At 38.9% G+C, this 115343-nt stretch carries 106 protein-coding genes, 3 pseudogenes, 1 riboswitch and 1 other annotated feature (1 of these 111 cut by a window edge); of the genes and pseudogenes, 29 read left to right on the top strand and 80 right to left on the bottom strand.

All coding sequences use genetic code 11. The features are described 5' to 3' along the window. Positions 1-980, bottom strand: partial view of a dipeptidase PepV gene (pepV, locus tag DOK79_RS07420; RefSeq protein WP_206856848.1) — the 5' portion only. It extends 439 nt beyond the left edge of the window; only the first 980 of its 1419 coding nucleotides appear in the window; the start codon lies at positions 978-980; its stop codon lies beyond the left edge, outside the window. 143 nt (positions 981-1123) lie between these two features. Between pepV and DOK79_RS07415 the strand changes: the two genes are divergently transcribed. The 4 genes from DOK79_RS07415 (at position 1124) to DOK79_RS07400 (ending at position 4240) form a co-directional block, all read left to right on the top strand. Continuing rightward, positions 1124-1951 carry an NAD(P)H-hydrate dehydratase gene (locus DOK79_RS07415; protein ID WP_206856849.1) on the top strand — a complete coding sequence of 276 codons (828 nt, stop codon included), beginning with the start codon at positions 1124-1126 and terminating at the stop codon, positions 1949-1951. Positions 1952-1964: 13 nt separating this feature from the next. Next, entirely contained in the window at positions 1965-2423 is a 459-nt protein-coding gene (locus DOK79_RS07410; RefSeq protein WP_206856850.1) for an acyl-CoA thioesterase, read from the top strand. A 73-nt stretch (positions 2424-2496) separates the two neighbouring features. Continuing rightward, entirely contained in the window at positions 2497-2667 is a 171-nt protein-coding gene (locus DOK79_RS07405; protein WP_206856860.1) for a hypothetical protein, read from the top strand. A gap of 277 nt (positions 2668-2944) precedes the next feature. Then, positions 2945-4240: an ISL3 family transposase gene (locus DOK79_RS07400; RefSeq protein WP_206859623.1), complete on the top strand. Its 1296-nt coding sequence runs from the start codon at positions 2945-2947 to the stop codon at positions 4238-4240. Positions 4241-4360: 120 nt separating this feature from the next. Here the strand turns inward: DOK79_RS07400 and DOK79_RS07395 are convergent, their stop codons facing one another. The 17 genes from DOK79_RS07395 to DOK79_RS07315 form a co-directional block, all read right to left on the bottom strand. Continuing rightward, on the bottom strand, positions 4361-6181 hold the full coding sequence (locus DOK79_RS07395; RefSeq protein WP_206854244.1) for a DUF3329 domain-containing protein: 1821 nt from the start codon (positions 6179-6181) through the stop codon (positions 4361-4363). Positions 6182-6900: 719 nt separating this feature from the next. Continuing rightward, on the bottom strand, positions 6901-7314 hold the full coding sequence (locus tag DOK79_RS07390) for a hypothetical protein (protein WP_206854246.1): 414 nt from the start codon (positions 7312-7314) through the stop codon (positions 6901-6903). After that, a complete protein-coding gene (locus tag DOK79_RS07385; protein ID WP_206854248.1) occupies positions 7304-9169 on the bottom strand; it encodes a DEAD/DEAH box helicase in 1866 nt (621 codons plus the stop codon). The genes DOK79_RS07390 and DOK79_RS07385 overlap by 11 nt, the downstream gene beginning before the upstream one ends. A gap of 417 nt (positions 9170-9586) precedes the next feature. Further along, positions 9587-10138: a PBECR4 domain-containing protein gene (locus tag DOK79_RS07380; RefSeq protein ID WP_206854250.1), complete on the bottom strand. Its 552-nt coding sequence runs from the start codon at positions 10136-10138 to the stop codon at positions 9587-9589. A gap of 499 nt (positions 10139-10637) precedes the next feature. Then, positions 10638-11189, bottom strand: a complete 552-nt coding sequence (locus tag DOK79_RS07375) for a hypothetical protein (RefSeq protein WP_206854252.1) — start codon at positions 11187-11189, stop codon at positions 10638-10640. Beyond that, the gene (locus DOK79_RS07370; protein ID WP_206854255.1) at positions 11189-11449 is read right to left on the bottom strand and encodes a hypothetical protein; all 261 of its coding nucleotides are present in this window, start codon (positions 11447-11449) and stop codon (positions 11189-11191) included. Before DOK79_RS07370 ends, DOK79_RS07375 begins: the two co-directional genes overlap by 1 nt. A gap of 244 nt (positions 11450-11693) precedes the next feature. Next, positions 11694-12071, bottom strand: a complete 378-nt coding sequence (locus DOK79_RS07365) for a hypothetical protein (protein WP_206854257.1) — start codon at positions 12069-12071, stop codon at positions 11694-11696. A gap of 16 nt (positions 12072-12087) precedes the next feature. Then, a complete protein-coding gene (locus tag DOK79_RS07360; RefSeq protein ID WP_206854260.1) occupies positions 12088-12636 on the bottom strand; it encodes a hypothetical protein in 549 nt (182 codons plus the stop codon). Further along, positions 12626-13129: a hypothetical protein gene (locus tag DOK79_RS07355; RefSeq protein ID WP_206854262.1), complete on the bottom strand. Its 504-nt coding sequence runs from the start codon at positions 13127-13129 to the stop codon at positions 12626-12628. Before DOK79_RS07355 ends, DOK79_RS07360 begins: the two co-directional genes overlap by 11 nt. Positions 13130-13227: 98 nt before the next feature. Further along, positions 13228-13362, bottom strand: a complete 135-nt coding sequence (locus DOK79_RS07350; protein ID WP_206854264.1) for a DUF2292 domain-containing protein — start codon at positions 13360-13362, stop codon at positions 13228-13230. Between the two features lie 324 nt (positions 13363-13686). Continuing rightward, positions 13687-14166, bottom strand: coding sequence for a hypothetical protein (locus tag DOK79_RS07345; RefSeq protein ID WP_206854266.1), 480 nt, complete (start codon positions 14164-14166; stop codon positions 13687-13689). 272 nt (positions 14167-14438) lie between these two features. After that, positions 14439-15386 (bottom strand): AAA family ATPase, encoded by a 948-nt coding sequence (locus DOK79_RS07340; RefSeq protein WP_206854268.1) that lies wholly within the window; start codon positions 15384-15386, stop codon positions 14439-14441. A 56-nt stretch (positions 15387-15442) separates the two neighbouring features. Further along, on the bottom strand, positions 15443-15664 hold the full coding sequence (locus DOK79_RS07335) for a hypothetical protein (RefSeq protein ID WP_206854272.1): 222 nt from the start codon (positions 15662-15664) through the stop codon (positions 15443-15445). Next, complete coding sequence (locus DOK79_RS07330; RefSeq protein WP_206854276.1) at positions 15657-15806, bottom strand: hypothetical protein; 150 nt, start codon at positions 15804-15806, stop codon at positions 15657-15659. The genes DOK79_RS07335 and DOK79_RS07330 overlap by 8 nt, the downstream gene beginning before the upstream one ends. 237 nt (positions 15807-16043) lie before the next feature. Continuing rightward, on the bottom strand, positions 16044-16343 hold the full coding sequence (locus tag DOK79_RS07325; RefSeq protein ID WP_206854279.1) for a DNA-binding protein: 300 nt from the start codon (positions 16341-16343) through the stop codon (positions 16044-16046). A gap of 11 nt (positions 16344-16354) precedes the next feature. Continuing rightward, positions 16355-17059 (bottom strand): BRO family protein, encoded by a 705-nt coding sequence (locus DOK79_RS07320; protein WP_206854282.1) that lies wholly within the window; start codon positions 17057-17059, stop codon positions 16355-16357. Next, positions 17047-17274 (bottom strand): helix-turn-helix domain-containing protein, encoded by a 228-nt coding sequence (locus DOK79_RS07315; protein WP_206854284.1) that lies wholly within the window; start codon positions 17272-17274, stop codon positions 17047-17049. Before DOK79_RS07315 ends, DOK79_RS07320 begins: the two co-directional genes overlap by 13 nt. 154 nt (positions 17275-17428) lie before the next feature. Here DOK79_RS07315 and DOK79_RS07310 point away from each other — a divergent pair, with 154 nt between their 5' ends. Together DOK79_RS07310 and DOK79_RS07305 are read left to right on the top strand one after the other, a co-directional pair. Next, on the top strand, positions 17429-18049 hold the full coding sequence (locus tag DOK79_RS07310) for a helix-turn-helix domain-containing protein (RefSeq protein ID WP_206854286.1): 621 nt from the start codon (positions 17429-17431) through the stop codon (positions 18047-18049). Between the two features lie 50 nt (positions 18050-18099). Beyond that, entirely contained in the window at positions 18100-19326 is a 1227-nt protein-coding gene (locus DOK79_RS07305; protein WP_206854290.1) for a site-specific integrase, read from the top strand. A gap of 37 nt (positions 19327-19363) precedes the next feature. Here the strand turns inward: DOK79_RS07305 and rplT are convergent, their stop codons facing one another. From rplT to infC, 3 genes are all read right to left on the bottom strand, one after another. After that, entirely contained in the window at positions 19364-19723 is a 360-nt protein-coding gene (gene rplT, locus DOK79_RS07300; RefSeq protein ID WP_206854292.1) for a 50S ribosomal protein L20, read from the bottom strand. Positions 19724-19776: 53 nt separating this feature from the next. Then, a complete protein-coding gene (gene rpmI / locus DOK79_RS07295; protein WP_010736566.1) occupies positions 19777-19977 on the bottom strand; it encodes a 50S ribosomal protein L35 in 201 nt (66 codons plus the stop codon). A gap of 71 nt (positions 19978-20048) precedes the next feature. Beyond that, positions 20049-20573, bottom strand: coding sequence for a translation initiation factor IF-3 (infC, locus tag DOK79_RS07290; protein ID WP_010736567.1), 525 nt, complete (start codon positions 20571-20573; stop codon positions 20049-20051). Between the two features lie 43 nt (positions 20574-20616). After that, positions 20617-20747: a sequence feature (ribosomal protein L20 leader region), on the bottom strand. Positions 20748-21226: 479 nt separating this feature from the next. Here infC and DOK79_RS07285 point away from each other — a divergent pair. Both DOK79_RS07285 and DOK79_RS07280 read left to right on the top strand, forming a co-directional pair. Beyond that, entirely contained in the window at positions 21227-22597 is a 1371-nt protein-coding gene (locus tag DOK79_RS07285) for a lytic polysaccharide monooxygenase (protein WP_206854294.1), read from the top strand. A 659-nt stretch (positions 22598-23256) separates the two neighbouring features. Further along, positions 23257-24660: a lytic polysaccharide monooxygenase gene (locus DOK79_RS07280; protein ID WP_206854296.1), complete on the top strand. Its 1404-nt coding sequence runs from the start codon at positions 23257-23259 to the stop codon at positions 24658-24660. A gap of 126 nt (positions 24661-24786) precedes the next feature. Here the strand turns inward: DOK79_RS07280 and DOK79_RS07275 are convergent, their stop codons facing one another. Then, positions 24787-25437, bottom strand: coding sequence for a deoxynucleoside kinase (locus DOK79_RS07275; protein ID WP_206854297.1), 651 nt, complete (start codon positions 25435-25437; stop codon positions 24787-24789). Between the two features lie 300 nt (positions 25438-25737). Between DOK79_RS07275 and mvk the strand changes: the two genes are divergently transcribed. The 4 genes from mvk to fni are packed head-to-tail and all read left to right on the top strand — an operon-like array spanning position 25738 to position 29793. After that, positions 25738-26685: a mevalonate kinase gene (gene mvk / locus DOK79_RS07270; RefSeq protein ID WP_206854299.1), complete on the top strand. Its 948-nt coding sequence runs from the start codon at positions 25738-25740 to the stop codon at positions 26683-26685. After that, entirely contained in the window at positions 26678-27655 is a 978-nt protein-coding gene (mvaD, locus tag DOK79_RS07265; RefSeq protein ID WP_206854300.1) for a diphosphomevalonate decarboxylase, read from the top strand. The genes mvk and mvaD overlap by 8 nt, the downstream gene beginning before the upstream one ends. A gap of 12 nt (positions 27656-27667) precedes the next feature. Further along, a complete protein-coding gene (locus DOK79_RS07260) occupies positions 27668-28753 on the top strand; it encodes a phosphomevalonate kinase (protein ID WP_206854303.1) in 1086 nt (361 codons plus the stop codon). Further along, the gene (gene fni / locus DOK79_RS07255; protein ID WP_206854307.1) at positions 28750-29793 is read left to right on the top strand and encodes a type 2 isopentenyl-diphosphate Delta-isomerase; all 1044 of its coding nucleotides are present in this window, start codon (positions 28750-28752) and stop codon (positions 29791-29793) included. The genes DOK79_RS07260 and fni overlap by 4 nt, the downstream gene beginning before the upstream one ends. A gap of 41 nt (positions 29794-29834) precedes the next feature. Here fni and DOK79_RS07250 read toward each other — a convergent pair whose 3' ends face one another. From DOK79_RS07250 to tgt, 15 genes are all read right to left on the bottom strand, one after another. Beyond that, positions 29835-30638, bottom strand: a complete 804-nt coding sequence (locus tag DOK79_RS07250; protein WP_206854311.1) for a gluconate 5-dehydrogenase — start codon at positions 30636-30638, stop codon at positions 29835-29837. A 15-nt stretch (positions 30639-30653) separates the two neighbouring features. Beyond that, positions 30654-31496, bottom strand: a complete 843-nt coding sequence (kduI, locus tag DOK79_RS07245) for a 5-dehydro-4-deoxy-D-glucuronate isomerase (protein ID WP_206854313.1) — start codon at positions 31494-31496, stop codon at positions 30654-30656. 16 nt (positions 31497-31512) lie between these two features. Beyond that, the gene (locus tag DOK79_RS07240; RefSeq protein ID WP_206854316.1) at positions 31513-32520 is read right to left on the bottom strand and encodes a sugar kinase; all 1008 of its coding nucleotides are present in this window, start codon (positions 32518-32520) and stop codon (positions 31513-31515) included. 6 nt (positions 32521-32526) lie between these two features. Next, a complete protein-coding gene (locus DOK79_RS07235) occupies positions 32527-33171 on the bottom strand; it encodes a bifunctional 4-hydroxy-2-oxoglutarate aldolase/2-dehydro-3-deoxy-phosphogluconate aldolase (RefSeq protein ID WP_206854319.1) in 645 nt (214 codons plus the stop codon). Between the two features lie 93 nt (positions 33172-33264). Then, positions 33265-34026, bottom strand: coding sequence for an IclR family transcriptional regulator (locus tag DOK79_RS07230; protein ID WP_206854322.1), 762 nt, complete (start codon positions 34024-34026; stop codon positions 33265-33267). A 51-nt stretch (positions 34027-34077) separates the two neighbouring features. Next, the gene (locus tag DOK79_RS07225) at positions 34078-34989 is read right to left on the bottom strand and encodes an AraC family transcriptional regulator (RefSeq protein ID WP_206854325.1); all 912 of its coding nucleotides are present in this window, start codon (positions 34987-34989) and stop codon (positions 34078-34080) included. A gap of 57 nt (positions 34990-35046) precedes the next feature. Next, a complete protein-coding gene (locus DOK79_RS07220) occupies positions 35047-35886 on the bottom strand; it encodes a sugar phosphate isomerase/epimerase family protein (RefSeq protein WP_206854327.1) in 840 nt (279 codons plus the stop codon). Positions 35887-35899: 13 nt separating this feature from the next. Beyond that, positions 35900-37195 (bottom strand): TRAP transporter large permease, encoded by a 1296-nt coding sequence (locus tag DOK79_RS07215; RefSeq protein ID WP_206854330.1) that lies wholly within the window; start codon positions 37193-37195, stop codon positions 35900-35902. 10 nt (positions 37196-37205) lie between these two features. Beyond that, complete coding sequence (locus DOK79_RS07210; protein ID WP_206854335.1) at positions 37206-37685, bottom strand: TRAP transporter small permease; 480 nt, start codon at positions 37683-37685, stop codon at positions 37206-37208. Positions 37686-37688: 3 nt separating this feature from the next. Then, positions 37689-38696 (bottom strand): TRAP transporter substrate-binding protein, encoded by a 1008-nt coding sequence (dctP, locus tag DOK79_RS07205; protein ID WP_206854336.1) that lies wholly within the window; start codon positions 38694-38696, stop codon positions 37689-37691. A 16-nt stretch (positions 38697-38712) separates the two neighbouring features. Then, the gene (locus tag DOK79_RS07200) at positions 38713-39819 is read right to left on the bottom strand and encodes a glycoside hydrolase family 88/105 protein (protein WP_206854340.1); all 1107 of its coding nucleotides are present in this window, start codon (positions 39817-39819) and stop codon (positions 38713-38715) included. 197 nt (positions 39820-40016) lie between these two features. Next, positions 40017-40271, bottom strand: a complete 255-nt coding sequence (locus tag DOK79_RS07195) for a hypothetical protein (RefSeq protein WP_206854343.1) — start codon at positions 40269-40271, stop codon at positions 40017-40019. A 235-nt stretch (positions 40272-40506) separates the two neighbouring features. After that, positions 40507-43104 carry a bifunctional acetaldehyde-CoA/alcohol dehydrogenase gene (gene adhE / locus DOK79_RS07190; RefSeq protein WP_206854346.1) on the bottom strand — a complete coding sequence of 866 codons (2598 nt, stop codon included), beginning with the start codon at positions 43102-43104 and terminating at the stop codon, positions 40507-40509. Between the two features lie 313 nt (positions 43105-43417). Further along, complete coding sequence (yajC, locus tag DOK79_RS07185) at positions 43418-43795, bottom strand: preprotein translocase subunit YajC (protein WP_206854351.1); 378 nt, start codon at positions 43793-43795, stop codon at positions 43418-43420. Positions 43796-43888: 93 nt separating this feature from the next. Further along, complete coding sequence (gene tgt / locus DOK79_RS07180) at positions 43889-45034, bottom strand: tRNA guanosine(34) transglycosylase Tgt (protein WP_206854354.1); 1146 nt, start codon at positions 45032-45034, stop codon at positions 43889-43891. A gap of 207 nt (positions 45035-45241) precedes the next feature. Here tgt and DOK79_RS07175 point away from each other — a divergent pair, with 207 nt between their 5' ends. Beyond that, a complete protein-coding gene (locus DOK79_RS07175) occupies positions 45242-45934 on the top strand; it encodes a DUF975 family protein (protein ID WP_206854357.1) in 693 nt (230 codons plus the stop codon). 76 nt (positions 45935-46010) lie between these two features. Here DOK79_RS07175 and DOK79_RS07170 read toward each other — a convergent pair whose 3' ends face one another. Together DOK79_RS07170 and queA are read right to left on the bottom strand one after the other, a co-directional pair. Next, entirely contained in the window at positions 46011-48662 is a 2652-nt protein-coding gene (locus tag DOK79_RS07170; protein ID WP_206854360.1) for a calcium-translocating P-type ATPase, PMCA-type, read from the bottom strand. 571 nt (positions 48663-49233) lie between these two features. Then, complete coding sequence (gene queA / locus DOK79_RS07165) at positions 49234-50265, bottom strand: tRNA preQ1(34) S-adenosylmethionine ribosyltransferase-isomerase QueA (protein WP_206854363.1); 1032 nt, start codon at positions 50263-50265, stop codon at positions 49234-49236. Between the two features lie 261 nt (positions 50266-50526). On the opposite strand from queA, the gene DOK79_RS07160 reads away from it, so the two are divergent. Genes DOK79_RS07160 through DOK79_RS07145 form a run of 4 tightly spaced genes read left to right on the top strand, consistent with a single transcriptional unit; the run spans position 50527 to position 53923 of the window. After that, positions 50527-51696 carry a betaine/proline/choline family ABC transporter ATP-binding protein gene (locus DOK79_RS07160; RefSeq protein WP_206854366.1) on the top strand — a complete coding sequence of 390 codons (1170 nt, stop codon included), beginning with the start codon at positions 50527-50529 and terminating at the stop codon, positions 51694-51696. 3 nt (positions 51697-51699) lie between these two features. Further along, entirely contained in the window at positions 51700-52341 is a 642-nt protein-coding gene (locus tag DOK79_RS07155; protein WP_206854368.1) for an ABC transporter permease, read from the top strand. Continuing rightward, the gene (locus DOK79_RS07150) at positions 52338-53255 is read left to right on the top strand and encodes an osmoprotectant ABC transporter substrate-binding protein (protein WP_206854370.1); all 918 of its coding nucleotides are present in this window, start codon (positions 52338-52340) and stop codon (positions 53253-53255) included. Before DOK79_RS07155 ends, DOK79_RS07150 begins: the two co-directional genes overlap by 4 nt. Positions 53256-53260: 5 nt before the next feature. After that, the gene (locus DOK79_RS07145) at positions 53261-53923 is read left to right on the top strand and encodes an ABC transporter permease (RefSeq protein WP_277989370.1); all 663 of its coding nucleotides are present in this window, start codon (positions 53261-53263) and stop codon (positions 53921-53923) included. Positions 53924-54109: 186 nt separating this feature from the next. Here the strand turns inward: DOK79_RS07145 and DOK79_RS07140 are convergent, their stop codons facing one another. The 10 genes and pseudogenes from DOK79_RS07140 to DOK79_RS07095 all read right to left on the bottom strand — a co-directional run bounded on the left by DOK79_RS07140 (position 54110) and on the right by DOK79_RS07095 (position 67313). After that, complete coding sequence (locus DOK79_RS07140; protein ID WP_206854373.1) at positions 54110-54478, bottom strand: type II toxin-antitoxin system PemK/MazF family toxin; 369 nt, start codon at positions 54476-54478, stop codon at positions 54110-54112. Beyond that, a pseudogene (mazE, locus tag DOK79_RS07135) lies at positions 54478-54698 on the bottom strand (type II toxin-antitoxin system PemI/MazE family antitoxin). Before mazE ends, DOK79_RS07140 begins: the two are co-directional and overlap by 1 nt. Positions 54699-54868: 170 nt before the next feature. Next, positions 54869-56692 carry an APC family permease gene (locus DOK79_RS07130; protein ID WP_206854374.1) on the bottom strand — a complete coding sequence of 608 codons (1824 nt, stop codon included), beginning with the start codon at positions 56690-56692 and terminating at the stop codon, positions 54869-54871. 302 nt (positions 56693-56994) lie between these two features. Next, positions 56995-59700, bottom strand: a complete 2706-nt coding sequence (locus DOK79_RS07125; protein ID WP_206854375.1) for a YhgE/Pip domain-containing protein — start codon at positions 59698-59700, stop codon at positions 56995-56997. Between the two features lie 581 nt (positions 59701-60281). After that, on the bottom strand, positions 60282-60644 hold the full coding sequence (locus DOK79_RS07120) for a type II toxin-antitoxin system PemK/MazF family toxin (protein ID WP_206854376.1): 363 nt from the start codon (positions 60642-60644) through the stop codon (positions 60282-60284). Between the two features lie 10 nt (positions 60645-60654). Next, the gene (gene alr / locus DOK79_RS07115) at positions 60655-61773 is read right to left on the bottom strand and encodes an alanine racemase (protein ID WP_206854378.1); all 1119 of its coding nucleotides are present in this window, start codon (positions 61771-61773) and stop codon (positions 60655-60657) included. A gap of 15 nt (positions 61774-61788) precedes the next feature. Next, positions 61789-62139: a holo-ACP synthase gene (acpS, locus tag DOK79_RS07110; protein ID WP_206854380.1), complete on the bottom strand. Its 351-nt coding sequence runs from the start codon at positions 62137-62139 to the stop codon at positions 61789-61791. A gap of 714 nt (positions 62140-62853) precedes the next feature. Continuing rightward, on the bottom strand, positions 62854-64383 hold the full coding sequence (cshA, locus tag DOK79_RS07105) for a degradosome RNA helicase CshA (protein WP_206854382.1): 1530 nt from the start codon (positions 64381-64383) through the stop codon (positions 62854-62856). 312 nt (positions 64384-64695) lie between these two features. Further along, positions 64696-66048 carry a UDP-N-acetylmuramoyl-tripeptide--D-alanyl-D-alanine ligase gene (locus DOK79_RS07100; RefSeq protein ID WP_206854384.1) on the bottom strand — a complete coding sequence of 451 codons (1353 nt, stop codon included), beginning with the start codon at positions 66046-66048 and terminating at the stop codon, positions 64696-64698. Positions 66049-66245: 197 nt separating this feature from the next. Continuing rightward, positions 66246-67313, bottom strand: a complete 1068-nt coding sequence (locus DOK79_RS07095) for a D-alanine--D-alanine ligase (protein ID WP_206854386.1) — start codon at positions 67311-67313, stop codon at positions 66246-66248. Positions 67314-67491: 178 nt separating this feature from the next. On the opposite strand from DOK79_RS07095, the gene DOK79_RS07090 reads away from it, so the two are divergent. Beyond that, positions 67492-69237 carry an ABC1 kinase family protein gene (locus DOK79_RS07090; protein WP_206854389.1) on the top strand — a complete coding sequence of 582 codons (1746 nt, stop codon included), beginning with the start codon at positions 67492-67494 and terminating at the stop codon, positions 69235-69237. A gap of 154 nt (positions 69238-69391) precedes the next feature. On the opposite strand, the gene DOK79_RS07085 is transcribed toward DOK79_RS07090, so the two are convergent. From DOK79_RS07085 to DOK79_RS07050, 8 genes are all read right to left on the bottom strand, one after another. Then, positions 69392-69757: a DUF2512 family protein gene (locus tag DOK79_RS07085; protein WP_206854393.1), complete on the bottom strand. Its 366-nt coding sequence runs from the start codon at positions 69755-69757 to the stop codon at positions 69392-69394. A 166-nt stretch (positions 69758-69923) separates the two neighbouring features. Beyond that, positions 69924-70379, bottom strand: coding sequence for a YaiI/YqxD family protein (locus tag DOK79_RS07080; protein ID WP_206854395.1), 456 nt, complete (start codon positions 70377-70379; stop codon positions 69924-69926). Further along, positions 70360-71733 (bottom strand): hypothetical protein, encoded by a 1374-nt coding sequence (locus DOK79_RS07075; RefSeq protein ID WP_206854397.1) that lies wholly within the window; start codon positions 71731-71733, stop codon positions 70360-70362. The genes DOK79_RS07080 and DOK79_RS07075 overlap by 20 nt, the downstream gene beginning before the upstream one ends. A gap of 413 nt (positions 71734-72146) precedes the next feature. Then, positions 72147-72635 carry a GNAT family N-acetyltransferase gene (locus tag DOK79_RS07070; protein WP_206854768.1) on the bottom strand — a complete coding sequence of 163 codons (489 nt, stop codon included), beginning with the start codon at positions 72633-72635 and terminating at the stop codon, positions 72147-72149. A gap of 24 nt (positions 72636-72659) precedes the next feature. Then, a complete protein-coding gene (locus DOK79_RS07065; protein WP_206854398.1) occupies positions 72660-73262 on the bottom strand; it encodes a TVP38/TMEM64 family protein in 603 nt (200 codons plus the stop codon). A gap of 221 nt (positions 73263-73483) precedes the next feature. After that, positions 73484-74113: a uridine kinase gene (gene udk, locus DOK79_RS07060; protein WP_010734363.1), complete on the bottom strand. Its 630-nt coding sequence runs from the start codon at positions 74111-74113 to the stop codon at positions 73484-73486. Positions 74114-74196: 83 nt separating this feature from the next. Then, a complete protein-coding gene (locus tag DOK79_RS07055; protein ID WP_206854400.1) occupies positions 74197-74892 on the bottom strand; it encodes a YjjG family noncanonical pyrimidine nucleotidase in 696 nt (231 codons plus the stop codon). Positions 74893-74910: 18 nt separating this feature from the next. Beyond that, positions 74911-75627 (bottom strand): 16S rRNA pseudouridine(516) synthase, encoded by a 717-nt coding sequence (locus tag DOK79_RS07050; protein WP_206854402.1) that lies wholly within the window; start codon positions 75625-75627, stop codon positions 74911-74913. A 319-nt stretch (positions 75628-75946) separates the two neighbouring features. Here DOK79_RS07050 and DOK79_RS07045 point away from each other — a divergent pair, with 319 nt between their 5' ends. The 3 genes from DOK79_RS07045 (at position 75947) to DOK79_RS07035 (ending at position 78792) form a co-directional block, all read left to right on the top strand. Beyond that, positions 75947-76555 carry a 50S ribosomal protein L25/general stress protein Ctc gene (locus tag DOK79_RS07045; protein WP_206854403.1) on the top strand — a complete coding sequence of 203 codons (609 nt, stop codon included), beginning with the start codon at positions 75947-75949 and terminating at the stop codon, positions 76553-76555. A gap of 319 nt (positions 76556-76874) precedes the next feature. After that, a complete protein-coding gene (locus DOK79_RS07040) occupies positions 76875-77198 on the top strand; it encodes a DUF960 domain-containing protein (RefSeq protein ID WP_206854405.1) in 324 nt (107 codons plus the stop codon). A gap of 217 nt (positions 77199-77415) precedes the next feature. Further along, positions 77416-78792 carry an MATE family efflux transporter gene (locus DOK79_RS07035; protein WP_206854407.1) on the top strand — a complete coding sequence of 459 codons (1377 nt, stop codon included), beginning with the start codon at positions 77416-77418 and terminating at the stop codon, positions 78790-78792. 45 nt (positions 78793-78837) lie between these two features. On the opposite strand, the gene DOK79_RS07030 is transcribed toward DOK79_RS07035, so the two are convergent. Further along, entirely contained in the window at positions 78838-80136 is a 1299-nt protein-coding gene (locus tag DOK79_RS07030; protein ID WP_206854410.1) for a hemolysin family protein, read from the bottom strand. Positions 80137-80396: 260 nt separating this feature from the next. Between DOK79_RS07030 and pepG1 the strand changes: the two genes are divergently transcribed. The 3 genes and pseudogenes from pepG1 (at position 80397) to DOK79_RS07015 (ending at position 81085) form a co-directional block, all read left to right on the top strand. Continuing rightward, a complete protein-coding gene (gene pepG1, locus DOK79_RS07025; RefSeq protein WP_206854412.1) occupies positions 80397-80537 on the top strand; it encodes a type I toxin-antitoxin system toxin PepG1 in 141 nt (46 codons plus the stop codon). Between the two features lie 197 nt (positions 80538-80734). Next, positions 80735-80812 (top strand): annotated as a pseudogene (locus DOK79_RS07020) (putative holin-like toxin); the annotation flags it as partial. A 195-nt stretch (positions 80813-81007) separates the two neighbouring features. After that, positions 81008-81085, top strand: a complete 78-nt coding sequence (locus tag DOK79_RS07015; RefSeq protein ID WP_206854772.1) for a putative holin-like toxin — start codon at positions 81008-81010, stop codon at positions 81083-81085. A gap of 147 nt (positions 81086-81232) precedes the next feature. Here the strand turns inward: DOK79_RS07015 and DOK79_RS07010 are convergent, their stop codons facing one another. The 4 genes from DOK79_RS07010 to rpsO form a co-directional block, all read right to left on the bottom strand. Beyond that, complete coding sequence (locus DOK79_RS07010) at positions 81233-83227, bottom strand: KUP/HAK/KT family potassium transporter (protein WP_339093208.1); 1995 nt, start codon at positions 83225-83227, stop codon at positions 81233-81235. A 98-nt stretch (positions 83228-83325) separates the two neighbouring features. Continuing rightward, entirely contained in the window at positions 83326-83583 is a 258-nt protein-coding gene (locus DOK79_RS07005) for a GlsB/YeaQ/YmgE family stress response membrane protein (RefSeq protein ID WP_206854416.1), read from the bottom strand. Positions 83584-83755: 172 nt separating this feature from the next. Next, positions 83756-85867: a polyribonucleotide nucleotidyltransferase gene (pnp, locus tag DOK79_RS07000; RefSeq protein WP_206854420.1), complete on the bottom strand. Its 2112-nt coding sequence runs from the start codon at positions 85865-85867 to the stop codon at positions 83756-83758. Between the two features lie 178 nt (positions 85868-86045). Next, complete coding sequence (gene rpsO, locus DOK79_RS06995; protein WP_010734375.1) at positions 86046-86315, bottom strand: 30S ribosomal protein S15; 270 nt, start codon at positions 86313-86315, stop codon at positions 86046-86048. Between the two features lie 242 nt (positions 86316-86557). On the opposite strand from rpsO, the gene def reads away from it, so the two are divergent. Next, the gene (def, locus tag DOK79_RS06990) at positions 86558-87121 is read left to right on the top strand and encodes a peptide deformylase (protein WP_206854423.1); all 564 of its coding nucleotides are present in this window, start codon (positions 86558-86560) and stop codon (positions 87119-87121) included. Between the two features lie 347 nt (positions 87122-87468). Here the strand turns inward: def and DOK79_RS06985 are convergent, their stop codons facing one another. From DOK79_RS06985 to DOK79_RS06955, 7 genes are all read right to left on the bottom strand, one after another. Next, complete coding sequence (locus DOK79_RS06985) at positions 87469-89202, bottom strand: hypothetical protein (RefSeq protein ID WP_206854425.1); 1734 nt, start codon at positions 89200-89202, stop codon at positions 87469-87471. Positions 89203-89597: 395 nt separating this feature from the next. Continuing rightward, positions 89598-91439 (bottom strand): hypothetical protein, encoded by a 1842-nt coding sequence (locus tag DOK79_RS06980; protein ID WP_206854427.1) that lies wholly within the window; start codon positions 91437-91439, stop codon positions 89598-89600. An 80-nt stretch (positions 91440-91519) separates the two neighbouring features. Further along, positions 91520-94885: a hypothetical protein gene (locus DOK79_RS06975; protein WP_206854428.1), complete on the bottom strand. Its 3366-nt coding sequence runs from the start codon at positions 94883-94885 to the stop codon at positions 91520-91522. A 78-nt stretch (positions 94886-94963) separates the two neighbouring features. Then, entirely contained in the window at positions 94964-96403 is a 1440-nt protein-coding gene (locus tag DOK79_RS06970) for a hypothetical protein (RefSeq protein ID WP_206854429.1), read from the bottom strand. A gap of 151 nt (positions 96404-96554) precedes the next feature. After that, a complete protein-coding gene (locus DOK79_RS06965; protein WP_206854431.1) occupies positions 96555-97082 on the bottom strand; it encodes a transcription repressor NadR in 528 nt (175 codons plus the stop codon). A 4-nt stretch (positions 97083-97086) separates the two neighbouring features. Next, on the bottom strand, positions 97087-97923 hold the full coding sequence (locus DOK79_RS06960; RefSeq protein WP_206854433.1) for a chorismate mutase: 837 nt from the start codon (positions 97921-97923) through the stop codon (positions 97087-97089). Continuing rightward, positions 97920-98636, bottom strand: coding sequence for an NAD-dependent protein deacylase (locus DOK79_RS06955; RefSeq protein ID WP_206854435.1), 717 nt, complete (start codon positions 98634-98636; stop codon positions 97920-97922). The genes DOK79_RS06960 and DOK79_RS06955 overlap by 4 nt, the downstream gene beginning before the upstream one ends. Before the next feature lie 176 nt (positions 98637-98812). Here DOK79_RS06955 and DOK79_RS06950 point away from each other — a divergent pair, with 176 nt between their 5' ends. From DOK79_RS06950 to brnQ, 4 genes are all read left to right on the top strand, one after another. Next, positions 98813-99109 carry a hypothetical protein gene (locus DOK79_RS06950; protein WP_206854438.1) on the top strand — a complete coding sequence of 99 codons (297 nt, stop codon included), beginning with the start codon at positions 98813-98815 and terminating at the stop codon, positions 99107-99109. A gap of 271 nt (positions 99110-99380) precedes the next feature. Further along, a riboswitch (Lysine riboswitch) is annotated at positions 99381-99555 on the top strand. Between the two features lie 212 nt (positions 99556-99767). Further along, positions 99768-101363 (top strand): ABC transporter permease subunit, encoded by a 1596-nt coding sequence (locus tag DOK79_RS06945; protein WP_206854442.1) that lies wholly within the window; start codon positions 99768-99770, stop codon positions 101361-101363. A 12-nt stretch (positions 101364-101375) separates the two neighbouring features. Further along, on the top strand, positions 101376-102116 hold the full coding sequence (locus DOK79_RS06940; RefSeq protein ID WP_206854444.1) for an amino acid ABC transporter ATP-binding protein: 741 nt from the start codon (positions 101376-101378) through the stop codon (positions 102114-102116). A 371-nt stretch (positions 102117-102487) separates the two neighbouring features. Beyond that, entirely contained in the window at positions 102488-103852 is a 1365-nt protein-coding gene (brnQ, locus tag DOK79_RS06935) for a branched-chain amino acid transport system II carrier protein (protein WP_206854446.1), read from the top strand. Positions 103853-104110: 258 nt separating this feature from the next. Here brnQ and DOK79_RS06930 read toward each other — a convergent pair whose 3' ends face one another. From DOK79_RS06930 to treP, 11 genes and pseudogenes are all read right to left on the bottom strand, one after another. Continuing rightward, the gene (locus DOK79_RS06930; RefSeq protein WP_206854448.1) at positions 104111-105550 is read right to left on the bottom strand and encodes a glycoside hydrolase family 1 protein; all 1440 of its coding nucleotides are present in this window, start codon (positions 105548-105550) and stop codon (positions 104111-104113) included. A gap of 37 nt (positions 105551-105587) precedes the next feature. After that, complete coding sequence (locus DOK79_RS06925; protein ID WP_206854450.1) at positions 105588-106853, bottom strand: PTS sugar transporter subunit IIC; 1266 nt, start codon at positions 106851-106853, stop codon at positions 105588-105590. Positions 106854-106962: 109 nt separating this feature from the next. Next, positions 106963-107775 (bottom strand): MurR/RpiR family transcriptional regulator, encoded by an 813-nt coding sequence (locus DOK79_RS06920; RefSeq protein WP_242543225.1) that lies wholly within the window; start codon positions 107773-107775, stop codon positions 106963-106965. 162 nt (positions 107776-107937) lie between these two features. Continuing rightward, complete coding sequence (locus DOK79_RS06915) at positions 107938-108312, bottom strand: hypothetical protein (RefSeq protein ID WP_206854454.1); 375 nt, start codon at positions 108310-108312, stop codon at positions 107938-107940. 131 nt (positions 108313-108443) lie between these two features. After that, on the bottom strand, positions 108444-108914 hold the full coding sequence (locus DOK79_RS06910; RefSeq protein ID WP_206854457.1) for a low molecular weight protein-tyrosine-phosphatase: 471 nt from the start codon (positions 108912-108914) through the stop codon (positions 108444-108446). 46 nt (positions 108915-108960) lie between these two features. Then, positions 108961-109563: a TetR/AcrR family transcriptional regulator gene (locus DOK79_RS06905; protein WP_242543230.1), complete on the bottom strand. Its 603-nt coding sequence runs from the start codon at positions 109561-109563 to the stop codon at positions 108961-108963. A 48-nt stretch (positions 109564-109611) separates the two neighbouring features. Beyond that, positions 109612-110613 carry a Holliday junction branch migration DNA helicase RuvB gene (gene ruvB / locus DOK79_RS06900; RefSeq protein ID WP_104871807.1) on the bottom strand — a complete coding sequence of 334 codons (1002 nt, stop codon included), beginning with the start codon at positions 110611-110613 and terminating at the stop codon, positions 109612-109614. Positions 110614-110625: 12 nt separating this feature from the next. Continuing rightward, on the bottom strand, positions 110626-111228 hold the full coding sequence (gene ruvA, locus DOK79_RS06895) for a Holliday junction branch migration protein RuvA (RefSeq protein ID WP_206854462.1): 603 nt from the start codon (positions 111226-111228) through the stop codon (positions 110626-110628). Positions 111229-111428: 200 nt separating this feature from the next. Further along, positions 111429-112565 carry an RNA-guided endonuclease InsQ/TnpB family protein gene (locus tag DOK79_RS06890; protein ID WP_206854464.1) on the bottom strand — a complete coding sequence of 379 codons (1137 nt, stop codon included), beginning with the start codon at positions 112563-112565 and terminating at the stop codon, positions 111429-111431. Next, positions 112528-113018 (bottom strand): annotated as a pseudogene (locus tag DOK79_RS06885) (MerR family transcriptional regulator). Before DOK79_RS06885 ends, DOK79_RS06890 begins: the two are co-directional and overlap by 38 nt. 233 nt (positions 113019-113251) lie before the next feature. Next, a complete protein-coding gene (gene treP / locus DOK79_RS06880; protein ID WP_206854466.1) occupies positions 113252-115231 on the bottom strand; it encodes a PTS system trehalose-specific EIIBC component in 1980 nt (659 codons plus the stop codon). Between the last annotated feature and the right edge of the window lie 112 nt (positions 115232-115343).

Below are 115343 nucleotides of genomic sequence, written 5' to 3'. Positions count from 1 at the left end.
CCCATTTTTTCATCTTCATGAGCAACGCCTAGTTTCTCGCCATAGAAGTCTTCATGGACGTAGGCTGCTGCCACATGGATGAATTGTTTGGCTGCACCAATAAACTCGTAGTTATCAAGGAAGCTTGCTAAGAAAGAGCCTGCGTTGATCCCAGATTGTGGGCTTGCACCGTGTGCGCCTTTACCAACTACATTGATCGTGACAAATGTATGCTCTGCTTCGATCGTTCCGCTGATTGGATTTGCTTCAACAAATTCGTAAAATGCTTTTTCTAAAGCAATCGCTGAATCTGCACTTGGTACTTCAATTTTTGCAGTTGCTGTTCCTGGCACCATGTTTTCACGTAAACCAGACGTAAATGATTTCAATACATAGTCGCCGGCATTATCGCCTTTAAAACGCAAAGCAAAAGAAACATTTCCTTTTTCTCCGTTGATGATCGGGAATTCTGCATCTGGTGAGAAACCAAAATCAGGTTCTTCTTCATGTTCAAAGTAGTAAGCCATGTCTGCCCAACCACTCTCTTCATCGCTACCTACGACAAAACGAACTTTTTTCGATAATTCTAAGTCTAAGTCTTTGATGATTTTCATTGCATAGTATGCAGCCATACTTGGTCCTTTGTCATCGCTTGATCCGCGAGCAAAGATTTTCCCATCCTTGATTACTGGTTCGTAAGGGTCTGTATCCCAGCCATCGCCAGCTGGTACAACGTCCATATGTCCAAAAATACCTAACGTTTCGTCCCCTTCACCTAGATCGATGTGACCTGCGTAATTGTCCACGTTTTTTACAACGAAACCATCACGTTCGCCATATGCAAGCATGTGTTTCAATGCGTCACGAGGACCAGGTCCAAACGGTGCATCTTCCGTTGCTTGTGAATCATCACGTTCACTGCTCACGCGTAAAAGATTTTTTAAGTCTTCAAGCAAGTCTTCTTTACGTGCTTCGACTTCTTTTTGCCAATTGATTGTCATAAAGTTACTCCTCCACTCATTCAGTCTACGAGTTCATCATAACATAAATCAGGAGAATTGTTTAAAAAATCAGACAACGGCTAAACGAAACAGTTTTTTCCTTAAAAATTATGGGCTATAATGAAAAAAAGGAGGCTTTCCCCATGGAATTAAACGAAAAACTACTCCAGCAAGTGATTACTCCTCGCCCTATCGAATCGCATAAAGGTACGTATGGCAAAGTCGTGCTGATTGGCGGAAATGAACAGTTTGGTGGCGCGATCATCATGAGCGCATTAGCAGCTGTCCATAGTGGCGCTGGTTTAACGACTGTCGTGACTGATCCTAACAACCATGTGGCAGTCCATAGTCATTTACCCGAGGCAATGGTGGGAGATTGGACAAATAAAGAAACATGGCATTCGGCTTTTGAAGATGCTGACGTCTTACTCATTGGTCCAGGGTTAGGAACGAACCAACAAAGTCTTGCGCTTCTGCAATTTACCCTGACCAATCAAACGAAAAAACAATGGATCGTCATTGATGGCTCCGCATTGACGTTACTTGCTACACATTCCCTTGCCCTACCTTATCCAGAACAAACCGTACTCACCCCGCATCAAATGGAATGGCAACGGGTCAGCGGTTTGAACTTGGATGAGCAAACTCAGGAACATAATCAGCAAAAGCAGCAAGAATTAGGTGCATTCCTTGTTTTAAAAAGTCATCAAACGACGATCTATGGGCCAAAAGGGAACTATCCCAATCCAGCCGGCTCACCAGCAATGGCTACTGGGGGGATGGGTGATACTTTAGCTGGCATGATTGCTGGTTTTTTAGCTCAGTTTCCCAAAAACGAAAAAACGATCAGTGCCGCTGTCTATTTGCATAGTTTTATTGGTGACCAATTAGCAAAAGAGCAGTATGTCGTTTTACCGACTCAAATCAGTAAAGAAATCCCAAAATGGATGCATTATTTTAGCCAAAAATAGAAGGAGCAGACGCATGGAAAAATATACTGGCTACATCAGAGAGCCTTTTTACTACGAAACCGACCAAATGGGAATCATTCATCACAGCAATTATATCCGTTGGTTTGAAGAAGCACGTGTTGCGTTATTGGAACATTTAGACTTTAGTTATAAGAAAATCGAAGAACAAGGAATCATTATTCCTGTATTAGGTGTGAGTTGCGAATACAAAGAAATGATCCGCTATGGCGATAGTATTCGTATCCAACCGATCATCGAGAGCTACACGGGAACGCGCCTAAATTTCCGCTATGAGATCTATGGTACAGAAGATCAGCGATTACGAACAACTGGTACGAGCCAACATTGTTTCCTGCTCGCAGAAAACCAACGTTTAGCAAAACTAAGTCGTATCAATCCCGAATTAGATGCCTTATTTCACACTTATGCAAAACTCGATACAGATCACGCTTCTGCAACAATCAAAAAATAAGTTGAAAAATAAGTGTTTTTTCTTGCCTTTTAACCTCCGATTTGTATAATGGAAAGAAAAAAAGCAGGTGATTATGATGTATGTCGTGAAAGTACTACACGGTTATATTGATAAAACTGGCTGTCGCACACGTGAAAAAAACCCGGAAAACTTGCTTGTCTTCAAAGACAAAAAAGAATCAGAAACCTTTGCCAATCAAATCGGTGGTCGTGTCAAACAACTGCAGGAAGTTCGCCCAAATTGACTGTTGCTTTCGTGAAAGGATGAGATGTTCGCATCATGGATATGTATTGAAAAGAGTCGACAAACCAATCGGTTGGCGGCTCTATTTTTGTGTTCTTTTCCTTGGAGTACCTTGCTAAAAAAACCACATCTAAGAAAACAGGCTCTATAATAAAGTGGACTGATGAATCAATTCTGATTCGTCAGTCCACTTTTTCTTTTTGGGTATTAAAAAACATATCGTTCTCTAGTATGATTAAATCACCACAAAATAAACAACTGAGAGGACGATATGCTCTATGGAAAATTCTATCAAAAAAATGCTCCGATTAACAGATAAATATTTAACCATCCAAGATGTTTCTTACGAAACGTTCCATCAAACCAATACTTTAGTTATTGACGCAGTGTTAGCTCCTCCTACTTCTGCTTGTTTGACTTGTGGCTCTGCCGTGAGAGATTCGAAGGGGAAAACGGTCATTGTCAAAAATGGCAAGAAAATGACCTGCATTCGTTTCGATCAATTCAACCATTTACCGCTAATCATGCGGCTGAAGAAACAACGTTATCACTGTAGAAACTGCCATACCCATTGGACAGCCCAAAGCTATTTTGTTCGGCCAAATCATTCGATTGCCGAGCATGTAAAAATGAAAATCATTGCTTTACTCACCGAAAAGGTCTCCTTATCTTTTATCGCAAAGCATTGCCAGGTGTCTATTCCAACGGTGACGCGTATTTTGAAGTCGTTAAAAACCTATTTACCAAAACAAGCCAAGCGCCACCTGCCCAAAGTATTGATGGTCGATGAATTTCGTTCCCATGTATCCTCAGAAGATAAGATGAGTTTTATTTGTGCCGATGGGGAAACCGGGCAATTAGTTGATATCTTACCCACTCGAAAATTGTCTCGGTTGACCACTTATTTCCAGACATGTGTGAATCCATCTGACGTCGACTATTTAGTTACTGATATGAATGCGGCGTATTTTCAACTAACAAAAAAAGTATTTCCTCATGCCAAACTGGTCATTGATCGTTTTCATGTGATCAAACACATGAATCAAGCGTTCCAAGATTTTCGTGTCCGTGAAATGAAACGCCTGATTGCTTCGGGCAATCGGACAATGCCAAGGAAATTAAAAAGCCATTGGCGCTTACTCACCAAAAATCGGAAGAATATCAACCACACAGAATATAAAACTTGGCGTAGCTTTCGTGCCCCAAAGTATCCTTACCTGACAGAAGCCATGGTGCTTGACCGTTTATTAAGTGCTTCAACTGCCTTGAAAGTCGCCTATCAAGCGTTCCATGAACTAGCGGATGCCTTTCGTGACAAAGACCACGAGTCATTTTTCACTCTCTTGCATCAGTTACCAGAAACATTAGATAAAGAATTTCGGCTAAAACTACAAAATCTTCTGAGCTATGAAGAAGGGATTCGTCATTCTTTGATTTATCCTTACTCTAATGGGAAAATTGAAGCAAAAAACACCCACATCAAAACACTCAAACGAGTGTCTTATGGCTTTAAATCATTTGAGAACATGCGCATCCGAATCTTTTTGACGAATCAAGTCATTCACGTCAAATAACGAAGAAAATCCGGAGAAGAAGTGTTCACTTCTTCTTCCGGATTTCACTTGATTGCACTCATCAGTCCTTATTGACAAAGAGCCAGAAAACATAGATGTGGTCAAATCAAATGATTATTTTTATCTCGAAATGGTAACTCCCTGTTCAGTTGAAAGGATATTTACGGCATCCAAGATTTTTCCGTCTTTGGAAAGCACAACAATATTTATCCCTGTTTTATTTCTTGATACATCGGTACCATCGATTTTTATTCTAGAAAATTGTTGCTCTTCATATGGGGTAAAACTAGAACTCATTGAGACTTGCTTCTCAGCAAATTCTTGCCCCACCGCATTGTAATTTTCATTCTGTGAAAGAATAGGGTCTTGATCCGCTTGACGAATACCGCTAAAGTTCCAGCCCTGAGTAAACTGCTGCAAATCAAGCTCAGGTAAAAGTTTTGCTATATCCGCTGCTAAAGATTCATTCATCTGCTGTGACGTTCCAGCACCAGAAATCAGCACCGTATAATCTGAGTCTGCTAATTCTTTTAGATATTCCTTATAATCCCAAATGTTCATCAAGGTTGGATCGCCATTTTTATAAATCGTATTCCAATCATTTTTAGAAACCGAACGAATTGTTTCTAAGCCAAAATATTTAGCATTCGAACGATTCACTTGGGAATCTATGTTTGCCCCCACGTGTGACAACGCACTAGAATATGCAGGATAGGGCATCCCTTCATTTGCATTGAAATCAGCAATCAAAGGATTCAGATTCCCTTGCTTTTTTTGGTTCTCCACATAACGGTATTGCTCGTTGATATCTCGGTAAGATTGAACGATTCCATTCGCACCTATGACAAATGTAAACAAAAATTGAACGATCAAGACTGCACTGATCACACTATAAAAACTACCAGCTGTTGTCTTCGATAATTTATCTGGCCATTCAAGTAACATCGCAATGATAATGTACAATGCGCCTCCAAAGAATGAACGCCCCCAGTTAAGTCCAGTTGGTGAAAGAGATAATACATAGATAGTTGCTAGTCCAGCAAGAATATATACATATGAAAGTCGGAACCAGTTTTTATGTTGATTAAAAATAATACCTAGCGCAATTAAAATCGCCGTTAAAATAAATAATTGCAAACTATTTTCGTATAGAGTACGTGTAATCCCAAAAACACCAGTATATAATTTACGCGCAAATGACCATGTACTACGATCAAAATAAGTTGCTCGTATCGCATTTCCAGGCGCTGCAACCATCATCAATAGTCCAAAGATTGCTCCACCTAAACCTGTGAATAACCATGCTTTCATTGGTCGTTTTTCTTTATAAATAAAATAGAGATAACCTAAAACAACAAGAATCGCTCCACCAGATGTATTTTCATTACACCATCCGGCAAGAATCCCCAAAATTGTCATAAAGATAATTTGCAATGGTTGATTGAATGGTAATTCTTGACCTTTTGTATAATAGCGGTGATACAAGAAAAGGAAGCTAACGATGATGATGCCGCCCCATAGATAATTCGCCGCTCCAGTCTCCCATAAGATCGTTTGTCCAAAAGTTGGGATAAATAACCAAATCAACAAATTGATCATCAAATATTTAAACACATAAAAATTCTTATGATCTTTTGTTGATATTTTATAGATCAAAAGGGTTAGCAAAACATAAATCAACGGATTCATAAAATTGAATACGACTTTCGGCATCAATAAAAATAAACGTGCAATGATGTGAACCACTGATCGACCAGTCCAATTCATGTATTGTAGATATTCGTCATGGAGAATAGTTGAAAAACTTGTCGTTTTGTACATGTATTCAATATCATCTGCAATCAATGGTGTTAAAAAATTCAAGATGACCATGACTAGATAGACAGAAACAATCACTATCATCTTTTTATGCTTGCAGACACTATCGATTATTCGATTCATTTCATTCTTTCCTTCCAACAATTATTTAAGTGAACACTTACGAATATTATTATAACATTTAAAATCATTGGATGCTCTTAAATAAAACAACACTTTTTATTAATCTTCCGATATTTTTTAATCGACTGATATGACAAGGATGCTTTCCTCACTTCAAGAATCGTACGAAGTGATGTAACAAGACCGCTTAGGACACAAGTAACACACCAAAACAACAATGAACGTTTATGCCCACACCACGAAATGCTGACAAGAAGAAAGTGCATTGCTATTTGATAGTTATATGTCTCGCGAAAACAATCTGAGGAAAAATAAAAACCCCGCTCAATAAAGGCGGGGTAAACGTTGATGTAACAACGTTAGTTTGATTATTTGCTTAAAGCGTCTTTTGCTTGGTCAGCTATTAAATAACTTTAACAGAAGTTAATAGCACTTAAAGTATGCTAATAAACCAAGCTTTTAGAACGTAATCATTTAACAAAATTTAACTCAGTTTAAATTTATTCTGGGTCAAATCTGGGTCAAAATTCTTCATCTAGCGTGGGGCGAAATATTAAATCAAAATTACTAAGAGCACATATACCATATTTTTAAATCTTTAAAGCGATCATTCCATATAAAATGTGGATATCTTATAGATGAGATTAAATATTTTTATCTAGTTATTTCGGCGTTTACGGTTTTAACCTACTAAGTATAAAAGCATACGGATTCACTTATTAAGCGGTGCGCACAAGCTTATCTTGCAATTTTTCTGGCAAGCTCCCCATAATTCTATTCTTATAAGAGTAGCTACAATTTTCTAATAGTTGATTCAATTCAACTATTAAGTCTCTGTTGCGTTCTTCTCTCGACCATAAAATAGTTTCATTTCCATCAACTTTTTCTGTAATTAAATATACTTTCTCGTCAGTATCATAAAGGTAGGTTAGGACCACTGGGATTTCAACATTAATATGTTTCTCTAAATACAAAATATCCATTGAAATAGATTCAGCATTTTTGGTGATTTTTATAGTTTTATAATTTTTATCAAATATTTTATCAACAAGATCCGACGGTCTAACCCCTTTCGTCAATTCTAAATTAACAATTTCCTTAATTTTTTTCTGTATTGTAGTTCTATCTAACATTGTCTAATAATCTCCTTATCTCAGGTACTAGTTGATTTTGAGCGTATTCTTTTGAAGCCAATAAAGTTTCAGGCTCTCTATTCTTAACTGGACCAAACTTTCGAGACAACTTACTATTAATAAATCTTACGATTATTCCATTGTTCTTGTCGGAAACGGTCAATGCTCCACTAAAAAATCTATTGAACACAGGTACTAACTCATTACCTTGCTCAGGAATACCATACTCAAATAATAATGCCGCAGCTGTTTCATTAGCGTTTTTAAATAAAAATTCTCTTGTTCTGCGTCGAACATCTTCGGGGCGCTTGGTTATTAGTAGTTCATCTATTTCAAGTGAAGATTTCTCAGTGATCTCTTTTTCTAAACCGGATAGCATAGCCTCTATTTGGTTATCAGGAATCCCTAACCCTTCCAATTGCTTCCTTCTCGTTTCTTTTTCCTGTTTAGTTTTATTTCTAGCTTCTTCAAATAATTTGTTAAAATCTACTTCTTTTAGATAAGAATCTTCATCAGATAAGTAGTGGTCATCAACAGTAACATTAGCGTATAAAATTTCTCTTTGAACATATTCTCTATCAGATACAGTATACTCTTTTACTGGTATTTTTTTACTTTTTTCAACTTCAGAAGAGAAGTCTTCCCACATACTATTGAGTCCAATTTCTTCATGAAAAACAACTACTGCGTTATTGTCTATATCGAAGTTTACTATTTCAGAATCAGGGATGGACCGTAGCACTCTACCCACTACTTGCGCAAATGCGTTCTTGCTTCTGTATGGTCGGAATAATCCTAAAACGGTTAAATACTTGTGATCGTATCCTTCCATAAGCATATTAACTGAAACAACAACATTGCATTGATGACTTTCAATTCTTTGAAAAGCTTTCTCCAAAGAATCCGGCTTCATATCACTGTGCACAATCTCTGCACTCATCCCTTTTTCTTCATACCAATTTTTTAAATCTTCAGCATGTTTTATACTGCAAGCAATGGCTAAAATTTTATGAGGAACTTTAGTAGAAATTGTCTTGATTTCATTCAATTGATTGATTGTTTCACCAATAACCTCTTTTGAACAAGATTCCGACAGTGATATAGATCTTTCTACCCATTCTTTCTCTTTTAGAACTAAAACTTCTTCTTTTGTCAGAGGTATGTCGGATTCGGGAATTGTGAAGAATAATTGGCTACTGTTTATAGTTTTCTTTCTTAATCCTTTAACATATTTTAAAGCCATAACTTCAGATAATGGCGTATTGTGAATTTCTTTCCCCGGTAATTCCTGATGATCACCTCGATAAGGAGTACCTGTAACATGTAGAACTTTTGCGTCATTGAAATATGCTAATGCCTTCTTCCAAGAATCGGCTACGGAGTGATGCGCCTCATCAACAATAATTAAATCGAAAAAATCATTATCAACTCTATTAATTAGAGAGTTGCTATTGCTTTGATTCAGCTGTTGAACATTTGTAACAACTATGTCCAATTTATTCAAACTGGAGTCTAGCATGTCTGAAGTATATTCTTCAATTGCAGGAAGATTCTTTGGATTAAAAATAACGTCGTAAGTTAACCAAAAGTTTTTATCCAAAGGGTGTAAAGTTTTTATAACACTTGCTTTTGTAACAATTCCCGGTGTTATTACTAGCACTCGCTTTTTTGCAACTCCGAAAGGAGAAATCGCAATCAGTCCACTCTTCCCAGTTCCTGTTGGGAGAACTACTAAAGCTTCCTTGTTATTTTCGTCACTGAAAAATGACTTCGCAGCCATATACGCTTCTATCTGAGGTTTTCTCAATTTATTATTATTCTCAATATTAACAGGTATATCAAACAAACAATCCATGCTATCCCTCTTCTCAAAATTTGCTTTTATTATACCAAAAAAAATACTAACATAGTGGGCTTAACAAAAATTTCTTGCTTACATTTTGGCCGAATCGTTTGTGACTTTCTCAGTTTGCCAAGCATATTTCTAATTGATTAAATATTTTATATACATGTATTCTTTCAGTCATTGAGGAAGTAGCGGCTCTTTTTCGTCACACCCTATGTATCAACATCGGACATTTTTGACTAACACGGTCATATAAGCATTAAGGGAGGTTGCTAACTGCTTGTTACCAGTTGTGGGGCGTTCGCTGCTAAATTTATTATTTAGACTTGGCTAAGGGGGGAACATTTCGTTCTTCCTGAAGTTTCAACAGCACATCAACAAAAAATGGACTGGTAAAAGATTACCAATCCATCTACTCTATCTATACTAGACCTCATTCCAGATAATACTTTCTACCTTAGAACATTTAAGAAGTGTATATTTCGCTTTCTTATTTGAATGTAATGTAGCTGGTTTAAAAATCCCATCTCGATTATCTCTTTTTAACCCCAGTACAATTTCTTCTTTCGTTCCCTTTTTAGTAAATACGCAACTTAATCTCATGTTATTTGGCTTTACATTATCCATCGGTACACACACTTTGATTTTTTGATCAACAAACACCTCGTACACGAAAGGATAAAGTAGGATTCTATTTCTAATATCTTTTTGGCGAAATTCTGCATGCTTCATGATTGTTTTGGCTGTCATTCGTCCGTTGTCAATATCTTCTAATATCCTACTACCTGCTCTATTTTTTCCAACATAGTGAAGCCCTAAAAGATGCGGCAGACCTTCATCATAAAAAGCTACTTCAAACTCTTTCAACCCTTTATAGTTCGTCCTTACTTTACATGATCTACCATGAAAATTACAACGATAATCATTTAAAAGATTCGTTAATACAACATCATTATACCGATTCAAGACAATCCTCATTCTATTCTCCTAAAAAAAATACCCTCCTATTCTCTAGAAGGGCAAAAATATGTAAACGGTACGGACTAGATGCGTCTCCAGTCGGGACTTCCGAAAGGTTACTAGGCCTCCTTCAGGCAACTTGATGTACCTCTATCAAGTCTCCGAATGCTCGGACAATAAGCATGCTAAGGCTACACAGACAAATTTGATTGTCAGTTAGGAAGAGGGCGACTCTTCATCATTAATATAACATCATCAACAATAATTGTAAACAAAATCCCCTTAAATAATAATATTTATTTAAATATCTTTAGACCACACTAAAACACATCAAACGAAAAAAACATTCATTTAGCTTCGTTTAGATTAGTTTAATCACTGTATGAAACTTTCCGAAATTTTCTATTTCTCTACATTAAATAACAAAAAAACAAGGGGATTTGAGGTGCCCTCGTTCTTGACCAAACCATTTTTGGCTTCGGCTAGTCGACTACAACAATCTCAATACATTACATTACTAAAAACTGACTTTCTTCTTAATCTTGTCAGTGACAGACATTTTAAAACTATTATTAGAGTACCTTATACCATTAACCACAAAATCAATTGTATCATGTGTTAAATATGGTTCAAATAAAATAACTTTCCTAATAGCATCCTCTTTAAAATCTTGATAACTTCTTTCCTGCACTTCTAAAATCTCATTTAAGCGTGATATTAACTCTTCAACTTCTTCCATTAACGGCTCTTCAATGTCTTCTTGAAATACCGTATAGATTTCTTTAAACGCCTGACTTCTCAGCTTATTGCCTAACCTCTTACTCGTTTCATTTACCATCAAACTACGTTTAGTATCAAGATCCTGCTTTAACGACTGAATTTCACTTAGTTCTCTTTCAGCCGTTAATTTTCTCTTAATATTCTCTTGAGAATACATCCTATCCGTCTGAGTCGCATTTCTCAACTCTTCTCTAAAGTAAGATATACTTCCTTCTAAATCAACTCTATTGAGATCAATCTCTTTATATTTCCTTTTCTGTTCTTCTAGTAACTCATTATATAGCGGCATTATGAAGTGATTCTCCATTCATTAAGTTTATTAACGCTATTCTTTTTTTCATTTTCTGCAGCATTTCTTGCATTGATTTCTTCAATAAATTTTGAATTAAGTGTGGTTTCAAGCTTTTGTTTACCATCAATTTCCATCAAACCGCTTTTGATTAGCTCGTTATTCATGCTATCAAATAGCCCTCTAACTTCCTCTACACCTTCAAAATTATTATTATTTACAAAATCATTTAATGTTTTATACGCTTGCTCATAGTTCATTTCTTTTCCTTCTTTCTCATTTTATTTTTTGCAGTACTTTTTTTGTAGTACTACATTCATTTTTGCAGTACTGCAATCAATTATTTATATAAAAAGGGGTGCAACATGTTGCAACGCTCCATTAGAACGTTGCAACGTTACCTTTAAGCGCTCCTTTTGATAAGCTATTATACCAATGGCTATCGCTATTTTCGTCCCCTTGAGTTGTGTTTCGTTTCGTAAAAAAACTAACTTTTTCGGAACGTTACCTTTTGAATGGATTGGTATATATTTCACCATTCAGCACCTTCTCACGGTAGTAAAGTACCGCCTCGTAGCTCCATTGATTTTGCTCGATTAAACGTTCTTCAATTTTAACCATCTGCAGACGATAAAGCATATTGGCATATAATCCGTGTCTTTGGGCGTTGATATTTCCTATTGGTGGGCTAGCATTTTTGTTGCCTTTATTTCCTACGGCGTTCTTATTACCGTATGGCGCTCCTCGCTTCTTAGGTACCTTTATCTTTATTGTTCCTTTAGAACGGTCTAGCGTGTAATTCTGGCTACATAGTGCGATGAGTACCTCATGTTTGATTCTGCGATGCTTTTTGTGATGAATAAGTAACTTTTGATCACTCATATGTCGCCACTCCCCACTAATGAAAGTATTCGTTCGGATGAATCGGAACCTTCTCAAATCCTAACATCTGCAAAGACAAGATTCTTTCCTTATCTGCATGATTTGTGAACTTCCTCGCCTCAAGTGGCGTACCTAGAACAAACTGTTCGGAGTACTTACCCTTGTCTAAAAATGCTACTAAGTACAAACGTTTATTCAAACGAAGCACACAAGTCTCTCCAATCTCAGCTAGAATTTGTTGCATTTTCTTTTGTAAAGCATTCTGGGCTAGCCTGCGCATATTGGCAAAACGATCACTGGTTACTTGATACTTTTTAGCCATCACCTGATCTTGAATGGGCTTAAGCGAATGATAATACCCCGTTTTCTCATTGAAACTGCAAAGCTCCTCTGATCGGTAATACACATCGGTCAGCAGTTTTCTCTCCTCGTCATCAAGGCATTTTAAAGCATTGAAGAAGATTTTTGCATCGCTTAGTTCGGATTGATTTAAGTCATGTCGAGCAGTTTCATAGTATCGCCATTTTTTCAGATAGTATGAGGCTCTGATGCTATCATAATGCAAAGAAATCACACATCCTTTCTAAATTTTCTTCTACATCTCCTGTTAACTCGTTTTCCAGAACATCAGGCTCAATCCCTTCACGAAAACAGATTGCTGTCTCAATCTCATTGATTTCAGCTATTACACTCTGATTAAGCGCTAGAGGGACATCACTTTCTTTTTGATGAATGAATCGATCTTGTAACAAAGTTCGCTCCAGCGCATCAAGAGAGCCCCAAAACGAGGAAAAATGTTTCTTTCTAAATCGATAGCGGTCAATGCGCTGATCTACTCTTTCTATGTTTAACAGTAACTTCTCCACTTCACGATCAGGGCGAAAGCCTTTGGTGACCATCGCATACGTATCTTTCCTCAATCTGACATATTCCATGTGAGTAGCCATGTTCTGTAAATAGAACGCCTTTCTCAGCTGTTTCTTGTATGAATAGAGCTTTTGAATTCGCTGATCTAAGGAGAGATAATTTTTTATCAAAATTTCATCGAATGGATCCAAAGAACTACCTCCCTTGTTGGAATAAAATAAGAGGACACAAGCAAGGTTGCCTACTGGAAGGCGCTCCTTTGCTCATGTCCTCTAGTGATCTAGTCAGACTATTTCAGCTTTTTTGATATGGTGGTTTCTGTACGGATCACACGACCGTCTTGTACAATTAATTTTACCGTACCATGGGTAGGCAAGTCCACCTTTTCCGTTTTAGTCTGTCCATCAATATAAACTTTATCCATTGGATCACTCTCCTTTATTTTTACCATCATTTTTACTAGCAATTACTAGCATCTTTTAGTCACACAGTGGCGATGCATCGCTGGTTTTCGTTGCAACAAAGGCTAAAAGGTTGCAACGAAAATGTTAGAGATCGTTAGGGTACGCTCCTTTTTCTATGTGTCAGAAATGTCGGGATGCATCGTCTTCTTATGGATGCCGAAAAGACGGCTGCCCCTTTTCCCACTTCTGGGCGTATAATGGATTTACACCCTAATTACTGAGTAAGACCTGTCCAATTTTGTCTTGGTCTCACTCAGCCGATATTTTCTAGTGTTCGAGATTCCTCATAACATATTTTGACCAATACAGGTACCATCCTTATTTACAATAATTCGACCATTATATGTTGCAGTTATGAATACTAAATTTAATATATGTTTTTTAGTAGCTAAGAATTGAATCACTTCGCTCTCTAATGGCGAAAATTCTTCTTCAGGATCTCTGTAACGAAGTAGCGGCATCAGATCTATTTTGTCTCGAGTTAATGCATCAAAAACTTTTTTTCCATATGCTGTCTTTGTTTCTCTGTTAAGTTTTCTATTTTCTTCTCCATAATTCACACCGTGCCATACATAGCCATCATCTTCCGAATAGGATGCCACCAAGAAGTTCCAACTCCTTGCTTGTTGGAAAACATACCCCATCACCTTGCTAGTTTTTATCCACTCAATTGCGGCACTTTTATTTTCCACTAAAGGCATATTCGCAATTTCTAAAAAATTCCTATCACGCACATCTCTAAATGGTTTTTTCTTTCTAGCCATACCACACCCCCCTCCGTAATTCCGTTATTTTTAACATGCTACAATTTAATGTGTATTTTTAACCTCAACCCCCTTTCCCTTGTGTATATCTACTCTCTAACGAGAGATATACACAAGGGTAAAGAAAGGTTGTTATATCAACGTTTATCTTGTAACGTAACATACCTTTTTTTTAACACCCTGACGGACAAGTAACATGTTACTATGGTGTAGCATGTTACAAGAAAAGTTACATTAACATACCGTAACATGTTACAAGCAACGGTACAGTGTTACTTGTTATTTACAGGCTTAACTATCCCTAATTGAACTTCAAAATTATCAAGCTTTTTTATTCTTCGATATAGAGACTCTCTGGCAACCCCTAAGTGATCAGCTAATTCCAATACTGAGACATTCTTCCCCTCTAAGCTCAACTTGTAAAAAGCCTCTTCAAATTCCTGAACAGATTTTTCTTTTTTTAAATTGTTGGCTCGCTTTACATCTTTAAAATTATATCTTCCTAAGGCTTGCATTGTTGGATACTCATACTTTAATAGTTGCTGGTCAGTGTCAGTCTTTTGGTAGGTATTATTTTCGATGGATAGCCTGAAATCACTGACCGCTTTATCACCTGTTGGAATCAATTTAGCCACGCTATCGCATAAGGTCTCTATTGGTGGGTTACCTGCACTCGTAGTAAATGCAATGCACGCATTAGTTTGAATCATCAGGTTGTCTAATAATCGATTAATATGACGACTAGCCTCAAACTCGGAAAAACCTTGTACATAATCGATTGAATCAATAATGATCAATCTATATTTGTTCCCATTTGCGATATTCTGTATACTATCCATAAAATGAATGTAGTTATCCGCCAAAGCATTTCCTTTATAGTTAATGACATCAATTTGCTCTACATTACTAGGTTCAATGTTTAAAGATGAATAAATTTCATGCACTCTACTGAACATCATGTACGTTGATAAACCAAAATTTACAAATAGTACGCCACCTTGTGCGCATTCGTTTTCTAGCCAACACGTCCCTTCAGCTACTGCAATCGCCAACTGGATAGCTAAAGATGTTTTCCCAGACTTACTAGCCCCCGAAATAATTAGTTTTTGATGTCTTCTCAGCACATTTTTCACTAGTGGTGGCTCATACAATGGTAACTTTTCCCATACACTCATAAGACTGGGCTGTGGTATTTCGTACAATTCTACGTGCCCATCCATTTGTATCACCTCCTTTCAAAGAATAAAGACGGCTAAGGGTCTGCGGTATTTTCGTTTCATAATAGCAACGCCAAATGCTTCGCCACATCGTTAAGTTCTCCTGCGATGATCAGTTCGCAAAGGTCATCAATAAAATTTTGCCCCCCTTCGGACAACTCGCCTTCGAGACCTTCCTTGAGCCATTTTGCCGCACCTTCTCTTTTTTGTTGATCAGCATTCTTTAATACAGATAAAAATTGGCTAACTGCTTGCTCCAGTAATTCATCGGATTTAGTCATGGCAAAGCACCTCTTGCAAGTTGTTCTCTAAGACAATGCCTGTTGTGCCATCACAAAACTGGATCAAAAAAATTTGTGGTTGAACCTCCTGTATAATTGTTCCAATCATGCCGTTAAATTGTCCTTTAATTACGCTTATCATTTAAATTACGCCCTTTCTGTGATAGAATAGGACAAAAGAATAGGGGTGTCCCACCTTTTTAGGTAGGGTGTCCCACTATATGTTGCCTTTTGCTAAAATTCCGCCAAGAATATACACAGCAAAGGCTTTTTCTTTTGTCCTCGTTTCATTTTATTCCTCTTTCTGACATTTGACTGAGTGACGTTGCAACTAAATGCCGCCAATTCTGGCGATTTCTTCCTGCGCCCCACGCTAGGATTATTTTTTGTGTTTCTCAAGAAATGCATCTGCATCTCGTTGATCAATTTTTTCATAACCATCGATCATTACGACACGTAAGCCTAATTTTTCAATGAATACATACTTCACAGTGTTGTAACTGGTGTTCATGTATTTTGCAGCTTGCGCCATCCCCATAAATCTAGGGAGCTCTAGCTTCTTCTTGTACTCCTCGATTAATAGCTGGGCTTGTTGTTTCCCTTCCTCTGCCGCTGTCTCTTTTATTACGTCAAGCAATGAGGGAGATAGGTCTAATTCATCAATACTTAGCTTCGCCATGATTTCACCACCTAACGAGCCGTCTCAGGCATTTTGAGCGTAGTTTGATAAATGACCCCACCATTGGCTAGAATCTCTTTTATTTGCTCGTACTCCATTCCTAGCCCAATCAAAGTGGCGATTTGTTGCTCTCTTTTATTCACTGCCTCGTGCTCTTCAATAGTCAAAAAATCTAAGATATTGTTGCCTTTCTCAACTCCTCGAGCTTTGCGGATTTGAGTAGCATTAAATCCAATTGCTGACTTATAGCACAAATTCGTGAAATGCTTATAGAAATGTGGTGAAAACCCTGCGTCACGGATTGCATCTGTCATAGATAGACGGATTTGCTTTCCGATTACTCTCTTTTCCTTCCAAACAATTTGACCGTCCATAAAAGCAATCAGGACTTTCCTTGCCCATGCTCTGAATTCACGAGCCTTTGGTTTCTGAGATAAGAAGGAGACCTCCATTATTCCATCACGTGTAAATAATCTACGTTCTCGCTTAACTACTCTATCCCCCTCAACCTCCGACAGTTTGTCGGTAGTTGAAAATTCTTTGTCCTTTAGATACGGATTCCTCTCAACAATTTTCTCAATCCCTTTTCTGTCGGTATATCCAAGTGCTTCAGCAAACTGATCCATACTCATGAACGGATTTCTATCTTTATCCATCCACAAATCACAATGAATACCTTGGAACAATTCTTCTTTAGCTAAAACTAATCCCTGCATCGCTTACCCTCCTTATTTTTTGGTACGTACTCGATTAGTTCACTAAGTGGAATCTGCAAGTAATCACAAATTTTAACCAATGTATCCAACTGAATGTTCATGGCACGCTGATAGTAAATTTCGCCTAGAGTTGCACGACTCAATCCAGTTGCCCTGTGAACCTCTGAAATCTTTACCAACCGCTCGCCTAAGATTCGAGAAAAATTATTTTTCATTGTAAATACTCCTTCCTTATAATAAAAAGTACAACTGAAGATGTACATTGTACAACCGTATGTTACACACGTATTTTGTAAAAGTCAACAAAAAAATAAAAGTAATTGTATTTTGTACACCTGAATGGTACTATTGATGCGTGAGGTGAACATTATGATTGAATTTAGATTGAAAGAAATGCTTGCTAAAAATAATATGACCATGGCTGATATAAATAAGAAAACTGGTATTTCTAAGAATGCATTAAGCCAATTAGCAAGCGGAACTTCCAAAGGGATACAGTTTCATACCCTTGAAAAAATTATTGAAGCATTAAAAGTACCAGTAGAAGACTTGATTGTTTACATTCCAAATTCACAGCAAAATATCAAATTTTCATTCGATTTGAATAAAGCAACAGGAGGGGTTATAGTTCCTGTCTTTAGTGAAAGTATTGGTGGAAGTGATGAAGAGAGTGCATTCGAGTATGTCGATAACATTCGATTTGTTATCCATCCGTTAGAAGTATTGATTGAAGCAGACGGTTTTACAGCCTCATTTAACCTTACTTGCGATATACAGCTTATTATCACTGAATCGAAAGAATTAGATGCCGTTATCGTCACTACTAATTTCCCAAGATCTGCTACTGAACTTTTATCCGTGCGTTTTGATTCTTATGACTTTAGAGAGGCTTTTGTAGAATATATAACCGATCTAGCTTCAGTTGAATTTAGCGAATATGTGAACGATTTTTATCCATCTGAATTTGTTCTAAACGGTGACATAGGTTAACGATCCTACATACCAGCGCCCCACGCTAGGTACTGGGAGGAAAAAATATAATGGCAACAAAGCAAAATCCAATTAAAAAGTATACAAAAAAAGACGGTTCAACCGCCTACATGTTCAAGAAATATTTAGGAATTGATTCCGTTACTGGGAAACAAAGAGAAACCACAAGGCGGGGCTTCGCATCACTAAAAGAAGCCAAGCTAGCCTATGCTAGGTTAGACATCGATGTGGCTGAGAATGGAATTAAACAACGCTCGTCAAATCGAGCATACAAGGAAGTATTCGAGGATTGGTTTAATCTGGTGTATAAAACAAAAGTCAAAGAGAGCACCTATTGGAACACGAGGATCATCTTTGACAAGCATATTCTGCCTGCATTAGGATCTTACAACATCAAAGCGATCACTGTAACAGCTTGCCAAAAACAGGCAAATGCTTGGTGCAAAGATAATCCGAATCGCTACGATCGCTATATCAACTACGCAGGAATGATTTTTAAGTATGCTGAATCCATAGGAGAAATCCAATCTAACCCGATGCAAAAAATAATACTCCCTACTCCTGTAGAAAGTATAGAAGGCGATGAACCAGAAGTGATTAATTTTTGCGATCGTCAAGAACTGCTATCCCTTCTAAAGGAACTCAAGGAAAATTATCCTTTTAAACGATTTGTATTCTTCTCACTCCTTGCTTATACAGGTTTGCGAAAAGGTGAGGCATTGGCTCTAACATGGCGAGACATTGACTTCAAACATCAGACTCTAACAGTAAACAAAACGCTTGCTGTTGGCAAGAATGGAACTGCCTTGATCCAAAAACCAAAGACTAAAGCAGGAGTTAGAACAATTAGTATAGATTCCGACACTGCAGACCTATTAAAAGAATGGCGCTATCATCAAAAGAAACATATCGATTTACTAGCTATGATGCCGTCCATCGAACAGCTAGTATTTGCAAAAGACGAGGATAACGGCTTGATGAATCCAAGAACACCACAAACATGGCTCGATACCCTTTATCGCAAAAACAAATCATTGCATCAGATAACGCCTCATGGATTCCGTCATACTCATGCATCGCTATTATTTGAAGCAGGTGCAAGTATGAAGCAAGTGCAAGCTCGTCTGGGGCACAGTAATATAAAAACAACGATGAATGTTTACACTCATGTCACTAAAGAAGGCAAAGAAGAAACTGCAGATATTTTCGGTGAATTTATGAAGAATGGGAAAAGTCTGGGTCAATCTCTGGGTCAAAATAAAAACCCCGCTCAATAAAGGCGGGGTAAACGTTGGCGTAACAACGTTAGTTAGATTATTTGTTTAAAGCGTCTTTTGCTTGGTCAGCTAATGCAGTAAATGCTGCTGCATCGTGGACAGCCAAGTCAGCTAACATTTTGCGGTTGATGTCGATTTCAGCTAATTTCAAACCATGCATCAATTTTGAGTAGCTTAAGCCATTCATACGAGCCGCTGCGTTGATACGAGCGATCCACAATTTACGGAAGTCGCGTTTCTTTTGACGACGATCGCGATATGCGTAGTTGTATGAATTCATTACTTGTTCTTTTGCTGTTTTAAATAAAGTGTGTTTTGAACCGTAGTAACCTTTTGCTAATTTCAGCATTTTTTTGCGACGTTTACGAGTTACTGTTCCACCTTTTACACGTGCCATGTATAATTCCTCCTAATAAAAATAGATCTTTAAATTTCAGTGATTTTTCGTTCTTATTTCATTTTTGCTAGTTGTTGACGAATACGTTTGAAATCGCCACTAGAAACCATGCGCGCTTTACGTAATTGACGGCGTTGTTTTTTAGTTTTGCCGTGGAAACGGTGACTTGTAAACGCACGGAAGCGTTTCAATCCGCCTTTACCAGTACGTTTGAAACGTTTTGCTGATCCGCGGTGTGTTTTTTGTTTTGGCATGACTATATTTCCTCCTCAAAATCTTTCGTTATCCGACTATTGACTGTCCAACAATCAGTTAGTCATTCAAATTACTTACTGTCGTTTTTCGGTGCCAGCGTCAAGAACATGCTGCGTCCGTCCATTTTCGCTTTTTGTTCCACTGTTGCAATATCAGCAGTTTCTTCAGCTAAGCGATCTAAGACTTTTTGACCAATTTCTTTGTGGGTAATGGCACGGCCTTTGAAACGGATAGAAGCTTTCACTTTATCGCCTTTCTCTAAGAACTTACGTGCATTACGAAGTTTTGTATTGAAGTCATTCAAATCAATTGTTGGACTTAAACGAACTTCTTTTACATTGATCACTTTTTGTTTTTTACGCGCTTCGCGGTCTTTCTTTTGTTGCTCGAAACGGTATTTTCCGTAGTCCATGATTCGCGCTACTGGTGGTTTTGCACCTGGAGCAACTAACACAAGATCCAAGTTTGATTGTTCTGCAATTTGCAATGCTTCTGCTTTTGACTTAACTCCTAATTGCTCACCATCTGAACCGATCAATCGTAATTCACGTGCACGAATGCCGTCGTTAACCATCATATCCTTTGCTATGGTCATTCACCTCCAAATATTATGAGAGAAAGAAAAGCTTACCGAATAAACGGCAATAAAAAAACGAGTTCTTTTGATAGAACCCGCACGTACTCCATCTACATTACATCATAGATGAAAACTATCTAGCCCAGTGACTGTATCAACTAAGGCGAGAAGCGGGTGCTTCTGCTTTTATTTCTCAACTCAATTATCTTATCAAATTCAATTCTATTTGTCAAACCTTTTTTCTTACTTTATAGTACGTCTCCCAATCTTATTAAAGAAGCTCCACTATGGATTCGAATTCACTGATCATTTTATCAGTCATGTCACCTTTGTCTACTTAATAGCTTTCATTTTATATAACTGCCATACTATCAATTTTAAATAACTAAATAATGAGTATTTTAATTCAAAGAAAAAAGAAGTATCTATTTATACAACTATTTTTTCGCGTTTTCAAAAAAGGTACTAAAACCTTAAAAACCAACACAATAACAAACTATATCATTTATATCTGTGTGATTTTTATTACCTACACATCGGTATAAACTGGTTCGTATCTCCTTATTTTTTCTGATAATCTTATTTTAAGATAACAGAACAAAGAGTAACGGACGAATATTCCAATTCTTTCTTTCGTTATCTAAAAACTATTTTTACTTATGGAGGGAAAAATGAAAAAACAAATTTTGGGTACAGTTTTATGCTCGGGTATTTTATTCGGAGCAAGTTTAGCGATTGGGGAGCAAGATGCTTCTGCACATGGTTACGTACAATCGCCAATCAGTCGTGCGTATCAAGGACACTTGGATCGTAACGTTAATTTAGCTGCAGCAGTAGCAAAATATGGTCCTGTGATTTATGAACCACAATCATTAGAAACTGCTAAAGGTTTCCCAGCAGCTGGTCCTGCTGACGGACGCATCGCTTCTGCAAACGGTGCGGTTGGAGGAAGCTTTTTACTAGACAACCAAACAGAAACAATGTGGACAAAACAAAACTTAGATACAGGTGTGAATACCTTCAGATGGCGTTATACACAATCTCATCGTACAACTAAATGGCATTACTATATTACTAAAGTAGGTTGGAACCCAAATGCGCCATTAAAACGTAGCGATTTGGAATTATTAGCAACGATCGATCATGGTGGGGCGCAAGCTTCAACAAATCCTTCACACTCAGTGAATATCCCTAATGACCGTCTTGGTTATCATGTTGTTTTAGCTGTTTGGGATATCCATGATACAGGTGCTGCCTTCTACCAAGTAGTCGATGTCAACTTGAAAGGTGACTCAGCAATTCCTGTCGCACCAACTGCACCACAAAATGTTCGTGCAACGAACGTAACTTCTTCAACTGTACAATTAGCTTGGAACAGTCAAGCAAATACTGCGTCTTACAACGTTTACCGCGATGGCGCATTGATTGGAAATACAACATCTCCAGATTTCAGTGATGCTAACTTAACTGCTGATACTTCTTACAACTATGAGATCGAAGCAGTTGGACAAACTGGCTTAGTCTCTGCTAAAACAGCATTGACAGTGAAAACAGCAACAGAAAATACACAAGAAAAACCAACGACACCAACTCATTTACACTCTATGGGTCAAACAAGCTCAAGTGTTTCATTGATGTGGGGTGCTTCAACTCACTCGAAAGGAATCAAACAATACAATATCTACCGTAACAATCAATTGATCGGCTCAACAAGCGATACTGTATTCGACGTGACTGGATTAGCTGCAAACACTGCTTACTCATTCACAGTTCGCGCAGTCAGCAACACGGATGAATTATCTGATGCAAGTAACGTATTGTCAATCACGACTGATCGCGATGACAACGGTGGAGACGGTGGCGGTGAAGTGACTCCTGGACGTCAATGGACAGTAGGAAGCCTATTTTCACCTGTTTCATATACAGCTGGTGAAGAAGTGATCCATAATGGTGTGACTTATATCACTTGGCAATCTCACTTGAACTATGGAGATACTAACTGGGCTCCTGGAATTGCTCATTCATTATTCTATCCTAAATAAACAAAACCTTATAAACGTAATTAAAACGATAATATAGAAAACGTTCCATAGAAACAAAACTCCAATAAAGTTGAGGCATAAACCGAAGTTTTGACCTCAAAATCAGTCAGCACCTGCGAAGTCCGGCTCGGATTTTGCGAGTGCTGATTTTTTTTAACAGGCCTTCCACTACTCTCTCTGTATCCAATTCCTTCTATAATATGTAGAATAGCTTCTAGTTGCTGTTTTGGGCAATTGAAAAGTTAATATATAAAGATCTACGTCCATAAAAGATGACACACCAATCTCCAAACTTTATATGTTAAATAAATGAGAAAAATTAAAAAATAACAACAGATTACAAGGGTTCATTTTGTGAAAGAAAAAAAATTTCATCATCATATTTCCCTTTTGTTTTTGTATATGCAAAATAAAAAACAAATTTCAAATAAAATAATCAATAAAATAGCCTTTAAATCAATATTTATTCATATTAGGGATAATACTACCACAACTTGGAGTCAAGACCCAATTTTACCTAATGGTCGGTATAAACAGATTATCAAAAGTTGCTATTCTCTGATAATATTAAATACAGATAACAACGAAACACATCGATCAAGTAATAAACATCGACTTTACTAGTTATCTAAAATATCATTTTATCTATGGAGGGAAACATGAAAAAACAAATTTTAGCAACAGTTTTATGCTCTAGCGTTTTAGTAGGAGTAGGATTATCTATCGGAGGACAAGACGCTTCAGCTCACGGTTACGTGCAGTCACCAATCAGTCGTTCTTATCAAGGACACCGTGACCGCCTAGTTAACCACAATGCAGCATTAGCACAATACGGTCCAGTAATTTACGAACCACAATCATTAGAAGCATTGAAAGGCTTCCCAGCTGCTGGTCCTGCTGACGGACGCATCGCTTCTGCAAACGGCGCGGTTGGAAACAACTTCAACTTAGACCGCCAAACTGCGACAATGTGGACAAAACAAGACTTGAATACAGGTCCTAATACTTTCACTTGGCGCTATACACAATCTCATAGTACAACTAAATGGCATTACTATATTACAAAAGCAGATTGGAATCCAAATGATCAATTAGATCGTAGCGATTTTGAGTTGTTAACGACAATCAACCACGGTGGAGCTCAAGCTGCAACGAACCCATCACACTCAGTGAATATCCCTAGCGACCGTCTTGGTTACCATGTTGTTTTAGCAGTTTGGGATGTACACGATACAGCAATGGCATTCTACCAAGTAATCGACGTGAACTTGAAAGGTGACTCAGCAATTCCAGTAGCACCAACTGCACCACGTAACGTTCGCGCAACTGACGTGACTTCTTCAACTGCTCAATTGACTTGGGATGGACAAGCAAATGCTTCATCATTCAACGTTTATCGTGACGGTCAATTATTAGGCAATACAGCTTCACCAGATTTCAGCGATCAAAACTTAACTGCGGAAACTACATACACATATGAAATCGAAGCAGTAGGCCAAACAGGATTAGTTTCTGAAAGAACAGCTCTATCTGTAACAACTTTATCTGAAACTGCAGAAGAAAAACCAACTGCACCTAGAAACTTACATTCAATGGGCCAAACAAGCTCAAGCGTTTCATTGATGTGGGGAGCTTCAACTCACTCGAAAGGAATCAAACAATATGATATCTTCCGTAATGGCGAGTTGATTGGTTCAACTTCTGAAACTGTTTTTGAAGTAGAAGGTTTAACTCCTGAAACACAATACTCATTTGTTATTCGCGCAATCAGCAATGAAGGCGATGTTTCAGAAGCAAGTAACACATTAACAATCACAACTGATCGCGATGAAAATGGCGGCGACAATGGCGGCGACAATGGTGGTGACAATGGCAACGGTGGCGGCGAAGTCGTTACTGGACGTCAATGGACAGTAGGAAGCTTCTTCTCACCAGTTTCTTATACAGCAGGTGAAGAAGTTGTCCACAACGGTGTGACTTACATCACTTGGCAGTCTCACTTGAACTATGGTGATACAAACTGGGCACCAGGAATTGCTCACTCACTATTCTTCCCTAAATAATTCAACTCACTAACCCTTGATCGACTAAACGACGATTAAAATAAAAAAGACAATCACTCATTTGTGGTTGTCTTTTTTTGCATTCATTACTTAGATAATACAAAGTTCAATTGGAGCTAGAACGCTTTATACGATTAGTCCTCTACGCGTTTCGACTAGCTTTTTTTCAATCATTTGCAACACTTGTGCTTTCGCTGTAGCGTCTTCTACAAAATTCAAGCAGTCTCCATCGATTTGGATCTTGGGGCTTTCATTGTACGCGTCATACCATTGATCATAACGTCGATTCAATTCTTGATAATAGTCATATAGATTCGGGTCAAAAGAAAGTTGCTCATACGCGCGCCCTCTTTTTTCGATCCGTTCCAACATCGTCGAAAAAGATACGCGAATATGAACTAATAGATCCGGATGTTTTTTTGATGCAGCGTATGGAAGTTCTTCCATCATATTCGCCAGTAATTCATCATACACTTGGACTTCTGTTTTTGTTGCTCGTCCTAGATCCGCATTTAAATGAAATAATAATGAATCCTCGTAGATCGAACGGTCTAACACATTATTATCGTCTTGCATCGCTTGCTTGATACTTGCAAATCGCTTATTCAAAAAATAAATTTGCAATAAAAACGCATATTGTTCCGGGTTTGCATAAAACAAAGGCAATACCTCGTTGTCATCGATCGATTCATAAAATGCCTGACTCTTAAAATGGTCAGCAATCATTTTGGTTAAGCTTGATTTCCCTGCTCCTATCGTTCCTGCTAAAACAATCACACTAATTGTCCTCCAACTCTCTTACCCACTAAATACAGTGCTTTTTTATCACGTTTTTAAATATAACCCCAATATCTTGTGGTGTCAAATAGATTCGGTGAATTTTCTTACCTAAAAAAATCAAAATTTTATTAAGAAAATGACGTTTTTTATCGAGAAATCGTATTCTTTATTTTACTTCTGGACTGGTTTTAGTAAAATAAAGAAGGACTGTTTTTTGAACAAATCTTGCGCACTTGGTAATAGGTGCTTTATTTTTTGTTCAAAAGCTACTTTTACAGGAAAAGAAGGAGTTGTATTATGGCAATTTGTGGCCAAGGGGAATCAAGTGGGAAATTGATTTTAATGGGAGAGCATGCGGTCGTTTATGGCGAGCCTGCGATTGCCTTTCCGTTTTATGCAACAAAAGTAACCGCTACACTTGAAACACTCCCATCAAACAATAAAGATCAACTTATTTCTTCCTACTATACAGGAAATTTAATCGACGCACCTCATGCGTTGAACAATATCAAACAGTTGGTTGCTGGTCTAAAAGCACAGCACCATATAGCAGACACGTTGCACTTGGATATTAAGAGTACCGTTCCCGCAGAACGTGGGATGGGCTCCAGCGCAGCTGTTGCTACTGCGATCACACGAGCTTTTTATTCAGCCTATGAATTGCCGCTATCCCGAGAGCAATTATTGGGACATGTGCAAATTTCTGAAAAAATCGCTCATGGAAATCCCAGTGGCATCGATGCTGCCGCAACAAGTGGACTCGAACCGATCTATTTCACGAAAGGACATCCTTTTGATTATTTCTCGTTGAATATCGATGCTTTCTTGATCGTCGCTGACACAGGAATCAAAGGACAAACCCGTGCGGCGGTGAAAGATGTGGCACACCTTTTTGAAAAAGATGCGCAGAAAACTGGACAAAAAATCCAACAACTAGGATACTTGACGAAACAAGCTAAAAAAGCAATCATCGACAACTCACCAGAAAACCTGGCTGAGGCAATGAATGATGCTCAGCTCATCCTGAAAAGTTTAACGATCAGCAATGACTTTTTAGATACTCTGATCACTACCGCTCGCACTGCTGGCGCTTTAGGCGCAAAATTGACTGGTGGTGGACGAGGCGGATGTATGATTGCCTTAGCACAAACAAAAAAAGAAGCTCAAGAAATCAGCCATGCACTAATTGAAGCAGGTGCAGCTGAAACTTGGATTCAAGGATTAGGAGTACATACCTATGCTTAAAGGTAAAGCCCGGGCTTATACAAATATCGCCTTGATCAAATATTGGGGCAAAAAAAACGAAGAATTGATTCTTCCAATGAATAACAGTTTATCTCTCACTCTCGATGCTTTCTATACAGAAACCGAAGTGATTTTTTCAGATACATTCACGAACGATCTGTTCTATTTAGACGATGAGTTACAAACAGAAGCTGCGACGAAAAAAATCAGCCGCTTCCTTGATCTTGTACGCAAACAAGCGAATATAAACAAACACGCAAAAGTAATTAGTCACAATTTCGTTCCCACAGCCGCAGGGTTAGCTTCTTCTGCAAGCGGACTAGCTGCATTAGCTGGTGCTTGTAATGAAGCTTTAGGACTCGGTTTGGATCAACAAGCCTTATCTAGACTTGCTCGTCGCGGCTCCGGTTCTGCTTGTCGTAGTATTTTTGGCGGCTTTGTCGAATGGGAAAAAGGCCACGACGATCAAACCTCTTACGCGCAACAAATCCCTTCGAACGGTTTTGAAGAGGATCTAGCGATGGTCTTTGTCTTGATCAACGACCAGCAAAAAGATGTTTCCAGTCGTGACGGCATGCGTCGCACAGTTGAAACTTCGCATTTTTATCAAGGCTGGCTTGATTCAGTCGAAAATGACTTACTGGAATTGAAGCAAGCTATCACTGAAAAAGCGTTCCAAACACTTGGTGAGGTCATGGAACGAAACGGCTTGAAGATGCACGGCACAACGTTAGCCGCTACACCGCCATTTACGTATTGGTCACCTGACAGTTTAAAGGCGATGCAAGCAGTTCGTGAACTACGTGCGTCAGGAATTCCTTGCTATTTCACCATGGATGCGGGGCCAAATGTCAAAGTGTTAGTTGAAAAGAAAAATCAAACGGCGGTTCAAGAAAAATTCATTGAATTATTTAGCCGACAACAAGTGATCGTTGCTCATGCTGGGCAAGGAATCACGATTATTGAATAAAGGGAGATTTTTATGGTTGAAGTGTCTGCACCCGGAAAACTTTATATCGCTGGAGAATATGCAGTGGTCGAAACAGGACATCCTGCAATCATCGTGGCAGTTGATCAATTTGTCACAGTGACAGTAGAAGCTGCTCGGAAAGTCGGAAGTATCCAATCCGCACAATACAGCGAGATGCCTGTGCGTTGGACTCGACGAAAAGGCGAACTCGTTTTGGATATCCGTGAAAATCCATTCCATTATATTCTTGCGGCCATACGTTTAACTGAAAAATATGCGCAAGAAAAGAACATTCTTCTTTCATTCTATGATTTGAAGGTAACGAGCGAGTTAGATAGCTCAAATGGTAGAAAGTACGGCCTAGGTTCGAGTGGTGCAGTGGCAGTAGCGACTGTTCGAGCGTTGAACCAATTTTATGCACTGAATTTGTCTCAGCTTGAGATTTTTAAAATTGCAGCGTTAGCGAACCTTGCTGTCCAAGACAATGGTTCTTGTGGCGATATTGCGGCTAGCTGTTACGGTGGTTGGATTGCGTTTTCCACTTTTGACCACCAATGGCTTAAAGAACAAGAATCAAACAAAACGATCAGCGAATTATTAGCTCTGGATTGGCCTGGCTTATCCATCGAACCATTGTATACACCGGAAGATCTCCGTTTATTGATTGGTTGGACTGGAAGCCCTGCCTCTACTTCTGACTTAGTTGACCAAGTGCATCGCTCTCGTGAAGATAAAATGGCAGCTTATCAACAATTTCTTGAAGATAGCACGCGTTGCGTCAACACGATGATCCAAGGATTCAAAGAAAACGATGTCGCTTTGATCCAAGATATGATTCGTAAAAACAGAGAGTTATTACGTGATTTATCTGCTATCACTGGCGTCTTGATCGAAACACCCGCATTAAATAAGCTATGTTGTTTAGCTGAACAATTTGAAGGTGCGGCGAAATCTTCTGGTGCTGGTGGCGGGGATTGCGGTATCGTGATCGTCGATCAAAAGTCAGGCATCCTACCGTTGATGAGTGCGTGGGAAGAAGCTGAGATCACTCCTCTTCCACTGCATGTCTACCATCAACAGAAAGAGGACAAATTATGAATCGAAAAGATGAACATGTCTCATTAGCCAAAGCATTCCATAATAAACAGAAAAATGAATTTGACTTCGTTCGGCTCGTTCATCATCCTCTCCCACAGAGCAATGTTGCACAGGTATCGCTCACGACAGAAGTTGCAGGGTTTGTTCTTTCGAGCCCGTTTTACATCAATGCTATGACAGGTGGTAGCGAAAAAACAAAAAAAATCAATCATGACCTTGCACAAATTGCCAAAAGTGCTGGGTTGATGATTGCTACCGGTTCTGTTAGTGCCGCGTTAAAGGATCCTTCTGTCGCAGATTCTTATACTATCATGCGAGATGTCTATCCTGAAGGAAAAATCTTAGCGAATGTCGGTGCTGGCACTTCTGTTGCACGTGCCAAAGAAGCCGTACAACTCTTCAATGCAGATGCGTTACAAATCCATTTAAATGCGCCGCAAGAGTTAGTCATGCCTGAAGGGGATCGTGATTTTTCACAATGGAAGGAACTGATTTCAGAAATCCAACAAACTCTTGATGTACCAGTGATCGTCAAAGAAGTGGGCTTTGGGATGACTAGAGAAACCATCATTGAATTAGCGGAATTAGGTATCCGAACGATCGATGTCAGTGGGCGTAGCGGCACGAGTTTCACGCAAATCGAGAATGCTCGTCGTAAAAAACGTGAATTGGCTTATCTGACTGATTGGGGACAGTCTACTGTGTCCTCTCTCCTTGAAGCAAATGAAGCAAACACGAATGTCGAAATCATTGCTTCTGGTGGTATACGAAACGCTTATGATATCTTTAAAGCTTTGTGCCTTGGTGCGAATGCTGTGGGGATTTCCGGAACGATTTTAACGCATTATATGACATACGGTGTCGAGGAAACGATTGCTCTGATGGCACAGTGGCAAGAAGAGCTCCGGATGCTCTATACCATGGTTGGCGCCACAAAAACGAGTGATTTAACAAAGCAATCCTTGATTTTGTCTGGCCCCGTCAAAGAATGGTGTGAGGCAAGAGATATTCCATTGTCGAAATATGGGCGACGTAAATAAAAATGACGAGTGCATACAAAGCACTCGCCATTTTTTGTTTATTATGGTTGTTTTCCGATATAAGCTAAGATACCGCCATCGACGTATAACACATGCCCATTCACGAAGTCTGAAGCATTCGATGCTAAGAAGACAGATGGTCCAGCTAAATCGATTGGATCGCCCCAACGAGCGGCTGGTGTACGGCCAACGATGAATTGATCAAATGGATGACGCTCCCCATTTTCTTGTGTTTCTCTTAATGGCGCAGTTTGTGGTGTCGCGATATAACCTGGTCCGATCCCATTACATTGGATGTTGTATTGTCCATATTCTGAAGCAATATTTTTCGTCAACATTTTCAATCCACCTTTAGCAGCAGCATAGGCACTGACTGTTTCACGACCAAGCTCACTCATCATTGAACAAATATTGATGATTTTTCCGCCACCTTTTTCAATCATATCAGGGATCACTGCTTTAGACATGATGAATGGTGCATTCAAGTCCACGTCGATGACTTGACGGAAATCCGCCGCATCCATCTCGATCATCGGTGTCCGTTTGATGATTCCTGCATTATTCACCAAAATATCGATTGCCCCAACTTCTGATTTAATTTGTTGGACCATTGCTTGTACAGCTGACTCATCAGTGACATCACAAACATAACCTTTTGCTTCAATGCCGATTTCTTTATAGTTGGCAATTCCTTCATCTACTGATTCCTGAGTTAGATTGTTAAATACGATTGTTGCCCCAGCTTCTGCTAATGAGCGGGCGATCTCAAAACCGATTCCGTAGACGGCTCCGGTAACTAAAGCGACTTTATTATCTAAGCGAAACATTTCCATATTGAATGACATTTTCATCTCCCTTTCTTATTTCAATTGATCCATTGATACCATATCCATATCTGTGTACGTGATATTTTCGCCGCACATTGCCCAGATAAACGAATAATTACTTGTCCCAACACCTGAGTGGATCGACCAGCTCGGTGAAATCACTGCTTGTTCATTATCTACAACTAAATGTTTTGTTTCATCTGGTTTACCCATCATATGGAAAACCCGTGTGTCTTCGTTCGCATAATCAAAGTAAACATACGCTTCCATACGTCGTTCATGTGTATGACAAGGCATGGTGTTCCATGAACTACCTGGCTCTAAAATGGTGTAACCCATCTGTAACTGACAGCTCTCACACACGTTTGGATGGATGTATTGGTAGATTTTACGTTCATTCAACGTCACACCTTCTCCTGTTTCCATCGGTTTCACTTGGTCGATGCTGATTTTTACATTTGGATATTTATGATGCGCTGGCACTGAACTGATATAAAATTTTGCTGGGTTCTCTGGATCAACTGAAGAGAACACCACATGTTTTGTTTCTTTGCCAATGTAGTAACCATCTTGTTTCTTCATTTCTTCTTTTTCGCCATCGATCTCAATAAATCCTGGTCCACCGATATTGATCACACCAAGTTCGCGGCGTTCTAAGAAATAAGTAACACCTAATTCTTTATCTAATGTGATTTCCAACTCCTTAGTCGTTGGTGTCACTCCGCCAAAGATCATACGATCATTGTGCGTATAAGTAAGGCTGATCTTGCCTGGAACAAAGACTTTCTCTACTAAAAATTCATTTCTTAATTGCTCCGTTGAGTAATGACGAATATCCTCTGGACTATGTGTATAACGTGTTTCCATTTCTTGCATGTTGATAGACTCTCCTTTATCGAATGATTTTTCCAGAACCGCTGGCGATAAAACCAGCAACTTCGGATTGATTAAATTGATTGCAATCCCCATGAATGGTATGTTTCAATGCAGAGGCTGCTGTGGCGAAAGCAATGATTTCTTGCGGCTGCATCTCCTCTAAGATTCCATGAAGCAAACCACCAGCAAACGCATCGCCACCACCTACACGATCAACGATCGACGTGATTTGGTGAACCGGTGATTCAACATATTGACCATTCATCCATAAGGTACCTTGCAAGTCATTTGCACTCGCTGAATGCACCGTGCGTTTTGTTGAATAAAACGTTTGGATGTTAGGAAATTTTTCTTGCATTTTTTCGTAATAATAAATGAGCGGATCTTCTGTCAATCGAGGTGCTTGTTCAATCCCCAATAAATAGAGCGCATCCATTTCTCCAGCTGAACAAATGTCCACGAGCGGTAATAATTGCTCTAAAGCCTGACCCGCTTCTTGCTGTGTCCACAGCTTCCCTCGGTAATTGATATCAAAACTGATTTGACAACCTGCCTCTTTGGCTGCCTCCATGATTTCTTTGGTCAGCCATCGCCAATTTTCTGATAATGCCGGTGTGATTCCTGAAACATGGAAGATATCGACTTCTTTAAAACAGTCCGCTAGTGACCACTCCAAGTGATCCATGACCGCAAAACTGGAACCGGCACGATCATAGATGACCGACGCTGCTCGTTCACCGATTCCTGTTTCCATATAATATGTGCCGAGCCGAGGACCGCCTTTTAACAGTAGGCTAGTATCTACCCCATAGCTTCGTAAGTGTTTTTCGACTGCCAGTCCTAGTGAATGCTCTGGGACTTTTGACATGAACGAAACCCTATGTCCGTAATTTGCTAATGAGATCGCGACATTCGCTTCCCCACCACCGTAATGCGCGCAAAAACGATCACTGTCTTGCAACCGCTGCCCTTGTTCTGTTGACAAGCGCAGCATGATTTCTCCAAGTGTAACAACTCTTCCCATGAGCGGTTACCCCACAATTTCTTTCATTTTTGTTGCATATTGTTGAGCGACTTTTGTCACTTCTTCAAAATCCCCATGAGCTGCTGGAGCAAGTAAGTTTCCGCCAACACCTACAGTGACCACGCCTGCATCGAACCAATCCTTCATATTTTCTAAGCTGACTCCACCAGTTGGCATGATATTGACATGTGGCATCGGTGCTTTGAATGCAGAAATAATACTTGGTCCGAAAGCACTTCCAGGAAATAATTTGACGATATCTACACCACTTTTTAGTGCTGTTTTGATTTCATCGATCGTCATACAGCCCGGTAAGTATGGGACTTGGTATAAATTACAGAGTTCTGCAGTTTCCTGATCAAAACAAGGACTAACGATATACTCAGCACCTGCCAATATCGCTAAACGTGCGGTGATTGCATCTAACACTGTCCCTGCACCGATCACTACATCATTTTGATCTTTATAGGTTGTTACCAACTCTTTGATTACTTGATCTGCTTGAGGCACCGTAAAAGTTAATTCAATACCTGTTAATCCACCTTTGATAATAGCATGACACGCATTTAATGCTTCTTCAGCTGTTGCTCCACGTACGACTGCAATAACCCCCGCTTGCTTCAAGCGAGATAAGATATCCATTTTTTTCATTTCCCCACCCGTTTCTTATTTGGAAATCATATTTTACAATAAAGAAATTTACATCTTTATTATACGGCAGGAAAAAAAAAATGCAAACGCTTTTTAGCTATTTGCAAAAGTTTTTTCGATTTCTTCCTTTGTTTTTAAAATTGTTTGAATGATTTGAGCCTTACTTTCCTCACTCAATCGATACTTCGGCATACTGACACTGAATGCCCCAACTATTTGCTGGTCATGAACTAAAGAAGTACCGATACAGAAAATATCTTTTTCGACTTCTTCATCATCAAAAGCAATTTTTGTCTGTTCGACTTGTTGGATTTCTTTTTTTAATTTCAATGGATTGGTGATGGTATATTCTGTAAATGGAATCAACGGACATTGTTCAATATACTGTTGATATTGCTCGTCCGTAAAATGTGCTAGTACAGCTTTTCCCATTGCTGAGCTATACAACGGTCTGGTAATACCGATTTTCGAAGACATGCGGATCGTTTGATTTTTAGGGTCTAATTTATTGACGTAGAGAATCTCATTATTATCTAAAATACCTAAATGAATGGTTTCATCAATTGTTTGCTGTAATTTTTCCAAGAATGGTAAAGTCCGTTCTACGAGATCGATTTGATCGATATTTTTGTTTGCATATCGAACGAGTTTCGCACCTAAACGGTAATTCTTTTCTTGATTTTTATTTACATAGCCAATCAATGACAAGGTATCTAAGATTTTTAATGTCGTGGATGAGGTCATGTTGCTGCCTTTAGCAATTTCTTGCAACGAAGCATCTGGATGCTCTGCTAAATAATCTAAAATATGTGAAGCTTTGATTAGAACGGTTCCATAAGGTTTTTTATTTTCCATATTACACTCTCCTATTTCTATATAGGAAATTATATCGGAAAGAAGGCAAATTTAAAAGGGTTCTTTATTTTCTTCTTCATAATGTGCGTAATGGACAAACTCTCCTGCCAAATCTTTTTTCAAAAATTCTTTCGGCGTCAAGCCAAATTCGGCTTTGAACGCCCGCAGATAATGCGGATAGGAGGCGAAGCCACATTTACTGTAAATGGAACTTGAACTGCCATATTCTCTTAATAGCTGTTTTGAATAGAGTAGTTTCTTCTTCATCACGTATTGATGGAAGGTAAAGCCTGTATATTTTTTGAATTCTCTGGTCACATGATATTTACTGATAAAAAACTCTTTTTCCATCTCTTTGAGGGTCAGCGGTTCGCTGAGATTCTTCGCGACAAATTGGATCATTTTTTCTAAGCGTTCATTCGGTACAGTAAAATTTTCTTCAGAAATATGCTCTTCCAACTGCACCATCCGATTGAGAAAGATCAGATATTCGACTAATGCTTGTTCATAGCGAATATCTGCACCATAATCTTTACGATCCAACGTTTGATCAACAAAGGCGAGTTTTTCTTTTAATATTTGCGGTTCGATATGTAATATCCGGCTTCGTCTTTCACCGATTGGCCAAAAACAGGCAGATAGATTCGACCATTTAGTGGAACGCCTTTCCAAGAATGCAGGGGTGATAAACATGTAGACTCGCTCAAATACGTCTGTTGATTGTCGGACGATCCGATGAAGATCTCTTGAGTGGATCAATAAGACATTTCCTGCTTGGATCGTAAATTGGCGGCCGTCTAAATAAAAAATGGCTTCTCCCTCCAAAGTGGCGTGGATCTCATAGAAATCATGATGATGATAGACCGTTTTATTTTGGCTAACGATATCTTTCACGTGATAAATCTCATATTGATCAGAGATCATCGTGTTGACTTCTTTTCCATTGATGTGTTTTTTCTCCATGCCTATCTCCCCTTTCCAATTGCTCAACAATGAGCAAACGTGCATTCCTTCGCTTTCTTATCCAGTGACGTGATCCAGTACTGACACCGCGTGTTTTAGCGCACTATCTTTTGTTTCTTCTAACACGATATAAAGATATGGCCGATGCTTCTGCGCGATTTTTACGATTGCTTCATAATCAATCATTCCCGTACCTAGATCAACTGGGACAATCTCCCCTTCATCAGAAACGAGATAGTCTTTTAGATGCAATCCGCAAATTTTTTCTCCAAAACGTTCAAAGGCTTCTTCCACTAATCCGACTTGTTGGTGATGATTTTCTGCAGTGATTAAGTTGGTTGGATCTAAAATGATCCCTAAATAGTCCGAATCGATCGCTGCAATCAACTCTGCTACACGATCAAGCGAATACAGCGGATGATTCAAGCCTGGTTCGATCCCGACCATCATTCGATGTTTTTCTCCAGCTCGCACTAATTGGCGAATCGCTTCAACGATTTGTGAAAAGGCCTCATCCGAAAAATTCTTCTCTGTATAACCAGCTTCACTTACACTCCCCGTCTCAGTTGCGACCATTGTTGCTCCAAAACTAGCAGCATATTGGAGGTATCGTTCAAATTGTCGCAGTACGGTTTCTCGAACAGATAAGTCAGGATGGATCATGTTGATATAACAGCTCAAAATACCGACACTCACGTCTTCTTTTGCTAAGGCCTGTTTTATATAATGCCCCATACCGGGATTGATCGCGTGACTATCTGTCGCGAGATCAGGAAAAGATCTACTTAATGCTAATTGTAGCGTAGAAATTTCTTGTTCGCTCGCTTTTTTTGCTAGATCATCCACGCTTTGTACAGTGGTCAAATCATGACCTCTAGCAACTAGGTTTAATTTCATCCTTGTTCCCCCTTTATCCTAAAAGATCCGGCAACCACATCACGATTTGCGGGAAATACGTAATCAAAAATAAAACAGCTAAGATGACACCATAAAATGGTAACAATGGTTTCAACATTTTTTCTGCTTTCACACCACCGACACTTGCACCTACATAAAGACCTGTCCCAACTGGCGGAGTGATCGAGCCAACACACAGATTCATGATTGAAAATAGTCCATAATGTACCGGATCGACGCCAACACTTGTCGCAATCGGTAAGAAAATCGGTGTAAAGATCAAAATAGCCGGAGCGACATCCATAAACATCCCAACAAGTAATAAAATGATATTTATCAGTAATAAAATAATGAATCGATTATCAGTGACCCCAATGATCAAACTACTGATTGCTTGAGGTATCCCTGTAAATGCCATCGCAAAAGACATCATGGAAGACGTTGCTAATAAAAACATGATCGTTCCAGACATCGCGACAGATTGGACTAACATCTTAGGTATATCTTTTACTTTCACTGTCTTATAGTAGAACAAGGAAATCAATAAGGAGTACAATACGGCAATCGCTGATGCTTCAATCGCCGTAAAGATCCCAGTCAAAATACCACCGATGATGATCACGATCAACGCCAAGCTTGGGATCGCTTCTTTTAACACTTTGCCAACTTGCTTCCCTTGCCCTTTTTGGACTGTCGGATACTTATTTTTCTTCGCCACCACAAATGCAACCAACATGATCCCTAGCGACCACAGTGCCCCGACGAGGTAACCGCCCATGAATAAAGCGGAAATTGATGCTCCTCCGGCGACTAGAGAGTACATGATGAACGCAGTACTTGGCGGAATCACCATCCCTGTAGGTGCTGAAGCAATGTTAACGGCTGTCGCAAATTTGCGGTCATAGCCTTCTTCTACTTGTTGTGGGATCAACACCCCACCAATCGCTGTCGACGCAGCAATCGCTGAACTGGAGATCGAACCGAACAACGCATTTCCTAAAACATTCGTATGCGCTAAAGAGCCTGGGATTCGTCCAACGAACAACATGGCAAAATCAACTAATTTCTTGGCAATTCCACCATGGTTCATTATGATTCCCGAAAAAACGAAAAATGGAATGGCAATCAGTGAGAAACTATTGATACTACCGACCATTTTTTGTGCAGAACTAAACGCTGATACGTCAAAAGGTATCACTAATAACAATGTGACCATCGATGAAAAAGCAATACTGATTGCAATCGGCATGCCAACGATCAACAAAAAGACAAAAACAAAAAATAAAATTGCACCTGCTTCTAAAGCCATCAAATTCCCCCTATCCTTTTTCCTGAACGACAGATTTCCCATTCATTGCCTCAAACAAATTGATCAAACTATAAATGATGATCAACACACCTGAGACTGGGACCGATAAATAGACATAGCCCATCGGAATACCTAATGACGGCGAAATTTGTCCCATTGTCAACGTGACGGCATTCCAACCACCATAAACCATGATCGTTACGGCAAAAGCCAAAAATAGACACTGAACGACGATTTCCAATACATTGGCTTTTTTACCAGTTAGTTTCTCACTCAGCAAAGTGACCGCTAAGTGACCTTTTTGACCGACAACATAGGCAGAAGAAAGCATGGCAAACCAAACTAGTCCAAAACGCACTAACTCTTCCGTTACTGTATTGGGATTCCCTAAAATCGTTCGTGAAAAAACTTGCCACAAAACAATCACGATCATGCCGATCAGCAGGCACGCTCCTACTAGTTCCAATAGTCGACTCATTACTGCTTTCATCTGTTACACCCCTTCTTCTTGGATCATTTGATAAAGCGCCTGAAAGTCCGGATTATTTTTGAATTCATCATGCAGCGGTGCGACGGCTTCACGAAATGGCGCATTGTCTACTTCATTGAACTGAACGCCGTATTCTTCGGTTGCTAGCCTCTTTTCTTCCTCAATCGCTTGAGCAAAGGCTTCGATTTCAAAAACCGTGGATTCTTTTGCTGCTTCATCGATTGCTTGTTGTTGTTCCGCAGTCAAACGTTCTTTGATCGCATCGTTCATAATGATGATGTCTGGTACGCGGGTATGCTCATCATAAGAATAATACTTTGCTACACCGCCATGTCCTGCTGTATATAGAACAAACTCATTGTTCTCTGAGCCATTGATCAAGTTTGACTGTAGCGAAGTGTACACTTCATCACTTCCCATCGGCACAGGCGAGCCACCTAATAATTCCACCATTCGAATGGCTGTTTCACTTTGCATCACTCGAATTTTTTTTCCTCTTAAATCATCGGGTGTATGGATCGGTCCATCAACCATATAAAAACTACGTTGTCCGGAATCATAATAGGTGAGACCAGAAAAACCTAGATCGGATGTTGATTCATAGATAGGCTGCATGATTTCTTCATTTTCCATGACATTGAAGAAATGTTGCTCATCATTGAACAAGTAAGGAACTGAAAAAATCGAATAGACTTTAGAAAAGCTTTCTAATGCTGAAGCACTGACTTTCGTAAAATCAATCGCACCGGATTGTGTCAGTTCGATCAACTCACGTTCGCCTCCCAACTGACCATCAGGGAAATATTTTACTGTGACAGAACCGTCTGTTTTCTCCTCGACTAACTCTCCGAATTTATTCATCGCATCGATTACTGGCTGACTATTACTGGCATAGGCAAAACGTAACGTGATCTGCTCTTCCGCTTCTGCCACAGTACCGACACTTGACTGACTACCACAACCACTCAAACCGATAATTCCTAGCAAAGCAAAAGCAAGTGTTTTTTTCATGTCTTTCTCCTTTCAGTTAACAATACGATACAAGCAATTCTGTCAGACACAAAACAAGTAAGGACTGCCCATAAGGCATCGCAGTCTTTCCAATCGTACGATAAAACTCCAAATCATCACCCATACCTGTACCTACGGAAACATTTTGCACTTCACCAGTTTCATCTACTTGTTCAAGTAACCCTTGGATCGCACGGTACGCAGTCTCCAGATATTTTTTTGACAAATAGCGCTCATGTACCGCTTTTAAAATACCGTAAGCAAACCCTGCTGTCGCAGATGATTCTACGTAAGAAGTTGGATCATCGATCAAGGTATGCCACAAGCCGCTTTCTGATTGATATTCTGCCAAGGTTTGCACTTGTGCTTCTAGTGTTTCGATCAACAATTTACGGAAAGCATCTCCTTCTTTCAGTTCAAGAATCGCGATGATTTCAGGAATCGCAATGGTCAACCAACAATTTCCACGCCCCCAAAATGCTTCCGCATAATTGTGGTTTCCTTCAAATGTCCATCCGTGGTACCACAGCCCTGTACGTTTATCCATCAAGTATTTGATATGGATCATAAATTGATATCTAGCTTCCTCTAAGTATTCTGGACGATCCAGAAGCTTACCGATTTTTGCTAATGGCAAAACAGTCATCATCAATGTATCGTCCCATAATTGATTCTTATTTTCCGGACCATATGTAGCGTGTTGTAACCCGTCTTCTTCCGTCCTTGGCATATCATGCATGACCCATTCCGCCCACTGTTGCAAATAAGGCAAGTAACGTGTATCTTGCGTCTCTTCATATAAATACGCCATCGTAAGGATCGGTGCCATCGTATTGACGTTCTTTGGCGGTGCGCCCTCTTGCATCCGTGCCTCAAACCACTCATTCACTACTTCCACTGCACGAGGATTTTTAGTCAGCTGATAATTTTTATAGATGCCATACAACCCTACACCTTGAGGCCAATTCCACACTGTCCAACTTTTGTCGTCCACCTTCAGCCCATCAAAATCCAATAAAAATTCACCTGAATCATCTTTGATCGTCGTCAAATTCTCGACTAAGCGATCAATCGTTTTCTCCACTACTTCTTTTTCCACAAATATTTTTTCTTTAATGATCATTTGTTTCGCTCCTTTTTAAATCGCTTTCATTCTATGTTGTTAATATATCAGTAAACGCTTTCTCAATAAATAGCATCGTTTGAACAAAAACTATCTAAAATTGACATAACAACATTATTAATGAATTTGACCAAAAAAAGCGCGAACAAAACAAAAACCATGACGCTTGCCTCTCATCATGGCTTTAGAATCACCCTTTATAAAAAAGTATACACCATAAAAAATGGCAGACAAGCAAGTAACGGAAACCAAAAGTAGTTCTTACGAAAACCCAACTCGCTATTTTCCTGATTCGCCCACATCCGATCGCCTGACACTGCTGTTCCGGAAAGCGCAATACCGATTAAGAGCAAACCAATCCCAATGTTACGTAAGGTCTCTCGTTCTAAAAGAAAGGATAGTCCAAGAGAAACGATACATGCACACAACAAACTAAACAAATATTTTTTCAAGCGCTCATCTCCTTTATATAGAAAAATAGTAGCACAGCGCATTCATGAACGACTTATTATTCCAATAATCTAATACTCTTTTTTTAAAATTCAGGAAAAAAATGTAATGAACTGCCTAGCTTTCCCAGAAGTTCTTCCCTTTTTTCCACCTCTGACTAAAAGTAAAAAAACAACGGACCAAGTGAGACGATTCTCTCATGCTTGATCCGTTGTTGGGACAACTTTTAGTTATGAATTATGCATTATATGCATCGATAATGATTTGTTTCAATTCGCTGATCAATGGCTCTTTTGGATTCGCTGTTGTACATTGATCTTCGTAAGCTAATTCAGCCATACGATCAACTGTTGTATCTAATGTTTCTTGAGTCACACCTTGTGCTTTCAAGCTCATGTCGATACCGACAGCTTTTCCTAAGTCGCTAACAGCTGTTGCCAATGCGTCCACAAGCTCTGCTGTTGTTTTCCCTTTCAAGCCTAAGAACTTCGCGATATCTGCGTAGTCTGTATCCGCACGGAAGTAGTCATATTTAGGGAACATTGCATGTTTTTGCGGGTCTTTCGCATTGTAGCGGATGATATGCGGTAATAGGATCGCATTCGTACGTCCATGAGGAATACCGTATTCTCCACCGATTTTATGCGCAACTGAGTGACAAATTCCTAAGAAGGCATTTGCAAAGGCCATACCAGCCATTGTTGACGCATTATGCATTTTCTCACGTGATTCCATATCAGGTGTTTTCACTGATTTTTCCAAGTAGTCAAAGACTAATTTGATTGCTTGTAAACTCAAACCACGAGTGTAGTCAGAAGCCATGACAGAAACATAAGATTCGATGGCATGTGTCAATACGTCCATACCTGTATCTGCTGTAACAGAAGCTGGTACTGACATAACAAATTGTGGGTCAACGATTGCCACATCTGGTGTCAATGCGTAGTCAGCTAATGGATATTTCACATGTGTTTCGCTATCTGTGATTACTGCGAATGGTGTTACTTCTGAACCAGTTCCTGATGTTGTTGGGATACATACAAACTGTGTTTTTTCAGGTTTGTCGATTTTGTACGTACGTTTACGGATATCTAGGAATTTTTGTTTTGCGCCAAAGAATGAAGTATCTGGGTGCTCATAGAACATCCACATGCCTTTCGCCGCATCCATTGCAGATCCACCACCAAGAGCGATCACTGTATCTGGTTTGAAGTCCGCCATCATTTTTGTTCCAGCATAAACTGTGTTTGTTGAAGGGTTTGGCTCAACATCTGAGAAGATCTCGATCTTCACATCATTTTTACGACGTGCTAATACTTCTCTTACTGTGTCGCAGTAGCCAAATTGGACCATACCTGGGTCACAAACGATCATGACACGTTCCACATTTTCCATTTTTTCCAAGTAAAGCAAAGAGTTCTTTTCAAAGAAGATTTTTGGTGGTAATTTGAACCATTGCATGTTATTTCTCCGTTTCGCTACAGTTTTGACGTTGATTAAGTTGACTGCTGATACGTTTCTTGAAACAGAATTCTTTCCGTATGACCCACAACCTAGTGTCAATGATGGAATCATTTCGTTATAGATGTTTCCGATTCCGCCTTCTGCTGATGGTGTGTTGACTAAGATACGGCAAGCTTTCATGCGTAGACCGAATTGCACATGTAAATCTTCGTTTTCTGAATGGATGACAGCTGTATGTCCTAATCCACCAAGATTCAACATTCCTTCACATAATTCAAAGGCATGTTCTGTACTGTTTGATTTGACCATTGCTAAAACTGGTGAAAGTTTCTCACGTGAAAGTGGATAATCAGGACCTACGCCTTCTAATTCTGCCACTAATAATTTTGTTCCTTCAGGCACTTTGATACCTGCTAATTTTGCGATATCCATTGCTGAATGTCCAACGATTGCTGGGTTTACAGCATATTTTCCTTCATTCATCACAGCATCTTCTAGTTTTGAAAGTTCTGCTGGTTTAACGAAGTAAACTTGATGCGCTTGGAATTCCGCTTTTACGGCTGCATAGATTTCTTTGTCTACGATGACCGCTTGCTCAGAAGCACAGATCATTCCGTTATCGAATGTTTTAGATACGATCAAGTCATTGACTGCACGTTTTACTTTTGCTGTTTTTTCGATATAAGCAGGAACGTTACCCGGTCCTACACCTAAAGCTGGTTTACCAGTTGAATAAGCTGATTTTACCATGCCTGATCCACCAGTTGCTAATACGATCGCAATTCCTGGGTGGTTCATCAACATAGAAGTCGCGTCGATTGATGGATACTCGATCCATTGGATACAGTTTTCTGGTGCACCTGCCGCGATTGCTGCATCACGAACGACTCTTGCTGCCTCAGCAGAACATTTTTGAGCGCTTGGATGGAAAGCAAAAACGATCGGGTTTCTTGTCTTCAAAGCGATCATTGATTTGAAGATCGTTGTTGAAGTAGGGTTCGTTGTTGGTGTTACCCCACAAACAACACCGACTGGTTCAGCGATTTCAATCAATCCTTTTTGTGTATCTTCATTGATCACTCCGACAGTTTTATCATATTTGATGCTGTTCCAGATATATTCTGAAGCATACATATTTTTGATTGCTTTATCTTCATAGATTCCACGGCCAGTTTCTTCAACCGCCATTTTTGCTAAAGGCATATGCTGATCTAATGCAGCCATTGCCATTTCATGCACAATGTGATCCACTTTTTCTTGATCAAAATTTTCCATTTCTTTCAACGCAACATTTGCTTTTGCCGCCAAATCGTCGATCATCGCTTGTACATCAACAGTTTTCGTCTCTTCTTTTTCAATTATTTTAGCCATTATGCTCCTCCTACTGAGTCATGGTAATTTGTTAATTATTTCACATACACATCATACAATACTTTCTTTTCGATGTAAATACTTTTTTGTGATTTTTTTCACAGTTATGTTTTCTTTAAAAAATCAACCATTCAACTCGGCAGAACATCAACTATTCTTTCATTATGAAATAAGTGAATTTTTTCATAAATTCAAAAAAAAGACTGATTGCCAGCTTATCTCCACACGAGATAAACATGACGATCAGTCTTTTTTGCTAAAGAATTGCCTAGCTCCTTGAACGTTTAGCCCACGGGTCTAAAACAACTGGTTCCTACAATTCTTTTTCTTCTTTTTTCTCTTCAGGTGTTTCTGGAACTTCAACAGTTTCAGTTACTTCTGGTTCTGTCGGTTCTTCTACTGGTGCGATTGGTGTACTTGTCATCGCGCCTGTCCCTGGTTTTACCGTTTTGATTGCTGCTCGATCGTATTCTAAAAAGATGCCTTCGCAGTCTAACACAACGGTACGGTTTGTTTCGTCGATTTCTGAGACCACGCCATGAAGTCCGCCAATCGTGACTACTTCATCGCCAGCTTTCATACTATCAAGCAAATTTTGACGTTCTTGTTGTTGTTTCTTTTGTGTACGTGACATAAAGAACCACATCCCTAATAGGGCAACGAACATCACTAACATTGGTAATGAACCCATTTTTTTCACCTCACTAACTAAATATCTACACTAACCACTTTATCAGAAAACCGCACTAGAAACTAGTTTTTTAGCTAAATTTCACGAATCCTACTAGAAGCTTTTCGCGTTTTCTTTATTGAAGCCATACTCTTCAAAAAAGGCAGCACGGAACTCTAACAAATTATCATCCATGATCGCTTGACGTACTTGTTTCATCAAATTCAACAAGAAGTATAGATTATGGTAAGACGTTAGACGAATACCAAATGTTTCGTCACATTTGATCAAGTGGCGGATATAAGCTCTTGTGTAATTCTTACAAGTATAGCAATCACATTTTTCATCGATTGGGCGGAAGTCACGGGCATATTGCGCATTTTTCACGACTAAACGTCCTTGTGAAGTCATACATGTCCCATTTCGAGCGATTCGCGTCGGTAGCACACAGTCGAACATGTCCACTCCGCGGATCACGCCATCAATCAATGAATCCGCAGCACCTACGCCCATCAAGTAGCGTGGTTTGTGATCGGGGATCAATGGTGTTGTAAATTCTAGCACACGATTCATCTCAGCTTTTGGTTCGCCAACAGATAAGCCCCCAATTGAATAGCCAGGGAAATCCATACTGATCAAGTCTTTTGCACTTTGTTTACGAAGATCTTCAAATCCAGCACCTTGGATGATACCGAATAACCCTTGACGATCTGGATTCGCATGGGCTTTTAATCCACGTTCTGCCCAGCGAGAAGTCCGCTCAACTGACTTTTTCACATAATCGTAGCTCTCGTCAAATGGTGGACATTCATCAAAACTCATCATGATATCGGAGCCTAATTTGTTTTGGATATTGATTGCTTTTTCAGGAGATAAGAACATTTTTGATCCGTTTAAGTGGTTTTTAAAGTGAACGCCTTCTTCAACAATATTACGCATATCACTTAATGAGAAGACTTGGAAACCACCAGAGTCCGTCAAAATCGGCTGATCCCAATTCATGAATTTATGCAGACCACCAGCTTCTTCCACCAGATCTTCTCCAGGGCGAAGCCATAAATGATAGGTGTTACTCAAAATGACGCCAGCACCCATTTCTTTTAGTTCTTCAGGAGCCATAGTTTTAACGGTAGCTAATGTACCGACTGGCATAAACATCGGCGTCGGAAATGTCCCATGAGGTGTAATCAATTCACCCAGGCGGGCACCCGTATGTTTTTCTTTTTTTATTAAACGATAACGAATGGCAGGTTCTGTCATTCAATTCCCTACTTTCTTTTATATAATCACGTTTGCAACTCCCACCATCATAATCTTTTCAACTACTTTTTGCAAGAGCTTCTCCTTCTCCACAGATTTTTTTAATCTACTTTTTTTGTAAACCTTTCAATAACGATAGATGTTTCCTACAGCAAAATCTGTTCTTCTTTGATATACTAAGACTATCAAAAAAAAGGAGTGGAAAATATGGTATCTTCTGGTGAATTAAAACAACAGGCAAAAGATAGCTTAAAGGGACGTTGGGGACAAGCAATTTTATTAAATTTAATTCCATCTTTAATTGCAATTGCACTTGTTATGATTCTTGTTCTTCCAATCGCACTACTTGTTGCAAGTATGCCTGATACAGCTACAATGATGGAGGAAGCGACAAATACAAGTAGTGGTGGCTCAGGAACCGGTCTATTTTCTAGTATCATCACTGCACTATTCATGAGCGGGATCTCTTGGACCTACCTAGACATTTTACGTGGACAACGAACGAAAATCGAACCATTCAAAGATGCGTTTCGTGGTTTCTCAGGAATGTTCTTTGGTGGCGTGATCTTGTTAGCTTTACTAACAACGATCTTTACTTCTTTATGGGCATTGTTACTTGTTATTCCTGGAATCATTAAAAGTTACTCTTACTCACAAAGCTACTTTATCTACTATGATATCGTGACGGAAACTGGCGAAAAACCAAAAGTATTAGATACGATAACTGCTAGTCGAAAATTGATGGATGGCTATAAAGGCAAACTTTTCTGGTTAGACTTGTCATTTATCGGTTGGCATATCTTAGCACTTGCAACATTAGGTATCGGCTATCTATGGTTGAATCCTTATATCAGCGCGACAAAAGCGGCTTTTTATAATCAATTGCCAAAAAATATCTAAGTATACTCCACTAAAAAAGAGGTCGGAAAAAATTCCGCCTCTTTTTTTGTTGGAAAATAAACGCAAAGAACGAATATTATGCGTCCGCTTCTTCTAGCTCATCTGCTTCTGGTAATTGGTGGAATTTGATCAATTCATTGACCGCGATCGGTACGATTGACAAGATCCCTACTAAGAACCAGTGATTCAAACTAATATGAACTAAACCAAATAATTCTTGCGTGAATGGTAATAAAGCAACTGCTGACGTGATTAGAACTGAGAGAATCGCCATTTCCACTAACGATTTATTCGTTGCTAAGTTCACTTTGAAGATCGATTGACTACTACGAACATTAAAGACATGGATGATCGAAGAGTAAGCCAACACTAGAAATGCTACAGTTTGTCCGACTTCTTGACTGGCATCGACCCAAGGGCTGATCGTATCCACGAAGCTTCCTAAGTAGTAACCGAATAAAGTGACTACCGTGAATATTCCTGCATTGATGGCGATTTTCTTCATTAGACCACGCGCGAAGATTCCTTCATTTTTAGGAATTGGTGCTTCATTCATGATGCCTTCTTCTGCTGGTTCTCTACCAAGAGCAAACCCTGGCAAGCCATCCGCTACCACATTAACGAACAATAATTGAACAGCGGTAAATGGAGCGCCCCAACCAACTAACATGGCAATCAATACGATAAAAATCTCAGAAATATTACAGCTCAACAAGAAGTTGATTGCTTTACGGATATTCTGATAAACGGAACGTCCTTGACTAACTGCATCAACGATCGTCGCAAAGTTATCATCAGTCAAAATCATGTCAGAGGCACTTTGCGCCACATCAGTACCGGTGATTCCCATGGCACACCCAACGTCACTTGCTTTCAAAGCTGGCGCATCGTTTACCCCATCACCTGTCATTGCGACCACAGCACCTGTACGTTGCCATGATTTGACGATCCGGATCTTATCTTCCGGAGTTACTCTGGCATAAACAGAAAGATCTTTGACACGTTCGTCTAATTCTTCATCTGATAATGCTCGAAGTTCAGCACCTGAAAGTGCTTCGTTACTATTGCTCAAAATCCCTAATTCTTTCGCAATCGCACTCGCTGTTACCACATGATCCCCAGTGATCATGACTGTTTTGATCCCAGCTTTCTTCGCACGTTTGATTGCCCCTTTACTTTCTGGACGTGGCGGATCGATCATACCGATCAAGCCAATCAAACTCAACTCTTTTTCTAAGGCTTCAGAAGTGATTTCTTGTGGTTTTTCGTCATATGTTCGATAACCTACTGCGATCACACGTAACGCACGTTTCCCAAAACGGTCATTGACCACTTCAGCTTGCTCAACGTCCCCTGATGTAAATCTTGATGCCAAGACATCAAAAGCGCCTTTTGTAATAGAGATATATTTATCGCCCATTTCATGGACCGTCGTCATCATTTTGCGATCAGAGTCGAATGGGAGTTCATCGATCCTTGGATATTTTTCTTCTAGTTCTTCTTTTGTATGATAGTTTTCCTCGACTGCACGTACGATTGCGGCTTCCGTTGGATTCCCTTTGACGATCAATTCGTCGTCTTCTTTTTCAACGGTCACATCTGTACATAGAGCAGCCATTTTTAAAATTTCCATCGCGCTATTTGTCATCGAATCTTCGACGTCTGTCACTTCATCTTCTTTACTCCAAACACGACGGACACGCATCCGATTTTGTGTTAAAGTACCGGTTTTATCCGAACAGATGACATTCGCAGTACCTAGTGTTTCAACAGCTGGTAATTGACGAATAATGGCATGTTTTTTCGCCATTTTCTGCACACCATAGGCAAGTGTCAACGTAACGATGACAGTTAATGTTTCTGGTACAGCAGCAACGGCTAATGAAATCGAAGTCATGAACATTTCAAGTAATGGTTCACCTTGAAGTTCACCAATCAAAAAGACTAAGGCAGCCGCTGCTAACGCAATCACACTGATTCGTTTTCCTAGTTGGTTCAAGCGAACTTGCAGTGGTGTTTTCTGCATTGTATGGTCATTTAATAATCCGGCGATTTTACCCATTTCAGTCTGCATACCGATTGCTGTAACGATCGCTTTACCACGACCTGCGGCAACGGTACAGCCTTTAAAGACCATGTTTAATTGGTCACCGAGAGAGTCATCTTCTTGACTTATGTAACCTGCGTCTTTTTCGACAGCCTCACTTTCACCGGTTAGAGCTGATTCTTCTACGCGTAATTGTGATGTTTCTACTAAACGAGCATCTGCTGCAATCGCTGATCCTGATTCTAAAATCAGCACATCTCCAACGACTAAATTTTCAGCATCTACTTTTTCTACTTTCCCATCTCTAAGGACTGTAGCGGTTTGTTTATTCATATCTTGGAGAGATTCTAATGCTTTTTCTGCGTTCCCTTCTTGAACGATAGCTAGAACTGAATTGATAATAACGATCGCAATGATCAAGAGTCCTTCGAATAGGTCTCCATGTTCTGTTGCAAATGCGGTGTAAAATGAAATGACTGCGGCAACTAATAAAACAATTGTGGTAAAATCTGAAAGACTTCGTATAAATTTTTTGAAGAGTGATTCTTTGGGGGCTTCTTCGAATTGATTTTTTCCTTGTTGCCGACTTCGTTCCTTTGCTTCACTCATCGACAACCCTTGATCTATATCTACTTTTGTTTCTTCTGCTATTTCTTCTATTGTTTTTTTGTAACTATCCATCCTATACTCCCTTTCTTTTAAAAATGAACGTTATGTTAACGTACGATTTTAGTATAACATCATTTTTTTAATTAATTCAACTATATCGCATATATATATGTAGAGAAAAATTTTTAAATAAAGGACCCTTATCTCTTGCAAGCGCTACCAAAACATGGTATGATTTAACCATAAGGAAGGAGGAAAAACAAATAGATAGAAGAATTTCTCGATAGAGTAGTATAAGCAAACAAAGTTGTTAGAAGTACAAGTTTCACCTTAAAGAGCATGTGAAGTAACCATTATAAATAGTGAATGCGTATGACTGTTTGAAACGAGAATCGTTCAAAAAAAGAAGTAGTGGGATACGTAACAATTAAATAACATGAACATCTGAAAATTGAATAGGAACAAGAGATGATTCAACTGTTGAAGATGTAAAGAAAACAAGATTTTTTGTTTATCAAGAAGAAATTCAACACCGTACTTTGCATGTTCCATGGAAAGTTACACTAATTCTATTTATTTGTTTCCTTCCGAAGCACAAAAGCCCCGACTAATCGAGAGTCGGGGTCTTTTTTATTTCTTTGAGTTACTTCACAAACATCGCATCGCCAAAACTGAAGAAACGATAACGTTCATCAATGGCATGCTGATAGGCAGAAAGCGTTAGCTCTCTCCCGGCAAACGCACTCACTAACATGACTAAAGTTGATTTTGGTAAGTGGAAGTTCGTAGAAAAGGCTTCAACTACCTTGAACTCATAACCTGGCGTGATAAAGATATCAGTCCAGCCACTATCTGCTTTGATCTCACCAGCAAATTTAGTGCCAATCGTTTCTAGTGTACGGATCGAAGTCGTTCCTACTGCCACGATTTTCCCGCCATTTTGACGCACTTGATTCAAGCGCTCAGCTGCCTCTTCGGTCAAACGATAAAACTCACTGTGCATTTGATGTTCTTCAATCTTGTCGACGCTCACTGGACGGAAAGTACCAAGGCCGACATGGAGTGTCAAATAGACAAGTTCTACCCCTTTTGCTTTGATTTCGTCTAGTAATTCTGTCGTAAAGTGCAACCCTGCAGTTGGTGCAGCTGCTGAGCCATTTTCTTCCGCATAAACTGTCTGGTAGCGATCTGGATCTTCTAAACGTTCTTTGATATAAGGCGGCAATGGCATTTCACCAAGTGCTTCTAGATTTTCTAAGAAAATCCCCTCATAAGCAAATTCAATGATCCGTCCACCATGATCGAGTTCTTCCTTAACGACTGCTTTTAAGCGACCATCGCCAAAAGTGATCTCAGTCCCTACTTTGGCACGCTTAGCAGGTTTGATCAACGTCTCCCACGTATCGCCTTCCGTATTGGTCAAAAGCAACACTTCTAAATGCGCGCCAGTTTCTACTTTTTCTCCATATAAACGAGCCGGTAATACGCGAGTATTGTTCATCACTAGCGCATCGCCAGGATTTAGTTCGTCAATGATCTCATGGAAATGTTTATCCGCCAGCTCACCTGTTTGGCGATCCACTACAAGTAAACGGGAATGGTCACGGTCTTTCAATGGTGTTTGGGCAATCAATTCTTCGGGTAATTCAAAATCGAAATCTTCTGTTGTTAACATATCGTCACTCACTTTCTCTATTTCGCTCTTTCATTTTACCATTTTATGCTGACAATGCCAAAAAGCAAAAATAGTCTTAATCCATTCTTTTATAATTAATTACGTTATCTTTTCAGATATATTTTATCAACAGAATCAAAAATTCCTTACTAATTTAGTTATTTGCCTAATAAATAAATCATCAAATTTGTGTTCCTTAGTTATTTTAGGCATACTAATATAAGAACATTCTTTATGTAAAAAGAAAAGAAGAGGTGCAGTATGATTGAATTTCAGAATGTATCAAAAATTTATAAAGGTGGAAAAATCGCAGTTGAGGACGTCAACCTTTCTTTTGAAAAAGGTGAATTCATCTGTTTCATCGGTACGAGTGGTAGCGGAAAAACAACGACGATGCGTATGCTTAACCGCATGACCGATCCGACTGAAGGTCAAATTTTGATTGATGGCAAGTCGATCCAAGAAATCAACCCCGTTGAACTCCGCCGACAAATCGGCTATGTGATCCAAAGCATCGGCTTGATGCCCCACATGACGATTCGAGAAAATATCACGCTTGTCCAAAAGCTATTGAAGGTCAGCCAAGAAGAACGCAACAAAACAGCCGAAAAAATGATTGATCTTGTTGAGCTTCCACGTGAGATGCTTGATCGGTACCCTCATGAGTTATCTGGTGGTCAACAGCAACGTATCGGTGTCGTCCGTGCGTTAGCAGCGAATCAAGACATTATCTTGATGGATGAACCTTTTGGCGCGTTAGACCCTATTACAAGAGATTCTTTACAAGACTTAGTCAAAGACTTGCAGGAACGTTTAGGGAAAACAATCGTCTTCGTCACACATGATATGGACGAAGCAATCAAACTAGCCAGTCGCATCGCCATCATGAGTGAAGGTCGAGTGATTCAATTTGATACGCCACAAAATATTTTACGTCATCCTGCCAATGAATTTGTCGAGGAATTGATTGGTGAAGATCGTTTGCTTCAAGCGAAACCAGATACGACAAAAGTGGGCGAAGTCATGTTGAACCAAGCCATTACGATCACTCCCGAAAAATCATTGCAAGAAGCGATCAAGCTCATGCGTGAAAAACGTGTCGACACCCTTTTAGTAACTGATAATTCAAATACTTTAAAAGGATTTATCGATGTTGAAACGATTGATAAAAAACGTGGGAAAGTTTCGAGTGTTGGCGATATTTTGAATAAAGATGTTTTCTATGTAAAACAATCTGCTTACTTGCGTGATACGCTCCAACGAATCTTAAAACGTGGTCTGAAATATGTACCAGTAGTCGATGAACAAAATAAAGTCGTCGGTATTTTAACTCGAGCATCGCTTGTAGACATCGTCTATGACGTGATCTGGGGTGAAGAACCATCTATCACAGATGCAATTGGTACGCCGCCCGAAACAAAGGAGGTCTGACCAATGGCCGAATTTTTCCAACAACATGGCGCGGAGATCGTCTCAAAAAGTCTTGAACATCTCTATATTTCAGCAATTGCTTTGATCATTGGGATTGCCGTTGCTGTTCCCTTAGGTGTTCTTTTGACGCGTTTTCCTAAAATCGCAACAATCGTCATTGGTTTGACCAGTGCGTTGCAAACAGTCCCCTCTCTTGCACTATTGGCACTTATGATTCCTTTATTTGGCGTCGGGAAAGTCCCTGCAATCATTGCCCTATTCATTTATTCTCTTTTACCCATTTTAAGAAATACGTATATCGGGATGAAGAACGTGGATTGGAATTACCGCGATGTCGCAAAAGGCATGGGCATGACGAATGTTCAATCGATTTTTTCTGTTGAGTTGCCGATCGCTATGCCGACGATCATGGCAGGCATCCGTTTAGCTGCTGTCTATGTCATCGCCTGGGCAACACTTGCCTCTTATATCGGTGCAGGTGGTTTAGGTGACTTGATTTTTAGTGGCTTGAATAATTATCAGCCCGATTTGATTTTTGCTGGAACGATCCCTGTAACGATTTTGGCATTGCTTGCGGATTTCCTACTAGGTTTCTTAGAAAATCGGTTAACTCCGATCGCATTGAGAGAGGAGAATGACGAATGAAACGCATCAGAAATAGTCTCATACTCGTAATGACCGTCCTGCTACTGGCAAGTTGTTCCTTCCCAGGATTAGCCAGTAATACGGATGAAGATACGATTTCTATCACTGGCGGGATCACTTCTGAAGCTCAGATCCTCGGAAGTATCGTTGCTGGGATGATCGAACACTATACGGAAAAAAATACGACGATCATCAATAACTTAGCAACGACAACGATCAATCACCAAGCGATGATCAATGGCGATGCTTCGATTTCTGCCGCGCGCTATACAGGGACAGATTTGACGACTACCCTTAATCTGCCACCTGAAAAAGATCCCGCAAAAGCGTTCGATATCGTGAAACGTGAATTTGAAGAACGATACAACCAAACATGGTTCCCTTCTTATGGTTTTGAGAATACGTATGTTTTTCTTGTCCGTAAAGATACGGCGGAAAAATACAATCTAAAAAAAGTCAGTGACTTGAAGAATGTCGCCGACGAACTTGTTGCCGGTGTCGATACTTCATGGATCAATCGTAAAGGAGATGGCTATGACGGCTTCCAAGAAACGTATGGCTTTTCATTTGACTCCATCTTACCAATGCAGATTGGTTTGGTCTATGATGCTGTAGAAGCTGGGCGAATGGATATCGTTTTAGGGTATTCAACAGACGGTCGTATCGCTAGTTATGATCTCGTCATGCTAGAAGATGATTTGAGCTTCTTTCCACCTTATGATGCTGCACCAGTTGTAGACAATCAACTTTTGAAAGACACACCAGGTTTAGAAGAAGCACTCTCAAGGTTAGGCAACACGATCAGCACAGAAAAAATGCAACAATTGAACTATGAAGCAGATAATAATTTGGTTGAGCCTTCTGTTGTCGCAGAGCGCTTTTTAAAAGAAAACCATTATTTTGGAGGGGAGTGATGACGATGGAAAACATGAATTGGTTCCAACAATTTATCTATTATTTTCAAGAGAATGGCACGTACGTCTTTTCGCAATTTCTCCGTCACTTTCTCATTTCGATCTACGGTGTACTTTTTGCGGCAATCGTCGGCATTCCCATCGGTATTCTTATTTCGAGAAAACGGAAATTAGCTAACTGGGTGATTCGCTTTGCCAATATCATCCAAACGATTCCTTCGTTAGCCATGATCTCGATCTTGATGATCGGGTTAGGATTAGGAGTGAATGTCGTGATCGTTACAGTTTTCTTGTATTCGCTACTACCGATCATCAAGAACACGTATACAGGGATGATCCAAGTCGACAAAAATATCCTTGATGTCGGCAAAGGGATGGGGATGACTGCCAGTCAACGTCTCTTTATGGTCGAACTACCACTTTCTGTTTCTGTTATTATGGCAGGTATTCGAAATGCTTTAGTAGTTGCTATCGGGATCACAGCCATCGGTGCATTTGTCGGTGCAGGCGGTTTAGGCGATATCATCATTCGTGGAACGAATGCCACAGATGGTACTTCCATCATCTTAGCTGGCGCCTTGCCAACAGCCTTTATGGCCATTATCACCGACTGGGTCTTAGGGATCATCGAACGCCGTTTAGACCCCGCGGCAAAGCATTCAAGATGATAAACATAGAGAATGCATAATTGAACCCAATAGATTTCTATCTTTAAACAATTGAAAACACCGCCAGTTCAAGAAATAAACGCTTGATTTGGTGGTGTTTTTTTACTGAAATTCAGATTGATAATCATTGACTAAATCTTCTGGTATGTAAAGTTCTATATAAACTATAAATAAATGAGTTGCTACTTACTCTGACAATAATGATAAAAAATCAAACACCATATCAATGATTTGTGCCACTTCACCTAACTCAGCGAGAGTGGCTTTCTCTACAAAGCGTACATTTCTCTGCTTTTCCATAAAATCAAATGTTTTGATTTGAAAAGGATTGATATATCCTTGTAGTTTATGACTCTTATCTAAAGCAATATAGTTTTTATATTTCGTATTAGCAAATGGACAAACCGCACACATCCCTGTTACTGCATTATAATGGTTCGCACTGACAACAATTGCAGGTTTTCTTTTTTTACTCTCTCTATCCATACTAGGATTGAAATTAATAATCACGAAATCTCCTTGTTTAGGCGTATAGCCATTAATATTATATACCATTAAATAATTTCCTTTCCTACAAGTGAATCCTCAGGAAATCCAGCACTTGCATCAATTGTTTCATCATTTTCAAATGCTTCATCAAAAATATTTTTTTCTTTTTTATAAACGTGATTGTATCGTCTTCCCCCTTAACAGCAATGTACTCAACATTCTCTTCTATACCAAATTTAGTAGGCACAGTCAAAACAATCGCATTCCCTTGTTTCCTAGTCTTCATAATTTTCGCCTCCTATCTATTATCATCATACTATAAACAAAAAATAAATATAACGTGAATACATTTGCGGTTAAATTGAACCCCCACTCCAATATCACATAACCATAAAAGACCTTAGAACACCAAAATACTGTTCTAAGGTCAAAGAATTGTCTCTATATCACATGTGCTTATTTTTTCAGATGATAACTATACGTACTTACAACGATATTCTCACGCCAAGAAAGACGTAAACGTAATCTTAGACTCGTCTGATTATGCAAGATGTTCTGCCATCTGCGATTTGGTACAAATTGTGGAATCAACACTGTCGTCGTGTAATTTTGTTTCGCCGCATTTTTGCTGACTAGATCAACATAGCGCAAAATCGGGTTTTGGATCGAACGATAAGACGAATGGACGATTGAAAGACGAACGTCTGGAAAATGCTTTTTGAATTCTGCTTGGATTTCTTTTTCCTTTTCGATATCCTCATCTAACGATACGTGCATGGCAACGACATAATCACCGATTGAACGTGCATAATTCAATGCCCCCGTATTTACACGTGTAACATTTCCTACAAGCACCAAGACTGTATTCCCTTCATATTCATGCAAATTCACTTCATCTTCTAAACGGAGCTGTTCCGCTACTTTTTGGTAATGATCATGGATTTTATAGAACACGAACATGACGATCGGCATGATGATGAAGAATGGCCAAATATCTCCTAAGCGGTAAACAAATAAAATTGCGATGATAGCATAAGAGATGAATGCTCCAGTAATATTCGCAATGGATTTCGTCAACCACTTTTTGCCCTCTTTCTTCCATTTGATGACCATTCCTGTTTGCGATAACGCAAAAGGAATAAAGACACCGATCGAATACAATGGAATCAATCGTTCCGTAGAACCATTAAAAATAAACAAGAGCACGATAGAACCTAACGCAAGGGTGATGATCCCGTTCGAATAGCCTAAACGGTCTCCACGATCTTGGTACATATGAGGCATAAATTTATCTTTTGCTAGATTATACGCTAAAACTGGAAAAGCAGAGAAACCTGTATTTGCCGCAACCGCCAAAATCAAGGCTGTCGCAAATTGCAAGATATAATACAAGATTCCATGCCCAAACACAGCTTGACCGATTTGAGAAAGAACAGTCACTTCTTTTTCAGGAACGATCCCATACCAATAGTTGATAAACGTGATCCCTACAAAAAAGAAGCCTAAGATCAATGCCATCATCGTCAAAGTCATTGCTGCATTTTTCGCACGTGGCTTCTTGAAGAACGGCACTGCATTACTGATTGCTTCTACGCCAGTCAATGAAGAAGAACCAGAAGAAAATGCTCGTAAAATCAAGGCTACCGATACTCCAGGAACAACTGCGCCTGGAAGAGCTGTCGCTTGTAACGGTACAGCACCAGTCACGATATTGAATAAACCAACAACGATCAATAAGGAGATGACGAGAATAAATGTATAGACTGGAAACAGCAAGAATGAAGCTGATTCTCTCAGTCCACGTAAGTTCAACATCATCAACAAGAGGACGATAGTCACCGAAATCGCTACTTGATGCCCATATAGAGCAGGAATAGCCGAAGTAATCGCCTCTGCACCGGCTGACACGGAAACCGCAACAGTCAGCATATAATCGATCAATAAGGACCCGCCTGAAATCAACCCCGCATTTTTACCGAGGTTCTCACTACTAACAACGTAAGCCCCACCACCGTGTGGATAAGCGTGAATGATCTGCCGATAAGAAAGTGTTAATGAAATCAATAGAATAATGACAAACGCAGCAATCGGCAATGAATACCAGATCGCAGCAGCAGATAACGCAACGAGTACCACAACGATTTGTTCTGTTCCGTATGCAATTGATGACAACGCATCAGAAGATAATAATGCTAACGCGGCAAACCTTGTTAATTTATGGTCATCGTTTTCGGCCGATTTCAATGGCTTACCTACTAACAACCTTTTTAAGTAATCCAATTTCTATGCTCCTTTACACACCTTTTCCCCTTTGAATTACAGGTGTCTTTTTTTATAGTAAACAAGATGTTATAGTACGCCCTTGACCTTTAAATGTCAACAAAATTCGGAAAAAATATCGATAGAAAATAACCAATTTTTTTTAATTCATTTTTCAATCGTTTCCCATCAATCAATCACTTGTTGGCTCTTGTATAGAGGAAAGACGAGCTTAGGAAAATAACGTTATCCTAAACCCGTCTTTGCTTTAAATCAAGCCATAAAAATCTTTATGCGTAACTAATTTAGTGTTGCAGTTTTTTCTAATGGAAAATCCGACTTTCATGCGCAGCTTCTTTGAATTTCTTCATTTTTTCACTGACAAATGGATAGGATGCTGTTCCAACGATCCCTACCACGATAAAGATGCCCACTAAAATCAAAATCGCATGTGTCGCATTTGGCCAATAGATCCCACCAGCCGATTCACGCAATAGATTGACTGCATGAGTAAATGGTAAGAATGGATTGATCATTTGGAAGAATTTTCCTGACACTTGGATTGGATAGTTCCCGCCACCACCAGAGATCGATAGGACAAGTATGATGATCGCTATCCCTTTTCCGACATTATCAAACAGTGCTGCTAACACGTATACGATCATCATAAATGACAAAGCGATCAACACCGCAAACAGTACGCTATAGACTGGGTTGACGACGTACACACCAAGTAAGAACATATTCCCTAAAGTAACGATCAAGCTTTGGGCAATTGCCATAGTCAAGAAAGTCAACATGCGCGCGCCGAACTGTTCACGTTTTGTATAGTTTTTGCGTGCTTTTTTATCTAAATAATAATCCGTCGTAGCAACACTTGAGAGCAAGACCGCGCCTACCCACAAACATAAAGCAGTATAGAACGGTGTACTTGCAGATCCGTTATTTGGGATTGGATACAATGAATTTGTCTGCAATTCTACAGGCATCGTAAAGAAATCACTCTCTTTTGTCGCATCTAATTTCAAGAGCTTGATGACTTCCCCAAGATCGACTTCTTCTTCCCCTTTACGGATCGCATCAGCTGCTTTTTGAATGCCAGCTTTGATGTTCGGCCAATCATTCGTGATCAAGTCTGCGGCTGCATTCACTGCTGTTTCAACTTCCGGCATTTTATCGTTGACTGTGGTCATCGTACTATTGATCTCATTTTTGATTGTTGGCCAATCATTCTGGATAAAATCAGCAGCTAAACCAAGTTTTTCTTGTAATACAGGTAAGTCATTATTGTATAGGTCGGCTCCTTTATTGATGCCATTCACGATCGTTTCCATATTGTCATTTAACATGGTATTCGCATCATGGATCTCTTGACCGATCGCAGGCATTTCTTGTTGATATTTCTCTAATATCGCTACCGCATTAGTCACTGTCTCTTTCGTCGAGCTTAATAGCGAATCAAAGTCGATTTGGTCCGCTTTACTCAATGCCCCTTGCGCGGTACTGATCGTATCGATCACTTGTGTCAAGATCGATTGAACGGTTGTGCTGACTTCGTCAACATTGATACTATTGATCAAGCCGTTGACAGAATTAGCAGCATCTCTAACTTCTTGTAAAAGTTTCGTAACTTGAGAAACATCCCCAGCCTGAACAGCTTCATTTAATCGTGTTAAACGATTTTGCAAATCAGTTAATGCTGGTTTTACACTCTTCAACGTATCAATAATCGGTTGTAGTTTTGTATTTCCAGCGTTCGCTTGTAGATCTTCCAAAAATGAAATCAACTTATCCGTTGCTTGTTGTTGTGCTGTAATACCATTGATAAAATTAGTTAACAAGTTATTGATATTTGCTTTTTCTTCATCTGTTAGTTGTCCATCTTCTACAGCTGTTTCGATCGTTTGCGCTAATGAACTAGTCGTCGTTGCTACTTGCCCAATCGCGTCTAACGTTGTCTTCACGCTTGTCGTGATTCCTGGGACTGCTTCTTTGAGTTGTTCTGCACCCGATTTCGTATCAGCCGCTAGATTCTGCGCTTGCGATTCTAAATTTTTCACATCAGGTAAGATGTCTTGGACTTGTTGGATGATCGTCAATCCTTGTTTTGCTTCCTCGATTCCTTGATTCATCGTTTCTTCGATCGATGCAAAATCATTATCGATTTCAGCGATTTGTCGTCCCGCATTTTGGATCTCTGGGATTTTTTCTTGCAAATCAAGGATCAATTTCGCTTGTTCTTTTAATTCCGGCATTTTATCGTTCAACTCAACGACTTTTTGTCCCATTTCATCCACCTGTGGTAAATATGCGACAAATTCATCTGCCTTCTCTAGCTTATTTTTAATATCAGGTAACTGTTTTTGTAGATCAAGTACTTGTTGCGTATAACCATCGATCGTATCCAAGTTTTCATCTGTCGATAAAATCATTGATTTTACTTTATTGATACTTACGAGGTTAGAGTCAATGTCATAGCCAATCTCATTGAATACTTTTAGTAGCGTTTCACTCGCTGTCTTAATAAATTCACTTGAGATTTGTGACTGGATCGTCGTTGCCCCTTTATCAGTGATTTTTGGCGCAATCGCATTGATTTTTTGATTGACTGTATATTCGATTTTTGGTTTTTGGATATCCCCACTCGTGAAGCTTAGTAAGTCCTCCGAAAAATTCTCTGGCAAATAGATACCAGCATAATATTCTCCTGAGCGCACGCCGTCTTCCAATTCTTTCTTCGAGTCAACGAATTGCCAGCCAAGGTCTTTATTTTCGTGAAGCGACTTCAGCACTTCTTTTCCGATAGCTACTTCTTCCCCTTGAAATTCAGCAGGTTTATCTGCACTATATACCGCAATCGGCAGTTCTCCAGTATTTCCATATGGATCCCATAATGCTTTGATATTGAACCAAGCATACAAGGAAGGAATAATCATGATTGCGATGATCAAAAGCGTCGCAACAGGATTTTTAAAAATTCGTTTCCAATCAAGTACATATAAGTTTATTGTATTTTTTATTGATTTCATATTCATCACCTTTTTTTGTTCCAGCTGCATCACTTTATCATGAAAACCATACGATTTTCAATCCTATTTTCAGATTGGTAACTAATTTTTTGACAGTTAAATCAAACTGTCCGAATATTGTTATCTCTCGCTTAATAAATACTTAAACTCCCCTTATTGATTATCAAGTTTCGTCGTCCTTGCATAAAATTTTTTGCCTATACGTGAGCAAACTTAATTGTTATAAAAAGCTTACCATAGTTTCCAATTTTTTTGTCTAAATTGGTTACCTATAAACATAGATTCTTCCCTTCTATAGATAACTTCAGTTATTTAAAAGGCGAAATCATTTTGTGAAACTGATAATTTGGCAAAAAGAATCACGCACGCAAAAAGAGGCACAACAGCCAGCATAAATCGCTAAGATGATCTTTGCCGTTGAAGTTCCTCTTGTTTGTTTTTCTAAGGATTATGACATTCGCTGTCTTACGCCCTCTAAAGCAGGATAAATGGTGTTCCAAAAGTAATACCTCAGTCATAACCTCATGATTGACTAAACACACGGTGCTATTTTATATGTATGAACGTGCTGTTTTTGTCTTTTATTTTGAAACTGGGACAAGTGCTTCGATTCCAATACTGATTTTCAATGCACGATCCACGTCTAACATGATCGATCGTTCTAAATGACAGACCTTTTCTTTTAATCTGGATTTATCGATCGTTCTGATTTGTTCAAGTAAAATGACTGAGTCTCTTTCAATTCCGGTTCCGGTCGCTTTGATTCCTATATGTGTGGGCAATTTAGGTTTCGCCATTTTCGCAGTGATTGCTGCCACGATGACCGTTGGACTGAAATGATTCCCTAAGTTGTTCTGAATCACTAAGACTGGTCTTGTCCCACCTTGTTCTGATCCTACCACCGGAGAAAGATCAGCAAAATAAATATCTCCTCTTTTTACCATACGCCTCTCCTCACTCTTGATATTCTCTAGGTATACGGGGACCTAGCACACACGCGACTTCGTAATGGATCGTACCCAATTGATCTGCTACATCTTGCATCGTAATTTCAGCCTGTTGATTTTTTCCGATCAACGTGACTTTCGTTCCTACTGGCAGTTGATAAGGTAGACGGACCATCAATTGATCCATACATACTCGTCCAATAATTTCACAATAGACGCCTTCCACTAATAATGAGAAGCCTTGCATTTTTCGTAACCAACCATCTGCATAGCCGATCGGAACAGTCCCGATCCATTCTGAATCTGAAGTTGTATAGGTTTTTCCATACCCTACGCCTTCTCCAGCTGGCAGTTCTTTCACTTGGATCAATTCAGAAACAAGTTCAAGTGCTGGTTGTAATGGATAGACTTCCTCTAATGCATGACCGGATGGATTCAATCCATACATTGCTACCCCATATCGTATCATATTGCCCGTCGCTTGTTCATGCCATAATGCAGTGGCACTATTACTGCTATGGACATATCGTGGCAAAGTGGGTAGACTTTCGATTATTTCAACAAATTTTTGATTTTGTTTTTCCCAATAAGTTGTATCTGCTTGATCTGCTGTAGAAAAATGAGTATAGATCCCTTCCCATTCTAAAACTGGGCTATCTTGGACCATTTCGACTGCTTCATTGACTTCTGCAACGTTGAGAAAGCCAATTCTCCCCATTCCAGTATCGACTTTCAAATGCAATTTCAACAAATATTCTAGATGTCTTTCTGTCATATAAGTATTTGCAGCTTGCAACCATTCTTTGGTTCCAACAGTAATGGATAGATCGTGGATGACTGCAAGTGTCAACGCATCGATCGGAATCATATTCAATACAAGAATAGGTTGTGTGAACCCTGCCTCTCTCAGCTCGATCCCCTCATCTAAAGTAGCTACGCAAAAACCAGTAGCTCCACCTTTTTCCGCAGCTTCTGCTGTTTCGACTGCGCCATGACCGTAACCATCTGCTTTTACGACAGCAAACAATTCTTTCCCATTTAAGCGTGCAACTTCATTTGCTACATTTTCTGTAATTGCCTGTTTATGTATAATTGCTTTTGTCGGACGATGCCAAGCAATGACCATTGTTCTTCCTTCTTTCTAGTCTTCTAAAATAATCTGTGCAAAAGCTAACTCATCTGTATGTGTAATGCTGACCCAGACTGCTCCTTCATGTGGAGATTTCGTGACAATTGGTTGTCCTGATTCATTTTTTAAAATTTCGATCTCTTGAAAGGTAACTTTACCGATCCCTGTTCCCCAAGCCTTTGAAAAAGCTTCTTTACATGCATAACGACCGCCTAAAAATTCAACCTGACGATGAAACGGCAGCAAACGAAACACTTCGATTTCACTTGGTGTCAGTACGCGATCAATAAAGTTTTGCTTTTCTTTGATGATCGTAGCAATCCTCGACAGTTCAACTGCGTCAATTCCAATCCCTTTTATCATACACGATTCTCTTTTCAAAAAATTTTAGAACACTCTAATTCTACCAAATTTTAGACAATTTACCACCAATAAGTCTAGAAATAACAAAAATGAAAGTTGTTTCTTATACGAAACCAACTTCTGCAATTCCTTTCATAAAAACTCATTGAGAATCGACACAAAAAAATCGCTGTCTTAAAAAAATAAGCGCCAGTACCTTCAGCCATTTTTTTACGAACATTTTTCAAAAAAAAGAAAAGGACGATTAGAAAAATAGCTGATATACAAATATTTTCTGCCTTCAGCCATTTCTATAATCGATTTATTGGCATTTATTCTAATTTACCATGAATCACGTATAAAAAAAGAAATTATTTTTACTTAATAAACAAAAAAAACAACAATTCGATACGATTCTCTTAAAAAATCAATTGTTTTATTTTTTTAAATAACATTTTCGCTAAAGTTATTAAAAAACTATCTATAAATCGAAAAATGGAACAAAATCCCATATAAAACTATCTTGTATCCCTTGCTGTACATAGACTTTTTCTCTTTATCTTATATTTCTTTATGCACTAAAAAAGTGAGCTATTCGTTTTTTGTCATTCTCTCATCCCGCACAAACGATATGTAAAAAAAGCCCATAAGAACCAAAAATTAGGCAAGCTATTTTGGGATCTTACGGGCTAGTTCAGGTTGTATCCTTTACGGAACAACTACTTTATAAGCGGATTAGTCGTTGTTCGTGCGGATCACGAAACCACGTTTTTTATCATTTGAGCGTTTACCACCGTTATCTTTTTGCTTGTTGTGGTTTTTGCTGTAGCTACCGCTGCCTTTTGAATTTTTGTTGCCTCGGTAGTTGCCATTGTCACGGCGATTGCGGTTGTTTCCGCCACCTCCACCACGTTTACCATTTTTGTTGTAGCCTTTTTTCTGCATTGGTAATGGACGTTCTGGTGTGATTTTTACTGGTGTCGCATCTGATGGATCTTTGGCTGTTGTCTTTAATAATAAAGCGACTAAATCTTGTGCAGAGTATTCTTCCAATAATTTATCCGCAGTTTGCAGATATTTATCTAAGCCATTCTCTTCAAGTTTTTCTTCGATTTGTTCAACGGCAGCGCCTAGTTGTCCTTTGAATGCTTCTTTTTCAGTTGGTGGACGTAATGTCGTCATGCGTTTTTTCGTTAAGTTTTCGATGACGTGTAAGTAACCCATTTCGTTTGGTGTAACGAAAGTTACTGACATACCGCCTTTACCTGCACGGCCAGTACGACCGATACGGTGAACATAGCTTTCTGGGTCTTGAGGGATATCGTAGTTGTATACGTGAGTCACTCCTGAGATATCTAAACCACGTGCGGCTACGTCTGTAGCAACTAAAATATCTAAATGACCACTCTTGAATGAACGTAACACGCTCATACGTTTTTGTTGGGAAAGGTCGCCATGGATACCTTCTGCACGATAACCGCGAGCTTCTAGCCCACGTGCTAATTCATCCACACGACGTTTTGTACGACCAAAGACAATTGTTAACTCTGGTGTTTGTACATCTAATAAGCGAGTCATGATATCAAATTTTTCGTATTCTTTTGCACGAACGTAGTACTGATCGATCAAGTCAGCAGTCATTTCTTTGGTTTTGATTTTCACGTGTGTTGGATCTTTCATGAATTTCACACCGATATTTTTGATTGCTGGTGGCATTGTTGCTGAGAACAATAGTGTTTGACGTTGTTCTGGCACTTTAGAGATGATACTTTCGATATCTTCTAAGAAGCCCATATTAAGCATTTCATCTGCTTCATCTAAAACTAATGTTTCAACAGTTCCAAGTTTCAATGTGTGACGGTTGATATGGTCTAACATACGACCTGGTGTACCAACAACGATATGTGGGCGGTCTTTCAATCCACGGATTTGGCGACCAATATCAGCACCACCATAAACTGCTTGGACACGGACACGTTTGTCACGTCCTAGACGATAAAGTTCTTCTTGTGTTTGGATCGCTAATTCACGTGTTGGTGCAATAACTAATCCTTGTAATTCTTGACGACTTGCATCGATTTTTTCTAACATCGGTAAGCCAAATGCAGCAGTTTTACCTGTTCCTGTTTGTGCTTGTCCAATCACATCTTTACCTTCTAAGGCAAGTGGAATCGTTTCTGATTGGATCGGTGTCGCTTCTTCAAATCCTGCACGCTCTACTGATTTTAATAATTCTGGTGATAATTCTAGTTCTTTAAATTTCAAATGAATCCTCCTATATGGTTGTTAACTGAGGATGTAGCGATAAATTGCTACCCCGTCTCTTGTTCGGTCAAAGTGTCTGTTTCTTTTGACAGTGGCCACGCACGTTTCCCATCCATTCTTAGCCCCTGTGGCACCACCGAAAAATCACTTTGCGAAGTTTAGGCATTAGAAAAGCCAAACGGGTCGCGTTCAGCTTTATCATTGTTATGACATCTGGCTTCACATTCATCTTCAATCCAGTCCAATTTCTCTTCATCTTTCGGCAATAGGTTATTCTAGCATAATTTATTGTTTTCTGCAAGTTTACAGTTTTTATTTCATTTCTTGTAGTCGTTCAACGACTTCAATCAAGCCCATACTATTGCTGCCTTTCAATACGATGGTGTCGTCCGGTTGGATTTCTGCAACGATTTCTGCAATCAATTGTTCTTTGTTTTCTTCTGTGTGGTAAACCGGCAAGTCAGGATATTTTTGCGCCAACACATCTTTTAGTGCTTGCATCTCTTTTCCATACAAAAAGATCATTGAGAACACATCTGAAGAAATATGTTCACTCATTGATGCATGCATGCGTGATGATTCTGCGCCTAGCTCCAACATATCTGCTAAGACAGCAAGTTTTCTTCCTGTGGCTGGAATGTTTGCAACAGTGTCTAGGACTAACCCCATTGCCGTTGGGTTCGCATTGTAGACATCACTTAAAATAGCAGCGCCATTTCCAGCTGTTAACCATTCTGTTCGGTTTTGTGTCACTGAGACAGTTGCCAGTCCTCGACGGATTGCTGGCAGAGACAACTCAAAAAACTGTCCGATTGCATAGGCAATCAGTGCATTCGTCACATTATAGCTACCAGGTAATGGAATTGTGAATGATTCGCCTTCAACGATAAACGTTGTCTGTTGCTTTTCTTCTGTGATTTCTTGTGCAGAGATGTCGCCTTCTTCAATCCCAAATGTTTTGATTTTCTGTGTCAACGGTGCTAGAAGCGGCTCTAACAATGGTTCATTATTCGGTACGAGCAATAAACCGTCTGGCAATAAACCATCCGCGATTTCCATTTTCGCTTGAGCAATCCCTTCACGTGAGCCTAGATTTTCAATATGGGCTTCACCAATCATCGTGATTGCTGCGACTTTAGGTTGTGCCAACAAGGAAAGTTCAGTAATTTCATTGGCATGATCCATTCCCATTTCTAAGACGATCTTTTCAGTATCTTGTGGCATGTGCAAGATTGTATACGGCATACCAATATTATTGTTGTAATTCCCTTGTGTCTTATAGGTTTTATAACCTTGTGCCAAAACAGAAGCAGTTAGATCCTTTGTGGTTGTCTTACCATTACTGCCGGTCACAGCCACAACGTCTGCGCCAACTTTTTTCAAGTAATATTGCGCCAGATCTTGCATCGCTTTTAAAGGATCAGAGACTGATATGATTGCAATGCCTTCAGGTGCCTTCTCGACTTCCCAACTCCAAAACGTTGCGACTGCTCCATTTGCAATTGCTTGTTCAATAAACTCATGGCCATCTCTTGCACCGGCTAAAGGAACAAATAGATTCCCTTCTGTGATTTTTCGACTATCAAATTCTACTCCTGTGATCAATTGACTTGAGTCATGATGACTTCCAACTGCTTGGGCAGCTTCTTGTATTGTAATGTTCATCGATTCTCTATCCTTTCGATTTAGATAAGCAGACGTATATGCATCGAAACAAAAAAAGTTGTGAAGATCGCCCATACCGATAGCGTCGAACAGTAAAAATCTTTCGCTTTCAATCAGTACCCGATGATCATTCACAACCTTTGTTTTGATAGACACACTACTTCATTTCGTTCATGCTTGTGTTGATTACGTTTAAACTATTCAAAGAAACTTTGTCTTTGATTGTAACGGTTCAAGCCTAATTGAATCAATTCTTCAATCAAGTCCCCGTATTGCAAGCCCATATTTTCCCATAATAATGGGTACATGCTGAACGCTGTAAATCCAGGCATTGAATTCAATTCATTAAGGAATAACTCATTTTTATTCGTCAAGAAGAAATCGCATCGGCTCAAGCCACTTCCACCTAACATCGTGTAAGCTAATTTTGCGTACTCTTGTGCTTTTTGGTGAACTTCTTCTGGTACCTCAGCTGGAATCTGCATCTCGATTCGATTATTGATGTATTTTGCCTCGTAATCGTAAAAAGCCACGTCTTTCACTACTTCACCAGGTAACGTCGTGCGGACATCTTCATTTCCTAACACAGCGACTTCGATCTCGCGCGCTTCGATTCCTTGTTCAACGATAGCACGTGAATCGTATTGGTAAGCTGTTGCTAAAGCATTCTGCAATTCTTCTCGAGTTTCAGCTTTAGTGATTCCAACACTTGATCCCATATTAGCTGGTTTGACGAACATTGGGTAAAGCAATGAGCCCTCACATTGGTCAAACACTTTTTTAGGATTTTCTTTCCATTGGTTCTTCAAGACTGGAACATACGGTACTTGCGGCACACCGGCTGCTTGTAAAATATATTTTGTCATGATCTTATCCATAGCACAAGCACTCGTCAACACCCCCGCACCGACATAAGGCATATTCAAAGTTTCTAAGAAACCTTGGATCGTTCCGTCTTCGCCATTTGGTCCATGAAGAACTGGGAAAACGATGGCGCCTTCTTCTTTGATTTCTCCTGGATTGATGACAGTTCCGGTAAATCCTTCTGTCATTTTCCCACTAGGATCCCATGTCAAGTGCAACTCCTCTTCACTTGCGGGTTTTTCAGTTAATAAGGGGCCTTTGACCCACTGTCCGTCTTTACTAATAAATACGAGCTGTACTTGATAATAAGCATAATAAATAGCATTTAAAACGGAGAACGCTGAAAGAATCGAAACTTCGTGTTCCGCACTGCGTCCACCATATAATAAAGTAATCTTCAAAAGATTTTCCTCCTGTATTCGATATCATTCATTTTTACTTCATATTTTAGCACAAAAACAAAAGATGCAAACAGCTTATTTGAAAAAAGGTGAGGTACTTGTCATTTTATCCGAGAAACAGCGGAATAGTTGTCGCTTTTTTCCCTAACAGTTATGATAAGGAAAAGGAGGCATGATGATGACTAAAACTACTTCTCGAAGCCGCTTAACAGAGATCATTCAAGTATTCATCAAAGAAAATGTCCTGCCTAATCTGATCCAGCAAAAAAATCCTAAACAAGTCAAAAAAGCATTCGAAGAGCTTGGATCAACTTTTATCAAAATCGGGCAAATGCTTTCTGTACGTGATGATTTACTCTCTGCTGAGTTTACTAAGACATTTAAAACATTGCAAGACAACGTGCCAAGCGACCCTTTTGTCACGACAAAAAAAACAATCGAACAGGAATTAGACACACCCTTAGATACGATTTTTGATGATTTTAATAAAACACCTTTTGCTTCTGCTTCAATGGGGCAAGCGCATCGTGCCATCCTAAAAAATGGCGATGCCGTCGTCGTAAAAGTCCAACATCCGAATATTGCGGAAGAAATCATGATGGACTTGCAGTTATTTGAACGGGCGATCCCTTTGATCAAATATATTCCTGAGACAAGCGTGATCGATTTGAAAGGTGTCTTGCAAGAAGTCAAACGTTCGTTGACCAACGAATTAGATTTCTACAAAGAAAGTCAAAATGGCGCACGTTTCTATCAACTAAACAATCATTGGTATGAAGTTCGATCTCCTAAGATCTATGAATCTCTCTGCACAAAAAAAGTCATTGTGATGGAAGAGATGGCTGGAAAGAATTTCAACCAATTGATGAACCTAGAAGAAACGGACACACCCCTCATCGCGCCACTTTCTAATACACAACTGAAACAGCAAGTCGCCAAACGATTGATCGAGCATTTTATGAAGCAAATCTTTGATGATGGCTTTTTTCATGCCGACCCACATCCCGGCAATTTGTTATTCCATCCTCTACCTTCAGAGGCGCTTTCAGACAATGTCGCAACAACGACGAAAGAACACCAAAAACAGTTAGGTACTCTTTCGCTCAAAACCAGTTCCACTGTCACTGAACCGTTGCAACCATATACGATCAGTTATATTGATTTCGGTATGATGGGTAGTCTTTCCGGCTCACTACGACAAAAACTAATGGAAGTCGTTCTTGCCATTTATACGCGAGATATTTACCGAATCGAAAAAGCCGTCGTCAACTTATGCCAACAAGAAGGACCATTTGATGAAAGTGAGTTTCATCAACAACTCGCTAACTTTTTGACACAATATCTGGACCTACCGATCGAAGAAATCGACTTACAAGAAGTCTTTTCACAAATCGTAGCCATCTGTCATCAAAACAACTTACAAATCGATCGTGATATCACGTTATTACTCAAAGCTTTCAGTACCTTAGAAGGCGTGATCCGTGTCCTTGATCCAGAAGTTTCTTTGATGGAAGTGGCTACACCTTTTGCACAACGGTATTTCTTAGCACATTTATCCGTTGAAGATACATTGAAACAAGCCGGCTTGGACTTCTTAGAAGGCGTCAAGACTGTCCCAAAAATCCCGCAACAAGTGCACCATCTCCTTGAAACTTGGCGTTCTGGACAAGGGAAAATCAACTTGGAGTTAAAGAAACAAGATCAACTGATGAGCCGGATCGAAAGTATGGTGAACCGCTTAGTCTTCGGTGTGATACTCGCTGCATTAATCGTCGGTTCTTCGCTTCTCGTCCAAGCTGCACCAGACGACCAAATCAATTTTATTACACTGCTAGGTATATTCACCTATACGATCGCAGCTGTAGTCATCCTCTTTTTAGCGATCGATACGCTGATCAAGTATTATAAAAAAAGGCGAAAATAAGCGACGACATCTGAAAATAATTCCATATTTTCGGATGTTGTCGCTCACTTTTTGCTGTTTAGAGTAAAGGGATAACGAGACCATTCCTGTTTTAGTCGATATCCCTTATTCCAATATTTATTTTCAAACTTTTAATATCTTCTCATTCACGTTTTTATTTCATCTTTCGTTCATCAGGTACGATTCTTTGCGATAACAACCACTTATGGAAGAACCATTCAGCGATTCCGATCAATAACGCAGGCACTAACACTTTCATCCAAATATCCGCCATATCGTTCATGAAATAAAGATATAACCATAGAATGACTGCAGCTGAACCAGCATCTGCAATTGTAGCTGCGATATTTCCTACTTTTCTCAAAATCAGCAGATCACCTAATACATAGATCATTACAACAATGATCACTCCGACAATCGTTGAATCCATAAAGCTAACGCCATAAAGTCCTGTTAGTACGATCCATAGAATCGCCCAGATCATGATTGCTTTTACCACCAACGCCTTTACATGTTTCATTTTCTGCACTCCTTTCTTTTTGGTTAAAAACATATGATTATATAATTAAATAATCTTCATAATTATATCCCTTGTTATAGAATCAATCAAAGATATCGCACTTCACCTAGTAATAAAAAAAAGTGAACACTGCTTCTATTTAATTAGAAACAATGTTCACTGACAATTACTCTATTCCTATTTCTTCAAGCGCTCGGATCAACGCTTCTTTGAACCGTTGATGGTCTTCGTTAGTAAAAGGTTTCGGTCCTTTTGTGCGGATACCAGCTTTTCTCAACTTACTGCTTTGATACCGTTGCTCTAGTAGCCCGTCAATGTTCGTTGTATCAAACTCTTTCCCTGATTGATGAAACACTCGAACACCTTTAGGTAAGACCAGTGAAGCTAAGCCATAATCTTGAGTAACCAAAAAATCGCCTTTTTTGATCAGTCCGACAATTTTATAATCGGCACTGTCTGCTCCTTTATCGACGTAGACAAACTGCACATGATCCGGATACTCTTTATTTGTATAGTGATCCACACTTGTGACGATCATTACTTCTAGTTGAAATGAAGCGGCGATTTCAATCACATCATTTTTCACTGGAGAGCCATCACCATCAATGAATATTTTTCGCATGTTCTTTCCTCCACAAAAGATAAACAGCTATTACTCCTACGAGCAATACACCGACATTGATCCATTTTACGTAGACTAACAATTGGATCATCGTTTTTGGTACGCTAAGTCTGCCAGTCAGCTGGAGCAATACACTCACAGGTTTATCCAGCCATTGGGCCATCACTAGCATCAATGACATCAACAAGAATTGATGGGTCACACTTCCTTTATTTTGTGTCGTAAACTTCGTGATCACACGATTATCCATCGGTATTGACGTATCGATCTCATAATACGTACGATTCAACCAACTGCCTACTACCGCGTGCCAGAAGCTTAGTAAGAATAAACCGACCACAAAGCCGATTTGCGGAAGCAACAGAATCAGCAATGAACTGAACAAACCCGCCAGTTGAACGAGTACAGGATCGATCGTTGGAATCCCGATGAGCTGTTTTCCAATGATTTTGGCTAATACCATCCCTGCAATATAAGGCAAATACATATACACACCTAGATAATCAAAGCCATGTACACGACCGATATAAAGTGTGCCAAATAAAAAGAGAAAATTACCTAACATACCATTCAAAAAAGTAAAGCTATTCAACCAAGTAGGTAGTTTCCACCGCTTCCTTGCTCTCCCTAGATAGAACGCCGCAAAGAGAAACAGCAGCATAAACCCATAGATTGCCACATCAAATAATGCAGGATCGATCAACAAACGAGCATTTCTCAAAAGAAACAACAATACAAAAAAGCCAATAAATAAAAGAAGTTCCTTTGTAACTACCACATTTGACTTTAGCTCTTTAAAATCTAATTCATAGCGTGGATAATGACTGACCGTATGATACGCCATAATATAAAACAATGTATAAAGCGCTAATGTCATCACGACTTGTGTCGAACCAGGTAGCTCGATCGATCGAAACAAAACAAGCAATAAAAGGATCGCAAAAGGGAATTTGTTTGCTGACATGTTCGTGAATCCCTGTTGTTTTTCATGGTAATTCACCGTCATATTTGTTGGTACCAACCATGCCGCACTAAGCCCTAAAAGCACACTCGATAAATAATACAGTGGAAAGTAGAGGACACCAAAAATCCCGATCAACGAACCTGCCCCACCTGTCAACAATGAAATCATCAACAAGGTATAACTATCTAGACCAAAGCGGATGCTACTCACTAAAAACAATCCTGTCATCCGAAATGTATAAAATAAAGTAAACGGTAAAATCGACAACCATTGATTCCCGTCACTCAAGCTTAAAAATAAAAGATACGGTACTAAGATGACCGTATTACTCAAAATAAAAGGCGTCGTTTGTGTAAAATTCCGCACAAATCGCTTGATTTTATCAATCATATAAAAACTCCTTACGCATCAAACATGGGGTATTTTCCATGTCAACACATCATCTCTATAGACACTCTCTTAGGTCTATGGGTACAAATTTGATTATACCATAGGAGCAAGGCAGCCAGAACCCCACATCTCCCCATTCTCTCTCCAAATCAAAAAAGCAGGAACTCCTCAAAATTTGACTAGCAAACTTGGGGAATCCCTGCTTTTTCTTTGAGGTTGAGCATTTCTGCCCAGACCTCACTGGTGCCTGAAGAATCAGACAGACAAGCCCTTCTCCACAAAAGTCTTGTCCAGCACGCCTACATCCGGTAGGTGATCCGCAGATCATGTGCCGCCAAAATCAATTAGACCTCTATCATTCAGAGATCTTCTCGACCCGTCGCATAACGTATACTTTAACACACTCAATCAGTTTATGCGAGCCTTTTTTTCATTTTATAATCGACCATTTGAAATCCTTCACCGATGTCTGAGATCAATTCTTCTTCAATGACAAACCCTTGATGTTGATAGACCGCAATTGCTTGTCGATTGTCTTGATTGACACGTAAAAAAATCTCTTGTGCCTCTGTTTCTCTAGCTAGTTGTTCGTACCAACGAAAGACTTCAGATGTCAAGCCTTTTCCACGTACGTCTTGTAGAATGTAGAGCTTACTCAAATAGATTGAAGAAGCTATCTTTTCATACGCAGTGTAGCCAACGGTTCGTCCAGCTAATTTCAATAAGAAGTAGCTGACCCCTGCAGCACATTCCTTTTCGATCTGTTCTTTCGATTGATAAGTCTCCAACATATAAGCGACTTGTCTTTGACCGATGATCGGCGTGAACGCTTCGGGCCATACTTCATGGATGACTGCGACGAGTTCATCTAGTTCTTTCTCAGTCACTGCGACTTTCTCCAACATGTTATCCCCCCAATCAATGAACTAAAAATGCCCTTGTGCCTGTTGGAACAAAAACAACATGATCATACTGTAAGCAGCGACAGACCAAGGTTTTAAAAGAATAATGATTTGCATGTATTCTTTAAATGAGAGCTTCGTCAACCCTGCGACAAGACAAATCAAATCATCTGGCGCGAAAGGTAAAAGTAAGGTGACGACCAATACTTTTTTGATGTTTTGCGTTTTATCAGCGACTAACTGCTCAAATTTCTGGAATTTTTTTGGCGATAAGATGAAACGGACAAAACTCGTCCCATAATAACGCACGAACAAAAAACCAATTGCTTCACCGATGATCAAGCCAATACAACTATACAGCAACCCAAAAGCATTGCCAAACATCAACATCCCAGCCACGGAAGAAATCCCTCCCGGTAGAATCGGGATAACGACTTGAATGATCTGGATGACGATAAATAAGATGACCGCATGTCTCCCAAACTGTTGCATGAATTGTTGTAACGAATCTGCCGATTGGAAGATTCCGTGGCGATACCCATAAATAATCAATATGAAAAATATACTTAAACCAAGGAGTGGTGCGAATTGGATGGCTCTATGTATCCATGTTTTTTTCTCAGTCATATGTTTCTCCTACACTTTTCATTTTTTCCTTATTTCATAAAAAGAACAGTTAGCGGGCAGAGGCAACTGTGCCTAGCTGCGAGAAATAAGCTATAAAATCCGAAAATATCCCTCATATCCTCAGATTCTACAGCTTATTCCCTCAGTAGTTACTTATGAAACCCTGTTGATTCGGTTTTAGTAGACCGTCACTCATGCTACAGCCCTCTCAACTGCTCGTTTTACTGATGATTCAAAAAACTAGCAACTTTCGTCGTGATCAAATCGATGGCCACGTGATTTTCGCCACCTTCTGGCACGATGATATCAGCATAGCGTTTTGTTGGTTCAATAAACTGATGATACATCGGCTTAACGACTGTTAAATATTGTTCGATCACAGAATCTAACGTACGTCCACGCTCTTCCATGTCGCGTTTGATCCGGCGAATGATCCGAATGTCATCGTCTGTATCTACATAGATCTTGATATCCATCAAATCACGTAAACGTTCGTCTTCTAAAATCAAGATACCTTCCAAAATAATGACTTCTTTTGGTTCTTGAATGATCGTTGCTTGACTTCTTGTATGCGCAACATAATCATAGACTGGTTTTTCAATGGCTTCATAGTTCAGTAGTTTTTCAACGTGCTGGATCAGCAGTTCATTATCAAAGGCAAAAGGATGATCGTAGTTTGTATTCAACCGTTCTTCAAAGCTTAAATGACTTTGATCTTTATAATAAGAATCTTGTTCAAGCATCATGATGGAGTGGTCTGGAAAGTGACTAAAAATCCCTCGGCTGACGCTTGTCTTTCCGCTTCCCGATCCGCCCGTCACACCAATGATAATTGGCTTGCTTTTTGTCATTGACTAAAACCTCTTTCATATCCGTTTTTTCATTCTAATCTATTATAGCGAAAAAAAAGGAAAATGCACTATTTTTCTGAAAATTAATGAAGTGGGATTTCCAATAGTGGATAAAGTTCTTCTAAAGAATCGATACGATGTGTCGGCTGGATCTCCAGCATTTCAGGTAATCGATTTTTATTGAACCAAATCGTATCGATTCCTGCTTCATTTCCACCTTTGATATCCGAAGTCAGTGAATCACCGATAATGACCGTTCGCTCTTTGTCTAGTTCAGGAATATTTGTAAATACGTGATCGAAGAAGGCCTTCATTGGTTTTTGTGCGCCAATCGCTTCTGAAACAAAAATTTCTTTGAAGTAATGGATCATTCGCGCATCGGTCAATCGTCGATGCTGCGTTTGAGAAACTCCATTCGTCACAATATAAAGCTCCGCTTCATTTGACACTGCTTCCAGCAACTCATGGCTACCAGGAATCCAGTGATGGCCGAGATTCAAATAATGACGATAACGCTGATCCATTGCTTGGCTATCGACCGTTTTGCCAAACTGTTGGAACAATAGTCCAAAGCGATTTCCAGTCACTTCATCTCTTGTCATCTGCCCCTTTTCAAATTCACGCCATAAATGGTGATTCAATGCTTTATAACTCGTTCTGATCTCCGGTGTCAGTTCAATGCCTTGTTCAGCAAACAGTTGATGCAACGCTTCTGCTTCCGTTTGTTGAAAATCTAATAACGTATCATCTACGTCAAATAATAATGTATGATATTTCATCTGATTCTCCTATTTCTTCTATTTAAAATATTTTTTTAATTTTTTTAGTTCGTCTAACGTCAATGAGCGATACGATCCTTCAGCCAAATGTGGATCTAGTTGTAAGGGGCCCATGCTGATTCGTTGCAATGCAGTGACTTTTTTTCCACAAGCTAAAAACATCTTTTTCACTTGATGGAATTTCCCCTCTTGGATCGTCAGTCGTACAATACTTTTTTTATGTTGCGCGTCAAGGATCTCTAAATGTGCAGGTAAGCATTGATAACCACCATCAAAAACAATTCCTTTTTTAAAAGCAATTTGGTCAGCTTCTGTCACTTGTTCATTGACAACTGCTACATATGTTTTCTGTACTTTTTTATCAGGCAACAACATTTCATAACCTAATTGGCCATTGGAAGTGATCAACGATAAACCTGTTGTATCGCGATCTAATCGCCCAACTGGGTACAAAGGTTGTGTGCGATCGGCTGAAGACAACAAATCGATAACGGTCGTTTTGTGAATGTCTGTCACTGCTGTTACAGCTCGTTTAGGTTTATTCAGCATAAAATATACTTCATTTGTGTGCAACCTTACACCATCTACTTCGATGCGATGAAGTAAGCTATCAACGTTTCGATTCTGTTTCTGCTCTATTTCGCCATCGATACGAACGAGTTTCATTGCAAAGAGTCGTTTCATCTCTTTGCGTGATGTTTCTAATTCTTTTTCTATTAATTTATCTAACCGCATAGTTGTTTCCTTTCCTAGCTACTAAGCATTATAACCCGAATCGGACAGCATGCAAAATAGGAACGTTGAGTAGTTCCCTTGACTTACTCAAAGATTCGCGTTACGGTTAAAGAGTAAAGTGAATTGGATTTCTCATACACAGCGTAATGACCTGGTGGAGAAAAGTTGAATCCTGACTTTTTAAAGGCAGATGCGCGCATCTGTCTTTTTGCGTTTTTTCGCGCTACCTGATAATGTGCAAGAGACCATGTGACATTCACTTAAATAAAATCTGTCTGACACCAAAGCAGACAGTCACATTTTAAGGAGGAATTTGGTTATGTCAGTATCATTAGAAGTAAGTAAAAGAGAAGTACGTCCCCGTTCATTGAGAAACAAATTGCGTCACGAAGGAAAAGTACCTGCAATCGTTTATGGTTACAACGTGGAAAGCACACCAATCTCATTTGATAGTGCTACGTTTAGTAAAGTATTGCGTGAGAATGCCGCAAATACTGTGATCACAATGGATGTTGATGGAAAGAAAGTCAACACACTTGTTCACAAGATCCAATCAAACACATTTACCAACCAAATAGAACACGTGGAGTTCCTATCTGTGAACATGAAAGAAGAAACAGAAGTTGAAACAGAAGTTGTCCTTGTCGGCGAATCTGCTGGTGTGAAATCTGGTGGTGTATTGGCTCAAAACCTATATACTGTGATTGTTTCTGCTACGCCAGATCAATTACCAGAAAACATTGAAGTAGATATCACTGATTTAGCATTAGGTGACTCGATCACTGTAGCGGATCTACCGAAAGATGATGCCTACACGATCATTACTGACGGAGAAGAACAAATCGCCGCAGTTGTTGCACCAACGGAAGAAGAAGAAACAACTGGCGAAGCAGTAGAACCAGAAGTCATCGGTTCAACAGAAGAATAAACGCCTTTTAATAAACGAAGCTGTGGCAAACGTCATAGCTTCGTTTTTTATTTCACTTCAAAAAGCGTCTCACAGGAATGGTATATTCCTATTTATCATCCCTTATTTGTATATTTTATATAGTGAAAAACCCTTATATAACAAGCTTTTTCAATCCCCTCTTAAAAATTTCTTATACTTTTAAAAAAAGTATGCAAATATTGTTGCATTTTATGAAAATGTTTATTAGAATGAACCAACGTTACAAGAAGTATGACTCGTTTATCCTAATAAAAAATCTTCTCGTAATTTCGTTTTTTAGACAAAGGAGGCTAAGCCGATGTTTGAAAGTTTTGATAGTAGCCGTAATCGATACGCATCGTTAGGTGTGGTATCAAGTTTGCCAGATGAACTGATCGATAGTATCTGGTTTATTATTGATTTAGACCTTAAGGGTGTTATTCCGTTAGATAATATTTTAGCTTTTGATTTAATGAACAATCATGGAAAAGTAACCTTGCATTTTTCTCAAGCGGGCAGTACCGTAGAGATGGGGATTGATCTACCGTTCCCTTATTCTCCTCAATACCCTGCGCAAGTATTTGCTTATGATGATGGGACAAGAGAAACGATTCTTCTCCCAAGTGAAATTAAACAATACTAAAACAAGCCCTTTGTTTTGTACGATAGCCAAGTAGTTGACTCTTTGATTTTAATCTCGGACTCACTTCTTGGCTTGTTTTATGATGACCTATTCTGAAAATTTTCAGAAAACACAAAGCATTTTAGCTATTCGTTTATCATTATATTTTAATTGGTATTCCCAGGATAAACACTATATACTACTAACTAAATTTTAAAAGAAATAAGGAGTTTACAAGATGCGCGATTTAACAAAAGGAAGCCCAGCCAAACTAATTTTGCTATTTACTGTCCCTTTATTGATAGGCAATGTGTTCCAGCAATTCTACAACATGGTTGACATGATCATTGTTGGACAAACCTTAGGGAAAAACTCACTTGCGGCTGTAGGAGCTACTGGTGGATTAACTTTCTTGATCATTGGTTTTGCCCAAGGATTAACAGCTGGTTTAGCTATTATTACCGCACAAAGATATGGTGCGAAGGACTTTCGTGGTTTGAAAAAGAGTTTTGCTGCAAGTGTCATGATTAGTGTAGTCGTTACTGTGATTTTAACTGTCCTTAGCTTAGTATTTATTCGTCCGATGCTCCAGTTGATGCAAACACCCGCTGATATCATTGATGAAGCACAAACATTCATCGTGATCATCCTATGGGGAATCTTCGCTGCCGTCAGCTTCAACTTGTTATCAAATGTTATTCGCGCACTTGGTGACAGCCGAACACCTTTACTCTTTTTGATTGTTGCAGTGATCATCAACGTTGTTTTGGATTTGGTCTTTATCATCAACTTCGGTATGGGTGTAGAAGGTGCTGCGATCGCAACAGTGATTGCACAAGTCGCTTCTAGTTTATTATGTGTCGTCTACATCAAGAAAAAAATCCCGATGCTTCAATTACGTAAAAAAGATTTTTCGTTTGATATGCAAGAGATCCGTACACATTTGAATGTGGCATTACCAATGGCTTTTCAATCATCGATCATCGCAATCGGTGCAATCGTATTACAATCTGCACTGAATAGCTTAGGTACAGATGTCGTTGCTGCCCAAGCTGCTGCTGGTCGTATCGATCAATTTGCGGTTCAACCAATGATGTCCTTCGGTATTGCGATGGCGACTTTTGCTGCGCAAAACTATGGCGCAAAACAATATGGTCGTATCTTAAAAGGTGTCCGTCAAACATTAGTCATGAGCATTGGCTTTAGTTTCTTAGCTGGTGCAATCGTCATTTTCCTTGGTCGTCCATTAGTGAGCTTGTTTGTTAGCCCAACTGAAACCGTCGTGTTTGATTTGGCACAAACCTATTTTAATATCAATGGCTCGCTTTACTGGATCTTAGCAATCTTGTTTATCTTGCGTTACACGTTGCAAGGTCTTGGACAAAGCAAAGTTCCAACGATTGCTGGTATGATGGAATTGATCATGCGTTCGTTCGCTGCAATCATTCTTACTGGACTTTGGGGCTACCCAGGAGCTGCTCTTGCTTCACCACTTGCTTGGGCTGGTTCTGTTGCCGTCTTGCTTTACTCTTATGTACGTGCGGTTAAACATTTGAAACAATTAGATGCTGAACAACAACAATTTCCAATTGAAAATGCTGAAATCAGCTATTAAATTCAAAAAAAGTGTTCCTCCTATAATCAGGAAGAACACTTTTTTCTATGGATTCGTTGGTAAAATCACCAAACTGAAATAGTCGATATGTGCATGATTATACTCCAAAACAGTGAATTGGAATTGTCCGATCGTAATCACTGTACCCGGCTCGATTTCTTTTTGATAGCTAGACATAAAACCCGCAAGAGTAATAAAATTTGTCTCTTCAAATTCCGGAACATCCTCGTTGAAGTAACGCTCAAAATCATCGAGAGTCAATTTTCCTGAAACAATATAACTACCATCTTCTTGTTTTGCAATCAACGCTTGATCAACGTCTGTTTCGTCTCGAATTTCACCGACGATTTCTTCTAAAATATCTTCGATCGTGACAAGTCCACTTGTTCCGCCATATTCATCCTTTAAGATTGCTATATGCTTTCCTCTTCTTCGCATAATCGTCAATAACTTTTTGATTGGAATGGTTTCAGCTGTCACGATTGGCTCTTCAATCAATGACTCGACTGTGATCTGGTCATCTTCTAACGATTGTTTGATCAAAGCGGGCAAAGTGACGTATCCTAACACATTATCTTTAGAGCCTAAGATGACAGGGTATCGCGTGTGTCCTCGTTCAATCGATTCTTTGATTGCTTGTTCCACTGTATCCGAAACCTCAAAAACCTGCATAGAGGTACGATCCACTTGGATGTCTTTTGCCAACGTATCATCAAACTCAAAGACATTTTCTAAGTACTGGTATTCATCTTTTGTCAATTCACCTTGCTCGTAAGAATTGAGCGCAACTAACGTTAGTTCTTCTTGGGAAAGTGTTTCTTCTCCTTCCGAGACTAACTTCACTCCTAGCAGTTTACCTAAGCCTGCTGCCGAATGATTCAATACCCAGATGAAAGGAAACATCGCAAGATAAAAATAATGTAAAGGTCTCACCACAAACAAAACAACTTGTTCGGTATTGACGATACTATAACTTTTCGGCAAAAGTTCACCAACGACAACGTCGACATACGTGACAAGAATAAAACCTAATGCAACAGAGATCGTTGCACTGATTCCCCTACCAATCGGAAGTTGACCGATCCAAGGTTCTAACAACGCTGCCACAGAACCTTCACCAACCCACCCAATGATCAAACCAGTCAAAGTAATGCCTAACTGACTTGCAGATAAATAGTCATCTAAATGATGGGTCACATGTAACGCTAGTTTGGCGTTCTTCACACCGTCTTTTTCTAATTGCTCCAAGCGGGAACGTCTGATTTTTACTAAAGCAAATTCACTCGCAACAAAAAAAGCAGTGATTGCTATCATCAAAAATAATATTACAAAATTTAGTACCATTGATTTCGCCTCACTTTTCCATTTCAATTGTACAACTTTTCGTAAAAAGAGTATAACTAGGAGGCTTTTGATTTCTGCTTCTTCCACTAGATCACTCTAAATAATGGGAGGATTTATTCACTTGTGTCATTAGCATTCAATAGCTATTCAATAACAAGAAAATTTATAAATTAAGGTTTAAAATGTGCGCATGTGCTATGCTATTACGTGACAGTACAGTTTAATGACGGTGGCTATCCTTCGAAAGCGAGGTGGTGCGTATGCACATACTTTCTAAATCTTACGAAAGGAGACGCCTTTTGTCGGCACTCGATACAGTCCAATTTATGCTCAGCTTTGGTATGTTTACCATTGCCCTGATCACGTTGGTGGTAGCATTGCTTAACGACAAAAAGAAATAGCCGTCACTTTAGCAGGGGACTAGCTATTTCTTTTTAGAGATATTTAGATTTATACCACTGTTCTTTAAACAGCGCTGTCAAAGGGGAGTTGTTAGCGCAACTCCTCTTTTCACGTTTAGTATAGCATACTATCGACATGCTTACTAGATGAAGTTCTAGGGAAGATCCTCTGTCAGTTGGGCATTCAGTCTAAATTGATGCTCAGCTTTGGTATGTTTACCATTGCCCTGATCACGTTGGTGGTAGCATTGCTTAACGACGACAAAAAGAAATAACCGTCCTCGGCCTAGGACGGTTATTTCTAAAAATCACCTGAATTATGCCGCTGTTAATTAAACGGTACTGTCAAAGGGGAGTTGTTAGCGCAACTCCTCTTTTCAGATTCAGTATAGCATACTATCAACATGCTTACTAGATGAAGTTCTAGAGAATCTCCTCTGACTGTTCAGTTGGGCACCCAGTCTAAGTTGATGCTCAGCTTTGATATTTTTACCATCGCCCTGATCACGTTGATTGTAGCATTGCTTAGGGACGACAAAAAGAAATAGCCGTCACTTTAACAGGGACTGGCTACTTCTTTTTAGAGATATTTAGATTTATACCACGGTTCTTTTTAAACAGCGCTGTCAAAGGGGAGTTGTTATCGCAACTCCTCTTTTCATTTCCGGTATAGCATATTCCAATTCTTTATCTATTTATTTTTTTCGTTCTTTCAACCATGTTTTTCTAGTACCACCAATCAGCAATGGTACTGTTTCGTGTTTGACTTCACTGTATTCTAAACCAAACCAAGTTTCTGGTGTCGTAGCGATTTTCTTGATCGCAAGTTTGGCTTGCATGATTTGGCGTTCCCATTTTCCAAGAGTCGTTACATTTGAAACCACTTCGTCGATCAAGATGAATTGGAAATCGCCAACTTCTCTTCCTGGAGTCAATGAATACGTCTGTGGTTGTTTTGGTAAACGTCCTTGTTTCATTAAATCGTGGATGATTTGGCGAACGTAGACATTGATTTCTTGTTGGACACGGAAGCCTAAGAACAGATTCACTTGAACAACAAAGTCAGTCCCCATCATATCCACTTGATACTCTTTCGTATAGGGTTCATCAGTTACTTCTACATGTACAAACCAATAAGCCTTCGCCCGCTTTGGCCGTTTGTCTAAAATGGAATACACAAACTGACGACCGACCTTCCCATCTGCCATATCCGGCACTAAGAAGACCACGTTTGTTTGATACATTGGTAACGTCTTATCGTCTTTCAATTCTCTAAGCTGTGGAATGTATTCTTTTAATTCCACTTCTTCTGCGACCGATTCACGAATGATATTGCCTTGTTCCCAAATAAACATCACTGCCAGAATAACTAAAGCAATCAAAACAGCCACAAAACCACCGTGGAAAAATTTCACGACGCTGGAAATAAAGAAGACAACTTCGATCACACCAAAGAAAAAGGTGATCGTATGCGCCAACCATTTTGAATACCCACTTTGAAGCAGGTAGAAATAAAGCAATGCAGTCGTCATCAACATCGTCACGGTAATGGACAGTCCATAAGCAGCTTCCATATGATGCGAGGTTCTAAAAGTGACGACAACGAGTGAACAAGCAATCCATAAAATCAAATTCACTGCGGGAATATACATTTGTCCAATACTGCTTCCAGGATACATGATTTTCAATCGAGGTAATAATTTTAGTTTGATTGCTTCAGATACCAACGTAAATGAACCTGTAATCAATGCTTGCGAAGCAATGACTGCGGCAATCGTTGCAAAGCCGACGCCTATTACTGTAAAACTTGCTGGCATCATTTGGAAAAATGGATTTAAATTCTCAATTGCTTGTGTTTCAGGATTTTGATATACATTGATCAGCCATGCTGCTTGTCCAAAATAATTCAATACTAAGCAGACTTTGATATACGGCCAACTCAAATGGATATTTCGTTTTCCGACATGTCCTAAGTCAGAATAAAGCGCTTCTGCCCCAGTAGTTGCCAAAAAGATATTCCCTAAGATGAATAAACCTAGCTTGTTGTCAGGGCTAAATAGCAACTGGATCGCATAATAAGGATTCAAGGCACGGATCACTGTCCAGTCTTGGCTGAAATTGAATAAGCCCATCGCGCCTAAAAATGTGAACCATAAAAACATAATAGGTCCAAATGCCTTACCCACCACTTCTGTACCAAAACGTTGGACCATGAACAAAACAAAAATAATCGCTAAAGTAATGATGACAATAATGTTCTGGTCATTCCCGAATCGATCAAAAAACACTGGGATCCCTCGCAAACCTTCGATCGCAGTCGTAACCGTTACAGCTGGTGTCAATACCCCGTCTGCTAACAGTGCTGCACCACCGATCATCGCCGGTATGATCAGATATTTCCCACCTTTTCTGACCAAGGTATATAAAGAGAAGATACCACCTTCTCCATGATTATCTGCATTTAACGCGATTACGACATATTTGATTGTCGTTAATAATGTCAATGTCCAAAAAATCAATGAGACTGCTCCGATGACAAAATCCGGATTGATCCCTCGCAAGCCGCCATTATCCTCGACGATTGCTTTCATTACATAAAGTGGGCTTGTACCGATATCTCCATAAACAACCCCCATGGCGACTAATAATCCGGCCATCGAGATTTTTTTGGTGTTGTGCTTTGTTGTCACTTTTCCCCCTCATTTCTTCCATCGTGTGTATCCTAAATTCCACCTCATTATCCAAGGAATCAACCTTGGTGTCAATAAATTCGATAAAAATAACCCAGTCAACGATGCCGCCTTAAATAATCAGCCATGAAAGAGTAGAGACCTAAACACACGAGTGCTCCAATCAATGAAGGAATAAGATAAAAACCACTGATAGCTGGTCCTAGTTCGCCAAGGACAAATTCTCCTAACCAACTCCCTAAGAAACCAATGATGACATTCCCAGAAACACCACCTGGCACATCTTCATTAAGAACAGCGCCAGCGATGAATCCCAATACGCCACCGACAATCAATGAAAATAAAAAATGGATCATTTTCATTCCTCCTTTTCCACTTTAAATAACTCAGTGTTTTCAAGAAAATATAAATAGACCCTTGTTACTCCTGTATCAATTATAAAAAATAAGCGCACTACTTTTGAAAATACAAAATACTATTTTCGTAGCAGTACACTTATTAAAAAACTTTTATCTTAACCTGTTGGGATTACTTCTTTTCTTCTTCGTTCAACATTGCTTTTCTTGAAAGGTTGACACGGCCTTGTTTGTCGATCTCTGTCACTTTTACAAGTACTTCATCGCCTAGCTTCACTACGTCTTCTACGTTGTTCACGCGTTCGTTAGCTAATTGAGAGATATGGACTAAACCGTCTTTGCCTTTGATCAAGTTGACAAACGCACCGAATTTTTCGATACGAACAACTTTACCCAAGTAAACTTCGCCAACTTTGACTTCTTTCGTCAAGTCTTCGATGATCTTGATTGCTTTTTGGATCATTTCTTTGTCAGAAGAAGCAATACTTACTTTACCGTCTTGATCGATATCGATCTTCACGCCAGTTTCATCAATGATTCCATTGATCGTGTCGCCACCTTTACCAATGACATCTTTGATTTTTGCAGGATCGATTTGGATCATTTCGATTTTCGGTGCATATTGGCTAAGCTCTTCACGTGGTGCAGCAATCGTTGAAGTCAATTCTTCTAAGATTTCCATACGCGCTTGTTTTGCTTGCGCTAATGCTTCTGTCAAGATTTGTTCCGTGATTCCTTGGATCTTGATATCCATTTGTAATGCTGTGATTCCATCTTTCGTTCCGGCAACTTTGAAGTCCATGTCGCCTAAATGGTCTTCTAGTCCTTGGATATCTGTTAAGATCGTATAGTTTTCACCATCAGAAACCAATCCCATAGCAATCCCAGCAACAGGTGCTTTGATCGGTACACCTGCATCCATCAAGGCTAATGTACCTGCACAGATACTTGCTTGAGAAGATGAACCATTTGATTCAAGTACTTCTGCCACTAGACGGATCGTGTAAGGAAACTCCTCATCTGAAGGGATCACTTGTGCTAAGGCACGCTCGCCTAATGCACCATGACCGATTTCACGACGTCCTGGAGATCCAGCGCGACCAGTTGAACCAACAGAAAATTGAGGGAAGTTATAGTGGTGGATGAATCGTTTGCTGACTTCCACACCTAGTCCATCAATGATTTGATGTTCTCCTAAAGGCGCTAATGTACAAGCTGAAAGTGCTTGTGTTTGTCCGCGAGTAAATAATCCTGAACCGTGAACACGTGGCAATAAGCCAACTTCTGAAGCTAACGGACGGATTTCGTCTAATTTACGACCATCAGGACGGATTTTATCGATCGTGATCAATTCACGAACAACATCTTTTTCAAGATCTTCTGTAATTTGTTTGACTTCTTTTGTTAATTGCGCTTCGTCTTCATGACCAGCAAATTTCTCTGCATAAGCTTCACGAATATCATGTTTCACTTGATCGATATTGTCTTCACGAGCTAATTTTTCTTCCGTCATGACTGCTTCTTTCATTGTGCTGTAAGAAGCATCAAAAATTTCTTTTTTCAACTCTGCATCAACTTGTAATAAAGAAACTTCCATTTTTTCTTTACCGATTGCTTGGACGATTTCTTCTTGGAATGCGACTAGTTCTTTGATTGCTTCGAATCCGAATAGTAATGCGCCTAACATATCTTCTTCAGATACTTCTTTCGCGCCACTTTCTACCATGTTGATTGCTTGCTTTGTACCAGCTACGCTCAACTCGATATCAGTTGCTTCTGCCTGTTCAACTGTTGGATTCAAGACATATTCACCATTGACACGACCCACTTCAACACCTGCGATCGGTCCATCAAATGGGATATCTGAAATGGATAAAGCAAGTGAAGAGCCTAACATCGCTGCCATTGCTGGTGAACAATCTGTTTCTACACTCATCACGATATTTGTGACTTGTACTTCATTACGGAAACCTTCCGCAAACATTGGACGAATCGGACGGTCGATCAAACGAGCTGTCAATGTCGCTTCCGTACTTGGACGACCTTCACGTTTGATAAATCCACCTGGGATCTTACCGGCTGCATACATTTTTTCTTCGTAGTTGATTGTTAATGGGAAGAAATCTGTATCTTTCGCTTCTTTTGAGGCAACTGCCGCACTTAATACAACGGTATCACCATAACGTACTAATACTGCTCCATTTGCTTGTTTGGCCAATTGACCAACTTCGATCTCTAAGGGACGTCCGCCCCATGTCGTTTTGAAAACTTGTTTTTCTGACATAAATACTCCTTTTCCTTCTCGTGAAAGCCAGACGCTACTAAACAAATGAAAACCGCGAAAGTGAGCTTTTGCACCTTTCATTTGGTTAGTAGGAGTCCATCGAGCTGATTCACAGAAATGTTTGATAGTTTAAAGTAAAAAAAGTGAGATTCACGTGAACCCCACTTTCTGTTAAAAATTAACGGCGTAAGCCTAGACGTTGGATCAATTCACGGTAACGTTGAACGTCAGTTTTACGTAAGTAAGCTAACAAGTTACGACGATGACCAACTTTTTTCATCAAACCACGGTATGAATGATGATCTTTCTTGTGAACACGTGCATGTTCGTTCAAGTGGTTGATTTCTTCAGTTAATACAGCGATTTGTACTTCTGGAGAACCAGTATCTCCTTCATGACGTGCGTAATCTTTGATGATTTCGTTTTTGCGTTCTTTTGAAATTGCCATTTCTTTCACCTCGTTTAATTATTCCCCTGTGACTGAGTAAAACGTTGGTGATTCGCTTAACCAAGTAACAGGACATATGCTTTAAACATACAGCTATACTTTACCTGAAACTTCCTAATAAATCAAGTGCAGAATCCTTAAGAAAATCTATCTAAGCGAACAATCAGACTACTACTTTTTTTAATTTATGGTAAACTATTAACCGAAAAGAGAGTGTTTAACAAGAAAGGGGTACATATTCCATGATCACAATGGATGATATCATTCGAGAAGGCAATCCAACATTACGTGAAGTCGCACAAGAAGTCGCTCTTCCACTTAGCGAGGAAGATCTCTTATTAGGAGAAGAAATGTTGGAGTTTCTTAAAAATAGTCAAGATCCAATCAAAGCAGAAGAATTGAATTTACGTGGCGGGGTTGGCCTAGCTGCGCCTCAGCTTGATATTTCAAAACGGATCATTGCCGTCCACGTACCAAATCCAGATCCAGAAATCACTGAACCAACTTTGAGTACAGTCATGTATAATCCAAAAATTTTGAGTCATTCTGTCCAGAATGCTTGCTTAGGCGAAGGGGAAGGCTGCTTGTCAGTCGATCGTGAAGTACCTGGTTATGTGGTACGCCACGCAAAAATCACGCTTTCGTATTATGACAAGAATGGGGAAAAACAAAAAATTCGTTTAAAGAATTATGAATCAATCGTGGTTCAACATGAAATCGACCATATCAATGGTGTGATGTTCTACGACCATATCAACGCTCAAAATCCATTCTCTTTAAAAGAAGGCGTATTGGTGATCGAGTAGTAAAGGATACTATCAAAAATAAACAGAGATTGGCAGTTCTACCTGCTTTTCTCTGTTTATTTTTCTGTCATCACCTATTTTGGCAACTCGTTTCTACTTATTTTTTGATTGATACATTGGAATATTCAAACTAACGGTAACTGTTTGTTTACCGACTGGTCCAATGATAGTTCTACCTTTCCCTTGTCGATCGTCGTCTCTCTATTTCTTTGCTCATTGTCTTCTCTTGGTTTATTTCTTCTGTTGGGACCATTCCTGATTTTTACTTCGCATGTCTTGTTGCATTTTTTGTAAGCTTTCTCTTTTTATCCCCTCTTTGACTCAAATCAAAACGAGTGGAGATGTTACTATCTAGAAATATTCATCGGCTGCTGTCTAGAGATGCGATGACTTGTCGGCTCTGGTTTCTTTTTATTTGTCTGAAAACGTTGGAACAATGTTGAAAATTTTACTTTTTTAGCACTTTCTTGCTCTGGAATCCCCAATTTCACGTATGAATATTCGGCTTTTTTAGTAAAGGGGTTCAATGAACGTAAAAAAGCAAAACAACTAGCTATATTTTTCTTCTTATACTCTTCCCATGACACGCTTTCTGTCTTTTCCGTTACGTTAACTTTCACTTGTTCAGATTGTTTCATTTTATTCGGTTTGATTGTTGTAAGTCTTTGAGCATGTATAACTGCATCTTCCCTTATAGATTTGAGACTAGACCTTTTTTCTTCAGTCCTTTCATTCTTTGTCTCCTTTGTTACTGTATCGGAATTTTTTTCTGTATCGTCTTTTTGCGCTTCATCACCAACATTCACTGTCCGTATCATTTTCTCATTTTGCTTTTTTATTTCTATTTCTAGACGTTTATGTAGTTCTACTTCTATTGCTTGTTTTTTTTCTTCAAGTTGAGTGATAAGATACTCTGTCATTTCTTGTGCTATGGGAATACTTATGTGTATCAGAAGTTCTTTGTATAGTTGGATTTTATACGTTATCTTAGACTTGGCAGTTTCCAAAGCAAGTATATCAATCATTTGAATTCCTTGTTTCTCCCATCCTAATAGCAGTTCACCAATTTTGCTTTTTTCTTTTAACAGAGATTTATTGTAGGTAGATGGGATACATCCATCTACCTCAAAGATTGTCGAAATGTATAGATCTTGAGCATAAAGCTCACGAATCAACTGATACCATTCAAGTCTTGTTAAATGAGTAGCAGATGCAGGATTTTCCATATGTTTCCCTTTACGAAATAGATAATAATTGAATATGTGATCCAAAACTTTATTCTCTTTTACATCATCACCTTTCGTAGCAATATGAAACCTCCTCCGCATTTCTAATGTCGGATCTGGGTGTTTTAGGTTCCATTTAGGCGTTACTTTGATGTCTTTGTCTAAAGCAAAGATATCCTGTCTACAATTAAATAGTATCGTTCTTAGCGATGCTTCAATTTCAGTAACTACACAGTTACCAGTTGTTTGTTTCTTCATTTCTATGGATGCTATTGGGGTTGTTCCATAATGAACTGAAAGTTTAGTAAGCTCTTTGAATATGTAATGAGGAACTAAATTTATACTATCCTTGCTTAGAAAAAGCAAATGACTTAACTCTGGACTGTTTTTTATAGGAATTTCAAAATATGAGACAGCCTCTCCATCAAAGTATCGCAATTTATCTACCTTTAAAACGACGAAATTCTCATCTTTTTTATATACTGCTACCCCACAAACATGACCATTAACTTGACGATAATCTCCTGGAAAGAAAGATACTGAAAACAGTAGAAAATCTGTTGAGTCATTATTCCTCAACTGCTCAAACCTATTTTGTATACTCTCACTTGTCTCGAGGCGACTAAACTCAAGTGAGTGTTTTAATGAAGTAATGATTTTTTGTTTTTGTTCTTTTTCTGTGAAGAAATTGTCTTGATCACTTTCAATCATTTTAATATATGTGGATAGTAGTAATTGCCGATTTTGTGGTATATTAAATTTTTTATCGTTTCGTTTCAAAGATAACGTTAAAGCAAGCATATCCATCCGCGCTTTAAAATCACCCATATTTCCAAAGGTTTCTTGGCTTGACATAGTCCCCTCCAAAATTTGATTAATAACATTCCAATTATTTCCGTTTTTCACATTGAACAAGAATATAGTCTCGGTTGTTCAACCTCACAGCATTGCCTTGTGCTGAGATTTCGATATATCTGTGCTCTCATTTCGTCGCATCTTCTGTAGGCATGGCTCTTTTTTTATGAAGCTTGATACAATATCGCTAAAGAAATTAGTCTTCTTTTAACATTATTACTAGTTTTCACTTTGCGTTCAGTTGGTCTGTCACTCTGATTTGGTATACTTGATTTCTATCTCTTGATTGATTATCAGCATGTTCTACGAATACTTTTACTGTTTATCTCGGTTGATCCATTTTCCCTTCATAATATATTTTTAGGCACAATTAAAACGAATCGGGATATCAATCACTATCTAGAAATATTCATCGGCTGCTGTCTAGCGGGGCGCTGACTTGTCGGATCTGGTTTCTTTTTATTTGTCTGAAAACGTTGGAACAATGTTGAAAATTTTACTTTTTTAGCACTTTCTTGCTCTGGAATCCCCAATCTCACGTATGAATATTCGGCTTTTTTAGTAAAGGGGTTCAATGAACGTAAAAAAGCAAAACAACTAGCTATATTTTTCTTCTTAGACTCTTCCCACGACACGCTTTCTGTCTTTTCCGTTACGTTAACTTTCACTTGTTCAGATTGTTTCATTTTATTCGGCTTGATTGTTGTACGATTTTTAGCATCCTCCCACAACATATTCTGTTGGGTTTCCGTTACCCTATTTTTCATTTGATCAGATGGCTGTTTAGTTTGTTTCATTTTTTCCCTATTGATTGTTGTGAGTCTTTGAGCATGTATAACTGCATGTTCCCTTACAGATTTGAGACTAGACCTTTTTTCTTCAGTCCTTTCATTCTTTGTCTCCTTTGTTACTGTATCGGATTTTTTTTCTGTATCCACTTTTTTCGCTTTTTCAACAGTGCCTACTGTCTGTTTTTCTTTCTCATTTTTCTTCATTAATTCGATTTCTGAACGTTTATGTAGTGCTACTTCTATTTCTTGTTTTTTTTCTTCAAGTTTAGTGGCAACATGCTCTATCATTTCTTTTGCTATTGGAATGTTTATGTGAGGTAGCCGCTCTTTATATATTTGTATTTTACGAGTCAAATATGCCTTGAAGCCTTCCAATTCAAATAGATCAAATGTTTGGATTCCTTGTCCTCCCCATGCACCTGGTGGTTCTATAATCTTACTATTTTTCTCTAGCAAAGATTTATCATATGTAGACGGGATATCTCCATTATTATCAAGCATTATCGGAATGTATGGATCCTCAGAATAGAGATTGCGTATTCTCCGATACCAACCAGAACTGCTCAAAGCAGCATCAAATCCAGGCTTTTCAACCAGTTTCCCTTTGCGGTATAGATAAAAATGAAAAATATGATCCAAGTTTTTATTTTGTTCGATATTCTTTCCTTTCAAAGCATCGAGAAATCGGCGACGCATTTCTACTATCGCTTCCCAATACTTTGGATTCCAAGTAGGTGTTATTGGGGTATCTTTATCTAAAGAAAATATATCCGTTCGACAATTAAATAGTATTGTTTTTAACGAAGCTTCGATTTCATTGACTCCACAATTAGTCGTCGTTTGCTCTTTCATTTCTATAGCTGGTATGGGGATCGTTTTATTGCTAGTTGAAAGTTTCGCAAGTTCATTGAATATGTAAAATGGCTCCTTCTGCCAACTATCACGCTCCTGAAAGAATAATTCGCCTAACTCCTTACTATTGTTTGCAGGAATTTCAAAATATGAAGCAGTATATCCATCAAATAAGCGTTGCTTATCCACCTTTAGAACGATAAACTGTTCATCTTTTTTATATACTGTAAACCCGCAAACATGAGCGAGCTCTTTCCTATAGTCCCCAGGAAAGAAAAATACTGGAACGAGCACAAAATCTGTCGGATCATTATTCTTCAGCTTTTCAAACATATTTTTTATACTTTCACTTTCTTGAGAATCATAAACGGAAAGTGTATTTTTTAAGGAATTGATGATTTTATGTTTGTGATCTTTTTCTATAAAAAATTCGTCTTGATCACTTTCGATCATTTTTATATAAGTTGAGAACAACAAACGATTATCCCCTATATTAAACTCAGTTTCGCTTCCTTTCAATGACAAAGCTTCTGCAAGCATCTCTACTCTTTCTTTAAAATCATTGCTGTTTTCATTCATCGTTTTATCTGACATCTCGTCCTCCAAATTTTTATTTGATCGCATTACTTTATCCTCGCTTTTTTCATGTTAAATGAGGATAAAGCCTCGGTTAATCAACGTTCCGCCATTGTCTTGTGCGGATATTTTGTTGCTTGTTGAGTTGCATGTTTCTTTTTATATTTAGTTGGTTGAAAACAAGTTAACAATGTGTCCATTCTAAATTTCCCTTTATCCTTTTTCTCATTCGCAACATTTTTTGTAGGCATGTTTGCTCTTTTTTTTACCGGACGATTGATAAGAGATGCAATCTCGCTAAAATAATTAGTCTTCTTATTAGCATGATTACTCATTTTCGTTCGATGATCAGTTGGTTCTGTCATTCTGAGTTGATGCACTTGGCTTCTTTCCGTCGATTGATTAGTAGCATGTGCCATAAGTACTTCTATCGTTTTTTTTGGTTGGCTCCTATTCAGTTCAGGAGTCGCTTTAGGGGTTATTGTTTCGATCGTAGTGCTTATATTTTCGAACGTCTTAATTTCAGTCATTGTTTGATGCACATGCTCTTTCTTATTCTGGATGATTCCTTCCTCAGTCAAATGACTTTTTGGACTATCGATTTTACTTGTTTTTTCAATTGAATTCATTGAAGTTACTACCACCTGATCTTCTTTTACTACAGTGGTTGATTGGGTAACAGCTCGATTGAAATCCTCGAGCGAATCATTTAGTAACACGTTGGCTTTTTGTAGTTTTATCTTATCTATCGTAGTGAATGTCCCATCATATTTTTTGGATTCTTCACTTAGCGGTTGCAGGACTTCCAACGTTGCTTTTTGGGGTGCTACTGTATCGGAAGACTCAACATATGAAGGGGTATTCTTGTTGATTGATTTTGGTACATAGTTTTTCCATATTTCGTGTTTCTCTTCCCAAGGTGCTTTCACTAATTTCTCCTCCTTGATAAATACGACTTTTTCTTTAAAGCGATCCCAATTTCGATAAAGATAGCGAAGGTCACTGCCTGTGCTATTTTCTTTTTTATGTACAACGTCAAACATATTTACAGAGTCTAATGGAAAATAAATGAGCATATCTGACGTGGCAGCCACCATTTCGAGTCCTATTTTCCGTCCTTTATTTGCAAATTTCTCTTGTATCTCGGCTTTTGTATACTTTTGGTATTCCTCAAAATTATTGGGATCGAAAATTGTCTTCAATTGAAGTTTTTCATGAGCTTGTGAAATATGATAGTACTTTCCTAATAAAGGAAAATCATTTTCATTTGCTACTAATCTGTGCCAATTCTCCAAAAAGTTCTTAAATTCCCCCTTATCCCTTTGCTCTTTAGCTCTTTCAAAAAATGTATCTACAACTAATTTACTGTATCTATCTACATCCATTTCAACGATCGATCTACCTTGAATATTTTTTATGAGGAAATGATTATTGCTAAGCATCTCTCGTGCTTCTGGCGTCCCATAAACAAGTACTGTTTTTTCAATATGACTGATTTCATTGAGTCTGTCGATGTGATCTTTTTGGCATGACTTCCACCGTTCTGGTTTTAGTTCCCAAGGTGGGGCAACTCTTTGCCCATTTTCAAAAAAAACAACTTCTGCTTTGATCCGGTTTCGTTGATGATATAACTCCCGTAAGCTAATATCGAATACATCATTTCGTTCTCCATTGATTGTCTGATCGATTTGTTTAATACGGGAATCCAATGGCACCCAAATTTCAAAATCCTCATATATTTTTGAGACGGCAATGAAAATGGATTCTGCACGATTCATTAAAGGTACTTTACCTCTGTCCTCCATATACTCAATTACCGGTTGATTTGCAAATCTTTTTATTTGTTCGTATTGACGCCAAATCCCCCTCATTTGTGGGGGATAAAGATCAATTAATCGCAACCCTGATTCTGAAGTTACGACCTGACTGATCTCTTTCCAAAAACTATACTCCTGTGTTGCATTATTTATTATTTTATGAAAAGCAGGAGTTTTTACGTCACTTTCCTTGAACATAGACGCTGTTAACATTTTATACATTTCTTCTGTATAATATTTTGGATCATATGGGAAAAGCTGTTTTCGCTCTATCAAGTTATCTAGATTTCCGACTAATTGCGCTTTCTCTTGATCCTCCCCAAAAATAACTACTTTCTTCAACTCAAAATCTTCGGGATGAATCGGTGGAAGTTGATCCAAAAGCATTAGATCTCTGGTAGAAACTACTGACTCTGGCGTCTCTTTTCCAATCTCTTTTCTGCGCTTTATTTCAGCTTCGATTTCAAGATTCTTTGTTTCCCAAGCGACAATTGTTCGTTGAGCAATCTCCTTGGCTGTTGGTATTTGGATAAAGGGCAGTCGAGCATTGATGATGTCAATAGTTCTTTTATTTGATAGGTGTGTTTCTCTCAGTAAACTAAATTCGAGTTCTGTCAGCTTATGTCCATGCAAAATACCTAATGGTTCAATTTTCTTATTTAAAGTCTTTTGTACTTCCTCTTCTTCCACATGCGGAAGCTGACTGCTACCTTTTCTTATTTCTACAATATAAGGGTCATACTTAAAAAGAAACTTGATTCTTTGATACCACCAAGTCGCTTTTCGATCGATACCAGGTAAAGGATACTTTCCAAACAGCGTTTTTCGACATAAATAATAGTCAAAAATATGATCCACCTGTTGATTCCACTCTGGATTTGGACCCTTTAAAGCAGTCGCAAATCTTCTACGCATCTCTAAAGTGGAGTCTGGGCGTCTCGGGTGCCATTTTGGTGTTACTATTTGAGTATCATCTAAAGAAAAAATATCAGTTCTACAATTGAATAAAGTCGTCCGTAATGTTGCTTCGATTTCTGTCACCGTACAATTTGCAACAGTTTGATCCTTAAATGACATACTTGAGATTTTTTTTACACCTTTAGTTGAAAGAGTCTCCAAATCTTCTAATACAGAAGCTGCTTTTCGATATTCTTGGCTACGCTCTATGAAAAATAGTTTACTCAATTGATCGATTTTTGTCTTAGGAACTTTATAATAAAAGACATTTTCCTCATGGAAAAATTTAACTTTGTCAGTCCCTACCACGATAAACTCATCATTTTTTTTATACACGGTTAAACCGATTGTGTGCGCTTCTCTCCCTCCATCCATATAACATTTGGAAGGGAAAATCATAAAATCAGTCGAATCATTATTACCCATTTTTTCGAATAGTTCTTGCAGCTGTTCTTTCTTCTCAAATTGATAAAATGATTTAGTCCGTTCCAACGATTGGATGACTTTTTTTCTGTTTTCTATTTCAAGAAAAAAATCATCTTGATCATGCTTCAACATTTGAATATACGTTGAAAAGAGTAAAGTATAATCTCCGTTACTACCAAAACTTTGATCATTATTTTTTAAAGATAATGTCAAAGCTAGCATATCTATTCTTTTTTTTAAATCATTCGTTGTTTGATCCGACATAGACAACCTCCAAATTATTGTTATTTTTCATTTGTTTGTTTCAATTGTATCTACGCATATGTATGATTTGATTTTAAGTCAGCGACAATGCTCCTTTACACTGATTCTTTGTTTACTTTGCGAGCGAATAGTTGTCTGGGCATATCCTTTTATTTGCTTAAAATCTTTTTTATCCTTAGGCGTACACGCTTCTTTTTGAGTTGCACTTCTCGACTTAGGCTTATATGTCGCCCATAATTTAGTATCATCTTCCCATGGAGGAGGGACAAATTTTTTGTTTTCGATAAAGACGACTTGATGCTTGAATCGCTCCCAGTTTCGATACATGTATCGGAGTTCACTTCCAGTAATACTGGAGACTTTTTTGACTACTCTTAAGTCACAAAGTTCATCTCGCAGAAAGATAATCGTTATATTTCCAGTCAACAAAGTAAGTTCTAGCCCTATTTTGCAACCTTTTTTTATGAAGTGTTGCCTGATCTCTGGACAATCAAATTGAGTATAGTCTTCTGAAATGACTTTTTTAAAAATATTTTTTAATTGGAATTTTTCAATCGTCTTTGTAACGCGATAATAGGTTTCCCACAATGGTAAATAGCGGTCTTTTTCAGGTATGTAATAAATCCAATTACTAAAAAATTCTTCTCTACTTTTTTCTGTAGGACAATGTTTTAACTGTTCAAAAATACTCTCCATTAAAATATCATTATACTTATCGATATTAAAATCATTTATCTCCTTATAGTTGAAGTGCTTCAGTAAAACCTGATCTTCATAGTTAAAGTGGATACGTGCTACTCGTAAGCCGTAGATTAGAAGATTCCTTTCAGAAGTGGAAATATTCGATGATTTTCTCCAATCATTCTCTACACAACTTCTCCATAATCTAGCATTTCTTCCCCTTTCCCAAGGAGCTGGGACGATTTGTCCATTCTCCCAAAAGACAATTGAAGCTTTGAGCTTGTCTTTTTCATGATATAAACTGCGTAACGTAAAATCTGTATATCCGTTTTGCTTCCCTTCGATCGTCGCTGAAAAATTTCCACAATAAGAATCTAGAGGCATCCAGATGACAAGATCACTTCGCTTTTTCGCAACTTCAATCATTAATAATTCTGTGTTTTTTAATAATTGCATTCGTAAACTATACATCAACGTATTCTTCAGTGGATGATTGGCAAATTGTTCCGTTTCCTTGTATTGTTGATACTCCTCAAGAAACTGTTCCGAGTAGATCCTGTGTAACTGAAACCTTGGATCATCAATCATGATGGCTTGGATATCTTCCCATAGTGGATAGTTGCTTACTTCTTTTATTTGGTCAATCAACTCTTTAGATTGAAGAGTGAAATTCTCAAAAGGTTGTTGGATCAGATGGTCGACCAGCTCTTCCGTATAGACTAATGGATCATACGGATTTGTTTTTTTCCTTAGTTCTCTGTCATCCAGCTGTTGTTCTAAATTACTTTCATCTACTCCAAAGCAAAGAATTATTTTTTGATTTGTTCCTTGAAGCATTTTTTCCCCTCTTTCAATAAAAGTATTTGTAGCTTTTCTGTTCAGTATAGTTAACATTTTGCCATCGCATCAATCAATTATTTTATAAATAAAGAAAAAATGAGATTGAGACAGAAGTAAAAACACTTCAATCTCAATCTCATAAAATAAATTATTGATTCTCTTCGAACAAGATGCCCGCTTCTGCTAATCCTTGTTTGATTTGTTGCAATACTTGCTCATTTGAATAACGTATTGTATGCAAATGGATTCCATCTGTTAATTCAGACAATAACGAAGCCTGACTTTTCCGATAACGTTTCATAAATGAACGAATATCTTCTTCCGTCTTGATATGAAGCATTCCTGTCAGTTCGCCATATAGCGGATGCTCAACGATGACATCTAAGATTTCTCCACCGTGGGCCACGATCAATTGCAGCTCTTCTTCTGTTTGTTCCCGTTGGTGTTGTACCGCAATTTTACTGATAAGTCCTGCTTGATCTTGTTCATCTTCCAGAAGATACCCTCTGGCCGTTGCCACGATTCCTTCTCCTGCCGCTCGTAATAACGCAATATCGCCTACGATGATTTGTCGACTGACACCAAAGCGTGTGGCAAACTTACTGGCACTGACAGGCTTATCTGCATTGGCTAGTGTTTCAATGATTTCTTTTCGGCGAGTTTCTCCTTCAATCATCGCTCTACTCCATTCGTTTATTTTGATAGTTGCGTGAGTGCTTCATGATATCTGCATAAGTAGCTAAGATCGTCTCACTGTATTCTGGTGTTTTTAACCAACTGGCAACTTTATCCAGTACTTGTTGTTCTCTTTTTTCATCGTAAACTGCTTGATTCGTCGCTTGTTTCACATCGGCGATCTTTGTGACCGCAGACATTCTCTTTTCAAGTAGTTCTACAAGTTGGTGGTCGATTTGATCAATCGATTGTCTTAACTCCTCTAATGACTCCTCAGGCATTGGCTCATCGATTCGTTTGATGATCCGTGCCGGATTTCCAGCAATGACCACATTATCTGGAAACGATTTGGTAACGACTGCTCCTGCGCCAACAACAACATTGTCTCCTAAAGTCACTCCCGGTGTGATGATCACGCCGCCACCTAACCAAACATTGTTGCCGATCTCGATGGGTTTCGCAAATTCTAACCCGCTATTTCGTTTCACTGGATGCAACGGATGCGTGGCAGTATAAAGTTGAACGTTTGGGGCAAACATGCAGTTGTCACCAATTTTGATCGTACTGACATCCAAAAATGTACAGTTGAAGTTCGCATAAAAATTCTCACCTACGTAAATATTATAGCCATAATCAAAATTGATCGTCGGCTCCATATAAATTTTCTCGCCGGTAGCGCCAAATGTTTCTTTCAGCAATTGGCTGCGAAGTTCACTTGTTTCCGCTTGGTTGATGATCTGACTTTGACTACGAGCAAACTTTCGATCTGCTACCAATTCCGGATCACCTGCAAAATAAAGTTCGCCTGCAATCATTTTTTCTTTTTCTGTTTTAGCTGTCATCTTACACTCTCCTGTACTTTTTTGAATACCTTCGTTCCATCTGTTTGGACAAATCCATACATCTCTGATAGATATACAGGGGTTTGATTGATTACTAACAGCTTCGCATGAGGCGCACGAAACTGGATCAAATCACAAAAAGGATGGACTTGAAAACTTGTTCCTATGATCACGATCAAGTCCGCTTGATTAACGGCAAAAGTGGCTTGATCCAATACTTCATCTTGGAACCCTTCCCCATATAACACAATATCTGGTCGAATCTGTCCACCACATCGTTGGTGTTTGTCACTGATGAGATAATCACGCCAATCAACCGCTTGATGGCAGTTTCGACAATAACAATGATACAGATTCCCATGAAAATTAACTAGTTTTTTACTTCCTGCTTTCTCATGCAGGCCATCGATATTTTGCGAAACGACCCATACTTCTTTTTCTTTAGCCAACTCGACGATTTCTCGATGGATGATATTGGGTTGAGCTTCGGGATGATAAAGATGTTTGAGAAACGAATAAAATTTCTCTGGTTCTTCGTCCATTGCTTGATGACTCAATAAGTATTCTGGACGATCAATTCCTTGGTAGACACCTGTTAGCGAACGGTAATCGGGGATGCCTGAAGGTGTGGACACACCTGCCCCAGTTAGAAAAGTCAGCTTTTGACTTTCAATAATGGCTGTTGCTGCTTCTTCAATTGTTTGTTCCAACATTTGTACCTCACCTCTCTTCTATTATAATCGAAATAAAACAAATCGTACCCTTAATCGAATGAAAATCCAAAGATATTTTTTGAGAAAATACTCACAAACATCACTGACAAAACAATGAAAACGTGCTACAATACCAATGATCTGTATATTTTGAGTATGAAACGAGGTGAATCAATATGGTCGCATTCTTGATTTATTGGGGCGTTATTTTAGCATGTATCGCTTGGTTAGCATTAAGTATTTATTTCTCTATCTTCTATTTCGCTCGTAAAGAAAATGGAAATCTATGGGCATTTGCCTTTTTCAATGTATTAGCAGCAATTGTTCTAGCAATTACGTTAGTGGTATATCGTACATGGGGCTGGGGGATCACACAATACTCTAGCTTGATCTATCTTGTTTTAGCTATTTATGGAGTAACCGTTATTTTGCAAGCGATTCTAGGTCGTGAACCTAAAAAAGCTGCTGCTTAAATGCTCCTTTCAAATAAAACAGTAAACAGACTGAGCGTTGAGCCAGTCTGTTTTTCGTTATTTTACTCTCTTTCAAGAATTGCATAAAATGCATAATTATTCTTTTTTCCGAAACATTCTAGTTTTCTCTTTTCATGAAAAAAATTAAATAAACAGAATATTTCTTTGTTTATCAACTTTTTTCTGTAAAAACGTAGTTTCTCATTGACAAAGACGCTACTCTGTCGTAGACTATTTTTTGTATAAATAACTGAATACGAGATGCCTCAATCAATGAGGTAGAGGTCGCGAGAATCATTAAACCTGTGGAGTGAAGCAAACATGTGGAAGCAGGGCTAGGGAGGATCGCCGAAATGTGCTTTTTTTTGCTTAAAAAGTATGTTGGGACGTAAGTTAACAGCTTACGGACTGTCTTAGCAGTGATGCTAAGTTGCGCTATGTTTTGTGAGAGGTTTATCACTCTGTGAAATTTAGCGGCCCTTTTGTACCTACAAAGCGGTCGTTTTTTATTTCTCCTTGATAAGCAACTGCAATGCATGTATTCGACCACTCGTGTCAAGGCACTTTGGTTATCAGCCAAAGAAGCTGAGCGAACGTTGGTCTTATCAGCATATGTCTGAAGGACGACGTGCGTGAACAAACAAAAAGGAGAAGACAGATGAAAAAAAATTCAGTTACACTCACTCTAATCTTTACGTTTATTCTATCGATCTTTAGCTTGACCACTATGGTCAATGCAGATGATAAAACACCGAGCGATCAATTCCGTGTTGGAATGGAAGCCGGTTATGCACCTTTTAACTGGTCACAACAAACAGATGCAAATGATGCCTATCCAATTCAAGGACAAAACAGTTTTGCCGGCGGATACGATGTACAGATCGCCAAAAAAGTAGCCGAAGGGTTAGGCAAAGAACTAGTCATTGTCCAAACGAAATGGGACGGTTTACCACCTGCCCTTCAATCTGGAAAGATCGACGCAATCATTGCCGGAATGAGTCCAACGGCAGAACGCCAAAAAGAAATCGACTTTACTGACCCTTATTATGAATCAGAACTTGTGATCGTCGTCCAAAAAGACGGGAAATTTGCGAATGCAACCAGCTTAGAAGATCTTTCTGGAGCAAAAATCACCGCACAATTGAACACTTTCCACTACAACGTGATCGACCAAATCCCAGGAGTGGATAAACAACAAGCAATGGATAACTTTTCAGCAATGCGGACAGCACTTGCTTCTGGAATGATCGACGGTTATGTCAGTGAACGTCCTGAAGGCGTGACTGCAACAAGCGTCAACCCCGATTTAAAAATGCTCGAACTTGACGAAGCAAATGGCTTCCAAACAAATCCTGAAGACGTTCAAATAGCTGTAGGCATGCGTAAAGGTGATCCTGATCTCCAAAAAGTCAATCAAATCTTAAGTGGTATCTCGCATGATGATCGCATCGCCATCATGGACCAAGCAATCGAAGACCAACCTGCTTCAACGGATGGCGATGCAGAAGAAACCGGCTTGTTCCATGACTTTAAAACGATTTGGGACCAATATGGCAATATGTTCTTACGTGGAGCTGGCTTAACGCTCTTTATCGCGTTGATCGGTACAGTTGTAGGAACAACATTAGGTTTATTGATTGGTGTCTTTCGTTCGATTCCTGAAGCTGACAATAAAGTGACACGCTTCTTCCAAAAAGTAGCTAACTTCTTATTATCTGTTTATATCGAAGTCTTTCGTGGCACACCGATGATGGTTCAAGCGATGGTCATCTTCTATGGATTGGCTTTAGCCTTTGGTATTTCTCTTGATCGTACGATTGCTGCTTTGTTCATCGTTTCGATCAATACAGGTGCGTACATGACTGAAATCGTACGTGGTGGGATTTTTGCAGTAGATGGCGGTCAATTTGAAGCAGCTCAAGCTATCGGTATGACCCATAGTCAAACGATGCGTAAAGTAGTGATTCCGCAAGTGTTGAGAAATATTTTACCGGCTACCGGTAATGAGTTTGTTATCAATATCAAAGACACCGCAGTATTAAGTGTTATCGGTGTAGCAGATCTATTCTTCCAAGGAAACTCTGCATCTGGTGCCAACTTCCAATTCTTCCAAACATTTACGATCGTCGGGATCATCTACTTGATCATGACTTTCACGATCACAAGAATCCTACGTGTGATCGAGAAGAAAATCGATGGACCTACTGCGTATACGAAAATTGAAGAAGTCAACAATGCGAACCTACAGGAATAAGGAGGCAGTCCTATGAGTGAGAATATCATTGAAATCAATCATTTAAGTAAAAAATTCGGCGAAAATGAAGTGCTGAAAGATATTAGCATGACCGTCAACAAAGGGGAAGTCGTAACGATCATTGGTTCCTCTGGTTCAGGTAAATCAACGTTCTTACGTTGCATCAATTTACTAGAAAAACCATCTGGTGGCGCGATCATCTATAACAACGAAAACGTCTTAGAACCTAAATACAATTTACCAAAATATCGAACGAACGTCGGTATGGTTTTCCAATCCTTCAATCTTTTCAACAATATGAATGTCCTGGAAAATTGTATGTCTGGACAAACAACTGTCTTAAAAAGAGAGAAAGAACATGCGCGTAAAGTGGCCATCGAAAACTTAGAAAAAGTCGGTATGAAACAATATATCGAGGCTCGACCTTCTCAACTATCCGGAGGTCAAAAACAACGGGTGGCGATCGCTCGTGCATTATCTATGGACCCTGACGTGATGCTCTTCGATGAGCCTACCTCTGCACTTGACCCTGAAATGGTCGGTGAAGTATTGAATACGATCAAGGATCTAGCTCATACAGGATTGACAATGATCATCGTGACCCATGAAATGGAATTTGCAAAAGAGGTTTCTGACCGAGTGATTTTCATGGATAAAGGTGTTATTGCAGAAGAAGGAAGTCCTGAAGATATCTTCGTTCATCCAAAAGAAACACGTACGAAAGAATTCTTGTCACGTATTTTGAATAACTAATCAAGCTTCAAATCACCCTTAGTATTCAACTAGCCGCAACTTTCTTGAGCAAGGTCTACCTACTCAAAAAGTTGCGGTTTTTCTTTATACGCGTTGTTTTTGTTTACTCTCAATCCATGGGTTGAACTCCGTCACCAACTCGCGTAACATGTGGGTGTGAGAAAAACATTGATCTCAAAGTATCGATGCGTTGGCAACAACTTTTATTTTGAGCGGACGAAAACGCGCCATCTCTTTCTCTCACAAGATTAGGAGTCGTTTCGTTAGTGTCTAGTAATATTCTAGAGAATTCGATAATTTTCAGAAAATTGTTGCAATTCATCACATAATTTGTTACTTTTAACAAAATACAAAAAGTAAAGGAGTTTTCTATGTCAAAAAAATTATCATTCAAAGAAAATCTATTCATCGGTTCCATGCTATTTGGACTATTTTTTGGTGCCGGTAATCTTATATTCCCTGTCCATATGGGACAAGAAGCTGGCGCTGATATCTTCTGGGCAAATCTCGGTTTTTTAGCTACAGGGATCGGGTTACCATTTTTAGGCGTCATTGCGATCGGCGTTTCAAAGACCTCTGGTGTCTATGAATTGGCGCAACGTGTCAATAAAACCTATGCACTTATTTTTACTGTCTTACTTTATTTAGTTATTGGGCCATTTTTCGCCTTGCCACGTTTAGCGACTACTTCTTTTGAAATTGGCTTAGCCCCTTTTATTCCAGCAGAAAATCAAACATTGTTTTTAGCTATTTTTAGTTTCTTATTCTTTTTGGCTGCTTGGTGGTTCTCTAAACGTCCAACAAAGATTTTAGATTACGTTGGTAAGTTTTTGAATCCTGCATTCTTGATCTTGCTAGGTATCCTGCTATTACTTGCTTTTATCAATCCACTTGGCTCAGTTGCAGAAGCGCCTGTACAACCTCATTATCAAAGCCAAGCATTCTTTACTGGTTTTACGCAAGGATATAACACGTTAGATGCGTTAGCTGCATTGGCCTTTGGTATCATCATCGTTACGACGATTCGTGGCATGGGTGTCACAAAGCCTTCTGATATCGCAAGAGATACGATCAAATCAGGCGCAATCAGTATTGTTTTGATGGGAATCATTTATACATTGCTTTCTTATGTCGGAACGATGAGCCTCGGAACATTTCCGATGAGTGCTAATGGTGGTATTGCACTTGCACAAATCGCTGATCACTATTTAGGTACTTACGGTAGTATTTTATTAGCGTTTATTGTGATTCTTGCTTGTTTGAAAACAGGCATTGGCTTGATCACTGCATTCTCAGAAACATTTACTGAGTTATTCCCTAAACGTAGCTATTTGTTTTTTGTTACCGGAACAAGTTTACTGGCATGTTTAGTTGCCAATGTAGGGTTGACGAATATCATCCAATTCTCTTTACCTGTCTTGATGTTTATTTATCCATTGGCAATGACCTTGATTTTACTTGTATTGATCGGTCCATTGTTTAAACAACGCACTTCTGTTTATCGGATGACGACTTATTTCACATTGCTTGCTTCCATCGTAGACGGCTTGAACGCTTGCCCTGATTCAATCAAACAAACAAGTATCGTAAAAGGTATCTTATCATTTGCTGATTCCTACCTGCCATTTTTCTCATTAGGAATGGGCTGGATCACACCAGCATTGATCGGGTTTGTCATCGGGTTACTTTGGAGTTTTTTCAAAAATGAAAAGAATTCTGACTTGATCGTAAATTAACATAAAAAAGTGAAGTTTAACTTTTTGTATAAAAAAATTAACAACTTTGGTAAACTTTCGTCACAAAATATTCACAACTCACCTTTAATATATAAGTATACCAACAAACAACCCTAACAACACTTTTTCATTTTTAACTCCTTTCCTGCTAGCTCCCCGGCTAGCAGGTCCTTTTTTTATTCAGACAAAAAAGAACCAATCAACGCATATTTCTTGCTGATTGATTCATTTTCACTCCCCACAATTCGAGCAGTCTTTTTATTCTAGTAGTTCTCCATTTGATGTTGTTACTCGTTTATACCAATCAAAGCTTGCCTTTTTATATCGCTGACCTGTTCCATTTCCCCAGTCGTCAAGATCAACATAGACAAACCCATATCTCTTACTCATTTCAGACGAAGAACAACTGATCAAGTCAATGGGTCCCCATGGATAGTAACCAATAAGCTCTACTCCGTCATATATTGCTTCTTTCATCTGTTCGATATGCTTTCTCAAAAATTCGATACGATAGGTATCATTGATCGTATTGTCTTCATTTAATGTCTCATAAAAACCCATACCGTTTTCTGTAATCATAAGCGGTAATTGGTAGCGATCATAGTACTCATTCAAAGCAATTCGTAACCCAATCGGATCAATCGCCCAACCCCAGTCGTTTGCCTCCAAATATGGATTTGGTGTAGCAGGTTCTTCCTGATCCGTATGCTCATGATGAATCACACGTGTGTAGTAATAGGAGAAGGAAACAAAATCAACAGTATGACTAAAATCAGCCTCATCCGTCGCTCCAAATTGGATATCGATCTCATTTTCTTCGAAGAAACGGTAAGCATATTTAGGGTACACACCACGAACAAGCACATCTGAGTAAAAATATTCCATTTGATTCATCTTCAATGCACTTAAAACATCTAATGGATGACATGTCGCTGGATATACATTTCCATAATAAGACATCATGCCGATTTGGAACGCTGGATTGATCGCTTTTCCCTCTTTGATCGCTCGGGCACACGCCACCAACTCGTTATGGACTCCTTGATATTTTGCTTGTTTCAAGTTTTCTACACAATCTGCTGGAATTCCTAAGTGATTGAATGATTCATGTGTAATAAGATTCATTTGATTGACTAATATCCAATAAGTGACTTTCCCTTGATATCTCTCAAATACCACTCGTGCGAATCGAACAAAGAAATCGATCAATTTTCTGTTAGACCAGCCATTATACTCTGTAGTTAAATGAAGCGGCATTTCATAATGAGAGAGCGTAATCAAAGGTTCCATTCCATTCTCAATAATACAATCAATCAACTCATCGTAAAAACGCAATCCTTCCTCATTCGGTTCCTCTTCGTCCCCTTTAGGGAAAATCCGAGCCCAGCTGATGGACGTTCGAAATGAGTTCATTCCTGTTTCTGCTAACAATGCTAGATCTTCACGAAATGTATGATAAAAGTCAATTCCTGTACGTTTAGGATAGCGACCTTCTGTATCATTCAATGCAAATGTAATATCTTCAGTCGTTATTTCTTTGTTGCTTTTCTTTTTAATATCAATATCATCTCTAAAGCGATTGATATCTGCGACACTCCAACCTTTGTTGCCTTCTAAATAAGCACCTTCAAGTTGATTGGCTGCCACAGCACCGCCCCAAAAAAAATTATCAGGAAATCTCTTAGTATTTTTTTTCATATCGTTTCCTCTCACTTTTATCTATTTTATGATTTTTTTATACTTCTTCTTGCCCTTCTTCAATCAATAGCTTTCGTTCATATGCTTTAAAGAACGGATAGTAGATCCCTAGATAAATGATAAAATTGACCAAAACTAACATGGCTCCGCGAATACTTGCTGTTGCAATAACTGCTGAAAATATGCTGGGAACTGTCCACACAGCAGCTAATGGATAGGCCATACCTGGGACTATATTAAAAATAAAAGCAAAGTATGTCACAAAGGTAGTGATAATCGGTGCTAACGCAAAAGGAATCGCTAAAGCAGGATTAAGCACGATCGGTAAGCCAAATAATAGTGGTTCATTGATATTGAAGAACCCTGGAATAAAACTTAACCGCCCTAATTTCTTTAAAAATTTAGACTTAGAAAGACACATCAATAGACAAAGCGCCAGCGTTCCTCCGCCCCCGCCGATCCAGATAAATGTAAAAATAAATGGTTGCACACCAATATGCGGAATTGCTTCGCTTGCTTGAGCCGCCGCCATATTTGCTTCGGAATTGACTAACCAAATCGGCAACATGATCGTCGCTAAAATTTGCGGATGAATCCCAAACAGCCACATCACACATGTTAAAGTGACATAAATCAATGGAGCAGCTAAAGAATTTGATGAAACACTTAACAACGGTGTAATCGCATCAGCAACTAAAGTGTTGATATCAAAACCAAGTAAATGAACAATGATCCAGACGATCGTCATAGAAAAAAATACAGGAATAATCACTTCGAAACTACTGCTGACATTCGTAGGTACTTGTTCAGGTAGTTTGAAACCAATATTATGTTTTTTACAGATCTTCATACATTCAACTGCTAAGATTGCTGTCAAGATACTAGAAAACATGCCTTCTCCGCCAAGATATCGCGTAGAAATAAAGCTTCCTTCTTCTAAAAAAGTAAAACTCAACGTTGTAAAAAAAGTGAACAATGCAGAAATCCCACCAGCCAAGCTGTCCATCTGGTAACTTTGTGCTAAGCGAGCCCCAATACCGAAAGTTGCATAAATCGATAGTAATCCCATACTCATATGAAATGGCAGATACAATTTAGCAACTAAATCAGGTTGATTCCCCATAAAATCAACATAAGCTTGCGGCCATGGGATAGAAGGAATCAATAAAAAAATCGATCCGATCACAGTAATTGGGATCGTTGCGATAAGGCCATCGCGTACTGCACTTAAATGACGTTGATTTGAAAGTTTCATCATAGGGGGCATAACTTTTGTTTCAATAAATCCCATCAACTTATCCATAACTCATTCCTCCAAAATTTTCTAAGATATATCTTGATTTAAATGTAAACGGTTTCTATCTATTAAACAATAAAAGCCATTTTCCAAAAATGGAAAATGACTTTTATTATTACTTCTTTTTCAGGCTCATGATCAAAAAAATCATCCATAGATGCAGCACTTTTTGCGAATAATAGTTAGAAGCCAACATAGGGGAAATCTCTTTAAAAAGAACGACCTCCTCAAATAAATTATTTTGATCAGCTCTTTCACTGAAGGTCAGTAATATTTTTTTGCAAGTAGTATCTTGGAGCAAGTAGCTTTTTTTCTCTACCCATTCCCTCGTAAGGTTGATAATGAAACATACATCCGTTTCTAGTAGTACTTGTTTGATCAACTGATCCTCTGCGTTTCGATTCACTTCAAAAACAAGATAACCCATTTGACTAAGTAATTCCCTCAATAAATTAACTACTGTAAAAGAATAACTGTTTCCTAAAATGGCGACTCTTTTTTTTAGTTTGATCTCTTCCGCAATTCGCATACATTGCTCACTATCAAATTGTTCGAAGATATTTTTTTGGACAGTATACTCATGTTGCAAAAAACGATCCACCATTTCCGAAAGTTCACTTTTAGTATCGATTCCACATAAAATCCCTTCGTGTATCTTACTGGATAAATCATACTCTTGGATAAAGTAATTATCTAAATCACAACGCATTTCCTTAAAGCTAGTGTATCCGAGTTTCTTACAAAACTTAGTGATACTAGCTGGTGTTGTCTGCGCCGCATAAGCAATTTCTTCAATATATATATTAGGAAATTCATCAATTCGCTCGATGAGTACCTTAGTGATCAAGAAATTCAAATCATACTTTTTACATTTAAAGAGATGTTCGTTTAATCGAATATATACCTGACTTATTGTTTTCACTTTCATCCACCCTAACAAAAAAACGTTTTCATTCATTTGCTCCAAACTTTCAAGCGATTATTGCTCTTTCATATAATATATAAAAAAATCAATCTAAGTATAACCTAGATTGATTCTTGTATCATGATTCAATTGTTCAGTAGTTAATTACAAATCTGACAAAAGATTTTATTTAGATAATCGCTCTTGATCTCCCGTCGGTGAAAGACTGGTGATTTTTTCGATTTGTTCAATTGGTACGATTCGAATTTGTTGTTCTTTGTTTTGCAAACGAATCATCACTCGATCATTTTCAACAGTTTTTGTTGCTACCCAACCAGAAAATGTTTCATACTTATTGCTTAAAGGATTTACGCGTACTTGTAAGATCACTAAACTATTCTGAGCTGCAGCTTTCTGAAGTTCGAGAATGAACTCACCTTGTAACCGTACATTCTCAGCTTTTTCTTCTGTGTCATTCACAAATGAATCAAAAAGTTGAAACGAAGTATTAGTCACTAACTTTGTCAGTTTCTTCATTGGTGATACTGTTTCTTCATCCATTGAATGTACTCCTCTCCTAGCTAAGAATATGTTACTTAATTACTCCTATTTTATCTAATTTTTCTTAAAAAAACAAGAATATAGTTTATTTTATTCCAACTTTTAGTTAAAACAACCAAAGAACACAAGTGTTATTTTATATCGTTTTCTAACCATAATTCCAGCCATTTTTCCAAGCCTTCCTTGATCAATCGATAGGTTTCTTCAAAGTTATTTGTGTAATATGGATCAGGGACATTTTGTGCTTCTTTGCCCATGACCGGACTCAAAAATAGTTGGATTTTGTCTTGTGCCTCAATAGGCGCTAATTGCTTTAGATCAGCGACATTTGATTGATCCATGCCAATGATCCAATCAAAATTCTGGAAGTCTTCTCGACGTACTTGGCGGGCAATCATCTGACGCGTATCCACGTGCTCTTTTGCCAATATAGCTTGGGTACCAGGATGAGGAGCACTACCTACCTCATAGGTACTCGTTGCAGCAGAATCAATGACGAAGGAATCCGCCAAATCTTTTTCTGCCACTTTCTTTTTTAATAACCCTTCTGCCATGGGTGAACGACAAATATTTCCCAAACAAACAAATAATACTTTCGTCATAGCAATCTCTCCTTTTTATTCCTACTTGATGGAATCGATGAAAAGGTCATTCGTCTCTTGTTTCCATTTCTTCTTCCAGTGCATACAACCGATACGAATACAATTCGGTATCTTTGGCTAAACGAAAGAATTGCATCGCTACTTCTAAAGGTGTTTCTGTATAGCCTTGTGTGATCCAGTTGACTAGGACACCACTACAGCCATACGAGAAGAAGCGGGCATAAAATAGTTTATCTTTCGAAGTGAGTTGCTTTTCTTCATCCATCTGCTCAAATATTTTGATAAATGAGGGCTGGATCAACGCAGAAAATTGCTTTTGTAGAATCTCCTGTTCAGAACTAACGGTACTTGAATAGAAAGGTTTATTTTCAGCAATGGCCTTTAACATCAACAATGCTTGTTCTTCCCAATTGTCGAGAGAAAGTGATTCTGTTTTTAGGTAATGCAGCGAATCTTCATAGTAGACCCAACGCAATAAATCATACTTATCAGTGAAATGATAATAAAAGGTTTGTCGATTGATGCCTACTTCTTGTGCGATCTGTTGCACACTGATTTTACGAAAAGGTTGTGTTTCGCACAGCGACATCAAGACTTTTTTGATCATTTGTTTTGTATGTGACGCATCTCCCACATCGATCCCTCCCATCTCTTCAATCAATTTTCTAGTATTTTCTCTTTATTATAGAAAAAAAGGTTACACTTGGTAGTCATATCCAAAGTGTTCGTAAGCATAAGCGGTAGCGATCCGGCCACGAGGGGTACGTTTCAAAAAGCCCTTTTGGATCAAGAAAGGTTCATACATGTCTTCGACCGTTTCACGTTCTTCTCCGATATTAACAGATAATGTACTCAATCCTACTGGTCCGCCGCCATATAGCTCGATCATCGTACGCAACAATTTTTGATCGACATAATCCAATCCCGCTTGATCGACCTGTAAAAGTGTCAATGCACGGTCAGCAATCAATTGGTCGATCTTTCCGTCTCCTTGTACTTGAGCAAAATCACGTACTCGTTTTAGTAGTCGGTTAGCAATTCGTGGTGTCCCACGAGAACGGCGCGCGATTTCTAATGCACCTTCTGTAATGATCTCTGTTTGAAAAATATCAGCAGATCGTAAAACAATTTCTCTTAGGTCTTCTTCTTCATAGTATTCCATATGCGAAATGATCCCGAAACGGTCACGTAAAGGGGCAGAGAGCATCCCTGCGCGAGTCGTTGCACCAATCAAAGTGAACGGTGGTAACGGGAAATGAACGGGGTGAGCGGTCGGCCCTTGCCCTACCATGATATCTACATAGAAATCTTCCATTGCTGAATAAAGCATTTCTTCTGCCACACGAGGTAAGCGATGGATCTCATCGATAAACAAGACATCCCCTGCTTCTAGCTCATTTAAAATCGCCACTAGATCTCCTGGTCGTTCGATTGCTGGACCACTCGTCGTACGGATATTTACTTGCATCTCGTTGGCAATGACCATAGCCATCGTTGTTTTCCCTAATCCTGGAGGACCATATAACAAAACATGATCTAACGGCTCTTCTCGATTACGAGCAGCTTCAATATAGATACTTAATTCTTGTTTTACTTTATGTTGACCGATGTATTGGGCAAGTAATTGAGGGCGTAAAGATTTTTCTAAACTTAATTCATTCTCACCGGGTTCTGGTGAGAGAAGATGTTCATCTGTCATCAAGCGTCCTCCTTACTTTTTCATCATCAATTTCAATGCTTGTCTTAAATATTCATCCGTTGTTTGATTATCGATTTCTTTGAGTTGTTTTTCCACACGTTTGATTTCACGGTCACTGTAGCCAAGAGCCGATAAAGCTTCCATTGCCTCTGATAAGGCACTTGCATCTTGCTCAGTTACTTCGTCAAATAAAGTAAATGGTGTGTCGATACTCAATTCGCCGAACTTACCTTTTAAATCCAAGATCATTTGTTGGGCGGTTTTTTTACCTACACCAGGGAACTTCGTCAAATAAGTCACATCGCCGGTCTCCACTGCTTGGATCAAGCCAGAATGGTCTTCGCTCGCCATGATTGCTAATGCACTTTTAGGACCGATGCCTGATACACTGACTAATCGTAAAAACAATTGTTTTTCTTCAAGTGAATCAAAGCCGTACAGCAAATGTGCATCTTCACGAATGACTTGATGAACATAGATCTTTACTTCTTTATCTAACTTACTGCTATACCGATAAGGGTTGCCTAACGCAATCTGATAGCCTATTCCTTGCGTTTCTATCACGATATAATACGGACTGATAAAAGTCACGATGCCTCTTAGATATTCATACATTGAAATTTCCGTTGCCAAAAATCTATAAATATCTATAACCAACTATAATAGTTGTCAGATTGATGTTTGTTTCCTGTTTCTACGTGCCCGATTTTGCCCATTGCTCGCTACTCTCGTTTGTTCTAACACTCCACAGGCGTCAATTCGGATACAACGAATCCTACATATCTACGTTTTTCGTTTCAGTAGAAGCTCATCGATCAAGCAATATAACTAGCTAAATTTAAACTTGCAAGATAATCTCTATCCGCTGTATAACCGCATTCTTCACAATGATAGGTGCGGTCAGACAATTTCAAATCTACTTTCTTATGCCCACATTCATGGCATAGTTTGGAGCTTGGATAGAATCGATCCGCCTCTACTAATTCAATGCCGTAATCTTCACATTTATACTGTAGTTGGCGTTTGAACTCATAGAACTTTTGTTGTGCGACTGATTTCGCTAGATGCTTATTCTTCATCATTCCTCTTACATTCAATGTCTCGACAACGATTTTCGATGGCTTGGTTTTCACGATCTCTGTCGTTGTTTGATGGATGTAGTTCTGACGAATATTCGCTAGTCTTCGATGTATATACCGGATTTCCTTTTCTAATTTATAGATGTTACACGTTTTGACAAATCGGTTTCCCTCCTTATTCATTTCATATTTTCGAGAAACTGTACGCTGTAACCGACGTAGTCGTTTCTCAATCTTTTTCACTTTTTTTGTTTTATTAATATTTTTGTAGACTCTTCCATTAGAAACAGTCGCTAAGTCTTTGATACCAAGGTCAATCCCCAGTGTCTCACCTGTTAAGTGCTGTAATGGTTGCTCTTTATCCATTCCAACTGAAAGATACCAATACTTTCCATCAAAACTAACTCGTGGATTAAAATACTTTGTATTCCTTGGGATTTGTTCGTTGGTTTTTACCCAACCGATTTTTTCAAGTAAAACTGATTTTGTTTTCACTTTCAGCTTGATGTTGTCATTATAAAAAGCTGGTTTCGTCTTCTTTCTTAACTTGAACCGTGGCTTTTCAACCTTTAAACGACTTTTTCCTATCCTACCACCAAACCATTTTTTATAGGCATCGCAAGCATCTTTTACTGCCTGTTTCGCAATGTTATTGGAAACATCGTTCAGCCAAGCATACTTAAGACGCTTTTTGATTTTAGTAATATGCTTTCGTAAATGATTGTTGACGATAAATTTTCCGCCAAATCGATGATTCATTTCTTGCATCTTTAGTGTCCAGTTAAATATCCAGCGAGCTGTCCCGCTTGATTGCCACAGTTTTTTTTCTTGCTCTTTAGTTGGTCGTAGTCTGACTTTTTTGGCTCGTATCATCTTTCATCAATTCCTTAATCATTTTCTTCGCTTTATTTGCTCGATTTCCCTGCCATATTTATTGCAAAGGTTATCAATAAGCTCATACTCGAAACGAATGAACCGGTCTTTGTATAGAATGACTACCTTTTCTATTTCTCCGTTGGTCATTCAATCGATCAACTGATTTAACCCTTCGGATATCCTCGCGCAATCATGTAAGTTTTTACATTCTCAATCTGACGTTCTAAGTCATCTTTTTGTTTGAACTTCCTCTACAATAGCCAATAATTTTTCGCTTAGGTTTCTTTCAGCAATTCCTAAAAATTGATTTCGTTGTTCTTCAGAATAATAACGAGTACCACCTTGCGAAATATGAGCAGGTGTCAATTCACCTTATTTATCCCAGTTTCTTAAGGTTTGTGATGTTACGACTCTCTGTTTTTCAAATTATCCTATTGAGTACATAGCCATCGTTTTTTACCCCAATATGAGCATCCTACATATCGATAATAAAGACTACAGATTTATAGATCATTATAGATACTAATTAACTGTTGTTACCCTCTTTCTTTCGCACACATACGTTCCCATATTTCTATCCATTGTAGCATACTTTGCGATTTAAAAAAAGTATTCCCGAAAACAGAACTACGAGTTTAGATCTTTGATAAAGACCCAAACTCGTAGTGTATTCCATCTGTTTATTAACGATTGATAGAAGCATGTCCAATCATTTCTTCATGTTGTACTTTGCCTGATTTACTTAATGAAAAATCAGCCACTTTATCCATGTTTGTTAGCACAACTAAGACATCTGTTTGTTTACCAGCTTGTTCAACAGCAGCAAGATCCATCTCTGCTAATTGCGTGGTTGGTGAAACTAGATCTCCTTCTTTCACCAAAACATTGAACGGTAACCCTTTCAACTCAACGGTATCAAGCCCCATATGAACAAGAACTTCTACACCCGTTTCACTCAAAATGCCGATTGCATGTTTTGTTTCAAACACACTAGTTACTTTACCATTGACTGGCGCATAGATTTTTTGATCGTCAGGAACGATCGCATAGCCTTCCCCCATCATTTTTTGTGAAAAAACTGGATCATTCACATCTGTAATTGCTTTGATTTGTCCGTCTGCAACGGCGAATAGCTCTTCATTTGCAGTAGCAACAGCAGCTGTTCCTGCTGGTTCGAAGTTTTGTGTAGGAATCGATACACCTTCCGCAGTTTGTAAGACACTTGCTTCTTCTGGATTGACTGGATCTAATTTATTCAAGATCCCTTTACGTCTAAAGACTACTGTTAAACCAAATGGCACGATGATTGCGATGATCATTGCAATCGTGAATGGCAACCAAGTTTGTGCTTGGATCGCTAAGATTCCTGGCAAGCCACCAACACCAATAGCATTTGCTCGTACATCCATCAAGTTTGCAAACATCCCTGCAACACCAGAACCGATCATTGCAGCTACAAATGGATAAACATATTTCAAGTTGATCCCAAACATTGCTGGTTCCGTTACCCCTAGATAACAAGAAATCATCGCTGGAATAGAAACTTGTTCTTCTTTCTTATTGCCACGGTGCAAGAAGATGATTGCTAGTACAGCAGATCCTTGTGCAATATTTGATAAAGCGATCATTGGCCATAAATTAGTTGAACCAAAGTCAGCAATCAGCTGCATATCGATCGCATTTGTCATATGGTGTAAACCTGTGATAACTAATGGCGCATATAAGAAACCAAATAATGCACTGAACAACCAGCTGATCGATGAAGTCAATCCAGTATTTACGATAGATGAAATCCAGTTACCGATTGCCCAACCGACTGGACCTAAAACCACATTAGCAGCGATAACTGTTGGTAACAGTGAGAATAGCGGCACGAAAATCATTGAGATCGATTGCGGAATATACTTGCGGAAGAAAATCTCTAAATAGGCAAGCAAGAATCCGGCAAGCATCGCTGGAATGACTTGCGCTTGATAACCAATCATTTGTACTTGTGCAAAGCCAAAGTCCCAAAACGGAATATCTGCAGCGGCAGTTGATGCGACACTATAGGCATTTAATAATTGCGGTGAAACCAAAGTAATCCCTAAAACAATTCCTAAAATCTGTGTCGTTCCCATTTTCTTTGCAATACTCCAAGTGATCCCTACAGGTAGGAAATGGAAAATCGCTTCTCCTGGTAACCATAAGAATGAATTGACACCATTCCAAAACGTAGAACTTTCTGCAATCGTTCCACCTAAACTCTCAAATTGGATACCTTCCAGCACATTACGAAATCCTAAAATCAAACCCCCAACAATGATTGCTGGAATCAATGGTGTGAAGATTTCAGCTAGAACTGCAATTGCTCGTTGCAACGGATTAAGATTCTGTTTTGCCGCCGCTTTACTTTGTTCTTTTGAAACGCCTTCAACTCCTGATACCGCAACAAAGTCATTATAAAATGTTGATACATCATTCCCGATGATCACTTGGAATTGACCGGCATTGGTGAACATTCCTTTTACACTGTCAATCTCTTCGATCTCAGCTTCATTTGCTTTTGCAGGGTCATTTAAAACAAAGCGCATACGTGTCGCACAATGGCTAACTGCAGCGATATTTTCTTTCCCGCCGACTCCTTTTAACAGCTTCTCGGCATCTGCTTGATATTTCCCCATAACATAAACCCCTTTCATTTGACTTGTTTATACAAGTTGCTTTGTACTCACACTATAATGTTTTTCTTAACAAATTGCAAGCGTTTTATGTTAAAAAAGAAAATAATTTGAA

Source organism: Enterococcus sp. DIV1094 (assembly GCF_017316305.2).
Lineage (GTDB): Bacteria > Bacillota > Bacilli > Lactobacillales > Enterococcaceae > Enterococcus_B > Enterococcus_B mangumiae.
The sequence above is the reverse complement of the archived record's forward strand: the minus strand, read 5'-3'. Positions and strand labels throughout refer to the sequence as shown.

Coding starts and splice junctions, on each gene's coding strand:
- DOK79_RS07230 (WP_206854322.1), bottom strand. CDS start 34,026: ATGGAAAATAAAAAACCTTATGGAACCGTTCTAATCAAAGCTTCACAT.
- acpS (WP_206854380.1), bottom strand. CDS start 62,139: ATGATAAAAGGGATTGGAATTGACGCAGTTGAACTGTCGAGGATTGCT.
- adhE (WP_206854346.1), bottom strand. CDS start 43,104: ATGGCTAAAATAATTGAAAAAGAAGAGACGAAAACTGTTGATGTACAA.
- DOK79_RS07415 (WP_206856849.1), top strand. CDS start 1,124: ATGGAATTAAACGAAAAACTACTCCAGCAAGTGATTACTCCTCGCCCT.
- DOK79_RS06960 (WP_206854433.1), bottom strand. CDS start 97,923: ATGACAGCTAAAACAGAAAAAGAAAAAATGATTGCAGGCGAACTTTAT.
- DOK79_RS07075 (WP_206854397.1), bottom strand. CDS start 71,733: ATGATTGATAAAATCAAGCGATTTGTGCGGAATTTTACACAAACGACG.
- DOK79_RS07385 (WP_206854248.1), bottom strand. CDS start 9,169: ATGGATTGTTTGTTTGATATACCTGTTAATATTGAGAATAATAATAAA.
- treP (WP_206854466.1), bottom strand. CDS start 115,231: ATGGGGAAATATCAAGCAGATGCCGAGAAGCTGTTAAAAGGAGTCGGC.
- DOK79_RS07085 (WP_206854393.1), bottom strand. CDS start 69,757: ATGAAACATGTAAAGGCGTTGGTGGTAAAAGCAATCATGATCTGGGCG.
- DOK79_RS07175 (WP_206854357.1), top strand. CDS start 45,242: ATGGTATCTTCTGGTGAATTAAAACAACAGGCAAAAGATAGCTTAAAG.
- DOK79_RS07015 (WP_206854772.1), top strand. CDS start 81,008: ATGCTCAGCTTTGATATTTTTACCATCGCCCTGATCACGTTGATTGTA.
- DOK79_RS07125 (WP_206854375.1), bottom strand. CDS start 59,700: ATGAAATCAATAAAAAATACAATAAACTTATATGTACTTGATTGGAAA.
- DOK79_RS07345 (WP_206854266.1), bottom strand. CDS start 14,166: ATGGCTAGAAAGAAAAAACCATTTAGAGATGTGCGTGATAGGAATTTT.
- mvaD (WP_206854300.1), top strand. CDS start 26,678: ATGCTTAAAGGTAAAGCCCGGGCTTATACAAATATCGCCTTGATCAAA.
- mvk (WP_206854299.1), top strand. CDS start 25,738: ATGGCAATTTGTGGCCAAGGGGAATCAAGTGGGAAATTGATTTTAATG.
- DOK79_RS07400 (WP_206859623.1), top strand. CDS start 2,945: ATGGAAAATTCTATCAAAAAAATGCTCCGATTAACAGATAAATATTTA.
- alr (WP_206854378.1), bottom strand. CDS start 61,773: ATGGTCATTGCTTGGCATCGTCCGACAAAAGCAATTATACATAAACAG.
- DOK79_RS07395 (WP_206854244.1), bottom strand. CDS start 6,181: ATGAATCGAATAATCGATAGTGTCTGCAAGCATAAAAAGATGATAGTG.
- DOK79_RS07365 (WP_206854257.1), bottom strand. CDS start 12,071: ATGAGTGATCAAAAGTTACTTATTCATCACAAAAAGCATCGCAGAATC.
- infC (WP_010736567.1), bottom strand. CDS start 20,573: ATGACCATAGCAAAGGATATGATGGTTAACGACGGCATTCGTGCACGT.
- def (WP_206854423.1), top strand. CDS start 86,558: ATGATCACAATGGATGATATCATTCGAGAAGGCAATCCAACATTACGT.
- DOK79_RS07280 (WP_206854296.1), top strand. CDS start 23,257: ATGAAAAAACAAATTTTAGCAACAGTTTTATGCTCTAGCGTTTTAGTA.
- DOK79_RS07310 (WP_206854286.1), top strand. CDS start 17,429: ATGATTGAATTTAGATTGAAAGAAATGCTTGCTAAAAATAATATGACC.
- DOK79_RS07370 (WP_206854255.1), bottom strand. CDS start 11,449: ATGAACTATGAGCAAGCGTATAAAACATTAAATGATTTTGTAAATAAT.
- DOK79_RS07375 (WP_206854252.1), bottom strand. CDS start 11,189: ATGCCGCTATATAATGAGTTACTAGAAGAACAGAAAAGGAAATATAAA.
- DOK79_RS07100 (WP_206854384.1), bottom strand. CDS start 66,048: ATGAACATTACAATACAAGAAGCTGCCCAAGCAGTTGGAAGTCATCAT.
- ruvB (WP_104871807.1), bottom strand. CDS start 110,613: ATGACAGATGAACATCTTCTCTCACCAGAACCCGGTGAGAATGAATTA.
- DOK79_RS07080 (WP_206854395.1), bottom strand. CDS start 70,379: ATGCGAAAAATATTCATTGATGGTGATGGCTCTCCAGTGAAAAATGAT.
- ruvA (WP_206854462.1), bottom strand. CDS start 111,228: ATGTATGAATATCTAAGAGGCATCGTGACTTTTATCAGTCCGTATTAT.
- DOK79_RS07030 (WP_206854410.1), bottom strand. CDS start 80,136: ATGGTACTAAATTTTGTAATATTATTTTTGATGATAGCAATCACTGCT.
- DOK79_RS07160 (WP_206854366.1), top strand. CDS start 50,527: ATGATTGAATTTCAGAATGTATCAAAAATTTATAAAGGTGGAAAAATC.
- tgt (WP_206854354.1), bottom strand. CDS start 45,034: ATGACAGAACCTGCCATTCGTTATCGTTTAATAAAAAAAGAAAAACAT.
- DOK79_RS07315 (WP_206854284.1), bottom strand. CDS start 17,274: ATGAAAAATAATTTTTCTCGAATCTTAGGCGAGCGGTTGGTAAAGATT.
- DOK79_RS07215 (WP_206854330.1), bottom strand. CDS start 37,195: ATGGCTTTAGAAGCAGGTGCAATTTTATTTTTTGTTTTTGTCTTTTTG.
- DOK79_RS06940 (WP_206854444.1), top strand. CDS start 101,376: ATGAGTGAGAATATCATTGAAATCAATCATTTAAGTAAAAAATTCGGC.
- DOK79_RS06925 (WP_206854450.1), bottom strand. CDS start 106,853: ATGGATAAGTTGATGGGATTTATTGAAACAAAAGTTATGCCCCCTATG.
- DOK79_RS07225 (WP_206854325.1), bottom strand. CDS start 34,989: ATGGAGAAAAAACACATCAATGGAAAAGAAGTCAACACGATGATCTCT.
- queA (WP_206854363.1), bottom strand. CDS start 50,265: ATGTTAACAACAGAAGATTTCGATTTTGAATTACCCGAAGAATTGATT.
- kduI (WP_206854313.1), bottom strand. CDS start 31,496: ATGCAAGAAATGGAAACACGTTATACACATAGTCCAGAGGATATTCGT.
- DOK79_RS07410 (WP_206856850.1), top strand. CDS start 1,965: ATGGAAAAATATACTGGCTACATCAGAGAGCCTTTTTACTACGAAACC.
- DOK79_RS06930 (WP_206854448.1), bottom strand. CDS start 105,550: ATGAAAAAAAATACTAAGAGATTTCCTGATAATTTTTTTTGGGGCGGT.
- DOK79_RS07055 (WP_206854400.1), bottom strand. CDS start 74,892: ATGAAATATCATACATTATTATTTGACGTAGATGATACGTTATTAGAT.
- DOK79_RS07335 (WP_206854272.1), bottom strand. CDS start 15,664: ATGACTAAATCCGATGAATTACTGGAGCAAGCAGTTAGCCAATTTTTA.
- DOK79_RS07220 (WP_206854327.1), bottom strand. CDS start 35,886: ATGAAATTAAACCTAGTTGCTAGAGGTCATGATTTGACCACTGTACAA.
- DOK79_RS07200 (WP_206854340.1), bottom strand. CDS start 39,819: ATGATCATTAAAGAAAAAATATTTGTGGAAAAAGAAGTAGTGGAGAAA.
- DOK79_RS06955 (WP_206854435.1), bottom strand. CDS start 98,636: ATGTTGGAACAAACAATTGAAGAAGCAGCAACAGCCATTATTGAAAGT.
- udk (WP_010734363.1), bottom strand. CDS start 74,113: ATGACAAAAAGCAAGCCAATTATCATTGGTGTGACGGGCGGATCGGGA.
- DOK79_RS06950 (WP_206854438.1), top strand. CDS start 98,813: ATGGTCGCATTCTTGATTTATTGGGGCGTTATTTTAGCATGTATCGCT.
- DOK79_RS06985 (WP_206854425.1), bottom strand. CDS start 89,202: ATGTCAAGCCAAGAAACCTTTGGAAATATGGGTGATTTTAAAGCGCGG.
- dctP (WP_206854336.1), bottom strand. CDS start 38,696: ATGAAAAAAACACTTGCTTTTGCTTTGCTAGGAATTATCGGTTTGAGT.
- DOK79_RS07040 (WP_206854405.1), top strand. CDS start 76,875: ATGTTTGAAAGTTTTGATAGTAGCCGTAATCGATACGCATCGTTAGGT.
- DOK79_RS07145 (WP_277989370.1), top strand. CDS start 53,261: ATGGAAAACATGAATTGGTTCCAACAATTTATCTATTATTTTCAAGAG.
- DOK79_RS07150 (WP_206854370.1), top strand. CDS start 52,338: ATGAAACGCATCAGAAATAGTCTCATACTCGTAATGACCGTCCTGCTA.
- DOK79_RS07330 (WP_206854276.1), bottom strand. CDS start 15,806: ATGATAAGCGTAATTAAAGGACAATTTAACGGCATGATTGGAACAATT.
- DOK79_RS07005 (WP_206854416.1), bottom strand. CDS start 83,583: ATGATCCATTTTTTATTTTCATTGATTGTCGGTGGCGTATTGGGATTC.
- rplT (WP_206854292.1), bottom strand. CDS start 19,723: ATGGCACGTGTAAAAGGTGGAACAGTAACTCGTAAACGTCGCAAAAAA.
- DOK79_RS07140 (WP_206854373.1), bottom strand. CDS start 54,478: ATGGTATATAATATTAATGGCTATACGCCTAAACAAGGAGATTTCGTG.
- DOK79_RS06910 (WP_206854457.1), bottom strand. CDS start 108,914: ATGACGAAAGTATTATTTGTTTGTTTGGGAAATATTTGTCGTTCACCC.
- DOK79_RS07350 (WP_206854264.1), bottom strand. CDS start 13,362: ATGGATAAAGTTTATATTGATGGACAGACTAAAACGGAAAAGGTGGAC.
- DOK79_RS07045 (WP_206854403.1), top strand. CDS start 75,947: ATGTCAGTATCATTAGAAGTAAGTAAAAGAGAAGTACGTCCCCGTTCA.
- DOK79_RS06890 (WP_206854464.1), bottom strand. CDS start 112,565: ATGATACGAGCCAAAAAAGTCAGACTACGACCAACTAAAGAGCAAGAA.
- DOK79_RS07260 (WP_206854303.1), top strand. CDS start 27,668: ATGGTTGAAGTGTCTGCACCCGGAAAACTTTATATCGCTGGAGAATAT.
- DOK79_RS06980 (WP_206854427.1), bottom strand. CDS start 91,439: ATGTCAGATAAAACGATGAATGAAAACAGCAATGATTTTAAAGAAAGA.
- DOK79_RS07240 (WP_206854316.1), bottom strand. CDS start 32,520: ATGGGAAGAGTTGTTACACTTGGAGAAATCATGCTGCGCTTGTCAACA.
- DOK79_RS06915 (WP_206854454.1), bottom strand. CDS start 108,312: ATGGATGAAGAAACAGTATCACCAATGAAGAAACTGACAAAGTTAGTG.
- rpmI (WP_010736566.1), bottom strand. CDS start 19,977: ATGCCAAAACAAAAAACACACCGCGGATCAGCAAAACGTTTCAAACGT.
- fni (WP_206854307.1), top strand. CDS start 28,750: ATGAATCGAAAAGATGAACATGTCTCATTAGCCAAAGCATTCCATAAT.
- DOK79_RS07405 (WP_206856860.1), top strand. CDS start 2,497: ATGATGTATGTCGTGAAAGTACTACACGGTTATATTGATAAAACTGGC.
- DOK79_RS07210 (WP_206854335.1), bottom strand. CDS start 37,685: ATGAAAGCAGTAATGAGTCGACTATTGGAACTAGTAGGAGCGTGCCTG.
- DOK79_RS07090 (WP_206854389.1), top strand. CDS start 67,492: ATGACTAAAACTACTTCTCGAAGCCGCTTAACAGAGATCATTCAAGTA.
- DOK79_RS07340 (WP_206854268.1), bottom strand. CDS start 15,386: ATGGATGGGCACGTAGAATTGTACGAAATACCACAGCCCAGTCTTATG.
- DOK79_RS07390 (WP_206854246.1), bottom strand. CDS start 7,314: ATGTTAGATAGAACTACAATACAGAAAAAAATTAAGGAAATTGTTAAT.
- DOK79_RS07320 (WP_206854282.1), bottom strand. CDS start 17,059: ATGCAGGGATTAGTTTTAGCTAAAGAAGAATTGTTCCAAGGTATTCAT.
- DOK79_RS07325 (WP_206854279.1), bottom strand. CDS start 16,343: ATGGCGAAGCTAAGTATTGATGAATTAGACCTATCTCCCTCATTGCTT.
- DOK79_RS06965 (WP_206854431.1), bottom strand. CDS start 97,082: ATGATTGAAGGAGAAACTCGCCGAAAAGAAATCATTGAAACACTAGCC.
- DOK79_RS07305 (WP_206854290.1), top strand. CDS start 18,100: ATGGCAACAAAGCAAAATCCAATTAAAAAGTATACAAAAAAAGACGGT.
- DOK79_RS06905 (WP_242543230.1), bottom strand. CDS start 109,563: ATGGGAGGGATCGATGTGGGAGATGCGTCACATACAAAACAAATGATC.
- DOK79_RS06975 (WP_206854428.1), bottom strand. CDS start 94,885: ATGTCGGATCAAACAACGAATGATTTAAAAAAAAGAATAGATATGCTA.
- DOK79_RS07170 (WP_206854360.1), bottom strand. CDS start 48,662: ATGGATAGTTACAAAAAAACAATAGAAGAAATAGCAGAAGAAACAAAA.
- DOK79_RS07120 (WP_206854376.1), bottom strand. CDS start 60,644: ATGGTAAAAAGAGGAGATATTTATTTTGCTGATCTTTCTCCGGTGGTA.
- DOK79_RS06945 (WP_206854442.1), top strand. CDS start 99,768: ATGAAAAAAAATTCAGTTACACTCACTCTAATCTTTACGTTTATTCTA.
- DOK79_RS07235 (WP_206854319.1), bottom strand. CDS start 33,171: ATGAAAAAAATGGATATCTTATCTCGCTTGAAGCAAGCGGGGGTTATT.
- DOK79_RS07380 (WP_206854250.1), bottom strand. CDS start 10,138: ATGAGGATTGTCTTGAATCGGTATAATGATGTTGTATTAACGAATCTT.
- brnQ (WP_206854446.1), top strand. CDS start 102,488: ATGTCAAAAAAATTATCATTCAAAGAAAATCTATTCATCGGTTCCATG.
- DOK79_RS07065 (WP_206854398.1), bottom strand. CDS start 73,262: ATGACTGAGAAAAAAACATGGATACATAGAGCCATCCAATTCGCACCA.
- DOK79_RS07035 (WP_206854407.1), top strand. CDS start 77,416: ATGCGCGATTTAACAAAAGGAAGCCCAGCCAAACTAATTTTGCTATTT.
- yajC (WP_206854351.1), bottom strand. CDS start 43,795: ATGGGTTCATTACCAATGTTAGTGATGTTCGTTGCCCTATTAGGGATG.
- DOK79_RS06920 (WP_242543225.1), bottom strand. CDS start 107,775: ATGAAAGTGAAAACAATAAGTCAGGTATATATTCGATTAAACGAACAT.
- pepG1 (WP_206854412.1), top strand. CDS start 80,397: ATGCACATACTTTCTAAATCTTACGAAAGGAGACGCCTTTTGTCGGCA.
- DOK79_RS07250 (WP_206854311.1), bottom strand. CDS start 30,638: ATGTCATTCAATATGGAAATGTTTCGCTTAGATAATAAAGTCGCTTTA.
- pnp (WP_206854420.1), bottom strand. CDS start 85,867: ATGTCAGAAAAACAAGTTTTCAAAACGACATGGGGCGGACGTCCCTTA.
- DOK79_RS07050 (WP_206854402.1), bottom strand. CDS start 75,627: ATGCGGTTAGATAAATTAATAGAAAAAGAATTAGAAACATCACGCAAA.
- DOK79_RS06970 (WP_206854429.1), bottom strand. CDS start 96,403: ATGCTTCAAGGAACAAATCAAAAAATAATTCTTTGCTTTGGAGTAGAT.
- DOK79_RS07155 (WP_206854368.1), top strand. CDS start 51,700: ATGGCCGAATTTTTCCAACAACATGGCGCGGAGATCGTCTCAAAAAGT.
- rpsO (WP_010734375.1), bottom strand. CDS start 86,315: ATGGCAATTTCAAAAGAACGCAAAAACGAAATCATCAAAGATTACGCA.
- DOK79_RS07285 (WP_206854294.1), top strand. CDS start 21,227: ATGAAAAAACAAATTTTGGGTACAGTTTTATGCTCGGGTATTTTATTC.